This window comes from Halobellus sp. H-GB7 (genome assembly GCF_030848585.1).
In the GTDB taxonomy this organism is placed as follows: Archaea; Halobacteriota; Halobacteria; order Halobacteriales; family Haloferacaceae; genus Haloquadratum; species Haloquadratum inordinatus.
This window is the reverse complement of record NZ_JAVDDW010000001.1, coordinates 611495-720952: the sequence shown is the minus strand read 5'-3', so window position 1 is coordinate 720952 and position 109458 is coordinate 611495. Positions and strand designations below refer to the sequence as shown.

Annotated in this window: 121 protein-coding genes and 1 tRNA gene (2 of these 122 only partly in view); 66 read left to right on the top strand and 56 right to left on the bottom strand. The window is 65.6% G+C overall.

What is annotated here, in order from left to right; translation table 11 throughout:
• On the top strand, positions 1-85 hold the 3' portion of the coding sequence (locus RBH22_RS03885) for a metal-dependent hydrolase (RefSeq protein WP_306676735.1). It extends 632 nt beyond the left edge of the window; 85 of the gene's 717 nt are visible here — the last part of the coding sequence; the start codon falls outside the window, past its left edge; the stop codon is at positions 83-85.
• A 92-nt stretch (positions 86-177) separates the two neighbouring features.
• Complete coding sequence (locus RBH22_RS03880; protein WP_256290591.1) at positions 178-576, top strand: OsmC family protein; 399 nt, start codon at positions 178-180, stop codon at positions 574-576.
• A gap of 105 nt (positions 577-681) precedes the next feature.
• Here RBH22_RS03880 and RBH22_RS03875 read toward each other — a convergent pair whose 3' ends face one another.
• The 3 genes from RBH22_RS03875 to RBH22_RS03865 all read right to left on the bottom strand — a co-directional run bounded on the left by RBH22_RS03875 (position 682) and on the right by RBH22_RS03865 (position 2438).
• Positions 682-855: a hypothetical protein gene (locus RBH22_RS03875; protein WP_199723118.1), complete on the bottom strand. Its 174-nt coding sequence runs from the start codon at positions 853-855 to the stop codon at positions 682-684.
• A 60-nt stretch (positions 856-915) separates the two neighbouring features.
• Positions 916-1509 (bottom strand): DJ-1/PfpI family protein, encoded by a 594-nt coding sequence (locus RBH22_RS03870; RefSeq protein ID WP_199723120.1) that lies wholly within the window; start codon positions 1507-1509, stop codon positions 916-918.
• A 62-nt stretch (positions 1510-1571) separates the two neighbouring features.
• Positions 1572-2438 (bottom strand): HAD-IIA family hydrolase, encoded by an 867-nt coding sequence (locus RBH22_RS03865; protein WP_306676579.1) that lies wholly within the window; start codon positions 2436-2438, stop codon positions 1572-1574.
• Between the two features lie 164 nt (positions 2439-2602).
• On the opposite strand from RBH22_RS03865, the gene RBH22_RS03860 reads away from it, so the two are divergent.
• Entirely contained in the window at positions 2603-3394 is a 792-nt protein-coding gene (locus RBH22_RS03860; protein WP_256290589.1) for a GTP cyclohydrolase III, read from the top strand.
• A gap of 213 nt (positions 3395-3607) precedes the next feature.
• Positions 3608-4153 carry a DNA starvation/stationary phase protection protein DpsA gene (gene dpsA / locus RBH22_RS03855; RefSeq protein ID WP_306676578.1) on the top strand — a complete coding sequence of 182 codons (546 nt, stop codon included), beginning with the start codon at positions 3608-3610 and terminating at the stop codon, positions 4151-4153.
• Between the two features lie 37 nt (positions 4154-4190).
• On the opposite strand, the gene RBH22_RS03850 is transcribed toward dpsA, so the two are convergent.
• Complete coding sequence (locus RBH22_RS03850) at positions 4191-4373, bottom strand: hypothetical protein (protein WP_256290586.1); 183 nt, start codon at positions 4371-4373, stop codon at positions 4191-4193.
• Positions 4374-4603: 230 nt separating this feature from the next.
• Between RBH22_RS03850 and RBH22_RS03845 the strand changes: the two genes are divergently transcribed.
• Positions 4604-4813 carry a hypothetical protein gene (locus tag RBH22_RS03845; protein ID WP_256290585.1) on the top strand — a complete coding sequence of 70 codons (210 nt, stop codon included), beginning with the start codon at positions 4604-4606 and terminating at the stop codon, positions 4811-4813.
• Between the two features lie 229 nt (positions 4814-5042).
• On the top strand, positions 5043-5237 hold the full coding sequence (locus RBH22_RS03840; protein WP_306676577.1) for a hypothetical protein: 195 nt from the start codon (positions 5043-5045) through the stop codon (positions 5235-5237).
• An 18-nt stretch (positions 5238-5255) separates the two neighbouring features.
• Here the strand turns inward: RBH22_RS03840 and cydB are convergent, their stop codons facing one another.
• The 6 genes from cydB to RBH22_RS03810 form a co-directional block, all read right to left on the bottom strand.
• Positions 5256-6272, bottom strand: coding sequence for a cytochrome d ubiquinol oxidase subunit II (cydB, locus tag RBH22_RS03835; protein WP_306676576.1), 1017 nt, complete (start codon positions 6270-6272; stop codon positions 5256-5258).
• Complete coding sequence (locus RBH22_RS03830) at positions 6265-7671, bottom strand: cytochrome ubiquinol oxidase subunit I (protein WP_256290580.1); 1407 nt, start codon at positions 7669-7671, stop codon at positions 6265-6267. The genes cydB and RBH22_RS03830 overlap by 8 nt, the downstream gene beginning before the upstream one ends.
• Positions 7672-7742: 71 nt before the next feature.
• On the bottom strand, positions 7743-8429 hold the full coding sequence (locus RBH22_RS03825) for a peroxiredoxin (RefSeq protein ID WP_306676575.1): 687 nt from the start codon (positions 8427-8429) through the stop codon (positions 7743-7745).
• A 170-nt stretch (positions 8430-8599) separates the two neighbouring features.
• Positions 8600-9442, bottom strand: a complete 843-nt coding sequence (locus RBH22_RS03820) for a DUF1641 domain-containing protein (protein ID WP_256288403.1) — start codon at positions 9440-9442, stop codon at positions 8600-8602.
• Between the two features lie 2 nt (positions 9443-9444).
• Entirely contained in the window at positions 9445-10623 is a 1179-nt protein-coding gene (locus RBH22_RS03815; protein ID WP_121568411.1) for an FAD-dependent oxidoreductase, read from the bottom strand.
• 296 nt (positions 10624-10919) lie between these two features.
• Entirely contained in the window at positions 10920-11915 is a 996-nt protein-coding gene (locus RBH22_RS03810) for a sulfurtransferase (protein ID WP_256288402.1), read from the bottom strand.
• 308 nt (positions 11916-12223) lie between these two features.
• Between RBH22_RS03810 and RBH22_RS03805 the strand changes: the two genes are divergently transcribed.
• Together RBH22_RS03805 and RBH22_RS03800 are read left to right on the top strand one after the other, a co-directional pair.
• Positions 12224-13399 carry a rhodanese-like domain-containing protein gene (locus RBH22_RS03805; RefSeq protein ID WP_256288401.1) on the top strand — a complete coding sequence of 392 codons (1176 nt, stop codon included), beginning with the start codon at positions 12224-12226 and terminating at the stop codon, positions 13397-13399.
• Positions 13400-13700: 301 nt separating this feature from the next.
• Entirely contained in the window at positions 13701-14615 is a 915-nt protein-coding gene (locus RBH22_RS03800) for a hypothetical protein (protein ID WP_306676574.1), read from the top strand.
• Between the two features lie 21 nt (positions 14616-14636).
• Here RBH22_RS03800 and RBH22_RS03795 read toward each other — a convergent pair whose 3' ends face one another.
• Positions 14637-16073: a PQQ-dependent sugar dehydrogenase gene (locus RBH22_RS03795; protein ID WP_306676573.1), complete on the bottom strand. Its 1437-nt coding sequence runs from the start codon at positions 16071-16073 to the stop codon at positions 14637-14639.
• 276 nt (positions 16074-16349) lie between these two features.
• On the opposite strand from RBH22_RS03795, the gene RBH22_RS03790 reads away from it, so the two are divergent.
• The 3 genes from RBH22_RS03790 (at position 16350) to RBH22_RS03780 (ending at position 18803) form a co-directional block, all read left to right on the top strand.
• On the top strand, positions 16350-17258 hold the full coding sequence (locus RBH22_RS03790) for an ABC transporter ATP-binding protein (protein WP_256288398.1): 909 nt from the start codon (positions 16350-16352) through the stop codon (positions 17256-17258).
• Positions 17255-18016: an ABC transporter permease gene (locus RBH22_RS03785; RefSeq protein WP_256288397.1), complete on the top strand. Its 762-nt coding sequence runs from the start codon at positions 17255-17257 to the stop codon at positions 18014-18016. The genes RBH22_RS03790 and RBH22_RS03785 overlap by 4 nt, the downstream gene beginning before the upstream one ends.
• A gap of 127 nt (positions 18017-18143) precedes the next feature.
• Positions 18144-18803 (top strand): bifunctional 4-hydroxy-2-oxoglutarate aldolase/2-dehydro-3-deoxy-phosphogluconate aldolase, encoded by a 660-nt coding sequence (locus RBH22_RS03780; protein ID WP_256288396.1) that lies wholly within the window; start codon positions 18144-18146, stop codon positions 18801-18803.
• Positions 18804-18864: 61 nt separating this feature from the next.
• Here the strand turns inward: RBH22_RS03780 and RBH22_RS03775 are convergent, their stop codons facing one another.
• The 5 genes from RBH22_RS03775 to RBH22_RS03755 form a co-directional block, all read right to left on the bottom strand.
• Entirely contained in the window at positions 18865-20493 is a 1629-nt protein-coding gene (locus tag RBH22_RS03775) for a PH domain-containing protein (RefSeq protein ID WP_256288395.1), read from the bottom strand.
• A gap of 1 nt (position 20494) precedes the next feature.
• Positions 20495-20962, bottom strand: a complete 468-nt coding sequence (locus tag RBH22_RS03770) for a PH domain-containing protein (protein ID WP_306676572.1) — start codon at positions 20960-20962, stop codon at positions 20495-20497.
• A gap of 8 nt (positions 20963-20970) precedes the next feature.
• The gene (locus RBH22_RS03765) at positions 20971-21429 is read right to left on the bottom strand and encodes a CopD family protein (protein WP_256288393.1); all 459 of its coding nucleotides are present in this window, start codon (positions 21427-21429) and stop codon (positions 20971-20973) included.
• 221 nt (positions 21430-21650) lie between these two features.
• Positions 21651-22331 (bottom strand): DUF2071 domain-containing protein, encoded by a 681-nt coding sequence (locus RBH22_RS03760; protein WP_256288392.1) that lies wholly within the window; start codon positions 22329-22331, stop codon positions 21651-21653.
• Between the two features lie 70 nt (positions 22332-22401).
• Positions 22402-23268 carry an inositol monophosphatase family protein gene (locus RBH22_RS03755; RefSeq protein ID WP_306676571.1) on the bottom strand — a complete coding sequence of 289 codons (867 nt, stop codon included), beginning with the start codon at positions 23266-23268 and terminating at the stop codon, positions 22402-22404.
• 154 nt (positions 23269-23422) lie between these two features.
• On the opposite strand from RBH22_RS03755, the gene RBH22_RS03750 reads away from it, so the two are divergent.
• The 7 genes from RBH22_RS03750 to trxA all read left to right on the top strand — a co-directional run bounded on the left by RBH22_RS03750 (position 23423) and on the right by trxA (position 28315).
• A complete protein-coding gene (locus tag RBH22_RS03750) occupies positions 23423-23938 on the top strand; it encodes a macro domain-containing protein (protein ID WP_306676570.1) in 516 nt (171 codons plus the stop codon).
• Positions 23939-23949: 11 nt separating this feature from the next.
• Complete coding sequence (locus RBH22_RS03745) at positions 23950-24192, top strand: hypothetical protein (RefSeq protein ID WP_306676569.1); 243 nt, start codon at positions 23950-23952, stop codon at positions 24190-24192.
• 193 nt (positions 24193-24385) lie between these two features.
• Positions 24386-25918: a glycerol kinase GlpK gene (gene glpK, locus RBH22_RS03740; protein ID WP_256288388.1), complete on the top strand. Its 1533-nt coding sequence runs from the start codon at positions 24386-24388 to the stop codon at positions 25916-25918.
• A 6-nt stretch (positions 25919-25924) separates the two neighbouring features.
• Positions 25925-26998, top strand: coding sequence for a hypothetical protein (locus RBH22_RS03735; protein ID WP_306676568.1), 1074 nt, complete (start codon positions 25925-25927; stop codon positions 26996-26998).
• A 130-nt stretch (positions 26999-27128) separates the two neighbouring features.
• Entirely contained in the window at positions 27129-27503 is a 375-nt protein-coding gene (locus tag RBH22_RS03730) for a helix-turn-helix domain-containing protein (protein ID WP_121568394.1), read from the top strand.
• A complete protein-coding gene (locus tag RBH22_RS03725) occupies positions 27503-27796 on the top strand; it encodes a hypothetical protein (protein ID WP_256288386.1) in 294 nt (97 codons plus the stop codon). Before RBH22_RS03730 ends, RBH22_RS03725 begins: the two co-directional genes overlap by 1 nt.
• Positions 27797-27877: 81 nt before the next feature.
• A complete protein-coding gene (trxA, locus tag RBH22_RS03720) occupies positions 27878-28315 on the top strand; it encodes a thioredoxin (RefSeq protein ID WP_256288385.1) in 438 nt (145 codons plus the stop codon).
• Positions 28316-28486: 171 nt separating this feature from the next.
• On the opposite strand, the gene RBH22_RS03715 is transcribed toward trxA, so the two are convergent.
• Positions 28487-28669, bottom strand: coding sequence for a hypothetical protein (locus RBH22_RS03715; RefSeq protein ID WP_256544910.1), 183 nt, complete (start codon positions 28667-28669; stop codon positions 28487-28489).
• Between RBH22_RS03715 and RBH22_RS03710 the strand changes: the two genes are divergently transcribed.
• Together RBH22_RS03710 and RBH22_RS03705 are read left to right on the top strand one after the other, a co-directional pair.
• Positions 28654-29622, top strand: a complete 969-nt coding sequence (locus RBH22_RS03710; RefSeq protein ID WP_256544909.1) for a ribose 1,5-bisphosphate isomerase — start codon at positions 28654-28656, stop codon at positions 29620-29622. The genes RBH22_RS03715 and RBH22_RS03710 overlap by 16 nt on opposite strands.
• 61 nt (positions 29623-29683) lie before the next feature.
• Entirely contained in the window at positions 29684-30277 is a 594-nt protein-coding gene (locus RBH22_RS03705) for a hypothetical protein (protein ID WP_306676567.1), read from the top strand.
• A 28-nt stretch (positions 30278-30305) separates the two neighbouring features.
• On the opposite strand, the gene rbcL is transcribed toward RBH22_RS03705, so the two are convergent.
• The 4 genes from rbcL to ribH all read right to left on the bottom strand — a co-directional run bounded on the left by rbcL (position 30306) and on the right by ribH (position 35381).
• Positions 30306-31565 carry a type III ribulose-bisphosphate carboxylase gene (rbcL, locus tag RBH22_RS03700; protein WP_256544907.1) on the bottom strand — a complete coding sequence of 420 codons (1260 nt, stop codon included), beginning with the start codon at positions 31563-31565 and terminating at the stop codon, positions 30306-30308.
• A 120-nt stretch (positions 31566-31685) separates the two neighbouring features.
• Positions 31686-33728, bottom strand: a complete 2043-nt coding sequence (locus RBH22_RS03695; RefSeq protein ID WP_306676566.1) for a DEAD/DEAH box helicase — start codon at positions 33726-33728, stop codon at positions 31686-31688.
• Positions 33729-33831: 103 nt separating this feature from the next.
• Entirely contained in the window at positions 33832-34980 is a 1149-nt protein-coding gene (locus RBH22_RS03690; RefSeq protein WP_256544904.1) for a pyridoxal phosphate-dependent aminotransferase, read from the bottom strand.
• Positions 34977-35381, bottom strand: coding sequence for a 6,7-dimethyl-8-ribityllumazine synthase (gene ribH, locus RBH22_RS03685; RefSeq protein WP_306676565.1), 405 nt, complete (start codon positions 35379-35381; stop codon positions 34977-34979). Before ribH ends, RBH22_RS03690 begins: the two co-directional genes overlap by 4 nt.
• A gap of 113 nt (positions 35382-35494) precedes the next feature.
• Here ribH and RBH22_RS03680 point away from each other — a divergent pair, with 113 nt between their 5' ends.
• The 16 genes from RBH22_RS03680 to RBH22_RS03605 all read left to right on the top strand — a co-directional run bounded on the left by RBH22_RS03680 (position 35495) and on the right by RBH22_RS03605 (position 52262).
• The gene (locus RBH22_RS03680; protein ID WP_306676564.1) at positions 35495-37384 is read left to right on the top strand and encodes a flippase activity-associated protein Agl23; all 1890 of its coding nucleotides are present in this window, start codon (positions 35495-35497) and stop codon (positions 37382-37384) included.
• A gap of 68 nt (positions 37385-37452) precedes the next feature.
• The gene (locus RBH22_RS03675) at positions 37453-38622 is read left to right on the top strand and encodes a 5-(carboxyamino)imidazole ribonucleotide synthase (RefSeq protein WP_306676563.1); all 1170 of its coding nucleotides are present in this window, start codon (positions 37453-37455) and stop codon (positions 38620-38622) included.
• 30 nt (positions 38623-38652) lie between these two features.
• Entirely contained in the window at positions 38653-39303 is a 651-nt protein-coding gene (purE, locus tag RBH22_RS03670) for a 5-(carboxyamino)imidazole ribonucleotide mutase (protein ID WP_306676562.1), read from the top strand.
• Positions 39304-39467: 164 nt separating this feature from the next.
• Positions 39468-39881 (top strand): NADH-quinone oxidoreductase subunit A, encoded by a 414-nt coding sequence (locus RBH22_RS03665; RefSeq protein ID WP_256288376.1) that lies wholly within the window; start codon positions 39468-39470, stop codon positions 39879-39881.
• Positions 39878-40588 (top strand): NADH-quinone oxidoreductase subunit B, encoded by a 711-nt coding sequence (locus RBH22_RS03660; RefSeq protein ID WP_121568381.1) that lies wholly within the window; start codon positions 39878-39880, stop codon positions 40586-40588. Before RBH22_RS03665 ends, RBH22_RS03660 begins: the two co-directional genes overlap by 4 nt.
• Positions 40585-42255 (top strand): NADH-quinone oxidoreductase subunit D, encoded by a 1671-nt coding sequence (locus RBH22_RS03655; RefSeq protein WP_256288375.1) that lies wholly within the window; start codon positions 40585-40587, stop codon positions 42253-42255. Before RBH22_RS03660 ends, RBH22_RS03655 begins: the two co-directional genes overlap by 4 nt.
• Complete coding sequence (locus RBH22_RS03650) at positions 42255-43313, top strand: complex I subunit 1 family protein (protein WP_256288374.1); 1059 nt, start codon at positions 42255-42257, stop codon at positions 43311-43313. Before RBH22_RS03655 ends, RBH22_RS03650 begins: the two co-directional genes overlap by 1 nt.
• The gene (locus RBH22_RS03645) at positions 43310-43771 is read left to right on the top strand and encodes an NADH-quinone oxidoreductase subunit I (RefSeq protein WP_121568378.1); all 462 of its coding nucleotides are present in this window, start codon (positions 43310-43312) and stop codon (positions 43769-43771) included. The genes RBH22_RS03650 and RBH22_RS03645 overlap by 4 nt, the downstream gene beginning before the upstream one ends.
• A 113-nt stretch (positions 43772-43884) precedes the next feature.
• On the top strand, positions 43885-44145 hold the full coding sequence (locus tag RBH22_RS03640; protein ID WP_089768442.1) for an NADH-quinone oxidoreductase subunit J: 261 nt from the start codon (positions 43885-43887) through the stop codon (positions 44143-44145).
• On the top strand, positions 44142-44501 hold the full coding sequence (locus RBH22_RS03635; RefSeq protein ID WP_256544897.1) for a proton-conducting membrane transporter: 360 nt from the start codon (positions 44142-44144) through the stop codon (positions 44499-44501). Before RBH22_RS03640 ends, RBH22_RS03635 begins: the two co-directional genes overlap by 4 nt.
• On the top strand, positions 44501-44803 hold the full coding sequence (gene nuoK / locus RBH22_RS03630) for an NADH-quinone oxidoreductase subunit NuoK (protein ID WP_121568376.1): 303 nt from the start codon (positions 44501-44503) through the stop codon (positions 44801-44803). Before RBH22_RS03635 ends, nuoK begins: the two co-directional genes overlap by 1 nt.
• 1 nt (position 44804) lies before the next feature.
• Entirely contained in the window at positions 44805-46823 is a 2019-nt protein-coding gene (gene nuoL, locus RBH22_RS03625) for an NADH-quinone oxidoreductase subunit L (protein WP_306676561.1), read from the top strand.
• Positions 46820-48346: a NuoM family protein gene (locus RBH22_RS03620; protein WP_121568374.1), complete on the top strand. Its 1527-nt coding sequence runs from the start codon at positions 46820-46822 to the stop codon at positions 48344-48346. Before nuoL ends, RBH22_RS03620 begins: the two co-directional genes overlap by 4 nt.
• Positions 48346-49857 carry an NADH-quinone oxidoreductase subunit N gene (locus RBH22_RS03615; RefSeq protein WP_256544896.1) on the top strand — a complete coding sequence of 504 codons (1512 nt, stop codon included), beginning with the start codon at positions 48346-48348 and terminating at the stop codon, positions 49855-49857. Before RBH22_RS03620 ends, RBH22_RS03615 begins: the two co-directional genes overlap by 1 nt.
• 102 nt (positions 49858-49959) lie before the next feature.
• Entirely contained in the window at positions 49960-51435 is a 1476-nt protein-coding gene (locus tag RBH22_RS03610; protein ID WP_256544895.1) for a bifunctional oligoribonuclease/PAP phosphatase NrnA, read from the top strand.
• 41 nt (positions 51436-51476) lie between these two features.
• Positions 51477-52262, top strand: coding sequence for a CBS domain-containing protein (locus RBH22_RS03605; RefSeq protein WP_256544894.1), 786 nt, complete (start codon positions 51477-51479; stop codon positions 52260-52262).
• 24 nt (positions 52263-52286) lie between these two features.
• Here the strand turns inward: RBH22_RS03605 and RBH22_RS03600 are convergent, their stop codons facing one another.
• Both RBH22_RS03600 and RBH22_RS03595 read right to left on the bottom strand, forming a co-directional pair.
• Positions 52287-52520, bottom strand: a complete 234-nt coding sequence (locus RBH22_RS03600) for a hypothetical protein (protein WP_306676560.1) — start codon at positions 52518-52520, stop codon at positions 52287-52289.
• Positions 52521-52582: 62 nt separating this feature from the next.
• Positions 52583-52759: a hypothetical protein gene (locus RBH22_RS03595; protein WP_199722988.1), complete on the bottom strand. Its 177-nt coding sequence runs from the start codon at positions 52757-52759 to the stop codon at positions 52583-52585.
• 128 nt (positions 52760-52887) lie between these two features.
• Between RBH22_RS03595 and RBH22_RS03590 the strand changes: the two genes are divergently transcribed.
• Complete coding sequence (locus RBH22_RS03590) at positions 52888-53997, top strand: Xaa-Pro peptidase family protein (RefSeq protein ID WP_306676559.1); 1110 nt, start codon at positions 52888-52890, stop codon at positions 53995-53997.
• Positions 53998-54035: 38 nt separating this feature from the next.
• Here the strand turns inward: RBH22_RS03590 and RBH22_RS03585 are convergent, their stop codons facing one another.
• The 3 genes from RBH22_RS03585 to RBH22_RS03575 all read right to left on the bottom strand — a co-directional run bounded on the left by RBH22_RS03585 (position 54036) and on the right by RBH22_RS03575 (position 57741).
• The gene (locus tag RBH22_RS03585; RefSeq protein WP_306676558.1) at positions 54036-55196 is read right to left on the bottom strand and encodes a phosphotransacetylase family protein; all 1161 of its coding nucleotides are present in this window, start codon (positions 55194-55196) and stop codon (positions 54036-54038) included.
• Between the two features lie 12 nt (positions 55197-55208).
• Complete coding sequence (locus tag RBH22_RS03580) at positions 55209-57302, bottom strand: acetate--CoA ligase (RefSeq protein WP_306676557.1); 2094 nt, start codon at positions 57300-57302, stop codon at positions 55209-55211.
• A gap of 118 nt (positions 57303-57420) precedes the next feature.
• On the bottom strand, positions 57421-57741 hold the full coding sequence (locus tag RBH22_RS03575) for a hypothetical protein (RefSeq protein WP_256288364.1): 321 nt from the start codon (positions 57739-57741) through the stop codon (positions 57421-57423).
• A 228-nt stretch (positions 57742-57969) separates the two neighbouring features.
• Between RBH22_RS03575 and RBH22_RS03570 the strand changes: the two genes are divergently transcribed.
• Entirely contained in the window at positions 57970-58998 is a 1029-nt protein-coding gene (locus RBH22_RS03570; protein WP_306676556.1) for an ATP-binding protein, read from the top strand.
• A 15-nt stretch (positions 58999-59013) separates the two neighbouring features.
• Here RBH22_RS03570 and RBH22_RS03565 read toward each other — a convergent pair whose 3' ends face one another.
• Entirely contained in the window at positions 59014-59478 is a 465-nt protein-coding gene (locus RBH22_RS03565; protein ID WP_306676555.1) for a YbaK/EbsC family protein, read from the bottom strand.
• Positions 59479-59576: 98 nt separating this feature from the next.
• A complete protein-coding gene (locus RBH22_RS03560) occupies positions 59577-59885 on the bottom strand; it encodes a MazG-like family protein (protein ID WP_306676554.1) in 309 nt (102 codons plus the stop codon).
• Between the two features lie 155 nt (positions 59886-60040).
• Here RBH22_RS03560 and RBH22_RS03555 point away from each other — a divergent pair, with 155 nt between their 5' ends.
• Positions 60041-60886, top strand: a complete 846-nt coding sequence (locus RBH22_RS03555; protein WP_306676553.1) for a ZIP family metal transporter — start codon at positions 60041-60043, stop codon at positions 60884-60886.
• A 38-nt stretch (positions 60887-60924) separates the two neighbouring features.
• Here the strand turns inward: RBH22_RS03555 and RBH22_RS03550 are convergent, their stop codons facing one another.
• The 4 genes from RBH22_RS03550 to RBH22_RS03535 all read right to left on the bottom strand — a co-directional run bounded on the left by RBH22_RS03550 (position 60925) and on the right by RBH22_RS03535 (position 65811).
• Positions 60925-61209: a hypothetical protein gene (locus RBH22_RS03550; protein WP_121568362.1), complete on the bottom strand. Its 285-nt coding sequence runs from the start codon at positions 61207-61209 to the stop codon at positions 60925-60927.
• A 155-nt stretch (positions 61210-61364) separates the two neighbouring features.
• Entirely contained in the window at positions 61365-62969 is a 1605-nt protein-coding gene (locus RBH22_RS03545) for a BCCT family transporter (protein WP_256288359.1), read from the bottom strand.
• 139 nt (positions 62970-63108) lie between these two features.
• Entirely contained in the window at positions 63109-64533 is a 1425-nt protein-coding gene (locus tag RBH22_RS03540) for an MATE family efflux transporter (RefSeq protein WP_256544885.1), read from the bottom strand.
• Between the two features lie 210 nt (positions 64534-64743).
• On the bottom strand, positions 64744-65811 hold the full coding sequence (locus RBH22_RS03535) for an FAD-dependent oxidoreductase (protein WP_256288357.1): 1068 nt from the start codon (positions 65809-65811) through the stop codon (positions 64744-64746).
• 130 nt (positions 65812-65941) lie between these two features.
• On the opposite strand from RBH22_RS03535, the gene RBH22_RS03530 reads away from it, so the two are divergent.
• Positions 65942-66229 carry a DUF357 domain-containing protein gene (locus RBH22_RS03530; RefSeq protein WP_256544884.1) on the top strand — a complete coding sequence of 96 codons (288 nt, stop codon included), beginning with the start codon at positions 65942-65944 and terminating at the stop codon, positions 66227-66229.
• A gap of 45 nt (positions 66230-66274) precedes the next feature.
• Here RBH22_RS03530 and cysS read toward each other — a convergent pair whose 3' ends face one another.
• A complete protein-coding gene (cysS, locus tag RBH22_RS03525; protein ID WP_256544883.1) occupies positions 66275-67765 on the bottom strand; it encodes a cysteine--tRNA ligase in 1491 nt (496 codons plus the stop codon).
• A gap of 52 nt (positions 67766-67817) precedes the next feature.
• The gene (locus tag RBH22_RS03520) at positions 67818-68348 is read right to left on the bottom strand and encodes a hypothetical protein (protein ID WP_306676551.1); all 531 of its coding nucleotides are present in this window, start codon (positions 68346-68348) and stop codon (positions 67818-67820) included.
• Positions 68349-68532: 184 nt separating this feature from the next.
• Between RBH22_RS03520 and RBH22_RS03515 the strand changes: the two genes are divergently transcribed.
• On the top strand, positions 68533-69408 hold the full coding sequence (locus RBH22_RS03515; RefSeq protein ID WP_256544881.1) for a CbiX/SirB N-terminal domain-containing protein: 876 nt from the start codon (positions 68533-68535) through the stop codon (positions 69406-69408).
• Positions 69401-70567 carry a DR2241 family protein gene (locus tag RBH22_RS03510; protein WP_256544880.1) on the top strand — a complete coding sequence of 389 codons (1167 nt, stop codon included), beginning with the start codon at positions 69401-69403 and terminating at the stop codon, positions 70565-70567. Before RBH22_RS03515 ends, RBH22_RS03510 begins: the two co-directional genes overlap by 8 nt.
• 36 nt (positions 70568-70603) lie before the next feature.
• Here RBH22_RS03510 and RBH22_RS03505 read toward each other — a convergent pair whose 3' ends face one another.
• The 3 genes from RBH22_RS03505 to RBH22_RS03495 all read right to left on the bottom strand — a co-directional run bounded on the left by RBH22_RS03505 (position 70604) and on the right by RBH22_RS03495 (position 72864).
• On the bottom strand, positions 70604-70834 hold the full coding sequence (locus RBH22_RS03505) for a hypothetical protein (RefSeq protein WP_306676550.1): 231 nt from the start codon (positions 70832-70834) through the stop codon (positions 70604-70606).
• Positions 70835-70839: 5 nt separating this feature from the next.
• Positions 70840-71334, bottom strand: coding sequence for a DUF5796 family protein (locus tag RBH22_RS03500; protein WP_306676549.1), 495 nt, complete (start codon positions 71332-71334; stop codon positions 70840-70842).
• 108 nt (positions 71335-71442) lie between these two features.
• A complete protein-coding gene (locus RBH22_RS03495; RefSeq protein ID WP_306676548.1) occupies positions 71443-72864 on the bottom strand; it encodes a PQQ-binding-like beta-propeller repeat protein in 1422 nt (473 codons plus the stop codon).
• Between the two features lie 111 nt (positions 72865-72975).
• Here RBH22_RS03495 and RBH22_RS03490 point away from each other — a divergent pair, with 111 nt between their 5' ends.
• The 10 genes from RBH22_RS03490 to RBH22_RS03445 all read left to right on the top strand — a co-directional run bounded on the left by RBH22_RS03490 (position 72976) and on the right by RBH22_RS03445 (position 79993).
• Positions 72976-73542, top strand: a complete 567-nt coding sequence (locus tag RBH22_RS03490) for a MaoC/PaaZ C-terminal domain-containing protein (RefSeq protein WP_256544877.1) — start codon at positions 72976-72978, stop codon at positions 73540-73542.
• 49 nt (positions 73543-73591) lie between these two features.
• Positions 73592-74443, top strand: coding sequence for a shikimate kinase (locus RBH22_RS03485; RefSeq protein ID WP_256544876.1), 852 nt, complete (start codon positions 73592-73594; stop codon positions 74441-74443).
• Positions 74440-74739 (top strand): chorismate mutase, encoded by a 300-nt coding sequence (locus RBH22_RS03480; protein ID WP_256288346.1) that lies wholly within the window; start codon positions 74440-74442, stop codon positions 74737-74739. Before RBH22_RS03485 ends, RBH22_RS03480 begins: the two co-directional genes overlap by 4 nt.
• A gap of 177 nt (positions 74740-74916) precedes the next feature.
• Positions 74917-75237, top strand: a complete 321-nt coding sequence (locus RBH22_RS03475; RefSeq protein ID WP_306676547.1) for a hypothetical protein — start codon at positions 74917-74919, stop codon at positions 75235-75237.
• Positions 75238-75777 (top strand): hypothetical protein, encoded by a 540-nt coding sequence (locus tag RBH22_RS03470; RefSeq protein WP_256544874.1) that lies wholly within the window; start codon positions 75238-75240, stop codon positions 75775-75777. It abuts the gene before it with no gap.
• A 355-nt stretch (positions 75778-76132) separates the two neighbouring features.
• A tRNA-Arg gene (locus RBH22_RS03465) sits at positions 76133-76207 on the top strand.
• Between the two features lie 532 nt (positions 76208-76739).
• Complete coding sequence (locus RBH22_RS03460; RefSeq protein WP_306676546.1) at positions 76740-77396, top strand: hypothetical protein; 657 nt, start codon at positions 76740-76742, stop codon at positions 77394-77396.
• A 118-nt stretch (positions 77397-77514) separates the two neighbouring features.
• A complete protein-coding gene (locus RBH22_RS03455; RefSeq protein ID WP_256288272.1) occupies positions 77515-77979 on the top strand; it encodes a hypothetical protein in 465 nt (154 codons plus the stop codon).
• A complete protein-coding gene (locus RBH22_RS03450) occupies positions 77976-79376 on the top strand; it encodes a hypothetical protein (protein ID WP_306676545.1) in 1401 nt (466 codons plus the stop codon). The genes RBH22_RS03455 and RBH22_RS03450 overlap by 4 nt, the downstream gene beginning before the upstream one ends.
• A 59-nt stretch (positions 79377-79435) precedes the next feature.
• A complete protein-coding gene (locus tag RBH22_RS03445) occupies positions 79436-79993 on the top strand; it encodes a hypothetical protein (RefSeq protein WP_306676544.1) in 558 nt (185 codons plus the stop codon).
• A gap of 413 nt (positions 79994-80406) precedes the next feature.
• On the opposite strand, the gene RBH22_RS03440 is transcribed toward RBH22_RS03445, so the two are convergent.
• A complete protein-coding gene (locus RBH22_RS03440; protein ID WP_306676542.1) occupies positions 80407-80901 on the bottom strand; it encodes a Zn-ribbon domain-containing OB-fold protein in 495 nt (164 codons plus the stop codon).
• Positions 80898-82064: a 3-ketoacyl-CoA thiolase gene (locus RBH22_RS03435; protein ID WP_256288270.1), complete on the bottom strand. Its 1167-nt coding sequence runs from the start codon at positions 82062-82064 to the stop codon at positions 80898-80900. The genes RBH22_RS03440 and RBH22_RS03435 overlap by 4 nt, the downstream gene beginning before the upstream one ends.
• Before the next feature lie 157 nt (positions 82065-82221).
• On the opposite strand from RBH22_RS03435, the gene RBH22_RS03430 reads away from it, so the two are divergent.
• Positions 82222-83790, top strand: coding sequence for a long-chain-fatty-acid--CoA ligase (locus RBH22_RS03430; RefSeq protein ID WP_306676541.1), 1569 nt, complete (start codon positions 82222-82224; stop codon positions 83788-83790).
• 81 nt (positions 83791-83871) lie between these two features.
• Here RBH22_RS03430 and RBH22_RS03425 read toward each other — a convergent pair whose 3' ends face one another.
• The 4 genes from RBH22_RS03425 to RBH22_RS03410 form a co-directional block, all read right to left on the bottom strand.
• Positions 83872-84093, bottom strand: coding sequence for a DUF2202 domain-containing protein (locus RBH22_RS03425; RefSeq protein WP_306676540.1), 222 nt, complete (start codon positions 84091-84093; stop codon positions 83872-83874).
• 76 nt (positions 84094-84169) lie between these two features.
• A complete protein-coding gene (locus tag RBH22_RS03420; protein ID WP_306676539.1) occupies positions 84170-84460 on the bottom strand; it encodes an amphi-Trp domain-containing protein in 291 nt (96 codons plus the stop codon).
• A gap of 158 nt (positions 84461-84618) precedes the next feature.
• A complete protein-coding gene (locus tag RBH22_RS03415) occupies positions 84619-85044 on the bottom strand; it encodes a DUF2267 domain-containing protein (RefSeq protein ID WP_306676538.1) in 426 nt (141 codons plus the stop codon).
• 149 nt (positions 85045-85193) lie between these two features.
• Entirely contained in the window at positions 85194-85535 is a 342-nt protein-coding gene (locus RBH22_RS03410) for a DsrE family protein (RefSeq protein ID WP_121568339.1), read from the bottom strand.
• Between the two features lie 116 nt (positions 85536-85651).
• On the opposite strand from RBH22_RS03410, the gene RBH22_RS03405 reads away from it, so the two are divergent.
• The 4 genes from RBH22_RS03405 to RBH22_RS03390 all read left to right on the top strand — a co-directional run bounded on the left by RBH22_RS03405 (position 85652) and on the right by RBH22_RS03390 (position 90991).
• The gene (locus RBH22_RS03405; protein ID WP_256288265.1) at positions 85652-86239 is read left to right on the top strand and encodes a thymidine kinase; all 588 of its coding nucleotides are present in this window, start codon (positions 85652-85654) and stop codon (positions 86237-86239) included.
• Positions 86240-86257: 18 nt separating this feature from the next.
• On the top strand, positions 86258-86860 hold the full coding sequence (locus tag RBH22_RS03400; protein ID WP_256288264.1) for a YIP1 family protein: 603 nt from the start codon (positions 86258-86260) through the stop codon (positions 86858-86860).
• A gap of 189 nt (positions 86861-87049) precedes the next feature.
• Entirely contained in the window at positions 87050-89176 is a 2127-nt protein-coding gene (locus tag RBH22_RS03395; protein WP_256288261.1) for an OB-fold nucleic acid binding domain-containing protein, read from the top strand.
• A 147-nt stretch (positions 89177-89323) separates the two neighbouring features.
• The gene (locus tag RBH22_RS03390) at positions 89324-90991 is read left to right on the top strand and encodes a tRNA uridine(34) 5-carboxymethylaminomethyl modification radical SAM/GNAT enzyme Elp3 (protein WP_256544862.1); all 1668 of its coding nucleotides are present in this window, start codon (positions 89324-89326) and stop codon (positions 90989-90991) included.
• A gap of 243 nt (positions 90992-91234) precedes the next feature.
• Here the strand turns inward: RBH22_RS03390 and RBH22_RS03385 are convergent, their stop codons facing one another.
• From RBH22_RS03385 to sod, 3 genes are all read right to left on the bottom strand, one after another.
• On the bottom strand, positions 91235-91804 hold the full coding sequence (locus RBH22_RS03385; protein ID WP_306676537.1) for a GNAT family N-acetyltransferase: 570 nt from the start codon (positions 91802-91804) through the stop codon (positions 91235-91237).
• A gap of 176 nt (positions 91805-91980) precedes the next feature.
• On the bottom strand, positions 91981-92175 hold the full coding sequence (locus RBH22_RS03380; protein WP_049984818.1) for a cold-shock protein: 195 nt from the start codon (positions 92173-92175) through the stop codon (positions 91981-91983).
• 138 nt (positions 92176-92313) lie between these two features.
• A complete protein-coding gene (gene sod / locus RBH22_RS03375; RefSeq protein WP_256288258.1) occupies positions 92314-92913 on the bottom strand; it encodes a superoxide dismutase in 600 nt (199 codons plus the stop codon).
• Positions 92914-93306: 393 nt separating this feature from the next.
• Here sod and tsaA point away from each other — a divergent pair, with 393 nt between their 5' ends.
• Positions 93307-93738 carry a tRNA (N6-threonylcarbamoyladenosine(37)-N6)-methyltransferase TrmO gene (tsaA, locus tag RBH22_RS03370; RefSeq protein ID WP_306676536.1) on the top strand — a complete coding sequence of 144 codons (432 nt, stop codon included), beginning with the start codon at positions 93307-93309 and terminating at the stop codon, positions 93736-93738.
• A 131-nt stretch (positions 93739-93869) separates the two neighbouring features.
• On the opposite strand, the gene RBH22_RS03365 is transcribed toward tsaA, so the two are convergent.
• The 3 genes from RBH22_RS03365 to folP form a co-directional block, all read right to left on the bottom strand.
• The gene (locus tag RBH22_RS03365) at positions 93870-95297 is read right to left on the bottom strand and encodes a deoxyribodipyrimidine photo-lyase (protein ID WP_306676535.1); all 1428 of its coding nucleotides are present in this window, start codon (positions 95295-95297) and stop codon (positions 93870-93872) included.
• Positions 95298-95369: 72 nt separating this feature from the next.
• Positions 95370-96053: a 6-hydroxymethylpterin diphosphokinase MptE-like protein gene (locus RBH22_RS03360; RefSeq protein ID WP_306676534.1), complete on the bottom strand. Its 684-nt coding sequence runs from the start codon at positions 96051-96053 to the stop codon at positions 95370-95372.
• A 202-nt stretch (positions 96054-96255) separates the two neighbouring features.
• A complete protein-coding gene (gene folP / locus RBH22_RS03355) occupies positions 96256-97485 on the bottom strand; it encodes a dihydropteroate synthase (protein ID WP_306676533.1) in 1230 nt (409 codons plus the stop codon).
• Positions 97486-97571: 86 nt separating this feature from the next.
• On the opposite strand from folP, the gene RBH22_RS03350 reads away from it, so the two are divergent.
• A complete protein-coding gene (locus tag RBH22_RS03350; RefSeq protein ID WP_306676532.1) occupies positions 97572-97877 on the top strand; it encodes a DUF5827 family protein in 306 nt (101 codons plus the stop codon).
• Between the two features lie 39 nt (positions 97878-97916).
• Here the strand turns inward: RBH22_RS03350 and RBH22_RS03345 are convergent, their stop codons facing one another.
• On the bottom strand, positions 97917-98492 hold the full coding sequence (locus RBH22_RS03345) for an MBL fold metallo-hydrolase (protein ID WP_306676531.1): 576 nt from the start codon (positions 98490-98492) through the stop codon (positions 97917-97919).
• Between the two features lie 138 nt (positions 98493-98630).
• Between RBH22_RS03345 and RBH22_RS03340 the strand changes: the two genes are divergently transcribed.
• Positions 98631-99143 carry a metal-dependent hydrolase gene (locus RBH22_RS03340; RefSeq protein ID WP_306676530.1) on the top strand — a complete coding sequence of 171 codons (513 nt, stop codon included), beginning with the start codon at positions 98631-98633 and terminating at the stop codon, positions 99141-99143.
• A 104-nt stretch (positions 99144-99247) separates the two neighbouring features.
• Positions 99248-99442 (top strand): cold-shock protein, encoded by a 195-nt coding sequence (locus RBH22_RS03335; protein ID WP_121558331.1) that lies wholly within the window; start codon positions 99248-99250, stop codon positions 99440-99442.
• A gap of 102 nt (positions 99443-99544) precedes the next feature.
• Here RBH22_RS03335 and RBH22_RS03330 read toward each other — a convergent pair whose 3' ends face one another.
• Complete coding sequence (locus tag RBH22_RS03330) at positions 99545-101050, bottom strand: cryptochrome/photolyase family protein (RefSeq protein WP_306676528.1); 1506 nt, start codon at positions 101048-101050, stop codon at positions 99545-99547.
• A 220-nt stretch (positions 101051-101270) separates the two neighbouring features.
• Here RBH22_RS03330 and RBH22_RS03325 point away from each other — a divergent pair, with 220 nt between their 5' ends.
• A complete protein-coding gene (locus RBH22_RS03325; protein WP_121568325.1) occupies positions 101271-101903 on the top strand; it encodes a response regulator in 633 nt (210 codons plus the stop codon).
• A gap of 33 nt (positions 101904-101936) precedes the next feature.
• Here the strand turns inward: RBH22_RS03325 and RBH22_RS03320 are convergent, their stop codons facing one another.
• Positions 101937-102740 carry a creatininase family protein gene (locus RBH22_RS03320; protein ID WP_306676527.1) on the bottom strand — a complete coding sequence of 268 codons (804 nt, stop codon included), beginning with the start codon at positions 102738-102740 and terminating at the stop codon, positions 101937-101939.
• A gap of 116 nt (positions 102741-102856) precedes the next feature.
• On the bottom strand, positions 102857-103990 hold the full coding sequence (locus RBH22_RS03315) for a polymer-forming cytoskeletal protein (RefSeq protein WP_306676526.1): 1134 nt from the start codon (positions 103988-103990) through the stop codon (positions 102857-102859).
• A gap of 137 nt (positions 103991-104127) precedes the next feature.
• On the opposite strand from RBH22_RS03315, the gene RBH22_RS03310 reads away from it, so the two are divergent.
• Positions 104128-105105 (top strand): aldo/keto reductase, encoded by a 978-nt coding sequence (locus RBH22_RS03310; RefSeq protein ID WP_256288247.1) that lies wholly within the window; start codon positions 104128-104130, stop codon positions 105103-105105.
• Between the two features lies 1 nt (position 105106).
• Here the strand turns inward: RBH22_RS03310 and RBH22_RS03305 are convergent, their stop codons facing one another.
• The gene (locus RBH22_RS03305; protein ID WP_306676525.1) at positions 105107-106321 is read right to left on the bottom strand and encodes an MFS transporter; all 1215 of its coding nucleotides are present in this window, start codon (positions 106319-106321) and stop codon (positions 105107-105109) included.
• Positions 106322-106453: 132 nt separating this feature from the next.
• On the opposite strand from RBH22_RS03305, the gene RBH22_RS03300 reads away from it, so the two are divergent.
• The gene (locus tag RBH22_RS03300) at positions 106454-107755 is read left to right on the top strand and encodes a twin-arginine translocation signal domain-containing protein (protein ID WP_306676524.1); all 1302 of its coding nucleotides are present in this window, start codon (positions 106454-106456) and stop codon (positions 107753-107755) included.
• A 26-nt stretch (positions 107756-107781) separates the two neighbouring features.
• Here the strand turns inward: RBH22_RS03300 and RBH22_RS03295 are convergent, their stop codons facing one another.
• On the bottom strand, positions 107782-108441 hold the full coding sequence (locus RBH22_RS03295) for a DsbA family protein (protein ID WP_256288244.1): 660 nt from the start codon (positions 108439-108441) through the stop codon (positions 107782-107784).
• A gap of 128 nt (positions 108442-108569) precedes the next feature.
• Between RBH22_RS03295 and RBH22_RS03290 the strand changes: the two genes are divergently transcribed.
• Together RBH22_RS03290 and RBH22_RS03285 are read left to right on the top strand one after the other, a co-directional pair.
• On the top strand, positions 108570-108761 hold the full coding sequence (locus RBH22_RS03290) for a DUF1918 domain-containing protein (protein WP_121568318.1): 192 nt from the start codon (positions 108570-108572) through the stop codon (positions 108759-108761).
• A gap of 37 nt (positions 108762-108798) precedes the next feature.
• Positions 108799-109236, top strand: a complete 438-nt coding sequence (locus RBH22_RS03285; RefSeq protein ID WP_256544848.1) for an RNA-binding protein — start codon at positions 108799-108801, stop codon at positions 109234-109236.
• A 162-nt stretch (positions 109237-109398) separates the two neighbouring features.
• On the opposite strand, the gene RBH22_RS03280 is transcribed toward RBH22_RS03285, so the two are convergent.
• On the bottom strand, positions 109399-109458 hold the final stretch of the coding sequence (locus tag RBH22_RS03280) for a thioredoxin family protein (protein ID WP_306676523.1). Its footprint extends 504 nt past the window's final position; 60 of the gene's 564 nt are visible here — the last part of the coding sequence; the start codon falls outside the window, past its right edge; it ends in the stop codon at positions 109399-109401.

Genomic DNA, 109458 nt, shown 5'->3' with positions numbered 1-109458 from the left:
CGACGTCGTCCGCGAGGTCAAAGCGACGGGAGCCTCCGCGGAGGTCCACGTCCTCGACGGCGACGAATCGTTCACGCTGGAGTGAGTCCCGAAACGACCGTCACAGTGCGGTTCGAGCGCCACCGCTCGGTACGGTAAGTAACCTTTAGGGCGGTCCCTTCCGTCCCTCCGGACGGAATGAGCGACATTCAGACTTCGACCGTCAGCGAGGAAGGCTTCGCGAGTACCAGTCAGGTGGGCGAATTCGAACTCACCATCGACGCGCTCGACGAGGCTGGGCCGAACCCGAACGCGGTACTCGTCGCCGACTACGCCTCCTGTTTCCTCCCCGCGTTCCGCGTGGGCGGCCAGCAGCGCGGCCACGACGACCTCGGGAAGGTCCAGATCGACGCCGACGCCGACCTCGACGAGGACGACGACCTCGAAGCCATCCGGTTCGACATCTACGTCGAAGCGGACCTCGACGACGAGACGCTCGCGACGATCCTCGAGCGCGCGAAGGACGTCTGTCACGTCCACTCCGCGCTCCGAGAAGAACTCCGCGCGGACGCCACCGTTCACGGCGACGCCTTCTAATAGGGATTATCGTACGTCGTCATAGATTTCTCGCCGGACGGTACGGCGCGAATCTCCGAACGGTGACGATAAGCCCTATAACTACGACCGACTCGAAACCCGCGTTCAGCGCCGGTGATAGGCGCGGAAACTCATCGCCTGACCGTCGGCGATGATCACGTCTCGGCCCTCCGGATCCGGTAGGGCCGCTTCTTCGACTTCGTCGTGTGAGACGTACGGTTCGGCAGGCTCCGGGGCGTCCTCGGAGTAGACGTACGGACTGTTCGGCTGACTTTCCATACTGTGAGGAACGCCACGATAGTATATAAATATTTGTCAGACGTTACCACACGACAATTATCAGTCGTCTGCGGCGGCCGGAACGCCAGCGTCGATCTCGGTCCCGAGGAGGTCGAGGAAGGCGGCGAGCCACTCCGGATGGTCGGGCCACGCCTGCCCCGTCACGAGGTTGCCGTCGACGGTCACCTCGTCGACCCACGAACAGCCGGCGGCTTCGACTTCGGCGCGTACCGCCGGATAAGCGGTCATCTCGTAACCGTCGAGGACGCCCGCGGCCGCGAGGATCTGCGGCCCGTGGCAGACTGCCGCCACCGGTTTGTCCTCCTCGAAGAAGTGCCTGACTGCGTCGAGGACCGCGTCGTACGTGCGGAGATATTCGGGTGCCCGCCCGCCGGGGACGACGAGCGCGTCGTAGTCGCTGGGGTCGATCTCCGCGAACGTCGTGTTCACCTCGAAGTCGTGCCCGCGCTCTTCGAGGTACGTCTGATCCCCGCGGAAGTCGTGGATCGCCGTCTTGACCGTCTCGCCCGCTTCTTTCTCCGGACAGACCGTGTCTACGTCGTGGCCGACCATCTCCAGCGCCTGGTACGGAACCATCGTCTCGTAGTCTTCACCGAAGTCGCCGACGATCATCAGGATCTTCTTGCCCATAATCCATCGCGCTAGACGGACCGAGATCTGTTATACTTATTGTCCGAAACGAATGTATACTCGAACTACACGTCTCCCGTATCCGCGAGAAGTTCCGGAAGTTCCGCGAGCGAGTCGAGCACGTAATCCGGTTCGATCGGCGACGCTGCGAGGTCTGCCTCGTCGGTCACGCCGGTCCGGACGAGCGCGGTCGTCATTCCGGCGCGCTCGCCGAGAGCGACGTCGGTGTCGAGTCGGTCGCCGACGACGAGCACGTCCTCGGGCGGGAGGTCCAGGTGATCGAGCGCCATCGTCCGCACCGTGTCGCTCGGTTTGCCCAGAACGATCGAGGGATCTCGCCCGGCGACGTTCGCGATCGCGTCGATCACCGCACCAGACCCGGGAACGTCACCCTCCGGAGCGGGGATGACGATATCGGGATCCGTGCCGACGAACGTGACAGAGGAGTCTTCGAGGAGCCACAGCGACTCCCGGAGCGTCTCGTAGTTGAAGTCCCGGTCGACCGATGCGACCAAGACGTCGGGAGTGGCACCGCCGTCCATCTGTGCTTCGGCGTCGCGGTCGGCCGAAGACGCGGCACCCGCGGTGTCCGTCCCGGATCCGACTACAGTCACTGAGAGGCCGGCCGAGCGAAGGAGGTCGACGAGGCCGGATTCGCCGACCACGGCGATCTCGTCGCTCGCGTGGTGCTCGGTGAGGTACGCCGCAGTCACGGTGCCCGCAGTGATGACGTCGGAGGCCTCCGCTGTGATTCCGGCGCGACCGAGTCGGCGCTCGTACGCTGCGGGCGGCTTCGTCGGATTGTTCGACACGAACAGTCGGCGGAGGCCGGCGCGTTCGACGGCCGCGAGGCCGGCGTCTGCTCCCGTGATCGGTTCGTTCCCCCGCACTAGCGTCCCGTCCACGTCGAAAATGACTCCGCGAACACCCATTGGCGGTGGTAGGGACCTGGTGGTGTTGAACGTAGCGGGTGCAACGGTGGAGTCGACCGGCCGGTACTGTCCTCGTTCGTTAGCAGACAACACGTTCCAGAAGTGAGACGGTGGTCTAATCTGATACGGAAAGAACGATATACGCTACGTCCCAGAGGACAGATGTGACGAACTCCCAGCTCACTCTCGTTCAGATCGACAACTACGGGCCGTGGACCGTGACGCCCGAACCGCGACGCGAGATGGACCTCCAGACCCTCCAGTCTCGCCTCTTCGCCGACCTCGCGCAGTTCATCGGGAGTCGCGACGGCTACGCCTTCTTCACGCGCTTCGACAATATGGTCGCGATCACCAACGGGCTCGACGAGGCGGACCACGAACTCCTCCAGGAGTCGATCGGCAACCGCTATCCCGTCACCATCAGTCTGGGAACGGGGACCGACCCATCGCCGGTCGAGGCGCTCGAATCGGCGACGGCGGGGCTCCAGCGCGCCGGTTCCGCACAGGACGGCGACCGCCGCGAGGTGCTCGCGGGTGAGTACCTCACCGAGAGCCGCCGAGCGCCCGGCGACGTCCAGATCGCTCACTTCGACGTCAACGACGCGACGGGCAAGTACACAGACCGGCTCAACGAGTTCGACTCCTTCATCCAGATCGAACAGGGGTACGCGGCGGTGATGCGCTACCTCCGCGAGGAGTACGGCGCGCTCTCGTTCTTCGTCGGCGGCGACAACATCATCTCGATCTGTCCAGCGATGGACGAGGCCGACTACCGCGACGCGATCGAGCACGTCGAGGCCGAGGCCGGCGTCGAGCTCAAAGTCGGCGTCGGGATCGCCGATAACCCGCACACCGCGGGAATGGACGCCAAGCACGCGCTCGAAGAGTGCCGCCACCACGAGACGATCGTGGAGATGAGCTACCCGCAGGAAGATATCGGCATCACGACCGACTGATAGGGGTTATCGTCACCGTTCGGAGATTCTCGCCGTACCGTCCGGCGAGACATCTATGCGGACTTGCGGTACTCCCTACGATCGGTACTCTCGACGGCAGGACTCGATCTGCCGTCGCTGGTCCCACCGGGCATAGAATATATTTGTTTTTACCAAAAAGATGTTTCTGTAGGTCGAAGTATTAAGTCCGTCGCGAACCAACCGTTGGCTGCGATGAACACCCAAGAGACGGTCCGACAGCACGCCGACGAAGTCGAGGGAAGCGAGGCGCTCCGCATCGACGCTGAGAAAGCATCACAGCTCGTCGACGCGCTGAATACGGACCTCGCGTCGACGTACGTTCTCTACCACCAGTTGAAAAAGCACCACTGGAACGTCGAGGGTGCGGAGTTCCGCGACCTTCACTTGTTCCTCGGCGATGCCGCCGAAGGTGCCGAGGAGTTCGCCGACGAACTCGCAGAGCGCGTGCAGGCGCTCGGCGGCGTCCCCATAGCCGGAATGACGACACTCACCGAGCACGCGCCGGTCGAAGCCGAGGACGAGGACGTCTACGATGTCCGCACGTCGCTCCGGAACGATATGGAGATGTACGGCGACATCATCGAGACGCTCCGCGAGCACATCGAACTCGCGGCGAACCTCGGCGATCAGACGACCGCACATCTCCTCCGGGAGAATCTCATCGAGGTCGAAGAAGCGGCCCACCACATCGAACACTACCTCGAAGACGACACGCTCGTCAGTACGGAGTCGGAGTAGCGTCGTTCAGGGGGGTACCGTCGTCCGAGCGCGCTCCTCAGCGGTGGAGTGCGACGACGGATTCGGCGTCGAACGCGATCCATCCATCGCTGTTGCCGTCTTCGGTGAAGACGACACGGTCGGGTGAGGACTGGTGTGCTGAGATGTCAACCGTCGAATCGGCGGCCGCTTCGTCGCGTTCGTTCGTGGGTTCGGAGTTCACCGCGTCGGTACTATCCATTATCGGAAAGTGACGCTCCACCGGATATAACGGTTTTGGTGGGCCTAAAATACTGCCACGAGCAGTCGAGAGGGGGCTTCTCAGCTCCGTGAGGCCTGCTACCACGGAGATAACCCTCAGAAATGAGACGCTGTGAAATTATTTCCGACAGATCTGCTTCCCTTCGAAAAGACGATCAGATAATCACCCGCAACTGTGTGTTTTAGGCCGTTCGAGCGTTAAAACTAGATATGAGTCAACTGGGTTCGCTGCGGCAGGACCGAGACCGAATCAACAGTTCGCTGTTCGTCGCCGGCGTCGCGGTCATCCTCGCGAGCGTCATCGGAGCCGCCTGGATGCTCAGCCTCGGTGACATCGTAACGGCGCTGGGCCTCGGCCTTCTCATCGCCGCCGGCGTATTGATGAGCGGCATCGGGCTCTCGAAGAAGGCGACGCTCTGAGCCGTCTCCGAGGCCGATCGGTATCGACGACGTACCACGACGACGAACCGACGCCTCCCGAGAGGTGTCGTCCCCCACGATTTACTCGTTCCCCTCCCTGTCCCATCCCAGCGATGATACCCGTCTCCTTCCATCAGCACCGATCCGCAGCGACGACGTACTGGTCACCGACTGCGTCGAAGCCGACACCGACGCGCGAGCACCGCGGCACGACGGAGGTGCTGTCGTCGTGAGTGACCGCGGCGCCTTCGAGACCGAGACGCTGATGCTACTGCTGTCACTCCTGGTGATCGGGTTCTTGATCGGCGTGGGCGTGCTCCAGTACACGCTCACTGGCGACCCCGGGAACCTGTTCCGCAACCTCGGGATCGGCGTGATCCTGTTGGCGTTCAGCGTCGGGCTCTATCGGCGCTGGAGCGAGTAAAAAAGCGGCGGGCGGCGTTCAGGCGTAGGATTCTGCTTCTTCGACCGGACCGCTGAACGCCGAGTAGAGGACATAGAAGTACGTCGCAATGAGGGGCAGCAAGAACGCGGCCCCGATCGACGTGAGATTGAGCGGCAGCGTCGAGACGATGGCCTCTCCGACGGCGAGTCCGGTGACCGGATCGATCATCGGATACAGGAGTGTCGCGACGAGGGCGACGAGTCCGTACACCTGCCCGGCGACGGCCACGAACGCGACGTACCAGCGGCCGAATCGGCTGGCGACAGCGTACGTGGCCGCGAGCAGGACCGTCGCGCCGAGCAGCGCGAGCACCGGTCCGGAGAGCAACGCGACGTGATCTGCGGTCTGTGAGCCGACGACCACGGCAGCCACCGCGAGCAGAAGGTACACGACCTGTGCGAGCAGCCCCATCGCCCGCGTCTCGCTTCGGACGTCACCACGCGTCTTCACGCCGAGGTACGCCGCGCCGTCGACGATCGTGAGCGCGACGACTGCGAGGCCGACGAGCAGGCTCGCGACCGACACGAAGCCGTCGACGCCGAACAGCCAGTTGCCGGTGAAGATCCCCAAAAAGAGGGGCGCGGTGACGCTGCCGACGACGAACGAACGTCCCCACCACCGCTGCCAGGCCTCGTCGTGCCGCTGTTCGTACATCTCCGGCGCGAGCCCGCGGAGGATGAGCGCGCCGAGGATGCCGAACATCAGCAGGTAGTGCCGGCTGAACAGGTCGGCGTAGATGGTCGGGAAGACGGCAAAGAGCATCCCGCCGAAGACGACGAGCCACACTTCGTTCCCGTCCCAGAACGGCCCGATCGCCGCCAGCAACTGCTCGCGCTCGGCGTCCGTCTTCCGCGTCGCGAACAGCGCCCCGACGCCGAAGTCGAAGCCGTCGAGGAACAGAAACGTCCCGAGCACGGCGAAGACGAGGCCGAACCAGAGCTTCGCTAACGGGAGCCCGAACAGCGGGCCGTCCGCGAGCGTGGAGAGCGTCGTCGCAGCGAGGAGGTCAGTCATCGCTCGGGACGACCCCCACGGAATCGGGCGCGTCGCGCTCGCGTTCGGGCGTCGGCGGCTTCGTCGGTGCTTCGTTGCGGATGATGCGCGCGATGACGTACGTGTAGAGTACGAGCAGGGCGGCGTACACGCCGACGAAGCCGGCCAGCGTCACGAGCGCTTCAGCGCCCGTTAGCCCCGGCGAGACGCCAGCGTGCGTCTTCAACACGTCCTGGATGACCCAGGGCTGTCTGCCGACCTCGGTGACGATCCAGCCCAACTCTACGGTCAGGATGCCGAGGACCGACGAGCCGACGAGCGCTTTCGCCAGCAGGTCGTCCTCGAACAGCGTTCCCTGGTACCAGCGGAAGCCACCCCAGAACGCGAGCAGGATGAACCACATCCCGAGGCCGACCATCGCGCGGAACGCCCAGAAGACGATGGCGACCGGCGGAGCTTCCGTCGGAACGTCGTTCAAGCCCGTGATGGTGGCTCCCGGATCACCCCCGCTGGCCAGGATCGACGCGAGGAACGGCAGTTCCACGACGAAGAGGTTCTCCGCGCGCGGATCGGTGAGACTCTCCACGCTCGTCGGGAACGCGAGGAGTTTCAACCCGACCGAGGAGTCGGTCTCGTATTGGGCCTCCATCGCGGCGAACTTCTGCGGTTGGGTCTCTGCGACGTGTCGCCCGTAGGCGTCGCCGTGGATGGCCTGGAACGGCGCCGAGACCAGGAGCACCGCGATCGCGATCTTCATCGTCTTGCGCCAAAACTCCGTGTCGCGGTTCTGCCAGACGAAGTAGGCGGCGACGCCGGCCATAAACAGCGCGACCGAGAGGACGGCCGCGTTCTGCATATGGACGTACATCCACGGGAACCGCGGATTGGCGTAGGCGGCGATCGGGTCGACCAGCGAGACGATCGGCTGGCCGCTCTCCATCGCGACCTCGAAGCCGCGTGGGGTCTGCATCCAGGAGTTCGCGATCAGGATCCAGACCGCCGACAGCCACGTGCCGAGGCCGACGAGGACGCTCGACAGCATATACAGCCGATCGGAGACGCGCTCGCGGCCGAAGATGAAGATGCCGAGGAACGTCGCCTCGAGCATAAACGCCATCATCCCTTCGATCGCGAGCGGCCCGCCGAACAGTTCGCCCGCAGTCTTCGAGAACGCGGCGAAGTTCGTCCCGAACTCGAACTCCAGGACGATTCCTGTGACGGTACCGACGACGAAGCTGATCGCGAAGATCTTCGTCCAAAAGGATCTGAGTTGTTCGTATATCTGTTCGTTCGTCCGAATCTCTTTCCACGTGAAGTAGATGAGGAAGGGCGCGAGACCCATACTCATCACTGGGAAGATGATGTGGACGATCGTCGTCACCGCAAACTGAAGTCTGCTGGCGATGACTGGGTCGATCATTCTCGTGTGGGAGTGCGGATGGATTTCGGTTGACTGGCTGTACTACGTGCGACGCCGTTTCGTGGGCAGCGTTACTGCTGCTTGGTGACGAACCACCAGTCGTAGTAGTCGAGTTCGTCGTCGTCTTCGGCTTCGGCTGTCCGCTTTTCGGCGTCGGCGTCGGTGCCGGGCGGCGACAGGAGGACGCGGTCGCCGAATTTCTCGTTTTCGGGCCAGTCAGCGGGCGCGGCGACGCCTTCCTCGTCGCTCATCTGGAGCGCGCGCAGCGAGCGGAGGATCTCGTCGATGTTGCGGCCGATCTCCATCGGGTACGTGAGGACGATGCGGACGGTACCCTCGGGATCGATGAGGAAGACGCTACGAACCGTGGAGGTGCCCGCGTTGGGGTGGATCATCCCGAGGCGCTTTCCGACCGAGCCCTGGTCGTCAGCGATGATCGGGAACTGAATGTCGACGTCGAGATTCTCCTCGATCCACTCGGTCCACTTGATGTGCGAGTGTACGCGGTCGACCGACAGCCCGAGCAGTTCGGCGTTCAGCTCTTCGAACTCCTCGCGGCGCTGCTCGAAGGCGACGAACTCCGAGGTACAGACGGGCGTGAAGTCGCCGGGGTGGCTGAACAGGACGAGCCACTTGCCCTCGTAGTCGTCGGGGATGGTCAGTTCGCCGTGGCTCGTCTCCACGGTGAGCTGGGGGAACTGATCGCCGATTCCCGGGGCGCCGGCCGATTCGTCGGGGTCTGCCGTAGGCTCTGTCATTGCAGTTCGGCCTTAGGACGTTGTGTATTAAGCCGGCGCTATAGGGCCTATTTTTTCGTCCTCTGGTGGCGGATCTTCGAAGAATAGAACAAAACTTCCGCAGAAGCGAAATTCTGTTTTCGTAGTACCGAATTATAACGGCCCAAGGAATAAAAACCGATCGGTTTCCGTTATTCGGAGTCGTCGAAGTCGACGCTCCCGAGACCCCGAGCTGCGGCGAGCAGCCGTCCGAGCGCACGTCGCACGTCGGCGTCGAACAGCGCGCCGATGAGCCCGAAGAACCCGACCGGCTTGGGATCGTCCTGTGCGAGCCCTTCTACTGTCTCGTCGAGCGCCTTGGTGACCTTCGGGTCGCCGAGCGTCTCGACGAGTGCGACCATATTGCCCGCGTTCCGCCCCAGCTCGTACATCTCGACGTCGCTTTCGGCGTGGGCGTCTGCGAACCCGGCGGCCGCCATCCGGAAGTCGCGGATGACGTCGCGGTTGTCCTGGGCGACGTCGCGAAGCTCCGGCGTGAGCTCCATCGCGAGGTCGTGGGTCGCATCGAGCAGATCGAGCATCTCGATCAGCGTGTCCGCGTTCTCGCCCAGGCGTTCGAGCAGGATAATCGTCTCTTCTTTCTCTAGAGAGAGCCGGAGCCGTTCGAGGACATCCCGGTTCTCTTGGACGACGATACGAAGCTCCGGAATGAGGTCGTCGGCGAGTCCCTTCGACGCCGCGAGGACATCGAGGAGTTCCAAGAGCGTGTCCGATTCCTCACCGACCTTCGTCAGCAGCGTGAGGGTCTCCTCGCGCTCGAACGCCACGCGCAGCTCGCGGATCGGTTCGCGGTTCTCGCGAACCGTCTCGCGGAGTTCGGGGACGAGGTCCTCGGCGAGGTCCTCCGTCTGTGCGAGCATCCGGAGGAGCTCTGCGAGTTCGTCCGCGTTCTCGTCGATCGTCCGGAGTAGTTCTTCCCGGTTCTCGATCTCCATCTCGCTGTCGGCGTCGAGGGATCGATTTTCGCTCGCCATAGTCAGGGGAGTGGGTCGTACCCGTGGAGCCAGGCGTTCCAGTAGAAACTGGGTAGGATGTTGATGTCCATAATCCAGTTCATCCGGCTCTCGACGGGTGCGGAGATGCTTTCTTCGTAGTCGAACTCAGCGACCATCGCCTTACCCTTCTTCGTGAGGAGCGGACAGGCAGCGTAGCCCTTGTACTTGGCCGTCTGCGGGCGTCCCTCCATATGCGATTCGAGGTTGTCGACGACGACGTGTGCCTGCTTGCGGGCCGCGGCGGCCGTCTTGGCGTTCGGCGTGTTGCCGGCGTCGCCGAGCGCGAAGACGTCCTCGTACTCGGTGTGCTGGAGCGTGTGCTTGTCGACGGTGACGTACTCGCCGTCGTGCTCGTCGTCGCCCTCCGTCAACGGCGAGTTGTCGGTGAGCGCCGGCTGGCCGTACTGCGGCGGGACGGGCGCGTAGAAGTCGTACTCCTGGGTTTCGCCGTCCTCGGAGTGGATGACCTGTTCGTCGGGGTCGACTTCGCTGACGGTGAAGCCGCCGCGGAACTCGATGTCGCGGTCGCTCCAGATCTCTTCGAGTTTCTCGCGGTACGGCGAGACGCCGAAGACGGCGTCGCCGCCCTTCGTCATCACCACGTCGACGTCGTCGCGGATGCCCTGTCGCTGGAAGTAGTCTTCCGCGAGCATAGTCATCTTCAGCGGCGCGCCGCCGCACTTGATCGGCGTGTCGGGAACGGAGACGACGAACGTGCCGCCGTCGAAATCCTGGAGTGCCTCGCGCATCTCCATCGCCGCGTCGAAGTAGTAGAACGGGAACACCGAGTCGGTGTCTTCCCATCCTTCCATCATTCCGGGCGTCGCCTCGGCCGCGAGGCGGTGTCCCAGCGAGACGACGAGGTAGTCGTACGACAGTTCGTCGTCGGCGAGTTGGACTGTCTTGGCGTCCGGATCGACGCCTGTTACCTCACCTTGCAGGAACTCGACGCCGCTCTGCATTACCTCGCTGACGTCGCGGAACTGGTCTTCCGGCTCCATATAGCCGAACGGCAGCAGGTAGTACGATGGCTGATAGGCGTGTTGGGTACTCTTGTCGACGATAGTGATCTCCGCGTCACTACTATCCAGTCGACGCCGGAGCATATTGGCGGACATCGCGCCACCGACCCCAGCACCGAGAACTACTATCTGATCCATAGCCATCCGTTCTTAGTTTGAGATCCACCTGAATGGTGACATACACCACGTATTTTGCATAATCTATCCCACATTACGGAGTTTTTGGGAAATAATTGCTGCATTCCGGCGGCGGGTCGCAGCAATCTGTTTGGTGACAATCTATTCATACGTATACTAAATCATCGATTACTACAAACATCTAGTAGAATTATTGCAGATAGTACAGCGTGACAGGACACGGTGGGCAAAAAGAGGGAGAACACTGCTGATCGGTCAGTCGCCGACACACGAGACGGCGAAGGGGCTTGGGGGCGTTACTCTTCGTCCGGAGTTTCGACGGGTGCGTCGACGAGGTTGCCCCACTCGGACCACGAGCCGTCGTAGTTCGAGACGTCGGGGTAGCCGAGCAGTTCCGAGAGGGCGAACCACACGAGCGCCGAGCGTTCACCGATGTTGCAGTAGACGATGATGTCGTCTGTCGGATCGATGTCGGCCTCGGCGAAGGGTCGTTCGAGGGCCCGAGCGTGCTCGAAACGGCCGCACTCGCGGACGACGCTCGTCCACTCTATGTTGACGGTGTGCGGGATGTGGCCGCTCGCACGCGCCGGGTCGTCGGCTTCGCCGCGGTACTCCTCGGGCGAGCGGACGTCGACGATAGCGACGTCGTCCGAGAGCGCATCGCGGACGTCCCGGCGGTGGGCGCGGATCCGGTCGTTCGGGGGATACGCCTCGTACTCGACGGGCGTGACCGTCGGCTCCGACGTCGTCGTCGGGTAGTCGTTCTCCGTCCAGTAGCGTTTGCCGCCGTTGAGGAGACGGACGTCCCGGTGCTGGTAGTACTTGAGCGTCCAGTAGACGAACGCGGCGAACTCGTTGTAACCGTCGCTGTAGAGGACGACCGTCGAATCCGGTGTGATACCGCGCTCGCCCAGTACGCTTTCGAGGCGATCGGCGTCCGGGATGACGCGACGCCCCGACGCCGAGAAGTCGCGGCGGGGGTCGAGTTCGATCGCGCCGGGGATGTGCCCCTCGTCGTACTTCGTCGAGACCTCGACTAAGCGGAGATCCGGATCGTCTTCCTCGAAGTCCGGGATCTCTCGTGCAAGGAAGTCGGGTTTGACCAGTACCGACTCCGAGTAGCCGGTCCTGTCGTCCCCGATCGACCGCTGCTGAATGCTGTAGCAGGTCTGTCGACCGTCGTGGAGGGCGGGTGCCGACTGGATGAGGTCGGCGTCTTCCAGTTCGTTGAGCCCGTATCTGGCCGTCCGCGAGGACAGGAGCGTCTCTTCTGTGATCTGTTTCAACGTCATCGACCCTTCGTGTGAGAGGACGTGATAGATAAACTTCGAGCTGGGCGGCAGCTCTGACAGTGATTCCTCAGCCCCATTATATTGCATTTTCAGTACAATACGAATTTGGGAGTACGGATACAAGACGTTATTGGTGCTTCCCACGGTCTTAAACCACTATCTCGAACGTCCCGCGACGCACACGATGAAAATATATACACAATAATTTCTGGTTCTTTGCCGCAATCGGCCCGCCTGAGCCGGTTTTGCACAAAATATTCTCCCTGCTGGAAATGGTTTAGGTACACGCCTACAATATCGCACCGACGATGGTCGAGACAATCACCGCCGAAGAACTGCGAGATATGATCGACGCCGACGAGGACTTCATCCTCTATGACTCGCGTGATCCGGAGTCCTTCGAGGACTGGCACATCGCCGAAGCCGAGAACGTCGAGTACTCCGGCTCGAACGACGAACTCGTCGGCGAGTTCGACGAGGACGACATCGGCGCCGGCGACACCGTCGTGACGATCTGTGCGACGGGGAACTCCGCCGAAAGCTTCGCGGAGTACCTCGAGCGCGAGGGCTACGCCCACGACGTCAAGACCGTCGAGGGCGGAATGGAGGCCTGGAGTATGGTCTACGACGTGGCACCGATCGCCACGTCCAACGACGACCTGGTCATCCTGCAGCTCCAGCGGCGCTCGAAGGGCTGTCTGGGCTACGTGGTCGGCTCGAAGTCCGCCGGTGAGGCGGCGCTCATCGACGTCACCCGCGCGAGCGACGAGTTCGTCGCAGCGGCCAACGAGCGCGGTCTGAAGGTCACGCACGTCTTCGACACGCACATCCACGCCGACCACATCTCCGGTGGTCGAAAGCTCGCGAACAAGCTCGACGTGCCGTACCACCTGGGTGCGCCCGCCGAGACGCGCGACCCGCAGTTCGAGTTCGACGCCATCGAGCCGAACGACGCCGTCGAACTCGGCGACGTAGAGATCAAGGCCGTCCACACGCCCGGGCACACGACGGGGATGACGTCGTACCTCGTCGACGACGAAGCCCTGATGACGGGCGACACGCTGTTCGTCGAGTCCATCGGCCGGACAGAGCTCCAGTTCGCCGACAAGGACGCCCGCGACGGCGCCCGCGTCCAGTACAACACGCTCCAGAACGTCATCATGACCGAGCCGAACGACGTGAAGATCCTGCCGGGTCACTTCTCGGTCACCAACGACGGCGAGTACGTCGACGTCACGCCCGGCCAGCCGATGTTCTCAACGGTCGGCTACATCTGGGAGAACAACACGCTCATCCGGCAGTCCGAAGACGAGTTCGTCGAGCACATGTTCGAGAACCTCCCGTCGAAGCCGCCGAACTACGAGCAGGTCATCGCGACGAACGCCGGCGAGTACGAGCCCGAAGACGAGAGCGAAGAGACCGAGCTCGAACTGGGCCCGAACCGCTGTGCGGCGACCGAGGAGAGCACCGTCGCCGACGACTAATCGGCGCGACCTTCCCGTAGTCCCCATTTAGCAGGTATCGTCTGCGAGTCTCCCGATCGGCCGCACGCCACGTGCGATCGACCAGGGGAAAGTCGCACTCGATGCCGCACCTCGACCACCTCTCTCCCTGGTGCGTCGAGCCGTCGTTCCACACGAGCGTCAGTCCCGGCTCGGAACGGCTGTCCTTTTGTGCGCTGCCCGTGCGGCAGTCAAGACCCGTCTACCCGTGAGCGCTCGTCTCCTCGTGAACTGATCCGCGAGCGGCGCACACGCTTTTCAGCGCCCGAGACGTAGATCGAATATGGCCTCAAGAGACCCCGCAGACGAGGACCTTCCGGCGCTCCTCGACGATCTTGACCGGACGCTCGCAGCGCTTCGTGACGAACTTCGCGAGGCCGACGATCCCTCCCGACAGCGCGCCGAGACGGCCGACGACAGCCGCCTCGGAGGCGAGAGGGGGCGACGGAGAGGCACTCGTCCGCGCCCGCCGTCGCTCTCGGAACTGTTCCGGTTCACCGAGCAGTACACCCTCCCGACGCTCATCGCCACGCTGGAGACGGCGATCCAGTCGCTCGAACTGCTCCGCGGAATGCTCCGGCTCGCGGACCCCGAGCGGTCGGCGTTCGAGCGGAGCGACCGAGCGCGCGGGTCGTCGACGGTGCGCCTGAGCGACGGCGTCGCGGGCGTGGGCCGGGGCGCTGTCTCGGGCGTCGAGCGAGCGCTCTCGGAGCTTCAGACCGCGCTCTCGGAGTCCGACCTGCCGGAAGAGTCCTCGCGGGAACTGCTCGAAGACGCCCGTCGGCTCTCCGCAGAGGTGTCGACGCGCCTCGCAGAGACGTCCCGCGAGAGCGACGCCGAGCGGTATGGGTACCGCCGCGATGAGAGTCCACAGGAGAGAGATGACTCTCTCGATCAGGACATCTCCGAATCCGGAGGGGTCGAAATCGACGTTATAGACGAGTGTGACCGTCGCGAGCGCGGAAGTCACGAACGCGAAAGTGTAGCCGACGGCGAGGAAGAGGCCGGTAACGGAGAGCGGGCCGACGAGACGTCTGCTGACGCGCCCGAAGTCGACGTCGAAGCCGAACTCGCCTCGATCAAAGAGGACGTCGAACCGCGCGAGGAGCGATCGGAGGAGAGCGACGACGACACGCCGGCGACGTCGGATTCAGCGGAAACAGCGGGCGACGACGAAGACGAGGTCTCCGAGTCCTGAATCTGGCGGCAGCCGCCCACGCTATGGCGCGACGAGACGAGCGACGCGACCGCTGTCGCCCTCGCCGCCGGTTCGCCCGGTCGTGAGGACGTAGAGGTCGCCGTCCTGGTCGCGGCCGAACCCGAGCACGTACTGTCCGAGATCAGTATCGCCGACCACCGAGACGGGCGCGATATCCCACGGCGGCCGTGCACCCGTATCGACGGCAAAGAGTCGACCGCGCGCGAGGTAATCCGCGAAGACGTACGCGCCGCGCAGGTCGTGGAGCGTCTCGGAGTTCACGACGAAGCCGCCGATGATCGAGACGCCCGAAATTCCGCCCTCGTCGTGTGAATATTCGGCGACTGGGTCGACTAGGGGCGTGCCATCGGGCGTCGTCGTCGGGCAGGAGTCCCGGCGGAAGCAGTGTGCGCCCTCGCGCACGTTCCAGCCGTAGTTGCCGCCGCGTTCGACGAGGTTCAGTTCCTCCCAGGCGCCTTGGCCGACGTCGGCGACGTAGAGGTCCTCGCCGAAAAAGGAGAGCCGCCAGGGGTTCCGAAACCCCCAGGCGTACTGCTCGTCGAGTCCCTCGCGACCGACGAGCGGGTTGTCCGACGGGACCGCGTAGGGTTTGTCACCGTCGGCGCCGTCGACGCCGCCGCGCCCGTCGACGTCGATCCGGAGGACGCTCCCCAGCAGATTCTCCGTGACGTCCTGGCCGTTCCCGCCGTCGACCGCGTCGTACCAGTCTCCGACGTGACCCGTCCCGACGTCGTTGGCCGCGCCGCCGTCGCCGAACGGCACGTAGAGGTAGCCATCCGGGCCGAACGCGACCGCGCCGGCGTTGTGGTTGCCCTGGGGTTGGGGGACTTCGAGTACAGTGCGCTCTCGGTCGGCGGCGGCAGTGCGTGCGTCCGGGTCGACGGTGAACTCCGCCAGAACTGCTGTGTGGCTGTAGTTGCCGGGCGTTCCCGCTCGCGGCGCTGCGCTGTAGCGAACGTACAGCCGACCGTTGTCGGCGAAGTCCGGATGCGCGGCGACGCCGAGGAGGCCGCGTTCGCTCCCGAGCACGACGCGATCGGAGATGTCGAGAAACGGCGTCTCACGCCGCCCCTCGTCGGTGAGATCCCAGATCCGGCCGTCGCGGTCGACGACGAATCGACGGTCGGTGCCCGCGGGCGCGACGAAATCCAGCGGCGCTGCGAAGCCCGACGCCACGGGGTCGAGCGCGACCCGCGCGTCGGCGAGCTCGGGTCGCGGCCCGTCCGTCTCCGTCGGTTTCGGGACTCGCGTCCCTGCCCCACCCGTCTCGTCGGTCGTCGACCCATCCATCGCCGTCCCGCCCTCGTCAGTTCCCGCGCCCGGCCCATCTGTCTCGGTTGCCTCGTCAGATCCGCTCGGAGAGCTACAGCCAGCGAACGACGCGAATCCGGCGGCGACGCCCGCGCGAAGGAATCGGCGTCTGCGGAGTCGATCCATACGGCGACGGAAGGGCCGAACCTACAAGGGTAGTTCGTCCGGGCCGTAATAGGGATTCTCGTAACTGTTCGGAGACTCTCGCCGTATCGTCCGGCGAGACATCTATGGAGACTCACGATAACCCCTATAAGCACTCGTCCGTCGGAAGGTACTCATCCGTCGGAGAGGGCTCGTCCGTTCGGAGCCAACTCGTCCGTCCGGGCTCCGGTCCCGATCAACCGTCGCTCGGAGAGCGAATCCGAACCCCTTACCACCCGACGGACCCGACGCAGAAGTATGACAGCGGCACTCGTCGCCGAGGACGTTCGGAAGTCCTACGGCGACGTGACGGCCCTCGACGGCGTTTCGCTGGAGATCGACCCCGGGGAGGTGTTCGGCCTCGTCGGCCCCAACGGGGCCGGAAAGACGACGCTGGTCCGGGCGTTGACCGGGACCACCGAAGTCGAAGGAGAGATATCCGTGCTGGGGAGTGCCCCCGACCGAGTCGAGGAGTCACAGATCGGACTTCTCCCGCAGTCGTTCTCGCCGGCGGGCCGACTCACGGCGCGCGAACTGGCCCGGCAGTACGCCGGCCTCTACGACGAGGCACGCGATCCCGACGCCGTCCTCGCCGACGTCGGTATCGACGGCGAGACGGCCGAGCAGTGGTACGAGACGCTCTCGGGCGGGCAACAGCGTCGCGTCTGCGTCGCCATCGCGCTCGTGAACGACCCCGACGTGCTGTTTCTCGATGAACCGACCACCGGGATCGACCCCGCGGGGCGGCGCGCGCTGTGGGGGCTACTCGAAGACCTCGCGTCCGGGGGGACGACGGTGCTTCTCACGAGCCACTCGATGGCAGAGGTCGAGCGGCTTTCGGACCGCGTCGGCTTCTTGAGCGACGGTCGCCTCGTCGCGCGCGGACCCCCGCGTGAACTGGTCGAGGCGCACGGCGGACGGAGCCGGCTCCTCTTCGAGACTGACGCGTCGCCGGCGACTCTCGACGCGTCCGGCGTCGGCTACGACGTGTCGGCGCGGAACGGCCACCTCGTCGTCGAGGACGTCGGCCCGCGCGAGATCGGTGACGTCGTCGCCGCCTTCGAGAGCCAGGGCGTCGAATTCGAATCGCTGACGTGGAAACAGCCCGATCTCGAAGACGTGTATCTCGAACTCACCGGAACGTCGTTCGAGGAGGCGGAACGATGACTCGGCTGGGTCGGATCCGCGCGGAGTTCACCGCCTCTTGGCACGCCTTCCTCCGGCGCCGGACTGCGGTGTTCTTCACGTTCTTCTTCCCGGCGATCATCGTCGTGATCTTCGGCGCGCTGGTACAGACCCAGCCGACCGGGGGCGGCCTGTTCGCCGAGCCGAAGGGCTACTACATCGCGGGCTATCTCGCGGTCGTCGTGCTGTTCACGCCGCTGTCGCGCGTCGGGAGCACGGTCGCTCGCTATCGAGAGGGTCGCCGCTTCGAGAAACTGGCGACGACGCCGCTTTCTCGCGTCGAGTGGCTGCTCGCGCAGGCGCTCGTGAACGTCGTGGTGATCGGCGTCGCGGCGCTGCTGCTGCTCGCGCTCTCGATCCTCGTCACCGGGACGGCCATTCCGGCGACGCCGGCGACGCTGCTCGTGGTCCCGTTCGTCGCGCTCGGCGTCGTCCTGTTCTGCGGGCTCGGGGCGATCATCGGCCGCGTCGCGGACTCACAGGACGGCGTCATCGCGGCCTCGAACGCGATCGCGCTGCCGCTTTTGTTCCTCTCGGAGACGTTCGTCACGCCCGATCTCCTGCCCGCGTGGTTCCGCCCGGCGCTCGGCTTCTCGCCGCTGACGTACGTCGCCCGCGGCATCCGCGCAGTGACGTACGCCGACGCGACGACGGTCGCGCTCCCGAACCTCGCCGCCGTCGTCGTGCTCGCGATCGCGTTCTTCGTCGCCGGCGCATTCGCGGTGCCGCGGACAGACTGACGCGTCGGCTGACGCGTGCGGTGCCGCGGACGGGCCGGAAACGACGCACGCCGGACCGCGCGCACGCTGGACCGCGGCCATCGCGCCGCCGGGATTTATTCTCGCAGACGCCGAGTCCGTAGACGAGATGGTCACTCCCGACACGAACGAGGATGTACAACGACTGGTGGACAGCGGCGTCGTCGCGGTGATGCGGGGGGCCGACGCGGACACGATCATCGACGTCGCGTCGGCGCTGGCTGACGGGGGCGTGACCGCCTTCGAGATCACGGCCGATAACCCGGACGCGATGGACCTCATCGCGGAGGTGTCGGCGTCGTTCTCGGCCGAGGAGGCGATCGTCGGCGCGGGGACGGTCCTCGATGCCGCGACGGCGCGCGCGGCCATCGCCAACGGTGCCGAGTTCGTGGTTGGCCCGACGTTCGACGCAGGGGTCGTCGAGACGTGCAACCGCTACGGGACGGTGGTCGCGCCGGGCGCTCTCACACCGACCGAGGCGCTCGACGCCTACGAGGCGGGCGCCGACCTCGTCAAAGTCTTTCCCGCGTCGTCGATGGGGCCGGACCACCTGTCGAGCATCGCCGGCCCGCTGCCGCAGATTCCACTGATGCCGACCGGCGGTATCGACGTCGACAACGCCGCCGACTACATCGACGCCGGCGCGGTGGTCGTCGGCGCGGGCAGCGCACTGATGGACGACGAGGCGATCGCTGCGGGCGATTTCGAATCGATCACCGAGACCGCACGGGAGTTCACACGCGTCATCGACGCGGCACGTGAGAACTGACACACCGGAGGTGTGGAATCCGTTCGGGCAGCGCTGTCTCCGCTTGCCGCCGGTTCCGCCGTCACGCGTCTGTGGAGCCGGACTCGTCCGGAGCGCCTGAATCGTCCGGTCCGCCCTCCGCGGACGAGCCTGAGACCGAGCCGTTCGACGTCGCGTCTGCGGCTTCGTCGACGCCGATACCCGCCCGTCCCGCCCGATAGGCGTCGACGGCGCGGCCGAGGCGGGCTTCGAGTTCTGCGCGCAGTTCGTCGGCGCGCTCGCCCGAGACGTCGACCGCGGCGGCGTCTTGTCCTCCGAGCGAGAGTGACCCTGCGGTATCGACGGTAACCGTCGCGAGACCGAGTCGCCGCTGGAAGACCGTCCGGGAGTCGATCACGGTCTGGATCCGGTAGTAGGGGACGATCTTGGTCTCCCGCTGGAGCACGCCGTTCCGGGTGACGACGTGCTGGTCGCCGAGCCAGTGGCCCCGATGCTTCCAGGTCGCGTGCGCGAACCCGGCCGCGGCCGGAACCAACAGCAGCAGCGGCCACAGCGGGAACGAGACTGGGAGTAGCGATCGAGCGGCGTAGAGCACGGCCGCGAAGACGCCGACGACAAGCAGATATCGGACCAGATAGCGACGCCGCGCCCGCGTTGGCGGCCGCTGGAAGTCGACATCGCCGAGGGGTTCGAGTTCTTCGACGAGAGTCAGGACGTGCTGGCGCTTGGCGAGCGGGATCGCCGCTTCCGAGCCGCGTGACCCGCCGCCAGAGCTTCCGCCGGGGGCGTATCCGGCCGTCTCGATGTACAGCGTCGCGTAGCCGAAGTGCCGCTTGAGGGGGTTGTCGGCGATCGTCAGCGTCTGGATCTTGTCGAACGGGATCGACCCGTCGTAGCGCTGGAGGAGACCCCGCTCGTACTGTAACTCGTCGCCCGAGCGAACGAGGCGGAAGTCGTAGTACTCCACGATGGCCGCGACGGCCCCGACGATCCAGGAGACGACCGCGACGCCGACGAGCACGGCCGCGGCGACGCCAACGAGCGTCGTCCCGCGGACCGTCGTGAGATACGCCGGGACGATCGTGGACCCGACGGTCGAGACGAGCACGAAGAGGACACCCGGAACGCGGGGATCGACCGAGAGCGCGCCGAGGATGGCGAGTTCGCTCCGATCGAGCGCGAACAGTTCCTCGAGTTCCGGTTCGACGGCGCCACGTTCGGCCGCTTCGGTCGCCTCGCCCTCCTCGCCAGTGCGCTCTGCCTGCCGTTTCAGCCGCGGGAGCTCCCGCTGGAGGCGCTTTGCCTCCTCGAAGGACACGAACCGCAGTTGGGCTTCGGTGTCGCCTCCTCCGGCCGTCTCGAAGGAGACGACGGCGATCCCGAGGACGCGCTGTATGACGTTCCGCGAGATGTCGACGTTCTGAATCCGGCGAAGCGGAATCTCGCGGCTGCGCCGGGAGAACACACCGGAGTCGATATCGAGCGTGTCGGCGGTGAGTTCGTAGCTGAACCGCCGGACATAGGCCGTCTCGTAGGCGATGAGGCCGAGGGCGGCGAGGCCGGCGACCAGCAAGAGGACGATCGGGCCGGCCGGGCCGAGGCCCGGGATCTCGAAGCCGCCGCCGAGGCCGAACGCGAGCGCGACGGCGATGCCGCTTCCCCGCTGCAGCACGCGATAGGGAACCGACAGCGGTGAGAGCGACTGCGGCATCTCAGACCGCGTCCTCGCCCTCCGAGCGGATCGCCAGTCGTTTCAGCCGCTCGCGGAGGTCGTCTGCATCGTCCGGTGCGAGGCCCGGAATCGACACGTCGGCCCCGCGAGAGCCGGCCGTGTAGACCACGGTGCTCGCGAGGCCGACCACGCGCTCGATCGGCGACCGAGAGGTGTCGACGTGCTGGACGCGGACGAACGGCACGACCGTCCGAACTCGCGTGAGCACCCCGCGTTCGAGATACAGCGAGTCCTCTCGGACCTCGTAGCGCCAGACGCGGTAGCGGGCGAGCGCGACGACGACGCCGAGCGCACCGAAGCCGACGAAGACGCCGATCGGAGTCCACCCGGGGAGCCACGGCGGCGCGAGGATCCGCTGGACGGCGAGGGCGACGCCACCCAGGACGGCTGCGGTCAGGACGGCCCGCGCGACCCAGAGAAGTCGGACGCGGGGATGCAGACGGTTCATTGTTGTGTTCAGTACGGGACGAGGCCAGCCGAAAGCAGGCCGGCGTCGACGAGCAGGAGGATGCCGACTACTGCAGCGGCCCGGAAGATCGTCGTCACCGACTTGGCGGGCGTGCGGACGCGCTTCTCCTGTAGGCCGCCGACGAGTCGGCTCCGGCCGATCTCGACGAGCGCGGTGAACACAAGCCACAGCGCGAGCATCGCGAGCACGAGGTGACCGCGTCCAGTGCCGGTGAGCGATTCGATCGTGTAGCCCGTCCCGGCGAGGTGACCGCCGGTCAGGAACATCACGACCGAGGCCCCACGCGACAGATAGACCAGCCGATCGGCGATCTTCTCTAAGGGCGCCGCGTCCAGCGCACCTTCGACTGCGGCCGGAAGAATCGCTCCGGCGACGAAGACGACGCTGCCGACCCACAACGCCCCCACGAGGACGTGCAGGGTCGTCATAACCGTGTCAATTACCATACTGGCGCAAAAGGATCGACGGCGCTTGAAACCCGGCGGTTCGTGTCGGCGTCGATGTCCACGTCTGGTCGGCGCCGCGTGTCGTGTGCCGACGCCGCGTGCAACACCCGCACCTGGAGAAACTCATACTGTCGGACAGAAGGATGTGAAAATTATCAGCACCCCGTGGGTGCCAAAATGATTCGCGAACTGCTGTCCGACAGCATCAGACACCGAAAGACTCAGACCGTCCGGATTCGCTCGGCCGTCACTTCCGTGCCCGGCGAGTAGTGGACGAGTGGGTCGCCGGCGGGCCGCTCGAATCCGTCGGCCTCGAACAGCGTGTTCGTCTCGATCTCGACGGTTCCCTCGACGAGCGGCCACGGCGGGTGGGCGATGTCGCCGTAGTAGAGGCTCGCGCCGTCCGTATAGAAGCGGTAGTTCTCAGTCAGGAAGTGTTCCAGCGTCCCCGCCTCTGGCGTAAACTGCTCACCGGTCGGGCGATACGTAGCCTCGAAGTGTGCCGGCCGAGCGCCGGACTGCGTGCGGCGACTACGGAGGGTCACGGCGTCGTCTTCCCGCGAAACACGCATCTCGGCACTGAAATACGGGAGCCGAAAGAGCCCCCGGGCGACGAGCACGCCGAGGCGGTCGTCCGCGTCGAGGCTGAAGAAGTAGACGCTGTGATCGTCGCGTCCGGGGCGCGTGACGTACGTTCGGAGGTTCAACTCCGGGAACGAGAGGCCGAGCGGGGCCCCTCGCGGCCGAATGTCCTCCATCACGAAGCCGACGACGCCCAGCCACGCGTCGCCGTCGTACGTCGCCACCTGGAGACCCTCTGGTAGCCGAGCCGACACGACGGCGGGGTCGACCGGCCAGTGTGCGAACAGCGCGTCGCGCCACCGCATCTGGAGGAGGTCCATACCGAGCGTAGGCACCCCGGACACTTGCGGCTTCCCTGTGTGTGAGTCCCTTTCGCACTCTCCTGTCGCCTCACTCGATCGCTCCGGACGCTGCGTCGACGAGCTGATCCAGTTTCGTCCGGTCGGTCGCGGCGACGTAGAGCCCGCCGACGCCGGTCTCCGTGGTGCCGTGTTCCGTTGCAGCGTCCGTTGACTCGTCGGCGTCGTCCAGTGCGGCGACGTCGACATCGAGCACCCGGCTCTCGACGCCGCTCTCCGCCGCGAGGAGTTCGCCCGCGTACTGCTCGTAGACGTCCGGCAGGAAGGCGACGAGGCCCTCGATCCCGCCGCGGGCGAGGAGACCCCAGTCGACGCAGGGCGACCACGTGTTGATGACGCGCTTGCAGCGCGCGTCGACCGCCGCTTCGACGCGCTCGGCAGCCGCACGGCGCTCGTCGTCGCGGACGGCCGGCAGCCCGACGACGAATGAGACGGTCGACTGCGAGAGCGAGAGATCGCTCTCGGTGCTGAGGAGTTCGCCGTCGGCAGTCGCCCCGCCGTCGCGTCGGGCGAGATACAGCGAGTCCGGGAGGGGTTCGTAGATCGCCGAGACGAGCGGCTGGCCGTCGCACAGCACGCAGGCGGCCGTGGCGAACGAGGGGATCCCGGCCGCGAAGTTGTTCGTCCCGTCGAGCGGGTCGACGACCCACTCGTAGCGGTGCTCGCCCGCGCGGCCGGACTCCTCGCCGTGGACGGCGTGGTCGGGGTACGCGTCGTGGATCACGTCGAGCGCGCGGTCCTCGGCTTCCCGGTCTGCGGCCGACTTCACGTCGTCGGTGCCGTACTCGGCCTCGATCGAGAGGTCGCGGAAGGCGTCCGCCAGATAGTCGCCGCCGGCGCGGACCGCCCGCGCGGCGACGGCCTCCAGCAACGCCAGGTCCGACGATCGACCGTTCATACCCGCGACACGGAGCGAACGCGACAAGAACTGTTCGGTTTGTGAACGTGTTTGGATCCTACGCTTCGTCGTCCGTTCCCGGGACAGAACCCCGCTGTCGGGCGCGTCCGCTGCTGGAACCGACGCTTTTCACGACGCCGGCGTAAGAGAGCGTATGGAGTTCACAGTCGTTCAAGGCGACATCGCGGCGGAGTCCGCGGACGCCCTCGTCAACGCGGCGGGAACGAGCCTCCAGATGGGATCCGGCGTCGCTGGCGCGCTCCGTCGAGGCGGTGGTGAGGCGCTCAATCACGCCGCAGTTGCGAAGGGGCCCATCGACCTCGGCGAAGTCGCCGTCACCGACGCGTACGACCTCGACGCCGACTACGTGATCCACGCCGCCGCGATGCCGCACTACGGCGACGGGCAGGCGACGGCCGAGAGCATCCGCGAGGCGACGCGTCACGCGCTGGAACGCGCCGACGAACTCGGCTGTGAGTCGCTCGTGATCCCGGCGCTCGGCTGTGGCGTCGCCGGCTTCACACTGGAAGATGGAGCGCGAATTATCGCCGAGACGATCCGGGCGTTCGACCCCCGGTCGCTCACCGGCGTGCGGTTCATCACGTACGGCGACGACGAATACGGGACAGTCTCCCGCGTCGCCAGCGAACTCCGCGAGGAGCACGCCTGACTGCCGGGGCCGTGCACGTTCCAGACGACGCCCCCGCGCGCTGTCCGGTGTGTGAGGTCGAGTACGATTCGGTGTCGGAACACGACGCCGGCCTCCTGGTGAACCTCCTCGACAACGAACGGTACCGACGGGTCTGTTTCGATCCGGTTCTCGTCGATGGCGAAGCCCGTGTTCGGTTTTATCATCACACACACGAACAGACAGCGCCTACCGACACCCAGGAGACGACGCCGGTCGACGGCCACCTCGAATAGCAAGGGCCTCGAAATTACGACCTCGGATATACAACACAGTTAATTATATTATATTTAATAGCCTTGAGTCGTACAAACATTCAGATTAAACAGTAATAACATAGTTTGTAAGTAAAATTTATTACTCAGTGCCGTGTTCTTCTTTCTCAGACCGGGGGCAGACGCAGAACGCGTTCCGTCCCGAGAGCACACAATGGCAGACACGTATATCGGTTCGATCGACCAGGGAACGACAGGAACGCGATTTATTATCTTCGACCACGACGGGAACGTGGTCGCCAACGCCTACGAGAAACACGAACAACACTACCCGAACCCCGGATGGGTCGAACACGACCCGATGGAAATCTGGGAGAACACGCAGGACGTCGTCGTCCGCGCGGTCGAGGAGGCAGGCATCGAGGCGACGCAACTCGAGGCACTCGGCATCACGAACCAACGGGAGACGACGGTCGTCTGGGACGCCAACAGCGGTCGACCGGTCTGTAACGCGTTAGTTTGGCAGGACCGCCGGACGACCGAGCGGATCGAGGAGTTGGAGGCGGCCGAAAAAATCGAGTGGATCAGAGAGAAGACGGGCCTCGAAGCCGACGCGTACTTTTCGGCGACCAAGACCGAGTGGATCCTCGACAACGCCGACCCGCTGAAGATGCAGCACTCGCGCAGTGACGACCTCCGCGAGCGCGCCGAGGCAGGCGAGCTGATGATGGGGACGATCGACACCTGGCTCATCTACAACCTCACCGGCAACCACATCACGGACGTCACGAACGCCTCGCGAACGATGCTGTACAACATCTGGGATATGGAGTGGGACGAGGACCTCCTCGCGGAGTTCGACGTACCTGCCGCGATGCTCCCGGAAGTCCGTCCGTCGTCTGACGAACGCCTGTATGGACACACGGACCCGGACGGGTTCTTGGATGCATCCGTTCCCGTTGCCGCCGCACTGGGTGACCAACAGGCCGCGCTGTTCGGGCAGACCTGTTTCGACGAAGGGGACGCGAAGAACACCTACGGCACCGGCTCGTTCTACCTGATGAACACTGGGACGGAGGCTGTCAAGTCCGATCACGGCCTCCTGACGACGGTCGGGTTCCAGCTCTCCGGCGAACCCGTTCAGTATGCTCTCGAGGGCTCGATCTTCATCACGGGGGCCGCGATCGAGTGGCTCGAAGACGTCGACCTGATCAACAACGCGGCACAGACCGCAGAGCTCGCTCGGTCGGTCGATTCGACGGACGGCGTGTACCTCGTACCGGCGTTCACAGGTCTCGGGGCTCCACACTGGGACGGCCGAGCCCGCGGGACCATCGTCGGAATGACGCGGGGGACGCGTCGGGAGCACCTCGTCCGTGCGACGCTGGAATCGATCACGTACCAGACCCGTGACGTCGCCGAAGCGATGGAGGCCGACTCGGGCATCGAGACCAACTCGCTCCGGGTCGACGGCGGCGCGGTGAAGAACACGTTCCTCTGTCAGTTGCAGTCGGACGTCCTCCAGACCGAAATCGTCCGCCCCGAAGTCGACGAGACGACTGCGCTGGGTTCGGCGTACGCTGCCGGGCTTGCGGTCGGCTACTGGGACACGAAAGAAGAACTCAGAGCGAACTGGCAGATCGACCGCGAGTTCACACCGCAAGAGGGCCCCGAGACGATCGACCAGCGGTACGAGCGCTGGGGCGAGGCCGTGCAGCGCTCACTGGACTGGGCCCGGGACGAGTGAGGAGCGATGACGGATTTCCTCCTTCAGATACCAGTCTTGGGGCTGGAGTTCGACCGGCTCGTAGTGTTACTGATCGCGGCCTTCGCGGGGGGCGCGTTCGGTGCGGCGATCGGTGCCCTGCCGGCGTTCATCTTCACTGGCTTCGTCGTCTTCCTCGGGGAGGGACTCGCCATCCTGCAGCGCGAAGTCTCGGGGCTGGACCTCGTCCCCCAGGGTGAGCTGGCGACGGGCGTGACCGGCGTCATCGGATTCGGGGCGGTGACTGGTCCGCACATCAGCTTCGCGGGTGGCGTCGCTGCGGCGGCGTATGCGGCAAAGCGGTATCCCGAGATGGAACCGGACGGCTGGGCCTATCACTTCGGAAAGAACATCGGATTCGCGCTCGGCCCGAAATCGGACATCTTGGCTGTCGGGGGCCTCTTCGGTGTCCTCGGGCTCTTGGTGACGCGACTCGTGGGTGGCCTCGGTCTCCCGACGGACGGAATTGCGGTATCGGTCTTCGTGACGGCCATCATCGCGCGCGTCGCCTTCGGGTACTCGATCCTCGGCCAGGTCGGTGGCACGAGTCTGTTCGATATGTCGCCCTTCGAACGGGAAGAACCACGTGTTGCACCCGACGGGGGGACGATCGAGAGCCGTTTGGCGACGGAGCCGTGGCTTCCACACCAGTACGAGTGGAGCGGCGTTGCTGCACTCGGCGTGGTCGCCGGGGTCCTCAGCGGGTACATCTGGCTCGAAACCGGGAGCGTGTTTATGGGCTATGCGATCTCCGCGATCAGCCTGCTGTTCCTCAACCTCGGCGTCGATCGGATTCCCGTCACGCACCATATGACGCTTCTTGGGTCCGTCGGGGCGATTCTCGTGATGCCCGCACTCGGGAGCGAACCGGCGGCGTTGCTCGCTGCGGGCGCGCTCGGTGGGATCACCGGAGTCGTCGCGGAAGTGAGCCAGCGGGTGTTCTACTCCCACGGCGAAACGCACGTCGACCCGCCGGCGATTTCGATCGCCGTCGTGATGCTGGCCGTGGGCGTCCTGTATCTCCTCGGGCTGCTTCCCAACGCCGGCTACCTCGGCCTGTAGCTACTATCGAAACCGTCGGTTTCGGCGCTGCTTTTTCAGGTTTGCGGCCGAAGCCGCGCCCGCCGTCGTGCGTGTTGCCGGCGTCGCGGATCCCAGGGCATTAATAACGTCGCTTGCCGAGGGTTCGATAATGGCGCGCGAGCCGTCCGCAGAGGAGCCAGCGGACCTTCAGTCAGTACTCGATGCGCTCGACGACGTTGACGCCAGAGCCATCATCAAGGCGCTGGACGAACCGCGGACGGCGAGTGAACTCTCCGAGGACTGTGACATTCCGCTGTCGACGACGTATCGAAAGCTCGACTTACTGACGGAGGCGGAACTCCTCGAAGAGGGCACCGAGATACGGTCGGACGGACACCACACGACCACGTACGCCGTCGCGTTCGACGAGGTCCGCATCGCTCTCACGGAGTCACGAGAACTCGACGTCCAGATCGCCTACTCCGAGCAGGGCCCCGAAGAACGACTCGCGGATATCTGGACCGCAGTACGGGAGGAAACATAATGGCACACACGACCGCATCGACAAGCATCGCAACGGGAATCGTCGTCGTGAAGACGGGCATCCTCATCCTCGGCGGGCTCATCACGTACTTTTCGCTGAAGGCCTACCGAAAGACGGGCGCGCGACCGCTCCGGGCGTTCTCGCTCGGATTCGGAGTCATCACCCTCGGTTCGCTGCTGGGTGGGACCTTCGACTTCATCCTCGGCGTCGACCTCGCGACCGGCATCCTCATCGACGCGACGTTGACGTTCGTCGGCTTCGCCGTCATCACGTATTCGTTGTACGCCGACTGACCGTCGGACGCTGAGTGACGCGGTGTGTATTGTCTTTCGCTTGCAAAACTGTTTTATTTTAGGCCTCCCTACGGAAGGTCGATGAGCGAGTCACAAGGAACAGACGACGAACTCGACGAGATCCGCGCCCAGAAGCGCGAAGAACTGGCCTCGAAAGTAAACGACGACGAGCCGGCTGAAGACGACGAGAGCGCGACGGTCCCGTCCGAGCCGGTCCACGTACACGGGTCCTCGGAGCTTCAGGACGCTGTCTCGAAGTACGACGTCGTCCTCGTCGACTTCTACGCGGACTGGTGCGGACCGTGCAAGATGCTCGAACCGACGGTCAAATCGCTGGCACAGTCCACAGACGCCGCTGTCGCGAAGGTCGACATCGACCAGAACCAACAGCTCGCACAGCAGTATCAGGTCCGAGGCGTCCCCACGCTGATGCTGTTCAGCGACGGCGAGGCCGTCGAACAGGTCGTCGGCGTCCGCGACGAGTCGACGCTCCGGTCGCTGATCGAGCAGTACCAGTAAGGACTAGTCGCGCCCGGTAGCGCTCCCCTAACCCCCGATCCCCGACCCCTAACTCCCGATCCCCAACCACCGTAGTCTCCCCCCGTCATTTCCGCTCGCCCCGAACGACGCTGCGGCGAGGCCCACGTCGCCGACGTTGCCGGCCCTGGCACCCCGCCGGTGAGTCGACGGTCAGGCGCTCCCACCCCCCGTTCCCAGGCCCCACCGCAACGCGAGTACGCCGTTGTCAGAGCAGGCTCGCACGCGATCGGCGACGCCGTCGACACCGGCCATCGCGTCGTCGGTGAGAGTGCTGGGGTCGGGAGCGCGCTTTTCACGCGCCCCTGCGAAGAGCCTGTATGAGCGATCCCGCACCAGATGTCGAGGTCGCGGAGGCGGTCCACCGGACGGCCGAGGACATCGGCTCGATGGAGATCCGCGGTGCGGCCACGATCGCTGCCGCCGCCGCCGAAGCACTCGGCGCGCAGGCAGACGCGAGCGACGCGGACTCGCCGGCAGCGTTCCGCGCCGAACTCCGCGCGGCCGCTCGAATCCTCTACGACACCCGGCCGACGGCGGTGAGCCTCCCGAACGCCCTCCGGTACGTCTTTCGCGACGTGGACGGGCGAACGGTCGAGGATCTCCGCGAGAGCGTTCACACGAGCGTCGCCGAGTTCTGCGACCGCCTGGACACGGCCCAGAGCGACCTCGGTCGAATGGGGGCGAACCGCCTCCGCGACGGCGACACGGTTATGACGCACTGTCACTCCACGGACGTCCTCGCCTGTGTCGAGACCGCGGTCGAACAGGGCAAGTCGCTGTCGGCGTACGTCAAGGAGACGCGGCCGCGGAACCAGGGCCACATCACGGCGGAGGCACTCTCCGAGATGGGCGTCGACGTGACGCTCATCGTCGACTCCGCGGCACGCCGCTACCTCAACGACGTCGATCACGTCCTCGTCGGCGCAGACAGCATCGCGGCCGACGGCTCCGTCATCAACAAGATCGGGACGAGCGGGCTCGCCGTCAACGCCCGCGACCGGGGAACACCAATCGTCTGTGCGGCTCAGACGATCAAACTGCACCCCGACACGCTCACCGGCCACACCGTCGACATCGAGATGCGGGCCGAAGAGGAAGTCGTCGACGAGGAGACGGCCGCCGACATCGGCGATCCGACGGTGCTGAATCCGGCCTTCGACGTGACGCCGCCGCGGTACGTCGACGCGATCGTGACCGAGCGCGGGCAGTACCCACCCGAGAGCATCGTCACGCTGATGCGCGACCTGTTCGGCGAGAGCACTAGCGACCCCTGGGCGGAACCGTAACGCTACCGCACCGCCACCAACCACAGAAGAGTTTTACCGGCGCACCGGCCATCTCGCGTCGATGGCGACTCCCCCGCATCTCTCTCCAAAGCTCGTCGTCGGAGTCGGTTCCGTGGCCCTCGCGCTCGTCGCGGCGTGGGCGACGATGGCGACGTCGGGCTACCCCACGAATCACGCCCTCCGATCGTGGCCGGCCGTCCTGGTCGGACGCCTGCGACGAGAACTCCCCCGCGGCGATCACCTGACCGCCGCGTGGGCTGCGATCGCGATCTGGTCGGTCCTCGTTTCGGGGCTGCACTTCGGCGGCGTCTATTACAACGTCTACACGGTACTGCCGTGGTGGGACCTGCTCACGCACGCGATGGGTGGACTCGGCGTCGCCGCGCTGCTCGGCGCCACCTTCCGCGGACCGACGCTCCGCTCGCCGTTCTGGGTCGTCCCCGCCGTCCTCGCGATCGGAGCCGGATTCGAGGTCTACGAGTTCGTCTTCAAGACGTTCTGGCACCACTGGACGCTCGGCTTCTACGTGGTCGATACGATCATCGACCTCGTCGTAAACACGAGCGGCGCCGGTCTGTTCGCGGTCGCCGCGACGCTGTATCGTCGTCGCAGCGCGGTCGACGAGCGCGGATCGGTCGGCGCGCGGTCGGATTGAACGCGTTTCTCGGCTCGGACGCGGGTGACTATCGCGGCGTCTCGGTGCCCCACTTGTCGATCGCCGTCCGGAGCGCGGGGCTCTCGTCGGCTTTCGACTCCAGCGAGCGGTCCTCGGCGTAGGCGTCGACGGCCGCGCGGAGCGCCTTCGCGCCCTCGTGGGTGCCGTCGGGATGACCGTGGATGCCGCCGCCGGCCTGCACGCAGACGTTCGTCCCCGTCGCGTCCAGCAGATCCGGGACCAGTCCGGGGTGGAGGCCGCCCGAGGCGACCGGCAACACGTCGTTGAGGCCGTAGAGATCGTCGCGGAGCCACGCGTTGATGCCGACGGTGTCCTCGTTCGCGAGTTTCCCGAGGCCGGCGGTGCCGGTGTGGAGCTGGTCGACGCCGACGAGGCGAGCGATCTGTGCGAGGACGCGCATCGAGACGCCGTGGTTCGGCAGGCGGTCGAACGCGGCGTGCATCGCCCGGTGGGCGTGGATCGCGAGTCCGAGTTCCTCACAGCGCTCGCGCACTGACTGGACGGCCGCCCAGCCGGTGGTGATCACGTCGACCATCACGTACTCACAGCCCTCCGCGGCGACCTGGTCGACGCGTTCGAGCATCTCGTTGGTGTCGGCGGTGACGTTGATGAGGTAGGACTTCTTCTCGCCGGTTTCGTCTTCGGCGCGGTCCCGCTGGGCGAGACTCTCGACGAGGCGGTCGTGGAAGGGATTGAACGCCTGGTCGGTGAGGTTCTCGTCGTCTTTCAGGAGGTCGACGCCGCCCGTCCACGCCTCGTAGCCGACCTCGGCGTGCTTCTCCGTCGAGAGCCCGACCTTCGGCTTGGGGACCGTCGCGAGGATCGGCCGGTCGTCGACGCCGAAGATATCCTGGCGCACTGACGAGCCGAACTGCGGTCCCGCAAACGACGTCGCGAGGCCTTCGGGCCACTCGCAGTCGAGGAGGCGGATCGTCTCGACCGCCTTCATCCCCATAATGTTGCCCGCGATGCACGAGAGGATCTGCGGCATACTCCCGGGCTCGAAGAGCCCCTCGGGGTAGGCCACTTTGATCTCGGCGTCGCCGTCGCCAGTCTCGATGTCGAACGCGGTCGCGCCCATATCGGTGAAGCCCTCGCCCGTCGGGAGCGCGGCCCACGTTCCGTTGGAGGACTCCGAGGCGACGCGGGAGGCGGCGTCTTCGACGGACATCCCCTCGGCGGGGTCGATCCGGAACGTACAGACCAGATCCGCGTCGGCGGGGTCGTACGACAGGTCGATGAAATCCTCGTAGGTGATTCCAGCCATAGGGGACCGATTCACGCCCTGGACTGATAAATTTCGTCGCCGAATCGCGTACGGGCAGGCGAATCCAGCGGACTGCGTGGGGTTCACTGTCTGGACTCCGAGCCGACCACCCGGCCCTCGTTACGGTCGGCTTCGGTCGGGGTTCTCGGCGTCGTCTCCGGACTCTCCGAGCTCGTGTCGCACGCGCTCGAAGACGTCGACATCCGCTTCGAGCGTCCGCGCCACGGCGTCGGCGGCCCCGAGGAGCCACGTCGCGCGTTCGACGTGGGACTCGACGTCGCCCGGTCCGATCCGGTACCGCTCGACGAGCGTCTCGATCGTCGCGCCTTCGCTCCACTCCAAGAGGATACGCGCCAGTTTGACCGCACAGAGCCACGCCTCGAAGTCGTCGGCCTCGTCGGGCGCGGTCGTGAACTCCGCGGCGTGCCGCGTCGCGTACCGATAGATGTCGGCGCGTTCGCGGTTCCCGAGGTACGTCCCGCGCATATCAGGCGTCGCGCAGACGGCCCCGAGCGCGGTGCGGGCGGTGACGTCGGCGGCGGCCATCGACTCGATCGCCCGCACGGCCGCGACGAGTCTCGCGCCGGTCTCGGGGCGGACGTACTGGCGCGACACCGTCGCACCGAGGTCGGTCGCAGCGAGGGCGTCGCCGCCGCGCTCGCTGGGTGGGCTGGCATCCGCGGCGCCGACGTCGAGTAGGTCCATCGCGGCCAACTCGTCGGCGACGTCGTCGAGGAGCCCCGACAGATCGACGTCGGGCGACTGGTGCGCGAAGAACGTCGCATCGAGCAGATCGAGCACGCCGGGCTTCGAGTCGGCGAACCCCGAGGCGACCACCGAGAGGACGTGCGTACGGAGCGCCTCGCGCGCGGTCAGTTGGGACTCGACCGCTTCGGGGCCGGCGTCGACGTAGCGGTCCCAGAGCCGGTCCGCCGTGCGCTCGTCGCCGACGAGGACCGCTTCACCGTACGGATCCAGGTGCGGGCGGCCGGCGCGGCCGCACATCTGGTGGACTTCGAGGACCGGCAGCGGACTCATCTCCTCGCCGGTGTAGCGTTCGAGGTCGCGGACGACGACGCGGCGTGCGGGGACGTTCACGCCCGCCGCCAGCGTCGGCGTCGCACAGATCACGCCGAGCGTCCGATCTCGGAACGCGGACTCGACAAGCGCGCGGTGCTCGCTCACGAGCCCCGCGTGGTGGAATCCCACGCCGGATTCGACCGCCGCAGCCAGTCGCCGGCCCGTCTCGGTGGCGCCGCTGTCGCGGATGTCGTCCGCGAGGTCCGCTGCCGACGTAGCTCCCGACGCGGCACCGTCCAACGTCGTCTGGGCTGATCCGGGCGCGACGAGGTCTTCCTGCGCCAATCGCGTCGCGAGCGCCTCCGCTTCCCGGCGTGAGCGAACGAACGCGAGACACTGGCCGCCGTCGTCGATCGCGTCGGCGACGAGTGCCGCCGTCACTTCGGTGTCGTGATCGTCGCGTTCGTCGTCGGCGTCGACGTCGACCGCGAGCGTGCTGTCGTCGTCGAAGGCGACCGAGCCGTCGGCGTAGACGCCCGTGCGGAGGGAGACGGGCCGCCACGTCGACTCGACGAGTTCGGCGTCGAGCCAGTCCGCCACGTCGTCGGGGTTGTCGATGGTCGCCGAGAGCGCGACGATCTGGACGCCCGGCGCGCGCCGCTGCAGCGTCGCGAGCGTCACTTCGAGCGTTGGCCCGCGGCGCGGGCGACCCAGGAGGTGGACCTCGTCGACGACGACGCAGGCGAGGTCTTCGACCCACGACGCGCCGTTGCGGATCGCGGAGTCGACCTTCTCGGCGGTCGCGACGACGATGTCCTCGTCGCCGAGTTCCTCGGCCGGCGAGTCGAAGTCGCCCGTGGAGATACCGACGCTGACGCCGGGGAGTTCCGCGAACGACTCGTACTTCTCGCGGGCGAGCGCGCGCAGCGGGACGACGTACAGCGCCGGACCGTCGGCGGTCAGCATCGCCAACTCCGCGATCAGCGTCTTTCCCGACGCCGTCGGAATCGCGGCGACGACGTTCGCGCCCTCGGTGATGCCGGCGTCGACAGCGGCGGCTTGCGGCGGGTACAGTTCGTCGATCCCCGAGTCGCGGTAGTGCCCGCGGACGGCCGCGGAGACGGGGAGATCCCGGACGTGCACGTCTACGAGTGGCGTCGGTATCGTATAAAAATTCGCGGGCGGAGCGAAGCGGCTACCCGCTCACAATGCGCGTCGTGGTGGGCAGATTGCCAGCGTTCGCCGCTCAGATGTAGTCGTGCTCGGCGAGTCGCTCGACGGCCTCGCGGAGTCGCTCCTCGCTTGCGGCGTAGGAGATCCGGGCGTAGCCGGGCGAGCCGAACGCCGAGCCGGGGACGGTCGCCACGTGGGCGTCCTCGATCGCGCCGGCGCACCACTCTTGGTCGTCGTCGTCGACGGGCAGCATCATATAGAACGCGCCGTCGCCGATCGGGACGTCGACGCCGTGCTCCTCGAAGAGGCCGGCGAGCATATCACGACGCTCGCGGAAGGCGTCGCGCATCTCCACGACGGCCTCGTCGGTGTTCTCGATGGCTTCCAGTCCGGCGTGCTGGACGAAGTTGACCGCACACGACACCGAGTGCGAGTGCAGTTTCGCCGCCTGCGAGATGAGCGATTCGGGCGCGTGAACGTAGCCGAGCCGCCAGCCGGTCATCGAGTACGCCTTCGAGAAGCCGTTGATAGTAACCGTCCGGTCGCTCATTCCGTCGAGCGAGCCGAGGCTCGTGGGCTCGACACCGTAGGTGATCTCCTGGTAGATCTCGTCGGAGATGACGGTGACGTCGTGCTCGACCGCGAGGTCGCGGACGCCTTCGAGCGCCGCGTCGGAGTAGACCGCGCCGGTCGGGTTCGACGGGGAGTTGACGACGAGCAGTTCGGTGTCGTCGGAAACCGCTTCCGAGAGGTCGTCGAGCGCGGGTTCGAGCTGGAAGTCGTAGGGCGCGAGGTCGACGCGGCTGAGCGAGCCGCCCGAGAGCTTCGCCATCGCCTCGTAGGAGACCCACGCGGGGTCGAGGAGGACGACCTCGTCTCCGTCGTCGATGAGAGTCTGGAACGTCTCATAGAGCGCTTGCTTGCCGCCGGGCGTGACGATTACCTCCTCCGATACGGCGTCGATGCCGTCGTTCCGGAGTTTTTCGGCAATCGCCGCACGGAGGTCCGGGATGCCGTTCGAGGGCGTGTATCCGGTGTGTCCGGCGTCCATCGCGTCCTTGCCGGCCTCCACGATGTTCTCCGGCGTGGGGAAATCGGGTTCGCCGACCGAGAGGTCGACGACGTCGACGCCGTCTGCTTCCAGTTCGCTCGCCTTGTTGCTGATTGCCAGCGTCGCGCTCGGTTCGACCCGTTCGACGCGGGCTGCGAAGTCGAAACTCATACCAACGTCTCCACCATATCGACCGCGGCGTTTACCGCTTCCGCACCTTTGTCGACGCGCTCCCGCGCTTCGGCCCCGCTTTGGCCCGGACCAGAGACGCCGAACGTGACCGGCACGTCCCGATCGAGACTGACGTCAGTCAGCGACTGGGCTGCCGCGTCGGCGATCACCTGATCGTGTGCTGTGTCTCCTGTGACGATCGCGCCGACGACGGCCACCGCGTCGATGTCGTCACGCCGCGCGAGCCGATCGGCTGCCAGCGGCGAGTCGTACACTCCGGGAATCTGGAGCGTCTCCGCGATCGTCGCGTCCCGTTCGTCGGCCGCCTCGCGCGCGGCCGCCGCCATCTGTTCGGTGACCGAGGAGTTGAACTCGGTCACCACCAATCCCAGCGTTGTCATACTCTTTCGGATCCACGGTGGCGTCAAAGAGGTATCGGCACGGTCGCGCGCGGCTGTCCTCCAGAAAGCGGCAAACACAAGAGTTGTAACCGCGTGGGAATCAGGAAGTGACAATGAGTCCCGACGAGGTGTCGGGCGGGACCGCCGACGCGACGATCGGTGGAGAGCCGACGGGCGAGGCTCCCACGGACGTCTCCTCGCAGTCCCGCGCGGACCATCAGTTCGATCGCCGCCGCGCCCTCCTCGGTGTCGTCGGATTCACCGCCGTCGCGCTCGTCCTCCGTCTGGTCGCTCTCGGCGGCCGGATCTTCCACTGGGACGAGGGCCGCGTCGGCTACTGGATCCTCCGGTACCACGAGACGGGCGTCCACACGTACCGTCCCATCGTTCACGGCCCGTTCCTCCCGGTCGTCAACGACTGGCTGTTCGCCCTGCTGCCGGTCTCGGACTTCCTCGCGCGGTTTCCCGTCGCCGTCGTCGGCGGTCTGCTCCCGCTGGCCGCGTGGCTGTTCCGCGAGCGACTCCGGAACGTCGAACTCGTCGCGTTCGCCGCGCTGCTCGCGCTGAATCCGCTCGCCGTCTACTACTCGCGGTTTATGCGCAACGACGTCCTCGTGGCGGCGTTCGCCGTCTCCGCGCTCGGGTTCGTCGTCCGCGGGTTCGACACCGGACGACTTCGCTATGCGTTCCCGGCGGCCGCGTCGCTCGGCCTCGCGTTCACGACGAAGGAGAACGCTATCCTCTACGTCCTCTGTTTCCTCGGAGCGGGGGCGCTGCTGGCGGATCACCGACTGCTCGCGGCGCGCGCACGAGAGGAATCCACCCGAGCGGTCTTCGCCCGCTGGCGAGCGGCGACGGTCGATCGGCTCCTCGCGCACGGACCGAACTCGCGAGCGTCGCTCGCCCGCGTTCTCGGTACGACGGTCGTCGCCCTCGTCATCTTCCTCGGGGTCGTGCTGTTCTTCTACGCGCCGCGCCCGGATCTGTGGCAGGCGTTCGGGGATCCGGCGCGGATTCCGAGCGTCGCCGACGCCGGCACGGTCGGCGCGGCCGAGAAGTTCGTCGACACGTGGGCTTCGGGGAGCCACCAGGATCACGCGTACCTGCCGTTCCTCTACGATCTGGTCGAGACGCTCGTCTACGGGGCGCCGGCGCTGCTCGCGTTCGGCCTCCTCGGAATCGTCGTCGATCGGTACGGGATTCGTGGTGAGGGCCCACGCGAGTTCGTCACGTTCGCGACGTACTGGGCCGCCGCGTCGCTGTTCGGCTACCCGATCGCGACCGACATCCAGGCCCCGTGGGCGGCGATCCACGTCCTCGTCCCGCTCGCCGTCCCCGCTGCCGTCGGACTCGGATTCATCGTCGACTCCGCACGCGAGGCGCTCGCCGCTCGCGACGCCGTGAGTGTCGGCCTCGCAGCGCTCGTCGTGCTCGCGGCCTTCAGCGGTGCCGCCGCGGCCAACGCCGAGTACTTCAACTCCGCCTCCGAGGAGGACAAGAAAGTCCTCCAGTGGGCACAGCCCGAGAACTCGCTGAAGCCCACAATGGAGATCGTCGACGACGTTTCGGCCGCGAACGACGGCACTGACGTCCTGTTCGTCGGATCGCGACCGCCGGGTAACGACGGCGAGGTGTTCTACGTCCGCAACGAGTCCTCGCTCGCGACGGCGCCGCCGGGCGGCCCCGCGTGGCACGATCGCCTGCCGCTGCCGTGGTATCTGGAACGGTACGGCGCGAACGTCACGAGTTCGCCGCCCGACGCAGACGTCGCGACGACGCTCTCGGACGCCCCGCCGGTCGTCATCGCGAAGGGCTACGACCGCGACGAGGTCGCCACAGAACTACCCGGCTACACCGCCTTCGAGCACAAATTCCGACTCTGGAACGACGACGTCGTCGTGTTCATCGAAGACGAGTCGCTCCAGCGTGTCGCCCCGGAGCGCATCGAGGAGACGAGTGGGGACGGCGCGGACAACGCGGACAGCGTGGGCAGCGGCGAATAACCACGTCCGTGCACATATCGTCGTGAGATTCGGCAAGGTTTATTCAGTATCCTCCAGTACCGTCGCCCGTGAACGTCACCGTACCCGGCCCCACGCTCGGCGTCGTCGGCGGCGGCCAACTCGGACGGATGCTCGCCGAGGCGGCCGCCCCGCTCGGCGTCGAGGTGATCGTCCTCGACCCGACGCCGGACTGCCCCGCAGCGCCGGTCGCCCGCGAACAGATCGTCGGTGACTTCGACGACCCCGAAGCGTTCCGCGAACTCGCCTCGCGCGTCGACGCGCTGACGTTCGAGATCGAACTCGCCGACGCGGCGTTACTCGACCGCGTCGCCGACGAGTTCGACCTCTCGGCTCACCCCGCACCGGAGACGCTGGAGACGATCGAGGACAAACTCGTCCAAAAGCGCGCGCTCGAAGACGCCGGCGTCCCGGTCCCGCCGTTCCGGCAGATCGACGGCGCCGAGGACCTTCGCGCGGCGCTCGATGAGTTCGGCGCGGTGATGCTGAAAGCCCGCACCGGCGGCTACGACGGCCGCGGCAACGTCCCCGTCACCGACCCAGCAGACGCAGAAGAAGCGATGGACGCCGTCGGCGGCCCCGCGATGGCCGAGACGTTCGTCGACTTCACGCGCGAACTCTCGGTCATCGCCGTCCAGGGCGACGACGAGGTCCGCACGTTCCCCGCGGGTGAGAACGTCCACGAGGAGGAGATCCTCCGGGAGACGATCCTCCCAGCCAGGACGACCGACGAGGTGCTCGAACGTGCCGAGGCAGTCGCCCGCGACGTCCTCGACACGCTCTCGGGGCGCGGCGTCTTCGGCATCGAACTGTTCGAGACCGAAGACGGAGAGGTCCTCGTCAACGAGATCGCCCCGCGGCCGCACAACTCCGGGCACTGGACGATCGAGGGCGCGCGCACCTCCCAGTTCGAACAGCACGTCCGCGCCGTCCTGGGCTGGCCGCTCGGTTCGACCCGCCTGCGATGCCCGACCGTGATGGCGAACGTCCTCGGCACCGTCGAGGAGCCCCAGCCAGCGCGACTCGGCAACGTCGAAGCCGTCCTGGGCGACGCCGACGCGTCGCTGCACTGGTACGGGAAAGACGAGGTGCGCCCGCTGCGGAAGATGGGCCACGTCACGCTGACCGGCGGGAGCGAACTCGATGCGGCCGCAGAATCGGACACTGACGAGCTCCTCGCGCACGCGAGAGACGTACGCGACGCGCTGACGTTCGAGTGACGAACTGACCACCGCAGAACCCGATCGACAATGACCGACTACACGCCCGACGACGACTCCGACGTGACCGTACAGGACCTGATCGACCGCCTTCACGAGGAGGCCGACGCCGACGCCGATCCCGCCACGACGCCCGACGTGGGGATCATTATGGGGTCGGATTCGGATCTCGACACGATGCGCGGCGCGCACGAGGCGCTCTCGGAACTCGGGTTCGCCGAGCAGACCGACTTCGGCGACGCGCCCGACGCGCGCTTCACCTACGAGACGTACGTCGTCTCCGCACACCGGACGCCCGAACTGATGTACGCCTACGGGGAGACGGCTGCCGGCCGCGGCCTCGACGTCATCATCGCGGGCGCGGGCGGGAAGTCCGCCGACCTGCCGAATATGACCGCGTCCATCGCGTATCCGATTCCCGTCGTCGGCGTCCCCGTCCAAGAGAAGTCCGTCGACTCCGTCATCGGGATGCCCACCGGGGCGCCCATCGTCGCAGTCGACGCGGGCAAGTCCTTCAACGCCGCGCTGTCGGCCGCACAAATTCTCGCGCGCGAGCACGACGAACTCGAATCCCGGTTGGTCGAGTACCACGAGGGGCTCGTCGGTGCGGTCGCCCGCGACTCGCGGGACCTGCACGACCTCGGGGTCGAAGGCTACGTGGCGAGTCGCGACGAGTCCTAACGAAAGCCGATTTCCGAGCCGTTCTGCGATTCCGTCTGTCCAGCCCGATGTAACGTTCGTCGGGTCCGCAGCCAGCGAAGTTCAGTAGTAGCACCTCAGTCGAGGTATAAATCAACGCTTATGGGGGGGGCCTGCTAACTGCCGGATGTTAGGGAGACTACGGAATGAGTGAATGGATCGCAATCGGTGCCCTTGGGCTCGTCGCCGTCGGCATCCCACTCGGGATGATGGCTGTGTCGGCGATACTCCGCCCATCGGTGCCAGAACAAGGTAAACGCGCCACCTACGAGAGCGGTGAAGTACCGACAGGAACGGCACGCGTCCAGATCAACATCCAGTACTACATGGTCGCACTGCTGTTTCTCGTATTCGACGTCGAAACCGTTCTCATCTTCCCGTGGGCCGTCATCTACCGGTCCGCGCTGGAGCAGGGCGCAGACCTCACGGCGGTGTTGCTGCCGATGCTGATTTTCATCGGTGTGCTCGTCGTCGGGCTGGTCTGGGCGTGGCGCAACGGCGCCGTCGAGTGGGTCAAAAGCCCGCTGGCGAACCGCCAAAAGACGGAGAGAAACGTATGAGTAGCGAACGAGACAAACCATTCGTCACGGACGACACGCAGGTACAGACCGCGACGCGAGACGCCCGGATGACGGGCTCGGGCGCGGACAACCGGTTCAACTCGAAACTTCGGGAGGCGTTCGGCTCCTCGCCGTTCATCCTCACGAAGTTCGACCAGTTCATGAACTGGGTCCGCGGCTCGTCGATGTTTATGCTGCAGTTCGGGATCGCCTGCTGCAGCATCGAGATGATGCACACCTACTCGGTGAAGCACGACCTCGACCGGTTCGCGGCCGGGGTCCCGCGTGCGTCGCCGCGACAGGCGGACGTCATCATCGTCCCGGGGACGATCGTCTCGAAATTCGCCCCGCGGATGAAGCGCGTCTACGATCAGATGCCCGAACCGAAGTTCGTCGTCGGGATGGGTTCCTGTACGATCTCGGGCGGCCCCTTCCAGGAGGGCTACAACGTCATCAAGGGCGCAGAGGAGGTCATCCCCGTGGACATCCACGTCCCCGGATGCCCCCCGCGCCCCGAGGCGCTCATCTACGGCGTAGCGAAACTCCAGCAGCGCATCGCCGAGGGCGAGTCGAGTCCGGTGACGGTGAAACCGTACGAACTCGAACAGTTCGACGACCTCGAACGCGACGAAGTCGTCGACAAACTCGCCGAACAGATCGACGAAGAGGACCTGGTTATGCGGTACAACTGGGCTGATTCGCCATGAGCTTAGAAGAACCCGAACCCGAAGACGGAGCCGTCGAAGTGCTCCCGACCGCGGGCGACGAGATCGCCGAGTTGCTCGGTGACCTGGTCGTCGACCGCGAAGAACACGTCAACGCACCCGGCTTCGTGATTCGCCCGGACGCGGTACAGGAGACCCTGACGCGACTCCGCGACGAGGCCGGCTTCGATCACCTCTCGTGTGTCACCGCCGAAGAACGCGAGGATCGGTACGAGTCCATCTACCACCTCACGAGCTTCGACGACCGGCAGCGGGAGGTCAGCGTCGTCGTGCCTGCACCAAAGGACGACCCCGTCAGCGAGTCCGCCGAGCCGGTCTTCCGGACGGCCGACTGGCACGAGCGGGAGGCCTACGACCTGATCGGCGTCGAGTACGACGACCATCCGGACCTGCGTCGCATTCTCTTGCCCGACACGTGGCAGGGACACCCGCTCTCGGAGAACTACGACCAGGACCGACCGCAGATCGTCACGCTCTCGGAGTGGGAGAACCCGCTCGCCGAGGACCACCGCGAGGAGGAGGGCGACACGATGTACGTCAACATCGGGCCGCACCACCCCGCCACACACGGCGTCCTGCACGTGAAGACGGTACTAGACGGCGAGCAGGTCGCAGACGTCGATCCCGACATCGGCTACCTCCACCGCTGTGAGGAGCAGATGTGTCAGACGAAGACCTACCGCCACCAGATTATGCCCTACCCCGACCGCTGGGACTACGCGTCCTCGGGGCTCTTGAACGAGTGGGCGTACGCGCGCGCGGCGGAGGACCTCAACGACATCGACGTGCCGGAGTACGCACAGATCATCCGGACGATGGGCGCGGAGTTCTGCCGCATCGCCTCGCATATGCTCGCAGTGGGGACGTTCGCGCTGGACGTCTACGGCGACTTCACAGCGATCTTTATGTACGCGATGCGGGACCGCGAGAAGGTCCAGAAGGTCCTCGAAGACCTCACCGGCCAGCGGATGATGTTCAACTACTTCCGCTTGGGCGGCGTCGTCTGGGACCTTCCGGAACCGCGCGAGGAGTTCTTCGAGACGATTCGGGACTTCCTCGACGACCTCCCGGAGGCGCTCGAGGAGTACCACGACCTCATCACCTCCAACGAGATCCTGCAGGCCCGGACGATCGACACGGGCGTGCTGCCGCCGGAGGTCGCGAAGTCCTACGGCGCGACGGGGCCCGTCGCACGCGGGTCCGGAATCGACTACGACCTGCGCCGCGACGACCCCTACGGCTACTACGACGAACTCGAGTGGGACGTCATCACCGAGGACGGCTGTGACAACTTCAGCCGACTGCTCGTCCGCCTTCGCGAGGTCGAAGAGTCCGCGAAGATCATCGAGCAGTGCGTCGACCTCCTCGAAGACTGGCCCGAAGAAGAACGGACGATCCAGTCTAACGTTCCCCGGACCCTGCGCCCGGAGGACGACACGGAGATCTACCGCGCCGTCGAAGCCGCGAAGGGCGAACTCGGGATCTACATCCGCGCCGATGGGACCGAGAAGCCGGGGCGGTTCAAGATCCGCAGTCCGTGCTTCTCGAACCTCCAGACGCTGCCAGAGATGTCCGCCGGCGAGTACATCCCTGATATGGTCGCATCGCTCGGTAGCCTCGACATCGTGCTGGGCGAGGTGGATCGTTGATGGTACCGCTGCAGTCACAGGTGCTCCTCCCCGAGCGGATCGCCGGTTTGCTGGGGCTCTCCGGCACGGTCGGACAGATCGTCGGCGGACTCCTCGGCGCCTTCCTCATCGCCAACTTGCTGTTGGTGCAGACGGCCATCGCCGGCCCGTGGGCAAAGCGGAAAATCACCGCCGCGTTCACCGACCGGATCGCCGTCAACCGGATCGGACCGTTCGGACTGCTCACCATCGTCACCGACGCCGTCCGACTGCTCTCGAAGGAACTCATCATTCCCGAAGACGTCGACCGGCCGTCGTACGACCTCGGCCCGCTTCTGGTGCCGTTCTCCGCGCTCCTCGGGTTCGCCGTGATCCCGATGGGCAACGGCATCCACCTCGCGGACCCGGAGACGGGGCTGGTCTTCGCGTTTGCCGCGTCCTCGATCGCCTCGCTCGGGATTGTGATGATGGGCTACGGATCGAACAACAAGTACTCGCTGCTCGGTGGACTGCGCGCGATCGCCTCGAACATCGCCTACGAGATTCCGCTCGTCGTCACCGCGGCGTCGGTGGTCGTCTTCACCGGGACGCTGCAGATGAGCGAAGTCGTCGCACAGCAGGCCGAACCGCTTCTCACCGTCGCCGGCGTCACGATCCCGCAGTGGTTCGCGTTCGTCAATCCGTTCGCGTTCGTGCTGTTCGTGATCGCGAACCTCGCGGAAGTCGGCCGGAACCCCTTCGACGTGCCGGAGGCGCCGACCGAGATCGTCGCCGGGTTCCAGACGGAGTACTCCTCTGTGTACTTCGTCCTCATCTACCTCGGTGAGTTCATCCACATCTTCCTCGGCGGCGCGCTCGCCGCGACGCTGTTCCTGGGTGGACCGGCCGGACCGATCCTGCCGGGCTTCATCTGGTTCACGATCAAGATCTGGGCGTTCTACCTGTTCACCCAGTGGGCGCGCTCGGCGATTCCCCGCCTCCGCGTCGATCAGTTCCTCGACGTCGGCTGGAAGGGGATGCTCGTGCTCTCGTTCGCGAACCTGGCACTCACGGCCATCATCGTGGGAGTGATAGCATGATTGGCGTACTCAAATCGATGGCAACGACGATGAAACACGCACTGGACGGGCAGACGTTCACGGTCGAGTACCCCGACGTCGCGCCCGAAGTGAGCCCCCGATTCCGCGGGGTCCACAAGTTCAGCCAGGAGCGCTGCATCTGGTGTCGACAGTGCGAGAACGTCTGTCCGAACGACACCATCCAGATCGTGCAGGACGACCAGCGCAACGGCGAACAGTACAACCTCCACATCGGGCAGTGCATCTACTGCCGGCTGTGTGAGGAGGTCTGTCCCGTCGACGCCATCCTGCTCACGCAGAACTTCGAGTTCACTGCCGACACGAAGGACGACTTCGTGTACAACAAAGAGCAGTTGAAGAACGTCCCGTGGTACAAGGATATCGACCCGCTCAACTCCCGGGAACCCGACCGCGACGCGTGGATCGGCGAGGGCGAGGGCGAGGTGGATTACCAGTGAGTTGAGACGTTCCACAGCGGGACAGATCGCCGATCAAAGTCCGTCTGAGGCGGTATGCGCCGCCCGCGGACTTCTCGAAATGTTCAAAGGGATACCTCAAGGAGACAAACACAATGGTTTATGAAACCATCGCGTTCGCGCTGTTCGCCCTCGTGACCGTGGGCTGCAGCCTGGGCGTCGTCCTCGTGCGGGACATCTGGCACTCCGCACTCCTGCTCGGGGGCGCGCTCTTGAGCGTCGCGGTGCACTACGTGATGTTACAGGCGGAGTTCCTCGCCGCGATGCAGATCCTCGTCTACGTCGGCGGGGTTCTCATCCTCATCACGTTCGCCGTGATGCTGACGCGTACACAACCGGAGGTGAGTAGCACATGACCACGAAACCGGAACTGAATCTGGGTTCGCATCTCGTTCCCGGCCTCGCTGCTGTCGCACTGTTCGTCGTGATGGCCGCGACGATACTCTCGGCGTCGTTCCCCGATCCGCAAGGATTCGCGGGCGATGCGAGCATCGTCGCGAGCATCGGCTACGCGATGTTCAACCTCGACTTCGGGGATATCGCCGGTGAGAGCTTCCTCGCCGCGCTCATCATAATCGCCATCACGCTCGACGTTGCGCTCGACGGGTCGATCCACCTCGCACGCCGCGAGGGCGACCAGGGCGGATCGTCACTGCTGGCCGACGGCGGGCGGGAACTCAAGCAAAGCCTGTTCGAGGAGGACGACGACTGATGGTCCCCCCACAGTACTATCTGCTCCTCTCGGCCGCGCTGTTCTGTATCGGGCTGTTCGGCATCCTGACGCGGCGCAACGCGCTGCTGTTTCTGATGTCGGTCGAGCTAATGTTGAACGCCGCGAACATCAACCTCGTCGCGTTCTCCAACGTCTGGGGGAACGTGACGGGACAGACGTTCGGGCTGTTTATGATGGCGCTCGCCGCCGCCGAGGTCGCGATCGGGATCGGGATCATCCTGGTGCTGTATCGCAACTTCGACGACGTCGACGTCACCAAGGCGACAACGATGAGGTGGTAAGATGGTAGGGATATTCGACTTCGCACCCGCGATCGTGCTGTTGCCGTTCGTTTCGTTCCTCGTCGCGCTCGCGGTGGGCGACCGCTTGCCGAAAGGCGGTGCGCTGGCCGGGATCGCCGCGACGGCGGGATCACTGCTTTTGGCGGCCGCGACGTTCCTCACCGTCGCCGGTGGGCGGACGTACGACGCGACGATCTACACCTGGGCCGAAGGGATCGAAGCGGTCGATCTGACGTTCGGCATCCTGATCGATCCACTGTCGGCGATGATGCTGCTCATCGTGACGCTCATCGCCTTCCTCGTCCACGTCTTCAGTCTCGGATATATGAACGACGAGGGCGAGGTCGGCCTGCCGCGCTACTACGCCGGACTCGGACTGTTCACCGCGTCGATGCTCGGATTCGTCGTGGCGGACAACCTCCTGATGGCGTTTATGTTCTTCGAGCTGGTCGGGCTCTGCTCGTATCTGCTCATCGGCTTTTGGTTCCGCGAACCAGGTCCGCCGAGCGCGGCCAAGAAGGCGTTCCTCGTCACCCGCTTCGGGGACTACTTCTTCCTCGTCGGCGTCGTCGCCGTCTTCGCGACGTTCGGCACGGCGGCGTTCTCCGGATCGGAATCGTTCCCCGTACTCGCGGAGGCCGCACTCCACGGTGAGGCGACCGTGAACACGTTCGGCTTCGCGCCGCAGACGTGGTTCACGATTGTCGGTCTCCTCGTGCTCGGCGGCGTCGTCGGCAAGTCCGCGCAGTTCCCGCTGCACACGTGGCTGCCCGACGCGATGGAAGGTCCGACGCCCGTCTCCGCGCTCATCCACGCAGCGACGATGGTCGCGGCCGGCGTCTACCTCGTCGCGCGGATGTACGGCTTCTACGCGCTCTCGCCGGACGCGCTCGCGATCATCGCCCTGGTCGGCGGTTTCACCGCGCTGTTCGCGGCGACGATGGGCGTCGTCAAGCGCGAGATCAAGCAGGTGCTCGCGTACTCGACGATCTCGCAGTACGGCTATATGATGCTCGCTCTCGGCGGTGGCGGCTACGTCGCCGCGACCTTCCACCTGATGACGCACGCCTTCTTCAAGGCGCTGCTGTTCCTCGGGGCCGGGTCGGTCATCATCGCGATGCACCACAACGAAGATATGTGGGATATGGGCGGGCTGAAAGAGAAGATGCCCGTCACCTACTACGCCTTCCTCTCTGGCTCGCTCGCGCTTGCGGGCATCTTCCCGTTCTCTGGCTTCTGGTCGAAAGACGAAGTGCTGTACGAGACGCTCATCCACGGCCTCGGCGGGAGCCCCGTGCTCCTCGCCGCGTACGCGATGGGTCTCCTCGCCGTCTTCTTCACCGGGTTCTACACCTTCCGGATGGTGTTCCTCACCTTCCACGGTGAACCCCGCACCCAGACCGCGAGCGATCCGCACAGCGTTCGCTGGAACGTGAAGGGTCCGCTCGCCGTCCTCGGCGTTCTCGCGGCGACGACGGGTCTCGTGAATATGGTGCCGGTCGAGAAACTGCTGGGAATCGGCGGTATCGACTTCCTGCACCAGTGGCTCGATATGAGTACGGAGTCGCTGAACGCCCACCACTACGGCGAACTCATCCCGTACAGTTCCGCGTACATCGGCGGTGAGGCGACGACAGTGGCCATCGGTGCCGGCGTCTCGCTGGGCCTCGCGCTTGCGGGCGCGGGCCTCGCGCACCTGCTGTACAACGTCCCCGAACCGGTCGAACACACCGACCGTCTCGGCGGTATCAAGACACTGCTGTACAACAACTACTACCAGGACGAGTACCAGGTTTGGCTGGCGAACGGCGTCACGCGCCCGGTCGCACGCGTCGCGAACAAGTTCGATCAGGGCGTCGTCGACGGCGTCGTCAACGGCGTCTCCAGCGTCAGCCTGTTCTCCGGCAGTCGCGTTCGCCGGATCCAGACCGGCGTGGTGAGTAACTACGCGGTGCTGCTGACGCTCGGCCTGACGGCGTTGCTTCTGGCCTTCGGTCTTCTCGGAGGGTGGTTCGTATGATAATTGAAGCGCTCATCGGGGTCACGTTCCTCGCCGCGCTGGTCGTGTTCGTCGCTCCCGACGAGTACGCCGGCAAACTCGCGGCGGCACTCAGCGCGCTCCCGGTTCTCGGGAGCCTCTGGATGTGGGCACAGTACGACGCGAGCGGGAACGCCCTGCTGGGCGGGTCGATCGCGTTCGAGACAGACGTCGTCTGGCTGACGCTCGGCGGCCTCGACCTGCACTGGTTCGTCGGCGTCGACGGCATCAGCCTGCCGCTTGTCGTCCTCACGACGATCCTCACGACGCTCGCGATCGTCAGCGCGTGGACGCCGATCTCGAATCGAGAATCGCAGTTCTACGGGCTGATGCTCTTCATGGAGGCGAACCTGCTCGGCGTCTTCACGGCGCTCGACTTCTTCGCGTGGTTCGTCTTCTGGGAGGCCGTCCTCGTCCCGATGTACTTCCTTATCGGCGTCTGGGGCGGTCCGAACCGCCGCTACGCGGCGATCAAGTTCTTCGTGTACACGAACGTCGCGTCGCTCGTGATGTTCATCGGCTTCATCGCGCTCGTGTTCGGCCTCGGCGACTCGGTGTCGTCGATGCGGCTCCCCGAGATCGCACAGGCGCTCCGCGCCGGTGCACTCGGCGGCTTCGCCGGTCTCGACGCCGCGACGCTGAAGACGGTCGCCTTCGTGGCGACGTTCCTCGGCTTCGCGGTGAAGGTGCCGGTCGCACCGCTGCACACGTGGCTGCCGGACGCTCACGTCGAAGCCCCGACGCCGGTGTCGGTGATGCTGGCCGGCGTCCTCCTGAAGATGGGGACCTACGCGCTGCTGCGGTTCAACTTCACGATGATGCCCGACGTGGCGACGGCGCTCGTCGTCCCCATCGCTGGCATCGCCGTCATCAGCGTCATCTACGGCGCGATGCTGGCGCTCGCACAGCAGGACCTCAAGCGCATCGTCGCGTACTCGTCGGTCTCCTCGATGGGCTACGTCATCCTCGGCCTCGTCGCGTACACGACCTACGGGGTCGGCGGCGCGACGTTCCAGATGATCGCCCACGGGTTGATCTCCGGACTGATGTTCATGGCGGTCGGCGTCATCTACAACACGACCCACACGCGGATGGTGGGCGATATGTCCGGCATCGCAGACCGGATGCCCCTCACCGCCGGCATCTTCGTCGCCGGCGCGTTCGGGTATATGGGTCTGCCGCTGATGGCCGGCTTCGCGGGCGAGTTCTTCATCTTCAAGGGCTCGTTCGCCTCCACCGTCCACTCGGCAATGCCGCTTTTCACGGCGGCCGCGATGTTCGGCATCGTCATCGTCGCCGGCTACCTGCTGTTCGCGATGCAGCGGACGCTGTTCGGTCCCTTCAGCTTCGATGGCGAGTACGAAATCACGAACGCACCGACGCACGACGTCGCACCGCTGGCGGTGCTGTTGCTGTTGGTGATCGTGCTCGGCGTCGCGCCTGACCTGTTCTTCGGAATGATCCAAGACGCTGTGAATCCGATCCTCTCGGGAGGTGGGCTGTGATGTTCGACCTCGCACTGCAGGCAGAACCGGCAGCGACGTGGACGGCACTCGCCCCAGCGATCCTGCTCGGCCTGACCGGCCTGGTGCTGCTCGGGATCGATACGATTCGCACGGACGAAGCGAGCAACGCGCTCTTGGCTAGCGTGTCGGCCGGCGGGTCGCTCCTCGCCTTCGGTACCGCGGCGTGGTTCCTCGTCGCCGGCACCGGACAGGAGCGAACCGGCGGCGCGATCACGCTGTACGGCGACGCGCTCGTCGTCGACGGGATGAGCCTCTTTTTCACGCTCATCTTCACGATCGTCACCGCGATGGTGCTGGTCGCCTCCTACGACTACCTGCGCGATCACGAGCATCGCGCGGTGTTCTACTCGCTCGTGCTGTTCGCGGCGACGGGGATGACGCTCCTGTCGATGGCGAACTCGCTGGCGACGGTCTTCGTCAGCCTCGAACTCGCGTCGCTGCCCTCCTACGCGCTCGTCGCGTTCCTCAAGAACGACAAGGGGAGCGTCGAAGCGGGGCTGAAGTACTTCCTCATCGGCGCTGTCTCCTCTGCGGTGTTCGCGTTCGGCATCAGCCTCGTGTACGCCGTCACGGGATCGCTCGTGCTCGGTGACGTCGCCGCCGCGGTCAACGCGCCGGAGATGGCCGGCGTCCTCGGCATCGGCGTGCTGATGATGATTGGTGGGTTCGCGTTCAAGACCGCCTCCGTGCCGTTCCACTTCTGGGCGCCGGAGGCCTACGAGGGCGCGCCTGCACCGATCTCGGCGTTCCTCTCGTCGGCGTCGAAGGCAGCCGGTTTCGCGGTCGCGTTCCGCGTCTTCGTCGAGGCGTTCCCGCTGGGCGCACTGCCTGCGGGCGTCGACTGGGTGATCGCGTTCCAGGTGCTCGCCGTCGTCACGATGACGCTCGGTAACTTCGCGGCAGCGACCCAAGAGAAGGTCAAGCGGATGCTCGCGTACTCCTCTATCGGGCACGCGGGTTACGCGCTCATCGGCCTCGCCGCGCTGACCGCCGGCGGACCCAACGGGGACGTCCTCGGGGCGTCGATGGCGCACCTGCTCGTCTACGGCTTCATGAACACCGGCGCGTTCCTGTTCATCGCCTTAGTCGAACACTGGGGCGTCGGACGGACGTTCGAGGACTACAACGGCCTCGCGTCGACGGCACCGATCGCCGCCGTCGCGATGACCGTGTTCATGTTCAGCCTCGCGGGACTGCCGCCGTTCGGCGGCTTCCTCTCGAAGTACGCCCTGTTCTACTCGGCGATCGAAGCCGGGTTCTGGTGGCTCGCCGCCGTCGGCGCGATCAACAGCGCGCTGTCGCTGTTCTACTACAGCCGCGTCGTCAAGGCGATGTGGATCGAGTCGCCCAGCGGTGACTTCGAGATCCAGAGCCGCCCGGTCGGGCTGTACGCCGCCGTCATCTTCGCCGGCCTCGGGACGCTGCTGTTGCTCCCGGCGTTCGGCCCGGTCATCGAGACCGCACAGACCGTCGCGGCGACGCTGTTCTGATCGGCGTCTCCGGACGTTCTTGTTTTATTTCTAACTGGTCTACCGAACTTCGGCCGACCAGATGACGGTAGGGTTTTGGCCGGCGCGTTCGGATGCCCGCGTATGCAACGGCGGTTGGTTCTTGGGTGCGGTTCGGCCGTGCGCGGAACCATCGAGCGCCTCGCCGAGTGGCCCGGCGAATTAGTCATCCTCTCACAGCGCGGCGACGTCGTCGACGCTATCGGCGCCGACGGAGTCACGACGAAGCGGCGCGCCCCGGCAGACGTCGAAGCGTTCCCGGACCGGGCAGAACTGGTGTTCGTCGCGAGCGACGACGCCGCGGCGAACGCCGAGGCGGCCGCTGAAGCCCGCGAGCAGTTTCCGGACGCACAGCTCGTAGTGTATCTGAGTGCTGGAGCGACCGCACAGGTGCGCGAACGAATACTAGAGACCGCAGATCGCGTTATCGACGGCGAGCAGATCCTCCTCGACCGCGTCCGAGAGTTGACGACCGCTCCCGGCGCGGAACGGATCCATCGACTCTTCGCGACGCTCCGTCGCATCGACGGGCGGCTGGCCGTGGTGATGCACGACAACCCCGACCCGGACGCGATCGCGAGCGCGCTCGCACTCGCCCGAATCGCCGCATCCGTCGACGTCCCCGCGGACGCGTGCTACTTCGGCGACATCTCTCACCAGGAGAACCGCGCCTTAGTGAACCTGCTCGACCTGGCGCTCGTCGAACTCGACGACGGCACAGACCTCGCGGAGTACGACGGCGTCGCTCTCGTCGACCACTCCCGCCCGGGCGTCAACGACGGGTTACCCGGCGACACCGAGATCGACATCGTCGTCGATCACCACCCGCCGCGCGCGCCGGTCGAGGCGCACTTCGTCGACCTCCGGCGCGACATTGGCGCCACCAGTACGCTCTTGGCGGAGTATCTTCGCCGGGCAGGCATCGAGCCCGAGGAGTCGCTTGCGACGTCGCTGCTCTTCGGGATCCGCGTCGACACGAACGACTTCGCTCGGGAAGTCTCCCCCGCCGACTTCGAGGCGGCGGCGTGGCTGCTCACCTACGCGGACCTCTCGATGCTCGATCGGGTCGAATCGCCCAGTATGACGTCGGCGGTGTTGGAAACGCTGGGGCGAGCGATCCGCAACCGCGACGTCCGCGGCGACGCCTTGGCCTCGAACGTCGGAGCGATCAGCGACCGCGACGCCCTCGCGCAGGCAGCCGATCGGCTGCTGAATATGGAAGGGATCCGCATCGTGATCGTCTACGGGTTCCGCGACGGGACCGTCTACGTCTCTGGGCGCGCACGCGGTACCGACGTAGATCTCGGGGAGACACTCCGCGACGCGCTCGGCGCGATCGGCAGCGCCGGCGGACACGCGGATATGGCCGGCGCGCAGGTGCCGCTCGGGATCCTCGCCGACGCCGACGACGAATCGATCGAGGAACTATCCAAGATCGTCACCGAAGTCATCGCCAGTCGGGTCTTCGAGACGCTCGAAGACGCGACCACGCTCCTCGACGTCGGCGCAGACGACACCGAGTGGGCCTTCGAGTTCCCGTTCGAGGTGGACGAAGAGTGACGAGAGGCACCCTTTTCCACGGGGACCGCGTAGACTCGACGATGAGCGGGAGACCGAAGGTCAAAGAGTATATGACGCGTGAGGTGCAGACCGTCTCGCCGACCGACACCGTCGCCGACGTCGCACGCCGGATCAAAGAGAGCGAAGGACACAACGGATTTCCCGTCTCCGACGGCCGAAAGGTCGAGGGGTTCGTCACGGCCAGCGATCTGCTCTTAGTCGACGACGAGGACCCGATCTTCACCGTGATGACCGAGGACATCATCGTCGCCCAACCCGAGATGGACGTGATCGACGCCGCGCGCGTGATCCTCCGGTCAGGCATCCAAAAGCTCCCGGTCGTCGACGACGCCGACAACCTCGTCGGCATCATCTCGAATACGGACGTCGTCCGCTCACAGATCGAGCGGGCGACGCCGGAGAAGGTGGGCAAACTGATGCGCACGCTCGAACAGATCCACGACGTCAGTCTCCACGAGGAATCTCGCGTCGTCGAGTTGGACAATCTCACGCCGACGCAGGCGCGTGTCTACGCCGACGAACTCGAGGGGCGGCAGTACGAACTCGAACGCGGACTCGCCGAACCGCTCGTGGTCATCGATAACGGCGGCGAACTCCTGCTGGCGGACGGCCACCACCGCGTGATGGCGGCGTTCCAACTCGGAATCGAGGAGATGGACGCCACGGTGATCGTCTTAGACGAACGCGTCGATCTGGGAATGCAACGAACGGCCGAAAAGGAGGGGCTCTCGTCGATCGAAGACATCGAAATCGCCGACTACGGCCGGCACCCGCTGATCGAAGCGACCCAGCGGTTACAGGAGTAGTCCCCGCCCGACTGCGGCCGCTCTCTATTCTTCCCGGGAGGCCGCGTCCGCTTTCCACTCTTCGATCAAGGCCTTCGCTGCCTCGACGTCGGCGACGCGCTCTCGACGGTAGTCTCTGCCACCGGGCGCTTGATGCAGGCGGTCGAGTCTGACGATCCACTCGCCGTCGGGTCGGCGGCGACGACGTAGCGTGACGTACCCGTCCTCGCGCGTCCACTCGACGAGGCGTTCCTCCTCACGAGTCCGTGTCCACTCCATACCGATGGCTCGCACGTCGCGAGCCTGTATCTTCCGAATAGGGTCGCACGACCGCGTCGCGATCAGTCGGCGAGGCCTTTGGACGCGGACTCGACGGCTTCGAGGCTGGCGAGCGGTCCGGTGCGCGCGCCGCATTCGGGGCACTCGGGATAGCCCAGATCGTCGTACCGGACTGCATCCGCGGGTAGTTCGGCTCCGCAGGCGGCACACTCGAAGTACGTGGGCCAGTCGAAGTCCATACTCCAAGTGTCACGGGGATATGTAATAGTTAATGAGTGGTTACGGCCGGTCTCTGGCCGGATTTCCGCCTGCCGGGACCCCACAACGCGACCGTACCTTCTTGTGCGATTGCGCGGAAGCCTCCGGTGTGACGCCTCTCGAACGACGAACCGACGCGGCACAGACGACGCTCGCCAACGTGGGCGCGGACGCGCTCGTCTGTGTCCCCGGACGGAACCTCCAGTATCTCACCGGCCTCGTCGAATCCCAGCGCGAGCGACACTTCCTCTTCGTCGTGCCCGCCGAGGGCGAACCGACGTTCTTCGTCCCGGCGCTTGCGGCCTCGCAGGTCCGATCAGAGTCGTGGGTGCCCGACGTGCGGGCGTGGGACGACGAGGCGGATCCCGTGAGGGCGCTCTCGGAACTGTTCGACGACCTCGGGATCCCGGCGGCGTCGCACCTTCTCGTCGACGACACGATGTGGGCGACGTTCACTCAAGACGTGCGCGAGATTCGTCCGGACGCCACGCTCGGCCTCGCCAGCGAGGTGCTCGCAGACCTGCGAATCAGAAAGGACGATGCCGAACTCGACGCGCTTCGGCGGGCCGCAGGGGCCGCAGACGACGCGATGGATCGCGTTCGCGGCCTCGGCAGCGACGCCGTCGGGCTGACAGAATCCGAACTCGCAGCCCGGATCGAGTCGTTTCTCGCCGACGCCGGCGGCGACGGCGTCTCCTTCGAGACGATCGTCGGCTCCGGACCCAACGGCGCGATGCCGCATCACACCCACGGCGAGCGAACGATCGAGGCCGGCGACCCGGTCGTCGTGGACTTCGGAACGCGCGTCGACGGCTACCCCAGCGACCAGACTCGAACCGTCGTCTTCGACGGCACCCCTGGCGAGCGCTTTCGCGAGGTCCACGAGGTGGTCAGACGCGCGCAGGAGGCGGCCGTCGACGCAGTCGAACCAGGGGTGGCTGCCGGCGCGGTCGACGCTGCCGCGCGCTCGGTCATCGAGGACGCGGGCTACGGCGAGCGGTTCATTCACCGGACGGGCCACGGCGTCGGCCTCGACGTCCACGAAGAGCCCTACATCGTCGCCGACAGTACGCGAGAACTGGAGCCGGGGATGGTCTTCAGCGTCGAGCCCGGTGTCTACCTCGACGGCGCGTTCGGCGTCCGCATCGAGGACCTCGTCGTCGTCACCGACGACGGCTGTGAACGCTTGAACACGACGGATCGCGGGTGGCGGTGTTGAGGAGCGCCAGCAGTAGTCGCACCTGACGGATACGAGGATTACGCCTCGTCAGCGTCCGTTGGGTTGTCGGAGTTGCCAGCGTCCTCCGGGTCCGCCGAGTCCTCCGCTGCGTCCGCTGCGTCCGCACTGCCTTCCTCCGGACCGAGCAGCGCGTCCACGTCGGCGTGATCGTAGAGGAGTTCGCTCATTCGGGAGATCGTCTCCTCGTCGCGGGCGCGGCCGGTGTTGACGACCGCCTCCGCGCGGTCGACGACTGAGAGGGTGTCTCCGGTGACGAGCAGGACGGGCACGCCCTTCTGTTCGGCCTTGCCGAGCACGGCCGGCGACGGGCGGTGTCCGCCGGTGAGGATGATGGCGTTGACGCCCGGGGCCTCCAACGCTGCGGTGATGATCTCCGCGCGGTCGCCGCCGGTGATGACTGCGGCGTTCTTGGTGCGGCGGAAGTACCGGAGAGCGGCGTCTCCGCCCATCGCGCCGACGAGGAAGCGCTCCACGTAGGCCCCGCTGTCGCCGTCGACGGCGACGTCGGCGCCGAGTTCGGCGGCGAGGTCCTCGACGGTCACGCCCGCGAGGTCGCGCTCGCGCGGGACGACGCCGAGAACGGGGATCCCGCGTCCTTCGAGGAACGGCACGCCCTGCTGTTCGAGGTCGTCGAAGGCGGCGTCGTTCACGCCGTTGAACAACACGCCCACGAGGCGGTCGCCGAAGGCCTCCGCGGCGGCGACGACGTCGTCGAGGTCGCCCGGGTTCTCGTAGTTCGCCACGAGGAGCACGTCGGCGTCGAGTCGCGACGCGATGTCCACGTCGGTCAGATCGACGATCCCACCGGTGGTCCACGAGCCGCCGCCCTCGACGAGCATCAGCCCGCAGTTGGCCGCGAGCTGTTCGAAGTACTCCTCGATGAGGGCGCCGAGCTCTTCGGGGTCCTCCTGCCCGCGGATCGCGCCGTCGACGAACGTCGGCGAGTAGACGATCGGCTCCATCTGGTGCATCTCACAGTCCAAATCGAGGAGTTCACGCGCCAACATCGGATCCTCGTCGAGCGTCTTGCCGACGTTCGACTGGAGCCGCGTGCCTTTGGGCTTCATATAGCCGACGTCGAGGCCGCGCTCCTGTGCGAGTCGGCCGAGCGCGAGGGTGACTGCCGTCTTGCCGGTGCTTTCCTGGATCGAAGCGACGAGTAGGGTGTTCGTGTGCATCTGTGGGACTCCTCAGAGTTGATCGGGGTCGACGGTGAGTCGCACGTCGACGGCTTCGACGCCATCGGGGGTGGCGACGAGCGGGTTGATGTCTAATTCGAGAATCGCCGGGAAGTCGGTCACGAGCTGTGAGAGGCGCTGGATCGTCTCGACGACGCCCGCGACGTCTGCGGGCTCGCGTCCGCGCGCCCCGCGCAACAACGGCGCGGCGTCGATCTCCCGGGTCATCGCCTCGGCCTCCGGTTCAGAGACCGGCGCGACGCGGAACGTCGTGTCTTCGAGCGTCTCGACGAAGATTCCGCCGAGGCCGAAGAGCAAGAGCGGGCCGAACTGCGGATCGCGGTTCATCCCGACGATTGTCTCCACACCGTCGTCGAGGTCGACCATCTCTTGGACCTGCACGCCGATGATCGTCGCATCGGGCTGGTAGTTGCGCGCGCGCGAGATCAGGTCTTCGTAGGCGTCGTAGACATCCTCGTTCGGGACGCCGACCTTGACGCCCCCGATGTCAGATTTGTGTAGGATATCCGGGCTGACGATCTTCATCACCACGTCGCCGTCGATGGACTCTGCGACTTCGAGCGCGTCCGCGGGTGCGTCGACGATGTCGCCGGCGGGCGTCTCGATCCCGTAGGCGTCTAAGAGACCCATCGCTTCGACGCCCAACCGCGTGTCCGCGCGGCCCTCGACCGACGTGAGGATCTCGCGGGCGCGCTCGCGGTCGACGTCGAACGTCGTCGGCGCCTGGTATTCCCGTTCGGTGATATCACGGAAGCGCGAGAGCGCGTCGAGGCCCTGCACCGCCCGGGCCGGATCGAAGTAGTTCGGGATCCCGGCGTCTGCGAGCGTCTCTGCGGCGGGTTCGACCCGCGCGCCGCCCATAAAGCAGGCGGCGACGGGCTTGTCGTGTTTCGCCTGTAGCTCGACGGTATCGGCGGCCAATTGCTGGTAGTCGAGGACAGCCGTCGGACACGAGAGGACGATGACGCTACCGACGTTTGCGTCACCGAGCGCGACGTCCAGCGCGTCGCGGAAGCGCTCGTTGTCGGCGTCGCCGACGATGTCGACCGGGTTGTAGATGTTACCTTCCGCCGGCAACGCCTCCGAGAAGGCATCGAGCGTCGAATCGGTGAACGACGCCATCGAGAGCCGCGAGTCGCCGATCGCGTCGGTGCTCATCACGCCCGGCCCGCCGGCGTTCGTGATGACAGCGACGCCGTCACTTTCGGGAAGGGGCTGGCTCTCTAAGACGCGGGCGGCGTCGAACAGTTCCTGGACGGACGCCGCGCGGATGACGCCCGCCTGTTCGAGGCCGGCCTCGTAGGCCTGATCCGAGCCGGCGATCGTCCCCGTGTGACTGGAGGCGGCCTGTGCGCCGGCGTCGGTGCGACCGGACTTCACGAGAACGACCGGCGTCTCTGCGGTCACCTCGCGCGCCGTCTCGATGAACGCCTGGCCGTCGTCGATGCCCTCCAGATAGCCGATTATCACGTCGGTGTCGTCGTCGTCGCCCCACTCTCTGACGAAGTCGGATTCGTCGAGGACGGCCTTGTTACCGAGCGAGACGACGTCTTTGAAGCCGATTCCCTGGTCGTTCGCCCAGTCTAAGACGGCCGTGATGAACGCCCCCGACTGGCTCATAAACGACATCCGCCCCTCGGTGGCGTTCTCGGGGCCGAACGTCGCGTTCATTCCAACCGGCGTCGACATAATCCCGAGGCTGTTGGGGCCGACCAGGTCGATGTCGTACGTTTGGGCGACCTCGATCAGGTCCTGCTCACGGGCGGCGCCCTCACTGCCGGTCTCGCCGAAGCCGGCGGTGATGACCACGACGTTTCGGACGCCCGCCTCGCCGGCCTCGCGAACGACGTCGACGGCGATCTGCGGTGGCACGACGACGACGGCGAGGTCGGCGTCGGCGGCGGCGACGTCGTCTAGCGTCGGGATGCCGAAGACCTCCTCGTGGCTCGGATTCACGGGGACGACCTCGCCCGCGAACGAATCGAGGAGGTTCTCCATAATCGCCCGGCCGACGGAGCCCGCACGCTCTGTCGCGCCCACGACGGCGATTCGTTCGGGCGAGAACAACGCGGATAACTCTCCCATCGGGCGAACGTACTCGGGGTCGGCGCTTAAATCCGTGCGGTCTGGTACTCGATTCCGAGTAGCTGTCTTCGAAGACACCAGGCTGATCGGCGTCCGTCTGCGATCACGTGAAACGGGATCAGACGACGTCGTCGGGGGCGTACTGCTCACGAGTCCGTTTCGCTTCCCGGGCGTATCGCCTGCGCTCGTCGGGGTCGGTCACGGTGCCGAGACTCGACTCGCGAGCGAGCAGCCCCGCAGTCGTGTCGCGTGCGTCGTCGAAACTGGTGAGGGCGCGCTCTTTGCGGAGATACTGCGATCCGTCGGGGGTCGCATACACCAGGATGACGATGTTCTGCTCGTCGTCGGAGTACGTCCGCTCGACGAGCCAGACGCGCTGGCGTTCGGCGTCTCCCTCGCTCTCTGCTGTGGCGTCCACCGGCGGTGATTGATCGGCCATAACTCCACCTACGATGCCGAGATACATAATCGCCAGTCCCCCAGTACTGTTAGCCGCGGGACTGATACTGTCGGACAGAAGCTCGTGAACTATGTTGACACCCACGGGTGTCGATAATCTTCACACAGTTCTGTCCGACAGTATGAGGGCCAGTACCGGACACGAATGTACAATTCCGAGCACGACAGCACACCTACAATTTAAATCACTCTCACCTGTAGCGACCGTATGGATTGCGATGGTGAAGCGATCGACGTCGAGACCGTCTCCCGAAATCAGATGGAGCCGGTGTTCGCTATCGACGCCGATGGCACCATCGCGTTCGCGAACGATCGGTTCTACGCGATCTCCGGCCTCTCCCCTGAGGCGGTGATCGGGGCCGACTACGACCGCTTCGGCCGGATCGTCGAAGACGGCCTCGACTCGCTACGGACGGCCGTCGAATCGGTGCTGGCCGACGAATCAGCCGAAGAACGGGTCGAGTTGGAGATGGGTCACCCCGAGGACGCGCCCGTCCCCCGCCACCTGCCGGCAGAGGCGCGGGTCACGACGCTGCGATCGGGCGGAGAGCCCATCGGGGCGCTGGTCTCGCTCCGACGGATCGGGACGCGGAAAGCGTACGAGCGCCAACTGGAGCGACAGAACGAGCGACTAGAGGAGTTTGCGAGCGTCGTCGCCCACGACCTCCGGAACCCGCTGAACGTCGCCGAGGGACATCTCGAAATCGCGAGCGAGGAGTGCGAGTCAGCGCACCTAGCGTCTGTCGACGACGCTCTCGACCGGATGTGGGACATCATCGAAGACACGCTCACGCTCGCGAAGCAGGGCCATCACGTCGGAGAGAAAGAGCGCGTGACACTTTCGGAGCTCGTCAGACAGTGCTGGGGCACCGTCAGCACGTCCGGAGCCACCCTCGAAGTCGAAGACGAGATGACGATCAGAGCCGACGTCGACCGGCTTCGGAACCTCTTCGAGAACCTGTTTCGGAACGCCGTCGAGCACGCCGGAGACGGGGTGACGGTCCACGTGGGTGCGATCGAAGACGGATTTTTCCTCGAAGACGACGGGCCGGGTATCCCGCCGGAGGACCGAGAGCGCGTGTTCGATCTGGGATACACGACGGCAGCGGACGGCACGGGGTACGGTCTCGCGATCGCCAAGTGGATCGCCGAGGCGCACGGCTGGGAGGTTGCTGTGGCCGACAGCGACGGCGGTGCCCGATTCGAATTCACCGATGTCGACGTCGTCCGCGAGTGAGGGATCGGATCGGCCCTACACCTCGATCGGCGTCGCGTCGGAGACGTCTCGGAGGGTCTGGGGGTCGATCGAGAAGACCGCTGTCGGCGCGCCGGCGGCCGCCCAGACGGTCTCGTAGCCGAGCAGTGATTCGTCGATGTAGACCGGCAAGTCGGCATCGTGACAGAACGGGGGGACGCCGCCGATGCTCCAGCCGACGACGCTCCGAATCTCGTCGGGATCTGCCATCGCGACGTCCTCGGCGTCGAGGTGCGATTCGAGCCGTGGTTCGCTGACGCGGTTCGCGCCGCTCGTCACGACGACGACGAGATCGCCATCGGCATCGAAGACGAGGCTACTCGCGATCTGCCCGACTTCACAGCCGACCGCGTCAGCGGCGTCGGCGGCCGTCTCGGTGCCTTCCGGGAACGATTCGACGGTGAGATCGAGATCGTGGCGTTCCCGTGCCAGTTCGGTGAACTCGCGTGCGCGGCGGTGCATACGCCCTCTTGTGACGGCCGTTCCGAAGAGCGCTTCGACCGGTCGCCGGACAGCGGGCAGACGGCGCGCTCCGCGACGGCGCCGACCGCCGAGCGGGATTACTCGCCGGATCCTGGCGTCCCGTCGTCTTCGATACGGGACTCGTATTTCGTCAACGACTCCTCCAGTGCGGCCTCGGCGTCGACGTCGAGTTCCTCGGCGAGCGCGAGTAGTGCGAAGAGCGCGTCGCCAAGTTCGTCGCGTTTCACCGATAGCGACTCTGGCTCGTCGCCGTAGGCGGTCGACTTCGTCGCGTCCGCGGCCAACTCGCCGACCTCCGCTGTCAGATCCAGGAGTCGATACGCCGGGTGGGTGTACAACTCGGCTTCCTCGAGGAAATCCGCCACGCGTCGCTGACTGTTGCGCATCAGACAGGTCCGCGAACGCCGGCGTAGAAAATGTTTTGTTTCCGAAATTATAGAACGTTGATGTCCTTTCGCGTTCGTTTGCGCGACGGTTTTAGGCCCACCAAAACAATCAGTAATATGAAATTTTTATACCGATTCAGTGGTTACACGCGAGTATGGTCGAGCTGTGGTCTTTCGGATTCGTCTTCCTCGCGGGCCTGATCACGGCGCTGGCGACGGGGTTGGGGGCAGTCCCGTTCTTCTTCGTCTCCGACGTGAGCGACCGCTGGAACGTCGCGCTGTGGGGCATTGCGTCCGGGATTATGCTGTCCGCATCGGTTTTCGGGCTCGTGTTAGAGGCGCTCGGCGAGTACGTCCACGTGGCGCTCGGTGGGGTCTCCATCGACCCGATCCCACAGCGTGAACTGCTCCTCCTCGGTGCGGGACTCTTCGCCGGCATCCTTCTCGTCTACGTCGCCCACGACCTCATCGAAGCCGCCGAGGTCGACCCGCGGCAGTACGAGGAAGCGGACTTCAAGAAGTTGGTACTCATCCTCGGCGTCTTGACCGTCCACTCCTTCCCGGAGGGCGTCGCCGTCGGCGTCTCGTTCGCAGACCTCGGGCTGCAGGGCGGAACGCAGCTCTTTGGGTTCGTAGTACCCCTGCTCGCGATCTTCATGACGATCGCGATCTCGATCCACAACATCCCCGAGGGCGTCGCCATCTCGATCCCGTTGCGTTCGATGGGCGTCGCGAACTGGAAGCTCGTCTGGTGGTCAGTGTTCTCGAGCCTCCCGCAGCCGATCGGCGCGGTTCTGGCGTTCTACTTCGTCCGCGCCGCTCGGGAGTTCCTCCCCGCGGGCTTCGGCTTCGCGGCCGGTGCGATGATCTTTCTCGTCCTCACGGAGTTCATTCCGGAGGCACTCGCCGTCGGGCGCAGTCTGCCCGGCGGCGGTCGTCGTGAACTGGCTGCGGGCGTCGCAGCCGGCTTCCTCGCGATGGTTCCGCTGCTGTTCGTCTGAAAGGTGAAAAGAGATCGTGCCGCGATCGCCTCGTGCGTTCAGTGACTGTGGCCCATCGCCTCGTCGAGCGAGACGCCGAAGCGCTCCTCGAAGAGTTCCTCCATCTTCTCGTTCAGTTCTTCCAGGTCGGCGGGCGTCTCGCCCTGTCCGTGGTGGACGACGGCGTGAGCCTGCTGGGCGAACGACTGGATCAGGAGGTCGCCGACGACGGCCGTCGTCGACTCGCCCTGTTCGGTGAACACGTCGGCGAGGCCCTCGGGGAGTTCGATCTCCTCGACGTCGCCGTTCGGCGCTTCGATCGTGTAGGTCTCGGTGTCGACCATACGTCCTCTCCGGCGCCTCGACATAAGGGTCTGTGGGAATCGGCCGCTCGAACGACGACGCGGCGTCGCTCGCTCATACTATCGGCCAGCAGTTTGTGAATTGCGCTGGCACCCACGGGGTGCTGATACGCCGCACAGAGTGCTGTCAGACAGTATCAGTCGTCGTCGGAACTCATCGACACCGCCGGGGAGTTCGCTCCCGTCGTGACCACGGAATCGTCCTCACCCGACAGCAGCGGGTGGACCGACTGGTACTCCCAGACCATTCCGACGATTGCGACGACGGACATAAGCGCGAACGGGAAGCCCGTGATGATCGCCGACGACCGGAGAGCGTCGATGCCGCCGCCGACGATGAGCAGCGAGGCGAGACCGCCCATCAGACCGCTCCAGATGATCCGATTGACCGTCGAGGGGTGTTGCTTGCCGCCGGTCGTGAGCATCCCGAGCGCGAGCGTCGAGGAGTCAGCCGAGGTGACGAAGAACGTCACCACCAGTAGCATAAACACGCCCGCCAGCACGTCGCCGAAGGGGAGACTGGCGAAAAGCGGGAAGCCCGAGACGGAGACGCCGTACTGGTCGACCATCTCGAGCATCGGTGCGATGTTGTTGCGCTCGAAGAAGATGGCGCTGCCGCCCATCGTGAGGAACCACGGGATCGTCGAGGCCGTCGCACCGATGAGCGCGGTCGCGACCACCTGTCGGATCGTCCGGCCCTTCGAGATGCGTGCGACGAACAGGCCGCCGAAGGGGGCCCACGAGAACACCCACGCCCAGTAGAAGACCGTCCAGTTACCGACCCACTCGCCGGTGCCGGTGGCGTTCGTGTAGAGACTCATCGAGACGAACTCGCTGAAGTAGCCGCCGACCGCCTGCAGGCCGGTGTTCATAATGTAGTTGGTCGGTCCCAGCAAGAACGTCACGACCGCCAGCGCGGCGAAGACGCCCATATTGAACAGCGACACGCGGGCGATTCCCTTTTTGACGCCGAGCGTGACAGAAACGGTGAACGCGACTGTCAGGCCCGTGATCACCAAGACCGTCCCGCCGTCACCGAGTGAAACCCCCGCTGTGTACTCCAGACCGGTGAGGAACTGTCGCCCGACGAAACCGAGCGTCGTCGCGATGCCGCCGATCGTCGCGAACACCGCCAGCACGTCGATGGTTTTCGCCCAGAAGCCGTCGAGGTTCTCGACGCCGACGAACGGCGCGATGAGCGTCGAGACGCGCATCGGCGCGTCCTTCCGGAAGGCGTAGTACGCGATCGGAATCGCGACGATCAGGTACGGGACCCAGTAGGAGATGCCCCAGTGAAACAGCGTGTACTGGATCGCGCCGACGGCCGCCGCGGACGTGCCGGCTTCAGCGCCGACGAGCGGCGGAACGCTCGCGTAGTGGTTCAGCGCCTCTGCCGGTCCCCAGAAGACGATGCCGGCCGCGATCCCCGCCGAGAACATCATCGAGAAGAACGACAGGAGACTGAACTCCGGATCGTCCCCGGGCTTGCCGAGTTTGATGTCGCCCCACCGGCCGAACATCAGCCAGAGGCTGAAGACGACCATCAGGAACATCGTCCCGATGTAGACCCACATAAACTCGGTCCAGAGGTACTCGTTGATCTGTCCCATCCGCTCCGCTGAGACGTCTGGATTCAGGAAGAAAACCAGAATCGCCAGCAACGAAACGGAGAACCCGACACCGAAGACAACGGTGTCGAGTTCGTCGACGAATTGTCGCAAACTCGTGCGTATCGTACGCATACATCCTGGTCTCCACGTGATGGATTGTCAAACATAAGACGGCATATGACACCCGTTGAAGTGAGCTATTGCATCACTCCAGTGCGGTGACAAAATGCAGCCTAAATACTAGATAATTGGTATGAGGTGCCCGGTACGTTCAATCACTCGGGTCCGGGCGGTAGCCCCGGCTCACGACTTTCCAGCGGTTCGAGCGGAACCGCCAGAGGTTCACCACCATCGGCACGGCAGTCTCGGCGAGCAGCGCGAGGAGCAGTCCACCGGTCCCGAGCGCCGGGACGACGGTGCCGAGCCACGCCAGCGGGACCGCCGCGAGATACAGCCCCGCCAGCGCCGAGACGAACGGGATCCGGGTGTCGCCTGCGCCCCGCAGCGCGCCCGTGATCGAGCCGTCGACGCCGAGTGCGACGACGCTGACCGCGGCGACGCGGACGAACTGGGCCGAGAGCGCGCGGTTCGCGGGTTCGTTCACGAAGATGCCCGCGATGGGGTTCGCGAAGACGACGACGACGGCGGCAGCGACGAGGTAGACGAGTACCGAGAGTCGGACGATCCCCCAGCCGTACGCCTCGGCTTCGCTTTCCTCGCTCGCGCCGAGTTCCTGGCCGACGAGCGTCGAAGCGGCGATCGAAAAGCCCCACGAGAAGCTCCCGAGTAGCGATCGGACCTGTCGGCCGACGCCGACCGCCGCGACGGCGACGGGACCGAAGGTCGCCGCGATGGCGAGCAGCGGAAACACCACGAGCCCTTGAGCTGCCCGACGGGCGACGAGCGGGGCCGAGACCTGTCCGATCTGCCGGAGTAAGTCGCGGTCGAGTAGCGGCCCCGAGAACGTGAGCGGAACTGGACTCGCCCCCCGACCCCGAACGTAGTTCCGGCCCGTCATCCCCCACGCGAACACGACGGTCACGAGCGCCGTCGCCAGCGTGGTGCCGAGCGCCGCGCCCGCGACGCCCATATCCAGACCGAGGACGAACGCCGCCGACAGCGCGATGTTGGCGACCGCGCCGCCTGCCCGAACCGCCATCGGCGTGAGGGTGTCGCTGACGCCCGCGTAGGTTCGACTGGCGATCAGATTCAAAAACTCGAAGAGCAGTCCGGGGGCGACGACCGCGAGGTACGTCGCGCCGTATCCGACGCTTTCGGAATCCTGTCCGAGCAAGTCGACGAGTGGCTCGGCAGCGAGGCCGAAGAACGCCACTGTCGGGATGCCGAGCGCGACCGCCAGAAGGACGCTCAACCGGACGACCGACGCCGCGCGTTCCGTGTCGCCGCCGCCGTAGTTCTGCGAGACGAGCGCCACCGTCCCGCCGGCGAGGCCGATCGCGAGGAACTTCGCGACCATCCAAAAGGCGTTCGCCAGCGTCAGCCCCGCGACGGCGGTCGGCCCGATGACGAGGCCGACGAGCGCGAGATCCACCGTTCGCTTCGACATAATGGCGAACCCGGTGACGATCCGGGGCCACGCTAAGTCGACCGTCGCGCGGAGGCGCGTCTCCTCGATGACGCCCGCATCCGCCAGTATCCGGGCGAGCGCCGTGCCGGTTCGCCTGAGTCGTGACACGGCTAACAGAAGCAGTGCCCGCGGCTAAGGGATTCCGTTCGGCGGCCAAGGCTGCCGGAAGTGGATCGAAGACACGTCGCAACCGTAGCATCACCGCGCTCCCTGTGGCTGCCACCGCGAGCGGAGCGAGCGGTTTTTTCGTCCAGATTTTTTGGCCGGGGTCGAGCGCCGTCGAAGGCGGCGCGAGGCACCGGTGAAAAAGGTGGGTGCTTAGTCGTCGCTCTCGACGGCCGCGACCTCGCTACCCGCTTCGGCCTTCTGCTCGCGTTCGAGATCTTCGAGGTAGTCGTCGGCGTCGAGGGCGGCCTTCACGCCCATCCCGCCGGCCGTCGCGGCCTGCTGGTAGTGGTAGTCGACGACGTCGCCTGCGCCGAAGATGCCGGGGACGTCCGTGGCGGTCTGGTTGCCTCCCGTGCCGCCCTGGGTCTTGAGGTAGCCGTCGTCGTCGAGTTCGACGCCCGTGCCTTCGAGGTAGCCCGCGTTCGGCGTGTGGCCGATAGCGTAGAAGACCGCGCCGACGTCGAAGTCGAACTCCTCGGTGTCGGGGTCGTCGAGTTTGTCGGTGGGGTGGCCCTCGGGGTGGCTGACGAGCGTGACGTGGTCGACCCCCTCCTCTTGGCTGCCGTGGAGTTCCGTGACTTCGGTGTTCCGCATAATCTCGATTTCGCCCTCGTCGACCTTCTCCATCACGCGGTCGATCCAGTAGTCCTCCGCGCGGAACTCCTCGCGGCGGTGGACGAGATAGACCGTCGAAGCGAACTTGGTGAGGAAGTTCGCCTCTTCCATCGCGGCGTCGCCGCCACCGACGACGAGGATCTTCTCGTCGCGGAAGAACGCGCCGTCACAGGTCGCACACGTCGAGAGGCCGTAGCCCATCAGTTCGTCCTCGCCCGGGATGCCGAGCGTCCGCGCGGATGCCCCCGATGCGGAGATGATCGCGTCGGCCGTGTAGACGTCGCCGTTCTTCAGGCGGACCGTGAAGGGGCGTTCGTCGGCCTCGACGGACTCGATGATGCCGTTTTTGATCTCCGCGCCGAAGCGCTCGGCCTGCTCTTTCATGTTCTGGACGAGTTCGGGCCCGGAGATGCCTTCGGGAAAGCCCGGATAGTTGTCGACTTCCGTCGTCAATGTGAGCTGTCCGCCGGGTTCGTCGCCCTCGAATACGAGGGGCTCGTTGTTCGAACGTCCGGCATAAATTGCTGCAGAGAGCCCCGCGATACCGGAGCCAGCGACGATGAGCGGGCGATGTTCGACGACCTCGTCAGCGGTATCTGTCATACACACTGTTTCGGTAGACACGGCCTTTTAGATTCCGCTGTCGTGCGCACGTCCCGTCAGACTGTATTGTGTTACCGTCACAAGATCGAATTTGGCCGGATATATACGCCCAGCGCGGCGACTGTCGGGTATGGCCGCGGATCTGATCGAGAAGACGGACCGATACGAGCGGATGTTCGCCGACGCGCTCGCGGAGGCCGACGTCGTCGTGCCGGCGTCGACGCCGCTGGGCGAGGCGGCCGCCGAAATTCGGGAGATGTCGCTGTCGTACCTCGAAGACGGGCGGCACTTCCGCGAGAACGACGATCCTGTGGACGCACTCGCTGCCTTCTCGTACGGCTACGGGTGGCTCGACGCCGGCGTCCGGATAGGGCTCTTCGAGATTCCCGAGGAGACGCACCTGTTCACGATGGAGTGACGAGTCGCGTCTGCGGGAGACGCACTCGGCGAGGAACGCGGAGCGCTACCCGAATCGATACGTCGGGCCGTCGTCGCTGTCCTGGATTTCGATCCCGAGGGCTTCGAGATCGTCGCGGAGGTCGTCCGCGCGCTCGTAGTTGCCCGCGTCGCGCTCGGCTTCACGAACGTCGAGGACGAGTTCTACGAGTTCCTCGGCGAGCGTCACCGTTCCGTCCTCGTCCATCGCCGCGCCGAACGAGAGGCCGAAGACGTCGCCGCCGAGTTCCTCGAAGGCCTCGACGCTCTCACGCAGCGCCCAGTAGTCGTACGCGTCGTGGTCGTCGACGTGGCGATTCACCGCCGTCGCCAGTTCGAGCAGCGCCGCCATCGCCTCCCGGACGTTGAAGTCGTCGTTCATCGCCTCCCGGAACTGGGTTCGGGTCTCCGCGAGCGCCCCGCGGAAGGTTTCGTCTTCGACTTTCGCGTACGCGTCGGTGCTGTCGCAGGCGTCGACGGCGGTCTCGTAGGCGCGGTCGAGTCGCTCCCAGCGTTCCTCGGCCTCGCGCATCTCTTTCTCGCCGAACGTCTGCTCGCTGCGGTACGCGGTCGAGAGATAGAACGTCCGGACGACGTCGACGCCGTACTGATCGAGGGCGTCGTCGACGGTGAGGAAGTTCCCGAGGCTGGATGACATCTTGTCGCCGGCGGTCTGGAGGAGGCCGACGTGGAGCCAGTAGCGAGCGAACTGCTGGCCCGTCGCGGCCTCGCTCTGTGCGATCTCGTTTTCGTGGTGCGGGAAGACGAGGTCGCGGCCGCCGACGTGGATGTCGAGCGTGTCGTCGAGGTGCGTCATCGACATCGCAGAGCACTCGACGTGCCAGCCGGGTCGGCCCTCGCCCCACGGCGACTCCCAGGTCTGGCCGCAGGGGTCTTCGACGGCCGGGAGATCCGCGTGGCGGTGTTCGGCGACGTCCTCGGGCGCGACTGCGCCGGCCTTCCAGAGTGCGAAGTCCGCGGGATGGCGCTTCTCGGAGCGCTCGTCTTCGGGCCCCTGGGTCTCGATCTCGTCGAGGCGCTGATTCGAGAGTTTGCCGTAGTCCTCGAAGGCGGTGACGTCGAAGTACACCGAGCCGTTGGACTCGTAGGCGTAGCCCCGTTCGACGAGCGTCTCGACGAGGTCGATGATGTCGGGGACGTGTTCCGACACTCGGGGGTAGACTTCGGCGCGCTTCAGGTTCAACCCGCGCATATCCCGGATCACGTGGGAGGTGAAGTGTTCGGCCACCTCGGATTCGTCGCCGCCGAAGTCGTCCTCGCCGATGCGGGCGACGATCTTCTCGTTGACGTCGGTGAAGTTCTCGACGTGGCGGACGTCGTAGCCTTCGTGTTCCAGCCAGCGGTGCATCACGTCCGCGTGCGCCCACAGGCGCGCGTGCCCGAGGTGTGCGTCGTCCGAGACCGTCAGCCCACAGACGTACAGCAGGACTTCGTCGTCGTTCCGCGGCTCGAACTCCTCGCGTTCGCCCGTCAGGGTGTTGGTCACGGACAGCGTCATCGACGGTGGATACTCGCGTCCCGGTTGTTAAATCGTCGGAAGCGAGCGCGGCTCAGAGCTCCGAAACCGACGCCAGCGCATCTTCGACGGTCCGGAGAGCGCTCGCGCCGTCGCTCCGCGGGACGACCACGACGAGTTCGTCGCCCGCGACGCCGGCGGCGTCGACGAGGACGTTCTCGGCCCGGAGTCGGCCCACGACGGCCGTGAGTGCGCTCGCGTCGACCTCGCCGTCGACGACGATGGCGGTGAGGCTCCCGTCGGCGGTGACGACGGCTTCCTCACCGACCGACAGCAGTGCTTCGGCGCCCGCGTCGAGATCCAGCGATTCCGAATCGTCGGCAGCGACGTCGACACCCGCGAGTCCAACCCCGCTGCGCATTCGAACGACGACGTCGCGCTCCGCTGTTTCGGCGGGTTCGAGGTCGTCTGCGAAGCGCCGCAGCGCCGTCGCGATCGAGTCGGTGTCGCCGTCGACGTCCAGCGACTCCGCGGCGGCCGCGTAGTTCACTACGCCCGCCCGGAGCGCCTGCAAGAGCCAGGGACGGGCCCGAACGGCGGCCCGCGTCTCGGCGGCCAGTGACATACCGGACCCCTCGGACGACGGGGAGAAAAGTCCGCGGATCTCTGTGGTCGGGGCGATAGAGACGGGACGCAGATGTGTACCGTCTTCCACCGATCCGACAACCATCCAATTTCGGCTTCCGAAATCTGAAAAATCGTTCGCGGAACCCGAAGTCCCTAAGGGCGCTCCGTCCTCAGAGCCGGGTATGCAAGCGCTGGTAATCGTGGCGCACGGGTCGCACCTCAACCCCGATTCGTCGACGCCGACGCACCGCCACGCGGACACGATCCGCGCGACGGGCGCGTTCGACGAAGTGAAGACGGGCTTTTGGAAGGAGGAACCCTCGCTCAGAGAGGTCCTCCGCACTGTCGAATCCGACGAGGTGTACGTGGTCCCGCTGTTCATCAGCGAGGGGTACTTCACCGAGCAGGTGATTCCGCGGGAACTCCGCCTGTCCGGCTGGGACGTCTCCGAGTGGGACTCCGACGGCCTGAGCGCCGACACGGCGACGCTGGTCGCCGAGGACACGGGCCAGACGGTCCACTACTGCGGGCCGGTCGGCACCCACGAGGCGATGACCGACGTGTTGGTCCGCCGCGCCGAGACCGTCACCGGCGACCCGAACGTCGGCGAGGGATTCGGCTTCGCCGTCGTCGGCCACGGGACCGAGCGCAACGAGAACTCCGCGAAGGCCATCGAGTACCACGCCGACCGCGTTCGCGAGATGGATCGCTTCGACGAGGTGCAGGCGCTCTATATGGACGAAGAGCCCGAAGTCGACGACGTCACTGACTACTTCGAGGCCGAAGACGTCGTTGTCGTCCCGCTTTTCATCGCGGACGGCTTCCACACCCAAGAGGACATCCCGGAGGACATGGGCCTGACCGACGACTACCGGACGGGCTACGACATCCCCGCCGACGTCGACGGCCACCGCATCTGGTACGCCGGCGCCGTCGGGACCGAGGGCCTGATGGCCGACGTGATCCTCGAACGCGCCGCCGACGCCGGCGCGGAGATCGAAGCCGCCATCGAGACTGTGCGCGAGGAGACCCGCGAGACGCCGGCGGCGGGTGACTGACGTGCACGACGAGCAACTCGACGCCTTACTGGCCCGCCTCGAATCAGATTCGGACCCGGTGGAATTCGACGGACTCTTCGCGGACGTGGACACGAACGCCGACGCGAGCGACGACGGCGGCAGCTACACGCTCGACGTCGCGTCTTCCGACGAACGCCACGAGAACCTCTCGGAATCGGCGTTCCGATCGGTCGCCAGCGGCGACCCCGTCGCCCCGTACGTCACGAACTGGTACTACTGGGAGGAAGTCGTCGGGGACCGCGGCCGCCACCGACGCGCCTTCCTCCGGCACGCCGAGGCCGCGTCCGAGCATTCAGTTCCCGACCGCTACGCGGCGCTCCGCTCGGGGATGCACACCGAGTGGGGCGAGGTGCTCGTCACAGCGACGCTCGGCGAAGACGGGCAGCGGCGCTACGAGATCCGGCACACCGAGGACCGCGACGCCGAGGCCGACGACCTCGACACCTACCACGACCCGCTCGGCGCTCGCGACATCGCCACCTACGACGACCGCGGTCGGTACCGACCGCTGAAGACCGCTCCCTCGCTCGTTTCGGGGTGGGTCTTCCCGGACCTCGACGGCCGCGACGCGGTCGAGACGCTCGACGTGCTCTATCCCGCGTCAGTCGCCAACTGGAACCTCGAACGCGAGGGCGACCTCGACGTGACGCACTGGCACGAGACCGCCGAGCGCCAGACCGGGATCTACGGCGTCGTCGAGGACCTGCCGGCCGAGGCCGTCGATTGGATGGCCGAAGCCTGCTGCGTCGATTCGCAGTGTCTCAAGCGCCGCGAGTGGGAGTACGACGAGGGACACGAACTCGACGCCGACGGCGGTACGGGGGCGTTCCCCTGCCGAGAACCCTGTTCGCTCGTCGTCGCGGCCGCGCGCAAGTGGACCAAACTCGAAGAAGAGGAGACGCACAGCTACGAGTTCGAACTCACGCCCTCCGAGAAGGAACAGGTCGAAGAGATCGTCGACGCCGTCGCCGACGGCCGCACCGAGGAGATCCGCGAGGCCGACGTCTACGAGGGCGCGAACCGGTATCGAGCGCGGTTCCTCCGTGCGAAGCGCTTCGACGAGGACGGGAACCTCTCAGGTACGCCGACGCACCCCGAAGATCACGAGGCGGACGCGGAACACGACGACGGGCACTGAACCGGAGTCCCGGCGCAGGCCGTCCCGTGAACCCTGCTACCGTTCGTCGAGCAGTTTCTCGGCGTGGTCGAGCGACTGCGCGCGCTGCCACCGCACTTGCGCAGCGTCGCCGTAGGCCAGTTCTTCCCGAAGCTCGTCCGGCAGAAAGCCCGCGACGGCCTCGACGACGTCGCCGTCTTCGTCACCGAATTCGACGAGTCCGTACGCGTTGGGAACGCTCCCGACAGTCTCTCGCGTCAACGGCTGCCATCGTTTTCTGAGTGCCATCGGAGTCAGGCGTCGCCGCTGTCTGCGGGGGTGGTGGCGTCGTTATCTGTGTCCTCGCCGTCGGCGTCGGCGCTCTCGGTCACGAACTCGTAGGACTGTTCGCTCCAGTCGTCTTCGACGAAGACGAACACGCGCCCGCGGGCCACCTCGGGGTCGGCCTCGACTTCGGTCCGCATCCCGCCGGGACGACGCACCGTGACGCCGGGAAAGACTTCCTCCTCCTCACCGTCTTCGAGGATGACCCGTCCGACGCCGGTCGATTCGAGGACGTCGTCGTGCGTCTTCAGGTCGTTGACGTACATCATCACGCCCTCGGTCTCAGTCGGATCCGTCACGAGGACGTGTGTCTCCTTCTTCGGCGGCGTGGTGAGTGTGTCGGTGACGGGCTCGGGGACGCCCCGATACAGCGTCGTCCGGCCGTCGGTGTACTCGACCTCGACGCCGTGATCGAGGAGTTCGACGCCGACAGTGCTCGGTGGGACGTCGTTGCGCGCGCTCATATCCCGGTGTTCGCGTGGCCCGCTCAAAAGGGACGCGATGGCATCTCCAGCGCCGTAGTGGGGTGTCGGAAGCGTCGGAGTCGTGGTGAAGTGTAGCGCCCGAGTGAGTCAGTCGAGGGCGACGACGCGGCCCGATTCGGCCGTCCGACCCCCGTAGCTCGCGTCGTCAGTACCGACGAGTATCCGAGAGCCGACCGGGACGACCGCCGAGACGGAGCCGCCGATCGGGTGGCGCCACTGCACGTCGCCGTCGAGCGACAGCGCGGTCACGCGGCCCGGCGGCGGGGTCTCCACATCGGCGTTCGACCTCTCAGCGTTGGTCTCTTCGGCGGCCGAGTCGGGACCCGGCGTGACAGAATCCCACCGCGTTCCGACGAGGACGCGGTCGCCGGCGACGACGACCGAGCGCACCCAGTTCTTAAAGTCGATGCGCCAGCGCTCTGCCCCCGTCGTGGCGTCGCGGCAGAAGACGGCGCGCCGGCGGCCGTCGTCGCGTCCGGTCCGGAGCGCGTGGAACAACCGCTCGCCGCGCGCCGCGAGTTCCTTGACGACTACTGGCTCCGACAGCGGCGTGGCATCGAGAGTCGCCCAGCGCCGCGTGCCCTCGCCGACTTCGTGCGTCCGGAGCGACGGCGAGTCGCCGCCGACCGAAGACACCGAGAGCCGCCCCGTCGCGACGAGGTCGGCGGCGTCCGCGCGTGTCACGACCGTCGGATCCAGCGTGTAGTTTGGCGGGTCCCGGTCCCAGACTGGGTCGGGCGGCTGTTCGAAGACCACCTCGCTCCACCGTCGGGCGCCGAACCGCGTCAGGCGGCCGCCGGCGAGGAAGAGTGCGCCGTCGGCGAGAAGCGGCGTCACGGGGATTCCCCACGTCGACGTTCGAAACAGCCGGCGGCCCCGGTCCCGGCCGAATGCAGTCACCCCGCCGTGGTAGCCGACGTAGACCGCCCGCTCGCCCACCATCAGTCGCTCGCCGTAATCACGGACCTCGCGTTGCCACTGCGTCTCTCCCGTCGTGGCGTCGAGCCGCGTGACGGTTCCCGACCGCCCGCTCTCGTCCCGTTCGGACCTCGGTGCCGCCTCGCCAGTCGCGTACACGGCCCCGGCGACGAAGGCGAGTCGCCGTGCTGGCACCTGCCGCGTCCACCGGACGGTGCCGTCGGCGCGATCCAGCGCCGCGACGGCGGGTGCGTTGCCCGCGGTCCGGGCGCTCCCGACGTACACGCGCTCGGGGCCGACGACCAGCGCGTCGACTGACGGTACGGGCTGCTTCCGCCACGCGATTTCGGGTTCTGCGGGTGGAGTCGCTGCCGGGGCCGAATCGGTCCGCTGCGCGTCGCGGTCGGTGAAGGGCCAGGTCCCCTCGGGAACTTTGGGTGCAGCAGGCGGATCGGTCCGCAACTGCGTGAGCGCGCCAGCGCCGACGCCGAGACCGCCGGCGACGAGGAGTCGACGCCGCGTGATCGCGCGTTCGGCCCGCTCGCGGAGGGAGGGGTCAGCAGGTACATCGCCGGCCACGTCGGAGACCATACTACACGGCCCGTGTCGGCGTGTAAGTGTCTTTGGCACGACTGCGAGAACTCGCGGCGGTTCTGCATCGAGAGCGCAGCGGCTTTGATGGCTGGCGTCGAGTGCTCTCGTATGACCGATCACGACCCGGGGGTTTCTGCCTCGACTGCGACGGACGAGCACGTCACGCCGCTCGACTCCGACGGCGCACGCGACGGTGGGACGGCGGCGGACCGGCTGACGTACGAGGAACTCGCCGTCGGCGACCGGTTCGTGGCCGATCAGACGGTCACGTTCACGCGCGATTCGATCGTCGACTTCGCCGGGAAGTACGACCCGCAGCCGTTCCACGTCGGCGACGACGCCGACGCAGCGTCGCCGTTCGAGGGCCTCGTCGCCAGCGGCCTCCACAGCTTCTGCGCCTGCAACCGCCTCGCGACCGAGGCCTTCTTCGGGCGCGTCGCGTTTCTCGGCGGCCGTGGCGTCGACGACCTGCGGTGGCACCGGCCCGTCCGCCCCGACGATACCCTGTCCGTCGACGTGGAAGTCGTCGACAAGCGAGTCTCCGAATCGGACTCCCGACGGGGATACGTCGACGTCGACGTGACCGGGCGAACCCCGGCGGGCGACCCGGTCGTCACCTGGCGCGTGCTGGGGATGATCCGGCGGGGTGGCGCTGTGTCGCCCGGCGAGACCTGATCCGACAAGCAACCGCTACACCTTTTACGGCGGTCGATAGCTATCCTGTATGTACGGCCGAGCAGTCGCACTGGGCGCGGGGACGGTGCTGAACGCCCTCTCGACGGGCGTCGGGTCGGCGTTCGCGATCGACGCCGAAACGACTGCGACCGTCGAACTCGACGACTCCGCGACAGTGACGGGAACGATCGCCGAAGACGCCGACGCCGACACCCGGCTGATCGAACGTTGCGTCGAACTCGCGATCGAGACGTACGGCGACGGCGAGGACTACGGTGGTACCGTCCGGACCGAGAGCGACGTCCCGATGGCCGCCGGACTGAAAAGTTCGAGCGCCGCAGCCAACGCGACCGTCCTCGCCACTGCCGCCGCGCTCGACGCAGCGCCGGATCGCCTGGAAGCCTGCAAGCTCGGCGTCCAGGCCGCCCGCGACGCCGGCGTCACCGTCACCGGCGCGTTCGACGACGCTTCGGCGTCGATGCTCGGCGGCGTCACCGTCACCGACAATGACGACGACGAACTGCTCGCCCGCGACGAAGTCGAGTGGGACGTCTTGGTCTGGACGCCAGCAGAGCGCGCCTACAGCGCCGACGCGGACGTCGATCGCTGTGCGAACGTCGCTCCGATGGCCGAGTTGGTGGCCGACCTCGCGCTCGACGGCCGCTACGCCGAGGCGATGACGGTGAACGGACTGGCCTTCTCGGCGGCGCTCGGCTTCTCTGCGGACCCCGCTGTCGAAGCGATGCCCCACGTCGACGGCGTCTCTCTCTCCGGCACTGGTCCGAGCGTCGTTGCCGTCGGTCAGGACGACGGACTCGACCGCGTACAGGACCTGTGGGACGAACGCGGCGGTCACACGTGGCGCACGACGACGCGAACTGATGGAGGACGAACCCTATGACACAGAACGAACCTACAGCCCCCGAGGACGCTTCCTTAGACGAACTGCGTGCAGAAATCGAAGACATCGACCGCGAGATCGTCGAGTTGATCGCGCGGCGGACCTACGTCGCCGACTCGGTCGCACAGGTGAAGGACGAACGCGATCTGCCGACGACCGATGAAGGCCAAGAAGACCGCGTGATGGAGCGTGCCGGGCGAAACGCCGAGCACTTCGACGTAGACTCGAATCTCGTTAAAGCCGTGTTCCGCCTGTTGATCGAACTGAACAAGGTCGAACAGCGCGAGAGCCGATAGCTCGATTTTCGACGATACAATCCGTATGGAGCCCGTTTAGCCCTCGAAAATTCTTCCGATAGCTGCTCTTTCGAGTCAGGCTCGATGAAAAACACTATGTCCGGTTTCGGCGGCTCCGAAGGATGTGGTAGTGGAAAGAGGGCAAATGTTTTGCCCCTATACTCACAATGTACACATATGAGCCCCGAATCCAAAAAGAAGCGCGTCCAGTTCCGTGCACCGAGGGGACTAGTAAACCGGGCCGACGCGCTCGCTGCGGTGTTCGAGACGGATCGGACGGACATCCTCATCTCCGCGCTTCGGGACTACCTGCGGGACGCCGCGCACTCCGACGAGGTGAAACAGGAGATCGCAGAGGCCTTCTACGACGACGATATTACGTTCGAGGAACTGAAAGACCTCGTCGGCCACGAGGAGGCCGCCAACTTCCAACTGCTGAAAGGGCAACTGACCGACGAATTCGTGGACGGGGTCGCGGAGGAGCTGGCCGACTCGTAGATGGTTCTGATAGTCGCCGACACGTCGGCTCTCGTAAGCCTCGGGACGGTGGCGGGCACCTCACCGAATCCACTCGACATTCTCCTCGATTCGCACACCGTGGTCGTCCCAGAGCAGGTCGTCGACGAACTCACCGAGACGGCGTCCTACGACGATGCATCCGGTGAGGCGGCACAGGCGGTTCTCGACCGTCGCTCTGCGTTGGAGACTCGTTCCATCGGACTGGACGAGACGTTCCCGCTGGACGACGGCGAGAACGCGGCAGTTACGCTGGCGAACGATATCGACGCCGTGCAACTGCTCTGTGACGAGTTCAATCGACTTGCGCTCGTCCACGCCTCGCTGGCCGAGACTCGCCTTGTCACAACGCCCATCCTCCTCACCGCACTGGTTCGCAACGACGCGATCTTGCCGGACGCTGCCGACGAGTTTTTGGCCGAGATGAGTGACGCTCGCAGTTGGTCGTCAAACTCTTACGTCGAGCGGGCGCAGTCCACGCTTCGACAGCAACGCGATAACGAGCAACCCGATCCGAAGTGATCGACTCGTTAGACACGCGCTAGCCGATCAGAACGACTCTCCGTAGAGCAAGGGCACCTCATTTAAATACGCCACCGATACACGCCCTTTGTGTCCTGAATTCTGTCGTATTGGACGTGTTGTTGGACACTATTCCAGAGAATCCATTATGGATTTTAACGACTTGAACAAAGTCGAACAGCGCGAAAATCGCTGACGGCGGATCTCGAAGTTCTCCTCGCTGCATCCGAGAGTACGATCCGCCGGAAGGCGGGCGTACACAGCCACTCGACCACGGTTTTCGAGCGAACAGGGGAGAGTAGGGCCGAATCGAATCCGTGGGTTTAAACCGTCCGACCTCGGTATCCAGCAATGAGGGCGCTTAGCTCAGTTTGGACAGAGTGCTTGGCTTCGGACCAAGTTGTCGCGGGTTCAAATCCTGCAGCGCCCATCCTCTCGCAACGCTCTTCGAAACCAAGAGAGGCGAGTACGTCACTTGGAGTACTCAACAAGCACTACGAAGAACACACCCCGTCGTCTTCGTGTGAGCCGGAGCCGTATAGACGCTGACGCTGTCGTGGTACGGGAGGCGGGGCTCCTCGTCTCGCATCCCGTGGTACTTGACGACCCTCTTGATGGGTGGCCTTCGCTGCCATTTTGTGCTCGTCTCTCCCCCGATGAGGGAAAATTAAACGTCCTGTACCCGTCGCGCCGTTGCCGCGCGCACTCTGCCGTGACGGCACGGTGCCGAGCGGGTATTCGCGTCATCTCCAGACGGAGTATGTGGGAGTTATACACATGGTAATGGCGGGTGAATAACTGATTAACTATTCTTTTACCCCGACGCAGTCGTTCGTTTTTCTATAATTACCCGTGTGAAAATCGGGACATTTCCCGTGGCGGTGGAAGCGGTCGTCCTGGTCTGTAACTTCCGTCCTAAGCCGGTTAATTATCTAATACTTATCGTTTCTTGACCCAGGTGTATGCCAGAAAAGACAAACAGAAACGAGATTACCACATCCGGTGGGTTCGAGTGGCGGTCCGTCCCGGACTCGAACAGTGGCTCGGAGCGCAGCCACCTGGCGTTGGTTGCGTTCGTGGCCGTCACGGTGGTGTTCGGCAGTGTGGGGATGTTATTTATGTCGGCCCCAGCGAGCGCGAGCACCTCATTCACCGCGAACGATGTGTCGGCTACCACGGCCAACGGTAAGCTGAATGAACTGACGGTGGCACCGAATGGGACCGTGAGCTACTCCGGGCTCGAACAGGAACCCTCGGGGGTCACGGTAACCGTCGAGGTCAAGGGGGGTTCGGCATCCGACTGGAAAGAGATCAGCTCGAAGAGCCACAGCGCGACCGGACTCAGTGGCGAAGTCAGCTACGACTTCAGCGAGACGAGACTGCTGCAAGACACCTCGATGAAGCCGAGCGATTTCAGGGCGACCGACGGCAACTCGGGGTCGACCGACGTGCAGATCCGCGTGACCGCAGTTGTCGAAGATGCAGGACCGAACGGTGACGACGTAACGACGACGAGCACGAATTCGTTCGCCGTCACGGTTGAGAACACAAAGGCCGGTGCCGGCGTCGGCGGCAAGGCCAACGCGGGTGCGAGCGGTCCCGGGGGAGGACAACAATGATTCCGACACCCACTCGGCGAGCGGACGTGCTGCGTTCGACACTCGCTGAGCGCGCGGACGTGCTGCGTTCAACACCCATTCGACCGGCCGACGCTCGCCAACGCGGGAGGTCACGGCGATGAGCGAATCCGGGAAGCCGATGACAGACGTGACGCTCCCGGGTATGGGGGGAAGTACGGTGAGTGTGTATCGTCTCTGCGACGACGAGTCGTCGTCCCTACTGGCGTTTCCACCCACTTCGGTCGGCGTCAACGAGCTTGACCCGACGCACCCGCTCTGGAACCTGACGTGGTTCCAGTTCACCGCGAGTGTGAACGTGTACGTCGTCGTCGATCACGGGAAGGCGTCGATCCATACCGGTCCCGATCAGTTGGCCGGCGTAGTCCCGCATCTGACAGACGCCGAGCAGGACCTCGCCGCAGCGTGTGGCATCGCAGACAGAGGCGAGCGAGAGACGACGTGGGTCTGCCTCGTGGACCAGACCGGGACGGTACAGTCGAGGTGGGCCACAGACACGGAGGGCTTCGACCTCGACGCCGTTCACGAAACGATTCGCGAAACCATAACGGAGAATCCCCAATGAGTATCAAAATGACCGATCTGCAGACCGAAGAGCAACGAGTGGAGAAGACAGTCAACGGCGTGACCGTTCGGAAAGAACTCAGAGAGACCGAGAGCGGCATCACGGTGGTCGTGTTCACGCTGATGAACGGGCGCGACGACGAGGTGGCAGTCGATCTCGACGAGCCACTCCCGGAGGATTTCTCAGTTGAGAAGGTCGGTCTCCATCCGGAATACAACTCCGACAGGTGGACAGTCACCAAGGAGCGGCTCATCTTCGAGGCGATTATCGACGGCGGCGAGGGACTCGTCACGCTGTACGGGGTCGACGTCGAGTCCGCCGAGAAGGCAAGACCGTTCCTCACGGACCCGCAGGTGGATACGAGCATCCCCCTCGAAGATCCACTCGAGGACGACGGATCGACCGAGGACACCAGCGGCAGCATCAACCACGACGAACTCGCGGACCACTTCTCAGAACTTGACGAGGTGACCGGCGAGGGCTCCGCGGCCCTAAGCACGTCGGCGGACGGAGGCACGGACGTCGTCGAGGACGACACATCCCACGCCCGCCCCGCCGGCGTTGGTGAAGAAGAAGCCGAGGCGGCCGACGAGGCGAAGAACGGCGAGAATGACGAGACCGGGGATGTTGCGTCGGAGGTGGCCGAAGAGGTGCGCCCGGCCGACGACGAGGTCGATCTGGACGAGGCAGGCAGCACCAACGGGGCGTCCGACGCGACCGGTGCCACAGAGGAGTTCGAGGGCGAACAGGCAGAGAAAGAACCGGTTGATGAGGCGGATGCTGCGGCGACCGAGGAGGAGAGCGGGTCGAATGACGTGCCGGCCGACGCGTTGACGCGCGACGACCTGCTCTCCTGTCTGGTGGAGGAACTCGAGGACCGAACCCTGACCTCCCGTGAGCGGTCGGTGCTGGTCGAGTCCCTCGGCGTCGGCAAGGTCAACACCCTCGACGCCCGACTCCGCCGCACGCAGCGGACCGTAGAGGACCTCTCTGCGTACGAGGACGCGCTCGCGGAGTTCATCGAGCACAACGGCGGCGCCGCCCAGGTCATCGACGAGCTCCGTACCGAGATCGACGAGTTGCGCGGCGACGTGGCAGCCATCGAGGACGAACTGGGGGAGACTCACGAGAAGGTGGCCGCGCTACAGTCCGATATGGACGCGACGTCCGACGCCGTCGAATCGGTCCGAGGCTCGGTCGAAGAGCTGGAGGTCGACCACGAGGACGCCGTCACCGGGCTCGAGACCGACCTTGACGAACTCGAGGACACCGTCGAAGATCTTTCGACGTCTCACGAGTCCGCCATCAACTCGTTGGAGTCGGACGTCGAGTCCTTCCGCGACTGGCAGCGCTCCCTCAGTGAGGCAATCGAGTTCACGTTCACCGACGAGGAGTAGTGTCTGACGAGACATTTATGTTTCTTGGATCACATATGCCAGAACGGTTACGGAGTATAGTGGGGGTAGACCGTATCTTAAGCGGGCAGCACGACAGCGGCCACAAAAAGCAGCTACCTGACCCTGCAGAGGAGGTCGGCCAGTCGGAACTCCATCGGATACTATCCAACGAGCGGCGACGCAGGCTCATCAGAGAGATCGTCGAAAACGAGGACGAGGAACTGACCGTCAGCGAACTCTCCGAGCGACTCGCGGCACAAGAGTCTGGCACCGAACCTGCCCCGCGGAAGGTGCGTCACAGTGTCTACGTAACCCTGCGGCAGAACCACGTCCCGAAGCTCGACGACCACGATGTAGTCGATTTCGACGGCGAGTCGAAATGCATCGAACCGAACGAGCGGACGCCGGTCTTCTACCGACTCATCGACGAGACAGACAGGACGGAGTGGCCCTCCGAACGCCACGTACTACTCGCGCTGCTCGTTGGAACGGGGCTGGGCCTCGTGGGTATCCTGGACGCCTTGCCACTTGGGCTCTTCACCGAGCCACAGGTCGCAGGGGCGTTCGCCCTCTGGCAACTGGGACTCATCATCGTCCTCAAACGGTACTCCACTTGAGTGTGGACGACCCACGAATAGTCCCGCAACCCGTTCTCGAATCGTGTCGCGCTGTCCTGGTTCTTCTCGTGGTGACGTTCCGTGTGGTCTGTCTGCCCGACATGGAGACGCAGGGGCGATCGTGTGCTGGCGACAATCGAGCGAGCACTGTCGCGACCGCCATCGAGAGGTCAGTCGAAAACCTCACTAGACGAAAGAGTGATTCGAATCGACGCGGCAAACAGCAGATCGCGCGGGCCACGTTCCCTCGTCGATGGCGCACACCTCCTCAAAGCGGCACGCCAACGAGTTGGACTCCGGTTCCAGGAGATTCAAATCCGTTCAGCAACGTGGAGCCACCGACAGCAGAATCGCGGCTCCAGGCCTTCGGCGTCTGGTGGAAATGCCAAACTTGACACGAAGGTTCTGTCTATTCAGATCAGCTCGAAGACGTGGATCGGCCACTCCTCCTCGTAGGACAGGCCGAAGTCCGGATCGATATCGACCGTCTCGGGATCACGGACTTGGAGTTCGACGCGGTCTCCGATCGTGACGTCCTCGAGCGAAGCGGTAACACGACCTGTCAGCCGAGCCGACGAGTCGAGTTCGACCACCGCGACGGTGATCGGCGCCAAGTGGTCAAACGCTGACGGAGGTCGGTTGACCGACGTGTACGAGATTACCTCGCCGGTCCGGGGCTGTTCCGATAGCGTAACTGCCCGGCTGCCACAGCCGTAACAGGCGGGACGAGGCGGCAGCAGGTGTGTATCACACTCCGTACAGCGGGCAGCCACCAACCGGCCCTCAGCCAACGCGGCGAAGAAGCCGGGGAGCGTGAACGGCGAGTCGGCGGTGATGTCTTCCGGTACGAGCGGTCCTGTCGTCGTGGAGTCGGTGTCTGTCATCGGTGAATCACTCTCTTCGGTCATTGTGCAGTCAGAACGTGGGCCACAGTATGGGCGTCTGCGACGCCACCTTCGTTGATGAGCAGCGCGGTGTCGGCGTCGGCCACTTGCCGCTCTCCGGCCCGTCCGGTGAGCTGTTCGTAGGCTTCGACCGCCTGCAACAGCCCGGTCGCCCCAATCGGGTGCCCACGGGCCTTCAGTCCGCCACTGGTGTTGATCTGGACGTCGGTCCAGCCCGCCGATCGGTCCTCGGGATCCTCGACGGTCTCGATTCCGCGACCCTTGGGGGCGAACTCGGCGGCCTCGGCCAGCAGTGCCTCGCAGACAGTGAAGGCGTCGTGGACCTCCGCGACGTCGATATCCGCGGCGTCCACGCCGGCGTCCTCGTAGGCGGTCGAGGCAGCGACGTTCGCCCCCTCGACGAACGTCAGGTCGCGCTCGGCGACGGCGAGGTTGTTGGCCGCCGAGCCAACGCCGGCTACGCGAACCGTGTCGGGACGGCTCTGCAGGTCGGCCGCCACCTCGTCGTTCGCGACGACGACGGCTGCGGCACCGTCGGTAACGGGCGCACAGTCGTACAGTTTCAGCGGGGGAGCGACGTCGGGAGCGTCCATCGCAGTCTCGATATCGACTGCCTGCTGGAACATCGCCCGTGGGTTGGCCACCGCGTTCTGGTGGTTCTTCACGGCGATCTTAGCCAGGTCTCGTTCCGTCGCGTCGGTTTCGTGGAGGTATCGCCGCGCGAGCAGGGCGTACGTCGCGGGCGCGGTGATCCCGGACCGCTGTTCTAAGGCACGCTCGAAGGCGGCCCCGAGCGCGTTCGTGGCCCCTTCGGTCCCGCCGGCGGTCATTTTCTCGACGCCACAGGCCAACACTGCGTCGTGGACCCCCGCCCGAACATCCCGGACTGCGTTCTTGAGCGCGAGCGCACCTGCGGCCGCACACGCTTCGACGCGCTCTGCGGGGACGTTCCGCAGGCCAGCCCATTCGGCCATCAGTGTTCCCTGCATAATCTGGTTCTCGTACCGCTCGGACTGGGCGCCGACGTACAGCCCGTCGACGACATCGGCCGGATCGGGCAATCCTTCGAACGCCTCGGCCAGTGCTTTCGAGAACAGGTCGCGGCCGGGCAGATCTGTCTTGCCCAGCGGAGACGAACCGACCGCGATGAGATGAGCTGTGGACATCTCCTATGGTTCCTCCACTATTGATATTAATAGTTTGGCCGCAAAGCCGTCTGGCTTCGGCTCTGGTCGTCGCAATCGAGCGGTCGCATACTCGACTCCACCTGGAGAAAGAACTTTACGTCCCTCTGTCACTCGTTGGCATACTGTGAATCGACCGATGACGACGCTCGACTTCCTCGACAGGGGGGTCGACATCTATGGCGACGTCGTTGGCGTGATCGCCCACGACGGCACCGAGTACACCTACGCAGAGTTCGGCGAACGCGTCGACCGCGCAGCGGCGGCGCTCGCAGATCTCGGCATCGAGAAGGGCGACCGCGTGGCGCTGCTCTCGCCAAACACACACTGGTTTCTGGAGACGCTGTTCGCAATCAACGTCCTCGGGGCTATCTCGGTCCCGCTCAACTACCGGCTCATCGCCGAGGACTACGAGTACATCCTCAACGACTGCGGCGCTCGGGCGATCATCGCTGATCACGAGTACGCCGAGAAGGTCGAAGCGATCCGCGGCCAGGTCCCCGCCACGGCGTTCGTCGCCAATCCGGCCGACCGCGTCGACGGCGACTGGCGCGACTACGAGTCACTTCTGGAGAGCGCCGACCCCGGCGCAGTCGAGCGCCCCGACATCTCCGAGGACGACCCCGCGACGATCAACTACACGAGCGGGACGACCGGCGACCCAAAGGGCGTGGTCCGGACGCACCGCACCGAACACTGGCACGCGCTGATCACCACCCACCACACCGAGGTCAGCGACGACGACGCTTACCTCTGGACACTCCCGATGTTCCACGTCAACGGCTGGGGCTATCCCTACGTCATCACCGGTGTCGGCGGTACACACGTCTGCCAGCGCCACTTCGACAGCGGGGGCGCCTTCGAACGCATCCACGACCACGACGTGACCTACCTCTGTGGCGCGCCGACGGTCCTCGACCAGATGGTCGACCACTATCAGACCCACGACATCGCGGCGACCGGTGACAAGCCAGTCAGGATCGCGACCGCGGCCAGTCCGCCGCCGGAGGCCACAATCCGGACCGTCGAGGACGAACTCGGCTGGAACATCTTGCACGTCTACGGGCTGACCGAAACCGGCCCGCTGATCACGACGAGCAACTCGCCGCGCCGGATCGAGAGCGAGGGTCGCTTCGCGATCAAGACCCGCCAGGGCCACGCTATGCTCGGGACCGAACTGCGCGTCGTCGACGAGGCCGGCGAGGACGTGCCGACCGACGACGAGACGATGGGCGAGATCATCGTCCGCGGCAACCAGGTTATGGATCGCTACTGGAACAAGCCCGAGCGGACCCGCGAGGCCTTCTCTGGCCGGGTCGACGGGTGGTTCCACACCGGCGACTTCGCCACTGTCGACGAACGCGAGATGATCTCGATCAAGGATCGCAAGAAGGACGTCATCATCAGCGGCGGCGAGAACATCTCCAGCGTCGAGGTTGAGGACGCCCTCTACGACCATCCCGACATCGAACGCGTCGCCGTGATCGGCGTCCCCCACGAGAAGTGGGGCGAGACGCCCAAAGCAATCGTCGTCCCCGCCGACGGTGCCGACCTCACCGAGGAGGAGGTCATCGAGTTCGCCCGCGACAACCTCGCACACTTCAAGTGCCCGACCGTCGTCGGGTTCGTCGACGAACTCCCCGAGACCTCCACGGGAAAGGTCCGTAAAGTCGAACTTCGGGAGTCCCACGGCGACCCTGTCGAGTGACCCGTCCGTTCCGGTTCTTGCCGGCGGCTCTCACGAGGGCTACGTCGCGATAATCTGCTTGTAGGTGGCCTGATTGAGGACTTACGGGTCGTACGTCACACTACGGGAGTCGAGAACGTCGACGAACGCGCGAAGGTGGTTCTTCGAGCCCCCGTGAAGATTCCAGTAGACTCGCTCGATGTCCTCGTTGTCTGCCGCGTCGGTCTCCTCTCGAATGTTGATAGCATCGATTTCTTCGATCAACCCGCCAACGCGCAGCGCTTCGAGTTCTGACTCGCGACCACGGGAAACGAGATGATTCACGACTTATACCATCAACATCTTTATAATTAGAGTTTCACTCGGCACCGACAACGTCGCCGCTGCCGAGCGTCACCCCTCAGCTCTCGGAGCCACTCGCTTCCTGTTGAGTGTCTGCGTCGTCGGGCTGGGTTTCGCGCCACCAGACCAACTCGAATTCGATGCTCTCTTTCGATTCTGTGCCGCTTTCTGCGGGGTCGGATTCGCCCTCCAGTTTGAACGTCACCGAATCAGTCGGATCCACCTGCATCTGTCGACCACCCAGTTCGAGCGTGAACTCGCTGCCCCCTTCGAGTTGATCTGCCAGGTCTCGGAGGTACGCCGCGACTTCAGCGCGTGTCTTCTCGGATTCGGTTTCGATTTCGGACATAGCTGTATAAACAGGTGACACGATGATGAATGATGGAAGTTTTCCCAGGCCGTAAGAACGCTCGGCGTACCGAATCACCGCTCGAACGCCAGCGAACGAACGCTTTGCGCGCCGGTGTACCTACGAGGATCGATCACAGCAGACGCCACCACTCGGGGTCAAGCCTCCTGCTCCTGCCAGCCCCCGGCGTCGAGGACCGCGAAGAGTTTTCGCCAGTTCTCGTCGTCCTCGGCCTCGGGCAGTTGATTCCGGAGTTGTTGTACGTCCGAGTCTGGCACGAGCGTGCTCACGAGGTCGATGATGACCTGGGCGTGGTACGCGGCGTCGGAGCGCTTGATCCCCTCAACCTCGCTGACCCGGCCGACGAACTCCGTCCAGTCGAACCGCTGGCCGTGCTCGTGGACTGCGCCCGTCAAGTACCACTTGATCTCCATCGGGAGCGAGGCGGCGAGGTCCTCGGCGTTCCCTTCGGGGATCCGCTGTCCGAGCGTCGTCAACGTCGCCCGGATCGCCCGCACTGCTTCGCCCGTCCCGGGGAGTTCGAGTCGGTGCTGCACTTCGCCGGTGAATTCGTCGAAGTTCATAGGAATCGCCCGCCTCAGAGTATGTGAGATCGTCTCATAATTGCTCGCGTAGTTACCATTCGCTTGTGAACGCTGCGGGTGTCGTCGACCTCTCTCGGTGGCGTCGACAGCGAGGATCGAACCGGACGTCGCACTGTCCGATACGGCAGTCAGGGGACTTTCAGATACGCGTAGCCGTCGCTCTGGAGACGTGTGAGTTCGCCGACCCCCGACGGCACGAGTTCGACGTTCGAGAGGAGATCGGACTTGGCGATGTCGTGGCCGCGAACGGAGTTCCGACAGCCGACACACCGGACGCCCGTGCTTCCCAGTCCGCGAATCTTCTCCGAGAGCGGCGCACCGGCCTCGAACAGCCAGATCGCTCCGCCGTTCGCGAGCAAGACCGCGTCGTCGACGTCTGCAGTCTCGTCTTCGAGGAGGTTGCGGACGTTCTGAACCGCGTGTTTCCAGTCGTCGACGTCGCCGCTGGAGACGTGGAATACGACCTGCATACAGGTGCGTACACCGGACACCGTTTAGAAGATTGGTGTCTGCCGACGCCATCGCGACCCCCCGGGACGCCCCGAATGAACAACCGTTTTGCCACTCGACCGCGCTCGAACGTGGTATGCACGCCATCACGAACAGCGGGTGGATCGAGGTCGTCACGGGCTCGATGTTCTCGGGAAAGACCGAGGAGGTCCTCCGTCGACTCCGCCGCGCGGAGATCGCGGGCCAGGAGATCGCGGTGTTCAAGCCCGCCGTCGACGACCGCTACGGCGAGACGACCGTCGGCTCACACGTCGGTCGCCAGTGGGAAGCCTCGGTCGTGCCCAGCGAGGGCGACGGGGTCTGGGAGATCCGAGACCAACTGAACGGGGAAGACGTCGTCGCGGTCGACGAGGCCAACTTCTTCGGCCCGGAACTCGTCGCGGTCTGTCAGCGCCTCGCCGACGACGGCCGGCGCGTGCTCGTCTCCGGCATCGACCAGACGTACCGCGGCGAGCCCTTCGAACCGCTCCCGCAGTTGATGGCCGTCGCCGAGTACGTCGACAAGCTGCAGGCGATCTGTTCGCAGTGCGGCGAACCAGCGACCCGCAATCAGCGGCTCGTCGGCGGCGAACCGGCACACGTCGACGACCCGACGATCGTCGTCGGGGCCGAAGAGTCCTACGAGGCGCGGTGCCGGAACTGTCATACCCTCCGCCGCGACTAATAGAACGTAGAGACGACCGTGACGACCTGGGTAGAGAATCCGAGTGGTGGGCGCGAGCGCGGGCCGCGCGGGGTCGCGCGGGCGTGGATCGAAGTACTCGTTCGACCGCAGCAGTTCTTCCGAAACGGCGTCGCACCCGGCGATCAGGCGCCCGGACTCGTCTTCGGCGTCGCAGTCGCCGTGGCGTATACGATCGGCCTCTTCTCGTTCGCGCCCGAACGAATCCCGGCGCTCGCCGGCGGACCGGCGGTCTCGGCGCTCATCGCGCTGACGGCCGTCGCGCTCGTGATCGCGCCCGCGACCCTCCACCTGACGGCGGCGCTCCAGACGATCATCCTGATGATCGCCGTGCGTGACCGCGGCGGGGTCAGCGAGACGGTACAGGTGATCGCCTACGCCGCAGCGCCCTGCATTTTCGTCGGGATCCCGTCTGCCCCGCTCCGGCTGGTCTGCACGCTCTATGCGGCCGCGTTGCTCGTCGTGGGGCTCCGAGAGGTCCACGGGACGACCACGGGACGTGCCGTGATCGCGGGCGCCGTTCCGGCGACGCTGCTCTTCGGGTCCGCGTTCGGCGGCGTCGACGCCGCGATGGCCGTCCTCCGGCTCGCGGGGATCATCTGAGAGAGAGTGTCGTCCCCGTTCAGAGATCCTCTCCGCATCGTCCGGCGAGAATCGGTGCAGACGCACGTTGCACCCCTTGAGGAGGCGCCTTCTGGCTGCCTGTGATTCTGGCCAGACGCGATTCGCCAGCCGAAACGTCACGAGTGGGATTCGACAATCGTTTTAGGCCCGGACCATTTGATTCGCTCAATGGATTGGATTACGCACGACGAGGACGTTTGGTTCGATTTCAGGGGAGATTCCCCAGAGCAGCTCACGCCGGGACGGTATTACAAGGGTACCGTCGATGGATTCGCGGACTTCGGCGTCTTCGTCGATCTCGCGCCCGGGGTGACCGGGCTTCTGCACCGCAGCGAACTGGACCGCCGGCTGGAGAGTCTCGAGTGGGACGCCGGAGACACCGTCTTCGTTCAGGTGAAGAACGTTCGAAGCAACGGTAACATCGACCTCGGCTGGTCGATCCGACAGTCCGAATCGGAGTTCCGTGGAGCGCGTATTCACGACCCCGACGGCGAGCACGACAACGAGCCGATCGAAGCCGCGGACGACGACTCGGGGTCGGCGCCGGTGAAGAAGACGCCGAAGGGCGTCTCCACGAAGTCGCGGGCCGCGAACGGACAGACCTCGGCCGAGACGGCCGACGGGGCGGCCGACGAAAACGAGAGTACAGCGACCGAGGAGACGACCGAAGCTGATTCGGCCGAAGCGACGAGCGAGGGCGCTGAGGAAACGGAGACCGAGGACGCTTCCGAGACGACCGAGAACGCTGACGCAACCGCGAGCGGAGATGCAGCGGCCGAAGCATCCGAAGACGAGGCCGAACCCGAGCGCGTCACCGTCGAATCGCTCGGCGACCGCGTCGGCGACGTGGTCCGCATCGAGGGCGAAGTCGTCGGCGCGCGACAGACCGGCGGCCCGACGATCTTCGAGGTCCGCGACGAGACGGCCGTCGTCGACTGCGCGGCGTTCGTCGAGGCGGGCGTTCGCGCCTACCCCGACGTCGGCGAGGGCGACGTGATTCGCCTCGACGGGGAGGTCGAACTGCGCCGCGGCGAACTGCAGATCGAGACCGAGGAACTGACTTCGCTCTCCGGCGAGGACGCCGACGCCGTCGAACAGCGACTCGCGGACGCGCTCTCGGAGAAGGCTCGCCCCGAATCGGTCGAGCCGCTGGCGGCACACGAGGCCGTCGACGCCGTCACCGACCAGCTCGCCGACGCCGCCGAAGCGATCCGCGGCGCGGTGCTGCAATCGCGCCCCATCGTCGTCCGCCACGCTGCGACGGCCGACGGCTACGTCGCCGGCGCGGCCATCGAGCGCGCCGTGCTCCCGCTGATCCGTGAGGAGCACGCCCGCGCGGACGCCGAGTACCACTTCTTCACGCGCCGTCCGCTCGACGACCCAGTCTACGGAATGGACGCCGCGACGAACGACGTGACGCGGATGCTCCAGGACAACGAGCGTCACGACGAGAAACTGCCGCTCGTCGTCCTCGTCGGCGTCGGGGGCACTACCGACTCTCTCGACGGCCTCGGCCTGCTCGGCGTCTACGGCGCGTCTCGCGTCGTCGTCGACGCCGAGACGGTCGACACCGAAATCGTCGACGAGGCGAGCGTCCTCGTCTCGCCGAGCCTCACCGACGTCGCCGCCGAGGACCTCTCGACCGGCGCGCTCGGGGCCAACCTCGCCGCCGCCGTCAACGCCGATATGAGCGACGATCTGTCCCATCTCCCCGCAGTGAGCTACTGGGAGGACGCACCGTCGGTGTACGCCGACCTCGCCGCAGACGCCGGCTACGACGCCGACCGGACGCGGAAGCTCCGCGAGGCCGTCGCGCTCGAAGCCTACTACCAGTCCTATCAGGACAAGCGCGAACTCATCACCGACCTCCTGTTCGACGACGACGGCGGCCTCGCCGACCACGTCTCAGAGCAGTTCCGCATCAAACTGGACGACGAGGTCGAGACCGCCGAAGCCAACCTCGAGACGCGCGACGTCGACGGCGTCTCCGTCGCCGTCCTCGACGCTGACTCCTACAGTCACCGCTTCGACTTCCCGCCGACGGCACTGCTCGCCGACGCGCTCCACCGGGGCGCCGACGAGGAGCGAGCAGCGACCGTCGTCTACTCCACGGACGAACTGTTCGTGCGCGCGGCCGACGTCGACGTCCGCGCTGCCGCCGACGCCGCCAGCGAAGCCGTCCCCGAAGGCGGGATCACGGCGGTCGGCATCCGACAGAATCGCATCGAGTTCCTCTCGGGCGCGCGTGAGGACGTCGTCGACGCCGTCGTCGATGCCGTCGCCGATCAGCTCTAAGCCGTAAGCTGGCTTCGCACACGACTCCGCGCACTTTTCCCGTTCTCTCTCGTTTCGACTCCTCGGAGCGACACGCTTAACCCCGAAACGCGACGAGAAACGCCCAATGAAACACCGCTCGCGACGACTCTCGGAGGTGACTCGCTAGTGAGCACGGACGCCGACCCCGAGCCGACAGAGACGGACGCGTTCCGCCGCACTTGCGAGGACCTCGTCGAGCGCATACTCGACGGCGAGGTCGGCCGCGACGACCTCGAATCGGCGAAACTCGACGCCTGTTCGACGCACTCCTCGCCGAAGGTGCCCAAGAACGCGGAGATCCTACAACACGCGCCGGAGAGTCGCCGCGAGGAGGTGAAAGACGTCGTCCGACGCAAACCCGTTCGGACCGCCTCGGGCGTCTCGCCGGTCGCGATTATGACCTCGCCGCATATGTGTCCGCACGGCAAGTGTCTCTACTGTCCTGGCGGCCCGGCCTCGGAGTTCGACTCCTCGCAGTCGTATACGGGTCACGAACCCGCGGCCGCACGCGGCGAGCAGAACGACTACGACCCGTACGGACAGGTGACGCTCCGACTCGAACAGCTCCGGCACATCGGCCACCCGGTCGACAAGGTCGAACTGATCCTGATGGGCGGGACGATGACCGCCCGCAGCCACGACTACCAGGAGTGGTTCGTCAAGCGCGCTCTGGAGGCGTTGAACGACTACGACCTCGATTCCGAACCCCAGCCGGCCGAAGACCAGTCGTTCAAGCCGGACCCCGAGGAAACCGAGTTCAGCTACGTCGAGGACGTCATCGCCGAGAACGAGACCGCAGACATCCGAAACATCGGGACGACGTTCGAGACGAAGCCCGACTGGTGTGACCCCGAACAGATCGATCGGATGCTCGACCTCGGCGCGACGAAGGTCGAGGTGGGCGTCCAGACGACCTACGAGCGGATCAACAGAGAGATGCACCGCGGCCACGGCGTCCAGGCGTCGATCGACGCCAATCGCCGACTGCGCGACGCCGGGTTCAAGGTCGGCTTCCATATGATGCCGGGGCAACCCGGGATGACGAAGGAGATGATCCTAGAGGACTTCCGGCAACTGTTCGAGCGCGAGGAGTACCGCCCGGACTACCTCAAGATCTACCCGACGCTCGTCGTCCGGGGGACCCGCGTGTACGATCAGTGGCGGCGCGATGAGTTCGAGCCGCTCGGAAACGAGGAGGCCGCAGAGATCGTCAGCGAAGTGATGGGGATGATCCCCGAGTACACGCGCCTCCAGCGCGTCCAACGAGACATTCCCGCCGACTTCATCGATGCGGGGGTCTGGAAGTCGAACCTCCGGCAACTGGCCGCCCAGCGCGCCGAGGAGAAAGGGATCGAGCAGCGCGACATCCGGGCGCGCGAAGCCGGGATGAACGAGGCCGACCCGGACCCAGAGCGGGTCGAACTGAACGCGAAGACCTACCAGGTCGCCGGCGGCACCGAACACTTCCTCGCCTTCGAGGATCCGGTCGAAGACCTACTCGTCGGGTTCTGCCGACTCCGTTTCCCGAACGACCCGGTTCGTCGCGAACTGGAGAACGCGGCGATCGTCCGCGAACTCCACGTCTACGGGAGCGAAGCGGGCATCGGTAGCGGCGAGGGCGAGTGGCAGCACAAAGGCTACGGTCGACGGCTCGTCCGTCGGGCGGAGGAACTCGCCGCCGACGCTGGCTACGACAAACTCGCGATCATCTCGGGCATCGGCGCCCGTGAGTACTACCGGCAGAAGCTCGGCTATCACCAGGACGGACCGTACGTCTCGAAGCGGCTGTCCTGATCGGCCCTCCGGCTGACGCGCCGTGTGGCGAACAGTCGGCACCCGCGTCGACGACGTCCCCGGCGCGCCGCCGTCCGCTTCCACGCCGACGTGCCGAGCGACCGCGACCCGACGTGGGTGAATGTCAGCGCACGGCGTGGCTGCTCCCGTCATCGGATATAAACATCCGGTCGCGACGGATCGTGGCGACTCGTCCGTCTGAGGCGGGCGGCGCGCCTCTGGAGTCGCAAAACGAGCCGACTCTCACTCCCGCGTGGAGTCGCCGTCGTCGTCGAGTGGCTTCGTCATCGACACGTGCGGGATTCCGGCCTCGTAGAACACGTCACCGTGTGCGACGTAGCCGAGCCGATCGTAAAAGTCGCGGACGCGGGTCTGTGCGTGGAGCGTGAGCCGTCCGAAACCCTCCTTGCGGGCTCGTTCTTCGACGGCGTCCATTAGCCGAACTCCCCATCCCTCGCCGCGCCGGTCGGCGGCGACGGCGACCCGCTCGACCTTGCCGGTCGGCGCGGCGGCCTCGGCTGCGCTGGCCCCTGCGGAGTCTGTGTCTACGGACGGGACGCGAAAGCGGGCCGCGCCGATGGGTTCGCCGTCGTCGTAGGCGACGAAGTGCGTCGCCGCCGCGTCGGGTTCGTCGTGTTCGTCCCACTCGATTTCCTCGTCGACGCCCTGTTCGTCGACGAACACCGCTCGGCGGACTGCGAAGGCGTCCTGCCGTTCGGCAGAGGACGTAGCGACGAAGACGCCGGTTCGACCGGCGTCGGTCTGTTCGCCGTCGGAAGCGCTGTCCTCGGCTGTGTCGCTCTCGGAGGTCACAGGAACACGAACGGAAGCCGAACGACTGAGCGTTTCGGATCAGTCCGGACGTTGGGTCGCCGCATCCCAAACTCAAAAAGTGAGCGTCACGCTCACGAGCGTAGCAATTCGCCCGAGCGAACCCGGGCAGAATGATGTGCCGTCGTGTTAGTCGCCGAGGCGACTACAAGCCGGTATTAGTTACGAACGAGGTTCGTCGCGCGCGGGCCCTTCGGCGAGGACTCGATTTCGAAGTCGACGTCCTGACCCTCTTCGAGGTCCGGGCCGCCGACATCCTCCATGTGGAAGAACACGTCGTCGTCAGAGTCGTCAGTCGAGATGAAACCGTAGCCGCCAGTGTCGTTGAAGAAGTCAACCTTACCGTTTGCCATTGCAAACAATCGTACACCCCACTCACGGATAACACTTGTGAGGGTCGCGGTACCACGACGGTCACGAGCCGAACGGTACAGTAGCGACTGACGGGATCGGTCGGTGCTAAAGAAATGTCGGGGTGTACGAGTCGTCGCTTACTCGAAGAGTTCGACAGCCTGCTCGTAGCGAGCGCTGGGTTCTTCCCAGTCGACTACCTCGAAGAAGTTCTCGACGAAGTCGCCGCGGGCCGGACCGTAGTCGTGGTAGTACGAGTGCTCCCAGACGTCCAGCGCGAGCACCGGATGGCTGCCCCAGAGCGCGCCCTGGTCGTGCTTGTCGACGACCACGTTGCGCAGCTGGTTCGAGAACGAGTCGTAGACGAGAAGCGCCCAACCGCTCGCGGCGGACGCCGCTGCCTCGAACTCGCCCTTCCAGGCTTCATAAGAGCCGAAGTCCTCCTCGATTCGGTCCGCGAGCGCTCCGGACGGCCCGTCGCCGCCCTCCGGCGACATACTCTGCCAGAACAGGTCGTGGAGGATGTGACCGCTGCCGTTGTGGGTCACGTTGCGGATCGCACCGGCAGACGAGGAGAAGTCGCCCGCCTCACGGTTCTCTTCGAGCGTCTCCTCGGCCGCGTTCCAGCCGTTTACGTAGCCCTGGTGGTGGGTGTCGTGATGCCACGTCAGGACCTGTTCGGAGATGTGCGGCTCGAGCGCGTCGTAATCGTACGGAAGGGGATCGAGTTCGTAGCTCATAATTGGACCTCCGTTCCTTACCACGGACGGATTCCTGTTAAACGTTAAGAGAGGTATGTTAACACGAATTTCCTACTGGCCTGACCGGTCTGTTTCGCGACCGATTCGGGTGCGCTTCCCGTTCTGCGATACGGTTGAGTGAGATACGCATTACTACAGGAGAGGCTCCACGCATCGTTTCAGACGAAGCGCTCACGAGCGCGATACTCCGGAACCAAAGCAATAACAACTCAAAGTCACAAAATAATAATTGAGTGGTGGAGACAATATAATGCACCGAAGAACGACCCGTTGCGACTTCGCCGACGCGGGAACTGTAATGAAATCGGATCTGCGACTCGGCTCGTCTCACGCGGGCGCTCGCCCGTTCGCGGTCACAGGGGCGGGTGTGCGATGACGGCGTTCACGCCGATCGGCCGGGTCGACTCGCCGTTCGAGCGCCCCGCCGACGTCGATCACGACCTCGTCGACGAAACGGAGGGGACGATCGTCGTCGACGAGGAGTACGCCGCGGGCCTCGACGGCCTCGAGGACTTCTCGCACATCGTGATCCTCGCACACTTAGATCAGATCGACGACTATCACCTCCGCGCCCGGCCACCGCACGTCGAGGGCGTCGAAGTCGGCGTGTTCGCGACGCGGAGTCCGCACCGGCCGAACCCGATCGCACAGACCGTCGTCGAACTGCTGGAGCGGGACGGAAACCGTCTCCACGTCCGCGGACTGGACCTCGCCGACGGGACGCCCGTCCTCGACATCAAGCCGTACGTGCCTACGGTGTCCGAAGACGAGGGCCTCGCGCTCGGCTGGCTCGACGAGCGGTAGCGCGCTCGCCGTCCTGGTGGCCGTTCGCTTTCCCCGAGCTGTCTCTCCTCATAATGATTACTCTCGTCTCTTACCGCCGACCATCGCCTCCGGGAGTGGCGCTCGGCGATACACAGTGAGAGTAATCACTATCAGTCCTCGCCGCGCGCGGCCTCGAACATCGCCAGTGCAGCCTCGCGGCGCTCGCTGTGGTCGACGATCGGTTCGGGGTACTCGACGTCGATGCCGGCCCGTTGCGTCGGTGAGAGTTCGTGCCACTCGTGGATCAACTCGGCGTCGACGTCGCGGAGTTCCGGCACGTACTCCTTGATGTACTCGGCGTCGGGGTCGTAGCGTTCGCCCTGCGTCATCGGATTGAAGATCCGGAAGTACGGCTGAGCGTCGGTTCCCGTCGACGCCGCCCACTGCCAGCCACCGTTGTCGTTTGCGGTGTCGTGGTCCGCGAGATACTCCCGGAAGTGATCGTAACCCTCTCGCCAGTCGATCTGCAGATCCTTCGTGAGGAACGACGCGACGATCATACGGACGCGGTTGTGCATATACGCCTCCGCTTTGAGTTGTCGCATCCCGGCGTCGACGATCGGATAGCCAGTCTCGCCGTCCTTCCACGCCTGCAACTCGTCGGGGTCGTTTCGCCACTCGATGTCGTGTTCGTACGCTCGGAAATTCTCGGTCACGACCTCCGGATTGAAAAAGAGGACGTGCGCGTAGAACTCCCGCCAGGCGAGTTGGGACTGGAACTCCTCGACCGACTCGACCTGGTCGTCGCTGGCGCGCGCTCGCGCCCCGGCCGTCGCCTCGTACACCTCGCGGATGCCGATCGTGCCGAACTTCAAGTCCGCCGAGAGGTGTGAGACCGCTTCGCGGGTCGGGTAGTCTCGATCCTCCTCGTAGCGGTAGATGCCGTCCCCACAGAACTCAGAGAGGCGGTCGCGGGCGGCTGCAGTTCCGGCAGACTGGATGTCCGCGCCCGGTTCCTCGAAGCCGAGTTCTTCGATCGTCGGGAGCGCCTCACCGGTGACGTCCGCGAGTGCGTCGGCCCCGGGTGCGGCGATCGGGTCGGGCTTCTCGCGGTCGCGCCACTTCTTCCAGAAATAGGTGTAGACGGAGTAGGGATCGCCGTCGTTGGTCGTGATCGACCCGGGTTTGTGGAAGATAGCGTCGTGAAACGACTCCCGGGCGACGTCGCGCTCGTTCAGCGCGCGCCGGACGCGGGCGTCGCGCTCGCGGGCGAGTCCGGAGTAGTCTTTGTTCCAGACGACGCGGTCGGCGTCGTATTCCGCGGCGAGGTCTGTGAGCACCGCCGCGGGGTCGCCGTGGGCGACGACGAGATCCGAGTCGCGCTCGCGGTACCACGCCCGCAACGCGGCTAGTGCGTCGAGCAGATAGCGGACGCGGGCGTCGCCGGCGTGATCGAGGACCGCGTCGTCGAAGACGAACACGGGAACGACACCCGAATCGGGGTCGTCGCGGGCGGCGTCCCCCACGGCGTCGGCGGCCGCCGTGAGCGCACGGTTGTCTACCGCGCGGAGGTCCCGTCGGTGCCAATGAAGCTGCATACCGACACGTCGAACGCCCCCGTCGTCAACGTATCGGCAGTCCTGCCAGGTCTGCTGGCGAAGCGCGAACGCCTACGAGAGCGCGAGCGGATCGATGTCGTCGCGGCGGCCGTCGAGAACCGCGAAGCGCTCGTCCCGTCGGCGTTCGAGCAGGTGGAGCAGCCGCTCGGCCCAGCGGAGTTTCTTCGCCTTCGGCGGTGAGACGCTCGGGTCGTCGAAGTCCCACCCGACGAAGCGGAGTTCCGCCGCGCCGAATTCGTCCGCGATGAACGCCGCGCGGTCGCCGTCGGTGAAGCCGCCGAAGTTGTAGACGGCGTCAGTCGGAGCCGCCTGCGTCGTCGCGACGACGTGCTCGTTTGCCAACTGCGGCGCCCACTCCTCTACGAGCGGGACGTTGTCGCCGTGGGCGTGTGCGGCGACGGGTGTCCCCTCCTTGGTCAGCCCACGGGCTGTTTCAGGGTTCTTGTCGAGGTCCGTGACGAATAGGTCGACGTCGTAGCCGGCGTCGCGGACGACGTCTGCGGCCGTCGAGGCGGCGACGACCCTGTCGGCGTCGGCGACGCGGTCGACTGCCTCTCGCAGTGACGGCGCGGCACCGACGACGGCGACGACCTCGCCGGCGTAGTCCAGTCGGTCGAAATCGAACGGCGTCGCGTACGCGGCGAGCACGTCGCGGGCGCGCTCGTCGCCGTCGCGTGGATACCCGAAGTCGGTGAGGATCGATTCGTAGATCGGCTCCCAGGTTTCGAAGCGCATAGCTATCGCTCCCGAGCGTTACGGTACGAGCCGGAATGGCACCAAGTACCCCTACCCGCGTGCCCTTCCGGCTTCCAGTGGACCGGTTTCAATCGGTCCGTCATAAGCTTTCCCGTGTTCTGACGCGTCTGACGGGAGGACACACGGCGTCTGACGCGCGTCTGCCGACGGTCCGGTCAACCCACTCGGGACGTTGTCTCATTTACGCTAGGTGTTCGGCAATCGTTTCGAGCGCCCCGGTGAGCCCGTCCGTGCCGCCCGTGAGCGCGCCGGCGAGTCCCGCAAGCGCGCCGACCGTGCCGAAGAGGAGGACAGTCCGCCCCGTCCCCCCGTCGCGGTCAGTGGCGCCGGGAGTTCCGTTCCCGTCGGCGAGCACGGACTGACCGCCGTCGACTGTCGCGCCCGAAACCACAGTCGCGCCCCGCTCGGCGGCCACCGTCGAGAGCGCGCCCACGTCGGCGTCGGAGAGGCTGTCGAGTTCGAACACCCGCACGACGGAATCGGTCGACACTGCTTCGGCGTCGGCGACGCCCACCCGGTCGAGGTGGCGTTCGGCCTCGCGAGGCGTCGTCACGTCGAGCTCCTCGATCGAAACGTCGCCGGCGTCGCGTTCGCGGACCCGGTCGCGGGCGAACTCGTGCCCGATCAGCGCGGCGTCGCGCGTCTCCGCGACGTCGTGCGTTCGGATCACGTGCGCGCCGCGCTCGACGGCCATCGACGTCGCCGCCAGCGAGACAGGGAGGGCTTCCTCGGTCGAGCGGCCCGCAACCGAGCGGAGGAAGTTCTTGCGGTTGATCGAGACGAGGATCGGGTAGCCGAGCCCGCGGAACTCCCGGAGCCGACGGAACGTCTCGCGGTCGTCTGCGAGCGTCTTCTCCTCGGACCAGCCGCCGAAGGCCGGGTCGACGAGCGTCTTGTCGGTGAAGCCGTTCAGCGAGAGCGCGTCGTAGATGTCGTCGACCTCCTCGATCGCGCCCGGACGCTCTAGGTCCGGCGGCGACGCCATCTTCGCGACGGCGACGTCGTAGTCCGCACAGACCCGTGGCATTTCCGGGTCGGCGAAGCCGCAGATGTCGTTGACCATATCGAAGCCGCACGAGAGTGCTGCGTCGGCGACCTCGTGATAGCGCGTCTCGATCGAGAAGACGGCGTCGCCGGAGACGCTTTCGAGCGTCTCGACGGCGGTGTCGAGCCGTTCGAGTTCCTGCTCGGCGGAGAGCACCTCGAAGCGCTTGTTCGCGGATTCGAGGCCGACGTCGACGATGTCTGCGCCCTGATCGATGAGTTCCTCGTCGACGTAGGCGGCGGCTTCACCCGGGTCGTCGAAGACGCTCGGGTCGTAGGGCGACTCCTTCGAGACGTTCAGGACTCCCATAATCCGCGGCGGGTGCTCGTCCCCGATCGGCAGACCGGCGGCGTCCACAGTTCGCATACTCTGAGGAGGGGCGGGAGACACATATACTGTCTGGCAGCGGCTTCTCGGCGGGACTTTTGACGCCGCAGCGAGAACGGGGTCGTATGCCCAAGCCGAAGGACGATTTCGACACGCTGTATCCGTACCGCCTCTACGAACCGACTGAGGTTCTCGACTCCGAGTTGATGTACACCGTCCCGGAGATCGCACGACTGTTGCAGGGGCTCGATCCGGACGTCGAACTCGACGCCGACACCGAAGACCGCGTCGTCGCGTGGACGATCCCGTGGCTGATGACGCACGCCGACGAGTTGGTGATCAACGATCCCGTCGGCGACGAACCCGGCTACTTCGGCGTCGCCAGCGAGGACCGACCTGTAGAAGAGATTCCCGACGACGCCGACGTGTAGCGGGCGGTGGGCGTCGAGCGAAGGGACTCCACCGCTTTCTCACATCCGTGCGGCCCGCGCGGCGAGTTCGACGTCGTCGATCGGACGCTCCGTGATGCTGGGGCCGTGGCCGACGTGAAGCGCCGCGAGGTCGTCGTCGAGGACATCGAGGAGCGCGTCGATGCTCCGGATCAGCGTCTCGCGATCGCCACCCTCGAGGTCGGTTCGGCCGAACCCGCCGTTCTCGAAGACGAGGTCGCCGGCGAAGCAGATGCCGGCCTCACGAGCGTACAAGCAGAGGTGGTCCGGCTTGTGTCCGGGCGTGTGCAGCGCCACGTAGTCGTCGTCGCCGATCTGGACCGTCTCGCCGTCGGCGATGGCGTTGTCGACGTACTCGTTCTCGGGGTCGTACCCCCACGTCTCGACATCGAACGCCTCGCGGATTGCTGGGAGGTTCTTGACGTGGTCGGGGTGCGTGTGCGTGAGGTAGACGCGGTCGAGTTCGTCCACGTGCGCTTCAATGCGCGCGACGACGTCGAAGTTCGCGCCCGCGTCGACGAGCGCCGTCGTCTCGCCGGTGACGAGAAAGACGTTCGAGGTGAACGCTCGGACGCCGCTCGCGAGATTCTGAATCATAGCCCCGGCTAGGCGGTGGGCCGACTTGCCTCTTTCCGATCGGACGGGACGGCTGGCCGCCGCCTCTCCAGTGGATTCGTTCGAGCCAATCACGGGACGGGTCCGGGAATTTTTGTGTCCGCACGCCCAGCCGTGGGTATGTACCGGAAGGGGCACTACGGGGTCTCGCTGGTCGTCTTCGCGCCGCTGGCGTTCGTTCTCGTCACGCTCGGCCGCGCGGATCTCGCGGTCGTCACCGGGGGGATAATGCTGTGGCTGACGATGTTGCCCGACGTCGATCACCGCCTTCCGGGGGTTCCGCACCGCGGGCCGACGCACTCGCTCGTCTTCGCCGCGCTCGTCGGCGCCGTCTTCGGTGGCGTGGGTGTCGCGCTGACGACGGTCGCGACCGGTAGTACGCCGTCGTTCGCGACCGTCGCCAGTGGAGCCTCGCTCGCGGCGGTCGGATTCGCGACTGGGGTGCTCACCGTCGTCGCGCACCTGGTCGGCGATGCGCTCACGCCGGCGGGCGTCAACTTCTTCTGGCCGTTCTCCGATCGCACGTACACGCTCGGACTCTGGCGCGCGGACAACACGATCGCAAATTACGGGCTGTTTGCGGTCGGAATTTTCGCGACGGGAGCGGCCGCCTACCTCGCTCTCGCGGTCTGAGGCGGGTTGCCGTCCCATACGGATGCTTCGCGAGCCGATCTCGGCTTCCGTCTCAGGATTGCGACACAAGGCTTATTTATCACCTTCGCGTTTTTGGGATTGCAATGGCGAAAGGAACGGTTGCGTTCTTTAACGACACAGGCGGTTACGGTTTCATCGAGAGCGAGGATTCTGACGAGGACGTCTTCTTCCACATGGAGGACGTCGGCGGTCCGGACCTCGAAGAAGGACAGGAAGTGGAGTTCGACATCGAGCAGGCCGACAAGGGCCCGCGCGCGACGAACCTCCAGCGCCTGTAAGGACGCACCACGATAGCGGTACTGCGGTCGGCGATCCCGTCGATTCTCACCACGATTCTGCATTTCTCACCCGGCGAGCGGCAGCGCCGACGGACTGTGGGGTTACAGCGACCCGTCAGCGGCTCGCTCACGCACCTCGTCGGCTCGCTCGCGGATCGCCTCCAACTCGGCGTCGTCTTTGCGGTCGACGTGAGAGTACATCAGCCCCATTCGTCCCGTGCCCCGGAGCGTCTCCTCGTTGCGCTTCAGGAAGTCCCAGTAGAGCGCGTTGAACGGACAGGCGTTCTCGCCCGTGGTTTTGGTCTTCGCGTACGGGCACGCCGAGCAGTGGTCGCTCATCTTGTCGACGTAGTTGGCTGACGCGGCGTAGGGCTTCGAGGAGAGCACGTCGGTGCCGAACGACCCCATTCCGACGACGTTCGGCGTCGTCACCCAGTGGTAGGCGTCGACGAAGCCGAGGTGGAACCACTCGTTGAGTTCCGCGGGGTCGACGCCGTACAGCAGCGCGAAGTTCGAGAGTAGCATCAGGCGTTCGATGTGGTGGGCGTACCCGTGGTCGTGGACGTGGGTGACGGCCTCCGAGAGACACTGCATCTCCGTCTCGCCGTCCCAGTACAGCGGCGGCAGCGACGCCGTCTGACCGAGTTGGTTCGCCAACCCGAGGTTCGGCATCGCGCGCCGGTAGACGTGGCGCATAAACTCCCGCCAGCCGATCACTTGCCGGACGAACCCTTCGACGCTGTTGAGCGGGGCGTCGCCCGATTCGTAGGCCGCGACGACCGGCTCGACCACCTCGCGCGCCCGGAGCAGGCCGAGATTGAGCGCGGCCGAGAGCAACGAGTGACACAGCGCCCACTCGCCGTCGCGCATCGCGTCCTGGTACGTGCCGAACTCGGGGAGCCGGACCGAGACGAAGTGTTCGAGCGCCCGCGTTGCCGCCTCGCGCGTGACGGGCCAGACGAACTCGTCCATCGCGCCCCAGTGATCGCCGTAACGGTCGGCGACGAACTGCTGTACCTCCCGCGTCGTCGCGTCCGGTTCGAATCGCGGCACGTCCGGCGGCGTCCACTCGGGCGGCGGCGTTTCCCTGTTGTCCTCGTCGTAGTTCCACGCGCCCCCGACCGGCTCGTCGCCGTCCATCAGGATGCCCGTCTCCCGGCGGACGTGGCGGTACCAGCCTTCCTGTCGGAACGTCTCGTTCTCGTCGCGCTCGCCCGCCCAGTCGTCGAACTGTTCGCGGGAGGTCAGAAACAGGTCGTTCTCGACGAGCGTGAGCGTGCCACCGCGTTCAGAGACTAACTCCCGCCGGCGGTCGTCGGCCCCGTGGCTCGGCGACCGGAGTCCGAGGAGGTCGTCGCCGGGGTTCACCTCGAAGTAGCGATCGAGTGCGTCGCCGAACGTCTCCGCTTGGAGGTACGTGACGTCGTAGCCGCGGTCCCGAAGGTCGTCGCGGAAGTGCCGCATCGCACTGAAGACGAGCGTGAGCTTCTGGGGGTGGTACGGACGCCGCTCGGCGAACGCGTGCGCTTCGATGAGCAGGACGTGATCCGCGGACCCGAGCGGGGCGGCGTCGGGGTGTAATTGATCGCCGAGGAGCCAAACCGTCATCGAACGGAAATTCGATGCCCGACGACAAAGTCGACACGGCCGCTCCGTCCGATTACAAACTTCGAAAATTGCGACGCGGGCGTCGGTGCTGGCACAGGCTCTGAAGAACGACGGGAAACGGTTCCTCGTCTCTCTTTAGCCGCTCTCGGTCTATCTCAGGGACCGGAGGGGGGAGGGCAAGAATTTAGACGACGGGCGACGACGTGCGACGTGGATCGCTATGGACGGCGCTACACCCCAAATCCTCGTCGTCGAAGACGAGCCAGACTTGGCGGAACTCTATGCCATCTACCTCTCGGACGTGTACGAGGTTCAGACGGCCACTAACGGCGAGACCGCGCTCGAACTCGTAGACGACGGGATCGACGTCGTCCTCCTCGATCGCCGGATGCCGGATATGACCGGCGACGAGGTTCTCGACGAGATTCGAACCCGTGGCATCAACTCGCAGGTCGCGATGATCACGGCCGTCGAACCCGACACGGACATCCTCGAGATGCCGTTCGACGACTATCTCGTCAAGCCTGTCACGCAGGAGGATCTGCACGGGCTCGTCGAGGTACTGCTCCGCCGCGCCGACTACGACGACCGCTCACAGGAGTTCTTCCGGCTCGCCTCGAAGAAAGCCGCATTGGAGTCCGCCCCCGACGTGTCGGTCGGAGAGGTCGACGAATACAAGGAACTGACACAGCGGATGGAAGAGATCAGAGCCGAACTCGACGACACGCTCTCAGATCTGAGCGAGGACGACTTTCGGGACGCCTTCGCGTCGTTCCCGGACATCGACGTCGACGACTCCGCCACGTTCGGGAACGGGGACGTCGACGGCCCGGACTCGTCGCCGTCCTTCTGAGATTGTAGGCCGCTCTGCGCCGCTCTCTTCGAATCAGTCCGCTCTGCGGCTCCCCGGCTGGGGATCGACGTGCGCCGGCGTCATCAGATCTTCGTAGCGCTGCTCGTCGAGCCACTCTAAGAGCTCTACCAACTGCTCCGTCGCCGCCTCGAACAGCCGCGCGCCGATTTCGGCCGTCGCGTCGGTCTGGTCGCCGAACACGCCGTTCTCGGAGTTCTCGACGGCGTCGTAGAACGTTCGCGCGCCGTTCTGCCGGAGATGTTCTGCACTTTCGATGTCGCGAACGCCGCCGTCGCGGGCGGCTTCGAGTTGGTCGTCGCGGACGAGTTCGGGCGCGAGATGCTGAATCATCGCCGTCTCCTTCGGGCCGCCGTGGGGGCCGTTCTGCTCGAACACTTCGTCAACGAGTTCCGGGATCGACTCGTTCCACATCCACTCGACGGCGTAGAGCGTGCCGTCGTCGCGGAGGCGACGCCCGACTTCGCGCAGATGCTCGACGTTGCCGCCGTGGGCGTTGACGTACACGACGCGGTCGATCCCGTGGTACGCGAGGTTTCGCGTCATCGACTCGACGTAGTCGCGGAACTGCGGGGCGTCGACCCACATCGTGCCGTGGAACTGCCGGTGATGCGGGCTGACGCCGACGTTCACCGTCGGCGTGCAGAGAAAGCCCGTCCGGTCGGCGGCCTCGCGAGCCAGCCCCTCCGCGATGAGATGGTCGGTCGCGAGCGGGAGATGGGGACCGTGCTGTTCGGTCGATCCGAGCGGCACGATCGCCACCGACTCCTCGGCGACGTAGTCCGCGAGTTCGGGCCACGTCTGGTCTGCGACGTACATACCGGCCGGACGCGGCGAGGCATCAAGAAAGGTACGGCACGACGACGGACAGCGGCGGGACGGTTGCGTCCGACAGTGTTACTCGCTCGCCGTAGCGGTGCTCTCCGAGTCGCTCCTCACTGGTCTGCCGACGGAGTGCCGATGGCCGCGCCGGCGTCCTCGTCGGGACCCTCCTCGGATCCACGGAGCACGACGACGAACGCTCCCAGGCCGACGAGCAGCACGGCGAACTGGACGAGGCCGCCGAGGATCGGGACGGCACCCAACAGAGCCACGGCGACGACGCCCACGAGGAGTGCGACCCACTGGTTCTCGTAGTCGACGAGCGACAGCAGCCACGTGCCGACCACGATAGCCCCGTAGACCGACGTCACCCACAGGAGCAGCCCGAAGACGACGAGCCCGGCCAACGAGAGCGGAATACCGACGATCGTGATGAGCAAGAGCAGTAGCACGATCGGGACGCTGATCAGCGTCAGGAGCCCGATGCCGCCGCTGCGGAGCGTCTGAGTCCGGCCCGCATCGACGAGCCGTCGGGCGAAGTTCGGTGCGACTACGAGGAGTACCGCGCCGAGCACGAGGTTGACCAGCGTGGAGTAGACCGACCCGACCCAGGCGGGGACCGCCGGGAGGCCAGCGCCCCCACCGGAGCCGAACACGTCGGGACCGGTGACAGAGAGCGACTCGTCGCGGGTGACCTCACCGGAGACGCTCGCACCATCGGCGAGCGTGAAGTTGGCGGCGTCGTAGGTGAGAGACCCGCCGATCGCTGCAGTCGATCCCACAGCGAGTGTGTCCGCGCCGACCCGCGCGTCGCCGTCGATCGCCCCGTCGAGGCGGACGTCGGCTGCGCCGGCTTCGAGCGACCCGCCGACCTGCGAGCCCTCACGGAGCGCTAGCGCCGCCGAACCGACGGTGACGTCGCCGTCGACAGTGCCTTCGATCACGACGCTCCCGGCGGCGGCGTCGAGCGACCCCGTCACGCGACCCGTCTCGGTGACGAGCACCGATCCGGCCGCGGTTTCGACGTCGCCGTCGACCGTGCCAGCGATGACGATCGACCCGCCGGCCGCTTCGAGATCGCCGTCGTACGTTTCGCCGGCGTCGACGCGGACGACGCCGCCGACCGATCCGTCTGAGCCCGGCCCGCTCGGACCGAACTGCTGTGCGCTCGCGACCATCGGTAGTCCGCCGAAGACGACGATGGCCGTGAGGAGGAGTACGAGTGTTACACGTGGAGACTGTGACATTCTGCTCACGAGAGGGGACCTCTCACCGAAACGATACGATGGCATCGGCCTTAATTATATTCGAGTGAGATTATTCGGGATTCACCGGTCCCACCTCGCCGCGTGGCTTTTTGCCGGTCCGGTGTGTGCGCTCCGCTATGGAGTACACGACGCTCGGTAATACGGGAACGACCGTCTCGAAGATCTGTCTCGGCTGTATGAGTTTCGGCGACAGCGACTGGCGCGAGTGGGTGCTCGACGAGGAGGACGGGAAGGAACTCGTCGATCGCGCCATCGAACTGGGCGTGAACTTCTTCGACACCGCGAATATGTACTCCCGCGGTGAGTCCGAGCGCGTCCTCGGCGAGGCGCTCTCGGAGTACGACCGCGACGAGTTCGTCGTCGCCTCGAAGGTGTACTTCCAGATGGACGACGACGATCCGAACTCCGGCGGCCTCTCGCGAAAGGCGATCGAGCAGGAACTCGACAACTCCCTCGCGCGACTGGGAATGGACACGCTCGATCTCCTGCAGATCCACCGCTGGGACTACGACACCCCGATCGAACAGACGATGCGGACGCTCGACGACGCCGTCCGGCGGGGCAAGACCAGATACCTGGGCGCGTCGTCGATGTGGGCACACCAGTTCGCCGAAGCACAGCACACCGCCGACCGACTCGGTTTGACGCCGTTCTCGACGATGCAGAACCACTACAATCTCCTGTACCGGGAGGAAGAGCGCGAGATGCTACCGCTCTGTGAGAAACAGGGCGTCGGCGTCATCCCGTGGTCGCCGCTCGCGCGCGGCCGACTGGCGCGGCCACACGAGGACTCGCGCGCGACGACCCGCGGGGAGACTGACGACTACGCGCACCAGCATCCGTATCTCGACAGCGGCGGCCGCACAGTCAACGAGCGCGTACAGGAACTCGCCGACGAGAAGGGCGTGAAGATGGCCCAAATCGGGCTCGCGTGGCTGTTCGCCGACGACCGGGTCGACGCGCCGATCGTCGGGACGACGAGCGTCGAACACCTCGAAGACGCCGTCGAGGCGCTGTCGATCGACCTCTCGGATTCGGACATCGAGTACCTCGAAGAGCCCTACGAGCCCGTCCGCGTCTCCGGGCACGAGTAACTCACTCGGACGCATCGCTCACGATCGTCCGTCCCCCGCCCCCGGCGTCTTCCGACCCGGCGATTCGCCACACCGCCCGCCCGGCGACGAGTGCGATCGCGACCTCCGAAGACCCGACGAGGAGGAACGACGCCAGGAACCCCGCTGTCGACGTCGTCAGCCCACCGAGGAGGAATCCGGCGAGAAATCCCAGACTTCCGAACACGTTGAATCCGCCGAGCGCCGCGCCCCGCGTCTCCGGCGCGGCGACGTCCGTCACGAGAGCCATCGTCGCCGGCGCGACCAGCGCGCCGAGGGCGCCGACGGCGACCATCGCGAGGACAGCCAGTTCGACGCCGGGCGCGATACCGACGGCGACGATCCCGAGCCCATAACAGATCGACCCGACGGTCACTGGAATCGCCCGTCCGACGCGGTCCGAGAGGATGCCCGCGGGGTACTGCAGGAGCGCGAACGGGACGAAGAAGGCCGCGAGCGCGAGGCCGGCGCCGGCGGCGTCGAGACCGAACGATTCCCGAAAGTAATAGACGCCCACGAGCGCGAAGAAGCCGGCCGTCATCCGGTCGATGAAGCCGAAGGTGTAAGGAACGGCCAGTACCGGGCGGTCCTTGAGCCGTTTGAGCGCGTCGCCGACGCGGATCCGACCCGCTCCCGGCAGTTCCTCGGAGATTGTTATGAACAGAACCGCGACCGCGACGAGCGTCGCCGCCGCGGCGTACAGCGGGTACAGCGGGTCGGCGTCGGCGAGACGGCCACCGAAGACGGAGCCGAGCGCCGCGCCGAGACCGATCGCGATGCCGGCCGCGCCCATATTCCGACCGTTGCCACCGGAGAGGTCCGCCAGGGCGGTGATCGCGAGCGAGAACGCGCCGATCGTCGCCGCGCCGCCGACGAGACGAACGAGAAGGACACCCGCGAACGGGATTCCCAGCGTCGGTGCGGCCGCGAGAAGCAGGTAGCCGGCCGCGCCGCCGAGTGCGCCGGCCGCGGCCAGCGGCATCCGTCGCCCGAGGGCGTCGCTCGCGGCCCCCCAGACGCTGGCGAAGGTGACGAACGCGGCGAACTCCGCGACGAGGAACCACATCCCGGCGCGGATTTCTCCCCCGCCACCGAGTGCGGTGACGATGTCCTCGACGCCGGGGTACAGAAACACCTGCGAGACAAGCACCCCCCAGACTCCGATGGCGAGCCGAATTCGTGTCTCGCGACGAGTCACGGGACCCTTTTTGCTGTCCCGATAAATATCCGCGTCGCTTTCGGAACCACAGCAGGTAGCCGACGCTGCCGCTGGTCGCACACACTGTGCGCCATCAGAACCCACTTTGCCGTCAGGGATCTACTGACTCGTATGGTAGACGGGCGGGGCGACCGGACGCGTCGCGACGTGCTGAAAGCAGCCGTCGCCGTCGGCGGCGCGGCGGCGCTGTCGGCGTGTCTCGAACGCACAGCGGAACCGGTGCCAGCCGGCACCGACCAGTTTTCGTCGCTGCCGGAGCGACAGCACGCGTGGAACGACCGCGTCCGGACTGACGAACACGGAAACACGCTGCTTCCCAGGCATCAACTGTTGCTGTATCTGACCCTTCCGGGCGAGGGGCCGCCGGAGGAGGCCGACAGAGCGACCGTCGAGACAGCCCTACAGACGCTCGATCGGGCGTACGAACGGAGCAGCGAGGGATTGTTATACTCGATCGCGTACTCACCGCGGTACTTCGATCGGTTCGAAGACGACCTCCCCGACTCGATCGACCTCCCCGAGCCCCGAGCACTCTCGTCGTTCGAGACGCCGACGCTGGACCGGCAGGACGCGCTGCTTCACCTCGCCTCAGACCGTGCGGACGTCGTCCTCACCGCCGAGGAAGCGCTGACAGGCGACGAAGACACCGCGAACGACGTCCCCGTCGAGGCGACCCTCACGGACGTCTTCGAGGTTTCAGATCGCCGGTCCGGATTCGTCGGTGCAGGGATGCCCGCGGACCGACAGGACGGGCTGGCGGGCATCCCATCGTCGAATCCGGTCCCGAAAGAGTCACCGCTTTTTATGGGCTTCATCGCGGGGTTCAAGCAGAACCAGGCGACCGAAGACTACGTCACGCTCTCGCAGGGTTCCTTCGCGGGTGGGACCACGAAACACGTCTCGAACCTCCGGATGCGTCTCGACGACTGGTACGAGGAGCAGTCCTTCGAACAGCGCGTGGCGGAGATGTTCTCGCCGGTGCACGCCGAGCGCGACCTAGTCGAGGGCGTCGGCGCGAACCTCGGCGACGACAGCGGCGTCACGGCGGAGATGATCGACGACATCGAAGGCCACGCCCGACAGTTCGCCCGCGTCGGCCACGCCCAGAAAGCCGCGCGTGCGAACCGCGAAGCGGACGGGACGCCGCGAACGCTCAGACGACACTTCGAGTCGACCGACGACGACGAGGCGGGGCTACACTTCCCCAGTCTGCAACGAGAGATATCGACGTTCGAGGAGGTTCGCAGGGCGATGAACGGGACGGACCTCACCGAGATTCCGACGATCAGACAGCGCGTGAACAACGGGATTCTCGAATACGTGTTCGTGAAGCGTCGCGGTAACTTCCTGGTGCCACCGCGGTCGCTTCGCGCGCTTCCGACGCCGAGCGGCACGACACCTGGTCTCGACTGAGTCCAGTTTCCAGAGAGGCGGCTCGATCAGCCGAGTTGGCTGTCGATGGCGCCGCTGACGCGCTCCCAGCCGTAGTTGTCGAGGAGTTGCCCGTTCACGTAGACGGCCGGCGTTCCGGGGACGCCTCGTTCGGATCCGGTCTCTCGGTCCGCTTCGACGACCGGACGGTAGGACTCCTGGTCTGCGGCCGCGGCGACCGTACAGCCGTCGACACCGAGGTCGGATGCGATGTCGTGAACGACCTGGTAGCCGTCGTCGCTGAGGCGACCCTGATTCTCGTAGACGCGCTCGGTGAAGGTGAAGAACGTCTCGGCGTCACTCCGATCCTGCACCGCGCGCGCAGCAGAGGCCGCGAGCCACGACCAGTTGCTCACCGGGATCGGGTAGTCGAAAAATCGGAACTGGACGTCGCCGGCGTCGACGTAGTTCGACTTGATCTTCGGAGCGACAGACAGCGTAAACTCCTGACAGTGCGGGCAGGTGAAGTCCTCGAAGACGTCGACGGTGACGGGGGCGTCTTCGGGGCCGAGTGCGGGGCGCGGCAGCGACGAGACTGTGTCGAGGTTGCCGACGTCACACCCTTCTGGAAGCGCACTCCCACCGGAGCCGCCGAGACAGCCGGCTGTCGCGCCGAGCGTCGTCACTCCACCGACCGCAGCGAGATAGGACCGCCGTGTCGTTCGCATACCGGATCGCACGGCTCGCCGACATATATATAGTACCGTTTGCGGAAGGCGCGGTTCCGGTGAGCGCGGCTCGGCGACTCCGCGTTCGGAACCAGTCGATTTTTCACCCGCGCGCGCGGCTCTCCGGTATGGAGTTCGAAGAGGACGACAGCGTGGTACTGCGCGACAAGCACAGCGAATTCGACGGCGAGGTCGGCACGATCACGCAGGTCGTCGAGACGATGTTCGGCGACGCGACCTACACCGTCAGCTTCGAAGACGGTCAGGAAGTCGGCATCTCCGCCGACCAGCTCGAAGCCGCGGACGAAGACGAAGAGTAACGGGAGTTTTTCCCCGCCGCAGCGCGAAGCGTCGCTAATGCCCCGAATTCCGTTTCACTACGTCGATCTGCGGACTTTCTGCTACGAGACCGAAGACGACAAGCGAGTCGAGAGCGCGCTCCGGACCTTCCTCCCCGAGGAGTTCGAGGTGACCCGCACCGAGAGCACCGGTCACCACGGCGACCGAATCATCGTCTTCTCGGCTCGCGTGGAGAACGCCGACGACGTCCGCCACGTCCTCGCGAAGTTGTCCGAACTGCCGGACTTCGACGCGCTACTCGAGGAACTCGACGAGCGCGTCACCGAGAACACCGAGCTATTCTTACGATTGGACAAACAGGCGGCGTTCCGCGGCGACGTCCGACGCGGCAACGGGATCACGCTGCGGGCGAAGGTAGAAGCCTACCCCGCCACGAAGGAAGCAGCCGTCGAGAACGCCCGGGAAGCGCTCTCTGAGGCCGAAAGCCTGTCGTAGCGGTGCTATCGGAGAAGCGAACAGGTAGCACTGGACGGCTCACAGGGCGGTGTGCTACGCATCCGCGGCGCGCCCTGTGATAGGGGTCAACGCACGCGGTGCGTGGTCTCGTCTTCGTATATAAGTGCAATCAAGGAGAGAATGCAGATAGCCGTCGCCGACTCAATTGTCCGTCCACTTGATCGAGCAGCCCTGCGAGGGGGTCTCTGCGAGCGGAACGTC

What these genes read in the sequence shown, in the direction of transcription:
- RBH22_RS03880 (WP_256290591.1), top strand. Translation starts at nt 178, where the DNA reads ATGAGCGACATTCAGACTTCGACCGTCAGCGAGGAAGGCTTCGCGAGT.
- RBH22_RS03875 (WP_199723118.1), bottom strand. Translation starts at nt 855, where the DNA reads ATGGAAAGTCAGCCGAACAGTCCGTACGTCTACTCCGAGGACGCCCCG.
- RBH22_RS03865 (WP_306676579.1), bottom strand. Translation starts at nt 2,438, where the DNA reads ATGGGTGTTCGCGGAGTCATTTTCGACGTGGACGGGACGCTAGTGCGG.
- dpsA (WP_306676578.1), top strand. Translation starts at nt 3,608, where the DNA reads ATGAACACCCAAGAGACGGTCCGACAGCACGCCGACGAAGTCGAGGGA.
- RBH22_RS03850 (WP_256290586.1), bottom strand. Translation starts at nt 4,373, where the DNA reads ATGGATAGTACCGACGCGGTGAACTCCGAACCCACGAACGAACGCGAC.
- RBH22_RS03845 (WP_256290585.1), top strand. Translation starts at nt 4,604, where the DNA reads ATGAGTCAACTGGGTTCGCTGCGGCAGGACCGAGACCGAATCAACAGT.
- cydB (WP_306676576.1), bottom strand. Translation starts at nt 6,272, where the DNA reads ATGACTGACCTCCTCGCTGCGACGACGCTCTCCACGCTCGCGGACGGC.
- RBH22_RS03830 (WP_256290580.1), bottom strand. Translation starts at nt 7,671, where the DNA reads ATGATCGACCCAGTCATCGCCAGCAGACTTCAGTTTGCGGTGACGACG.
- RBH22_RS03825 (WP_306676575.1), bottom strand. Translation starts at nt 8,429, where the DNA reads ATGACAGAGCCTACGGCAGACCCCGACGAATCGGCCGGCGCCCCGGGA.
- RBH22_RS03820 (WP_256288403.1), bottom strand. Translation starts at nt 9,442, where the DNA reads ATGGCGAGCGAAAATCGATCCCTCGACGCCGACAGCGAGATGGAGATC.
- RBH22_RS03815 (WP_121568411.1), bottom strand. Translation starts at nt 10,623, where the DNA reads ATGGATCAGATAGTAGTTCTCGGTGCTGGGGTCGGTGGCGCGATGTCC.
- RBH22_RS03810 (WP_256288402.1), bottom strand. Translation starts at nt 11,915, where the DNA reads ATGACGTTGAAACAGATCACAGAAGAGACGCTCCTGTCCTCGCGGACG.
- RBH22_RS03805 (WP_256288401.1), top strand. Translation starts at nt 12,224, where the DNA reads ATGGTCGAGACAATCACCGCCGAAGAACTGCGAGATATGATCGACGCC.
- RBH22_RS03800 (WP_306676574.1), top strand. Translation starts at nt 13,701, where the DNA reads ATGGCCTCAAGAGACCCCGCAGACGAGGACCTTCCGGCGCTCCTCGAC.
- RBH22_RS03795 (WP_306676573.1), bottom strand. Translation starts at nt 16,073, where the DNA reads ATGGATCGACTCCGCAGACGCCGATTCCTTCGCGCGGGCGTCGCCGCC.
- RBH22_RS03790 (WP_256288398.1), top strand. Translation starts at nt 16,350, where the DNA reads ATGACAGCGGCACTCGTCGCCGAGGACGTTCGGAAGTCCTACGGCGAC.
- RBH22_RS03785 (WP_256288397.1), top strand. Translation starts at nt 17,255, where the DNA reads ATGACTCGGCTGGGTCGGATCCGCGCGGAGTTCACCGCCTCTTGGCAC.
- RBH22_RS03780 (WP_256288396.1), top strand. Translation starts at nt 18,144, where the DNA reads ATGGTCACTCCCGACACGAACGAGGATGTACAACGACTGGTGGACAGC.
- RBH22_RS03775 (WP_256288395.1), bottom strand. Translation starts at nt 20,493, where the DNA reads ATGCCGCAGTCGCTCTCACCGCTGTCGGTTCCCTATCGCGTGCTGCAG.
- RBH22_RS03770 (WP_306676572.1), bottom strand. Translation starts at nt 20,962, where the DNA reads ATGAACCGTCTGCATCCCCGCGTCCGACTTCTCTGGGTCGCGCGGGCC.
- RBH22_RS03765 (WP_256288393.1), bottom strand. Translation starts at nt 21,429, where the DNA reads ATGGTAATTGACACGGTTATGACGACCCTGCACGTCCTCGTGGGGGCG.
- RBH22_RS03760 (WP_256288392.1), bottom strand. Translation starts at nt 22,331, where the DNA reads ATGGACCTCCTCCAGATGCGGTGGCGCGACGCGCTGTTCGCACACTGG.
- RBH22_RS03755 (WP_306676571.1), bottom strand. Translation starts at nt 23,268, where the DNA reads ATGAACGGTCGATCGTCGGACCTGGCGTTGCTGGAGGCCGTCGCCGCG.
- RBH22_RS03750 (WP_306676570.1), top strand. Translation starts at nt 23,423, where the DNA reads ATGGAGTTCACAGTCGTTCAAGGCGACATCGCGGCGGAGTCCGCGGAC.
- glpK (WP_256288388.1), top strand. Translation starts at nt 24,386, where the DNA reads ATGGCAGACACGTATATCGGTTCGATCGACCAGGGAACGACAGGAACG.
- RBH22_RS03735 (WP_306676568.1), top strand. Translation starts at nt 25,925, where the DNA reads ATGACGGATTTCCTCCTTCAGATACCAGTCTTGGGGCTGGAGTTCGAC.
- RBH22_RS03730 (WP_121568394.1), top strand. Translation starts at nt 27,129, where the DNA reads ATGGCGCGCGAGCCGTCCGCAGAGGAGCCAGCGGACCTTCAGTCAGTA.
- RBH22_RS03725 (WP_256288386.1), top strand. Translation starts at nt 27,503, where the DNA reads ATGGCACACACGACCGCATCGACAAGCATCGCAACGGGAATCGTCGTC.
- trxA (WP_256288385.1), top strand. Translation starts at nt 27,878, where the DNA reads ATGAGCGAGTCACAAGGAACAGACGACGAACTCGACGAGATCCGCGCC.
- RBH22_RS03710 (WP_256544909.1), top strand. Translation starts at nt 28,654, where the DNA reads ATGAGCGATCCCGCACCAGATGTCGAGGTCGCGGAGGCGGTCCACCGG.
- RBH22_RS03705 (WP_306676567.1), top strand. Translation starts at nt 29,684, where the DNA reads ATGGCGACTCCCCCGCATCTCTCTCCAAAGCTCGTCGTCGGAGTCGGT.
- rbcL (WP_256544907.1), bottom strand. Translation starts at nt 31,565, where the DNA reads ATGGCTGGAATCACCTACGAGGATTTCATCGACCTGTCGTACGACCCC.
- RBH22_RS03690 (WP_256544904.1), bottom strand. Translation starts at nt 34,980, where the DNA reads ATGAGTTTCGACTTCGCAGCCCGCGTCGAACGGGTCGAACCGAGCGCG.
- ribH (WP_306676565.1), bottom strand. Translation starts at nt 35,381, where the DNA reads ATGACAACGCTGGGATTGGTGGTGACCGAGTTCAACTCCTCGGTCACC.
- RBH22_RS03680 (WP_306676564.1), top strand. Translation starts at nt 35,495, where the DNA reads ATGAGTCCCGACGAGGTGTCGGGCGGGACCGCCGACGCGACGATCGGT.
- purE (WP_306676562.1), top strand. Translation starts at nt 38,653, where the DNA reads ATGACCGACTACACGCCCGACGACGACTCCGACGTGACCGTACAGGAC.
- RBH22_RS03665 (WP_256288376.1), top strand. Translation starts at nt 39,468, where the DNA reads ATGAGTGAATGGATCGCAATCGGTGCCCTTGGGCTCGTCGCCGTCGGC.
- RBH22_RS03660 (WP_121568381.1), top strand. Translation starts at nt 39,878, where the DNA reads ATGAGTAGCGAACGAGACAAACCATTCGTCACGGACGACACGCAGGTA.
- RBH22_RS03655 (WP_256288375.1), top strand. Translation starts at nt 40,585, where the DNA reads ATGAGCTTAGAAGAACCCGAACCCGAAGACGGAGCCGTCGAAGTGCTC.
- RBH22_RS03650 (WP_256288374.1), top strand. Translation starts at nt 42,255, where the DNA reads ATGGTACCGCTGCAGTCACAGGTGCTCCTCCCCGAGCGGATCGCCGGT.
- RBH22_RS03645 (WP_121568378.1), top strand. Translation starts at nt 43,310, where the DNA reads ATGATTGGCGTACTCAAATCGATGGCAACGACGATGAAACACGCACTG.
- RBH22_RS03640 (WP_089768442.1), top strand. Translation starts at nt 43,885, where the DNA reads ATGGTTTATGAAACCATCGCGTTCGCGCTGTTCGCCCTCGTGACCGTG.
- RBH22_RS03635 (WP_256544897.1), top strand. Translation starts at nt 44,142, where the DNA reads ATGACCACGAAACCGGAACTGAATCTGGGTTCGCATCTCGTTCCCGGC.
- nuoK (WP_121568376.1), top strand. Translation starts at nt 44,501, where the DNA reads ATGGTCCCCCCACAGTACTATCTGCTCCTCTCGGCCGCGCTGTTCTGT.
- nuoL (WP_306676561.1), top strand. Translation starts at nt 44,805, where the DNA reads ATGGTAGGGATATTCGACTTCGCACCCGCGATCGTGCTGTTGCCGTTC.
- RBH22_RS03620 (WP_121568374.1), top strand. Translation starts at nt 46,820, where the DNA reads ATGATAATTGAAGCGCTCATCGGGGTCACGTTCCTCGCCGCGCTGGTC.
- RBH22_RS03615 (WP_256544896.1), top strand. Translation starts at nt 48,346, where the DNA reads ATGTTCGACCTCGCACTGCAGGCAGAACCGGCAGCGACGTGGACGGCA.
- RBH22_RS03610 (WP_256544895.1), top strand. Translation starts at nt 49,960, where the DNA reads ATGCAACGGCGGTTGGTTCTTGGGTGCGGTTCGGCCGTGCGCGGAACC.
- RBH22_RS03605 (WP_256544894.1), top strand. Translation starts at nt 51,477, where the DNA reads ATGAGCGGGAGACCGAAGGTCAAAGAGTATATGACGCGTGAGGTGCAG.
- RBH22_RS03600 (WP_306676560.1), bottom strand. Translation starts at nt 52,520, where the DNA reads ATGGAGTGGACACGGACTCGTGAGGAGGAACGCCTCGTCGAGTGGACG.
- RBH22_RS03595 (WP_199722988.1), bottom strand. Translation starts at nt 52,759, where the DNA reads ATGGACTTCGACTGGCCCACGTACTTCGAGTGTGCCGCCTGCGGAGCC.
- RBH22_RS03585 (WP_306676558.1), bottom strand. Translation starts at nt 55,196, where the DNA reads ATGCACACGAACACCCTACTCGTCGCTTCGATCCAGGAAAGCACCGGC.
- RBH22_RS03580 (WP_306676557.1), bottom strand. Translation starts at nt 57,302, where the DNA reads ATGGGAGAGTTATCCGCGTTGTTCTCGCCCGAACGAATCGCCGTCGTG.
- RBH22_RS03575 (WP_256288364.1), bottom strand. Translation starts at nt 57,741, where the DNA reads ATGGCCGATCAATCACCGCCGGTGGACGCCACAGCAGAGAGCGAGGGA.
- RBH22_RS03570 (WP_306676556.1), top strand. Translation starts at nt 57,970, where the DNA reads ATGGATTGCGATGGTGAAGCGATCGACGTCGAGACCGTCTCCCGAAAT.
- RBH22_RS03565 (WP_306676555.1), bottom strand. Translation starts at nt 59,478, where the DNA reads ATGCACCGCCGCGCACGCGAGTTCACCGAACTGGCACGGGAACGCCAC.
- RBH22_RS03560 (WP_306676554.1), bottom strand. Translation starts at nt 59,885, where the DNA reads ATGCGCAACAGTCAGCGACGCGTGGCGGATTTCCTCGAGGAAGCCGAG.
- RBH22_RS03555 (WP_306676553.1), top strand. Translation starts at nt 60,041, where the DNA reads ATGGTCGAGCTGTGGTCTTTCGGATTCGTCTTCCTCGCGGGCCTGATC.
- RBH22_RS03550 (WP_121568362.1), bottom strand. Translation starts at nt 61,209, where the DNA reads ATGGTCGACACCGAGACCTACACGATCGAAGCGCCGAACGGCGACGTC.
- RBH22_RS03545 (WP_256288359.1), bottom strand. Translation starts at nt 62,969, where the DNA reads ATGCGTACGATACGCACGAGTTTGCGACAATTCGTCGACGAACTCGAC.
- RBH22_RS03535 (WP_256288357.1), bottom strand. Translation starts at nt 65,811, where the DNA reads ATGACAGATACCGCTGACGAGGTCGTCGAACATCGCCCGCTCATCGTC.
- RBH22_RS03530 (WP_256544884.1), top strand. Translation starts at nt 65,942, where the DNA reads ATGGCCGCGGATCTGATCGAGAAGACGGACCGATACGAGCGGATGTTC.
- cysS (WP_256544883.1), bottom strand. Translation starts at nt 67,765, where the DNA reads ATGACGCTGTCCGTGACCAACACCCTGACGGGCGAACGCGAGGAGTTC.
- RBH22_RS03520 (WP_306676551.1), bottom strand. Translation starts at nt 68,348, where the DNA reads ATGTCACTGGCCGCCGAGACGCGGGCCGCCGTTCGGGCCCGTCCCTGG.
- RBH22_RS03515 (WP_256544881.1), top strand. Translation starts at nt 68,533, where the DNA reads ATGCAAGCGCTGGTAATCGTGGCGCACGGGTCGCACCTCAACCCCGAT.
- RBH22_RS03505 (WP_306676550.1), bottom strand. Translation starts at nt 70,834, where the DNA reads ATGGCACTCAGAAAACGATGGCAGCCGTTGACGCGAGAGACTGTCGGG.
- RBH22_RS03500 (WP_306676549.1), bottom strand. Translation starts at nt 71,334, where the DNA reads ATGAGCGCGCGCAACGACGTCCCACCGAGCACTGTCGGCGTCGAACTC.
- RBH22_RS03495 (WP_306676548.1), bottom strand. Translation starts at nt 72,864, where the DNA reads ATGGTCTCCGACGTGGCCGGCGATGTACCTGCTGACCCCTCCCTCCGC.
- RBH22_RS03490 (WP_256544877.1), top strand. Translation starts at nt 72,976, where the DNA reads ATGACCGATCACGACCCGGGGGTTTCTGCCTCGACTGCGACGGACGAG.
- RBH22_RS03485 (WP_256544876.1), top strand. Translation starts at nt 73,592, where the DNA reads ATGTACGGCCGAGCAGTCGCACTGGGCGCGGGGACGGTGCTGAACGCC.
- RBH22_RS03480 (WP_256288346.1), top strand. Translation starts at nt 74,440, where the DNA reads ATGACACAGAACGAACCTACAGCCCCCGAGGACGCTTCCTTAGACGAA.
- RBH22_RS03475 (WP_306676547.1), top strand. Translation starts at nt 74,917, where the DNA reads ATGAGCCCCGAATCCAAAAAGAAGCGCGTCCAGTTCCGTGCACCGAGG.
- RBH22_RS03470 (WP_256544874.1), top strand. Translation starts at nt 75,238, where the DNA reads ATGGTTCTGATAGTCGCCGACACGTCGGCTCTCGTAAGCCTCGGGACG.
- RBH22_RS03460 (WP_306676546.1), top strand. Translation starts at nt 76,740, where the DNA reads ATGCCAGAAAAGACAAACAGAAACGAGATTACCACATCCGGTGGGTTC.
- RBH22_RS03455 (WP_256288272.1), top strand. Translation starts at nt 77,515, where the DNA reads ATGAGCGAATCCGGGAAGCCGATGACAGACGTGACGCTCCCGGGTATG.
- RBH22_RS03450 (WP_306676545.1), top strand. Translation starts at nt 77,976, where the DNA reads ATGAGTATCAAAATGACCGATCTGCAGACCGAAGAGCAACGAGTGGAG.
- RBH22_RS03440 (WP_306676542.1), bottom strand. Translation starts at nt 80,901, where the DNA reads ATGACCGAAGAGAGTGATTCACCGATGACAGACACCGACTCCACGACG.
- RBH22_RS03435 (WP_256288270.1), bottom strand. Translation starts at nt 82,064, where the DNA reads ATGTCCACAGCTCATCTCATCGCGGTCGGTTCGTCTCCGCTGGGCAAG.
- RBH22_RS03430 (WP_306676541.1), top strand. Translation starts at nt 82,222, where the DNA reads ATGACGACGCTCGACTTCCTCGACAGGGGGGTCGACATCTATGGCGAC.
- RBH22_RS03420 (WP_306676539.1), bottom strand. Translation starts at nt 84,460, where the DNA reads ATGTCCGAAATCGAAACCGAATCCGAGAAGACACGCGCTGAAGTCGCG.
- RBH22_RS03415 (WP_306676538.1), bottom strand. Translation starts at nt 85,044, where the DNA reads ATGAACTTCGACGAATTCACCGGCGAAGTGCAGCACCGACTCGAACTC.
- RBH22_RS03410 (WP_121568339.1), bottom strand. Translation starts at nt 85,535, where the DNA reads ATGCAGGTCGTATTCCACGTCTCCAGCGGCGACGTCGACGACTGGAAA.
- RBH22_RS03405 (WP_256288265.1), top strand. Translation starts at nt 85,652, where the DNA reads ATGCACGCCATCACGAACAGCGGGTGGATCGAGGTCGTCACGGGCTCG.
- RBH22_RS03395 (WP_256288261.1), top strand. Translation starts at nt 87,050, where the DNA reads ATGGATTGGATTACGCACGACGAGGACGTTTGGTTCGATTTCAGGGGA.
- RBH22_RS03380 (WP_049984818.1), bottom strand. Translation starts at nt 92,175, where the DNA reads ATGGCAAACGGTAAGGTTGACTTCTTCAACGACACTGGCGGCTACGGT.
- sod (WP_256288258.1), bottom strand. Translation starts at nt 92,913, where the DNA reads ATGAGCTACGAACTCGATCCCCTTCCGTACGATTACGACGCGCTCGAG.
- tsaA (WP_306676536.1), top strand. Translation starts at nt 93,307, where the DNA reads ATGACGGCGTTCACGCCGATCGGCCGGGTCGACTCGCCGTTCGAGCGC.
- RBH22_RS03365 (WP_306676535.1), bottom strand. Translation starts at nt 95,297, where the DNA reads ATGCAGCTTCATTGGCACCGACGGGACCTCCGCGCGGTAGACAACCGT.
- RBH22_RS03360 (WP_306676534.1), bottom strand. Translation starts at nt 96,053, where the DNA reads ATGCGCTTCGAAACCTGGGAGCCGATCTACGAATCGATCCTCACCGAC.
- folP (WP_306676533.1), bottom strand. Translation starts at nt 97,485, where the DNA reads ATGCGAACTGTGGACGCCGCCGGTCTGCCGATCGGGGACGAGCACCCG.
- RBH22_RS03350 (WP_306676532.1), top strand. Translation starts at nt 97,572, where the DNA reads ATGCCCAAGCCGAAGGACGATTTCGACACGCTGTATCCGTACCGCCTC.
- RBH22_RS03345 (WP_306676531.1), bottom strand. Translation starts at nt 98,492, where the DNA reads ATGATTCAGAATCTCGCGAGCGGCGTCCGAGCGTTCACCTCGAACGTC.
- RBH22_RS03340 (WP_306676530.1), top strand. Translation starts at nt 98,631, where the DNA reads ATGTACCGGAAGGGGCACTACGGGGTCTCGCTGGTCGTCTTCGCGCCG.
- RBH22_RS03335 (WP_121558331.1), top strand. Translation starts at nt 99,248, where the DNA reads ATGGCGAAAGGAACGGTTGCGTTCTTTAACGACACAGGCGGTTACGGT.
- RBH22_RS03330 (WP_306676528.1), bottom strand. Translation starts at nt 101,050, where the DNA reads ATGACGGTTTGGCTCCTCGGCGATCAATTACACCCCGACGCCGCCCCG.
- RBH22_RS03325 (WP_121568325.1), top strand. Translation starts at nt 101,271, where the DNA reads ATGGACGGCGCTACACCCCAAATCCTCGTCGTCGAAGACGAGCCAGAC.
- RBH22_RS03320 (WP_306676527.1), bottom strand. Translation starts at nt 102,740, where the DNA reads ATGTACGTCGCAGACCAGACGTGGCCCGAACTCGCGGACTACGTCGCC.
- RBH22_RS03315 (WP_306676526.1), bottom strand. Translation starts at nt 103,990, where the DNA reads ATGTCACAGTCTCCACGTGTAACACTCGTACTCCTCCTCACGGCCATC.
- RBH22_RS03310 (WP_256288247.1), top strand. Translation starts at nt 104,128, where the DNA reads ATGGAGTACACGACGCTCGGTAATACGGGAACGACCGTCTCGAAGATC.
- RBH22_RS03300 (WP_306676524.1), top strand. Translation starts at nt 106,454, where the DNA reads ATGGTAGACGGGCGGGGCGACCGGACGCGTCGCGACGTGCTGAAAGCA.
- RBH22_RS03295 (WP_256288244.1), bottom strand. Translation starts at nt 108,441, where the DNA reads ATGCGAACGACACGGCGGTCCTATCTCGCTGCGGTCGGTGGAGTGACG.
- RBH22_RS03290 (WP_121568318.1), top strand. Translation starts at nt 108,570, where the DNA reads ATGGAGTTCGAAGAGGACGACAGCGTGGTACTGCGCGACAAGCACAGC.
- RBH22_RS03285 (WP_256544848.1), top strand. Translation starts at nt 108,799, where the DNA reads ATGCCCCGAATTCCGTTTCACTACGTCGATCTGCGGACTTTCTGCTAC.